91 protein-coding genes, 1 tRNA gene and 1 pseudogene (2 of these 93 cut by a window edge) are annotated in these 115,343 nt (G+C 47.3%); 37 read left to right on the top strand and 56 right to left on the bottom strand.

Annotation, left to right across the window (positions count from 1 at the left end; translation table 11 throughout):
• Positions 1-511, bottom strand: partial view of an App1 family protein gene (locus SD10_RS00710; RefSeq protein WP_046375231.1) — the start only. Its footprint begins 644 nt before the window's first position; the window shows 511 of its 1,155 coding nt (coding positions 1-511); it begins with the start codon at positions 509-511; its stop codon lies off the left edge, out of view.
• A 188-nt stretch (positions 512-699) separates the two neighbouring features.
• Between SD10_RS00710 and SD10_RS00705 the strand changes: the two genes are divergently transcribed.
• From SD10_RS00705 to SD10_RS00675, 7 genes are all read left to right on the top strand, one after another.
• Positions 700-1,068 (top strand): Rid family detoxifying hydrolase, encoded by a 369-nt coding sequence (locus SD10_RS00705; RefSeq protein WP_046375230.1) that lies wholly within the window; start codon positions 700-702, stop codon positions 1,066-1,068.
• A 108-nt stretch (positions 1,069-1,176) separates the two neighbouring features.
• Positions 1,177-2,706, top strand: a complete 1,530-nt coding sequence (gene gltX, locus SD10_RS00700; protein WP_046375229.1) for a glutamate--tRNA ligase — start codon at positions 1,177-1,179, stop codon at positions 2,704-2,706.
• Between the two features lie 75 nt (positions 2,707-2,781).
• A complete protein-coding gene (locus tag SD10_RS00695) occupies positions 2,782-3,072 on the top strand; it encodes a hypothetical protein (RefSeq protein ID WP_046375228.1) in 291 nt (96 codons plus the stop codon).
• Positions 3,073-3,200: 128 nt separating this feature from the next.
• Entirely contained in the window at positions 3,201-3,980 is a 780-nt protein-coding gene (locus SD10_RS00690) for a TIGR00266 family protein (protein WP_046375227.1), read from the top strand.
• A gap of 192 nt (positions 3,981-4,172) precedes the next feature.
• On the top strand, positions 4,173-4,463 hold the full coding sequence (locus SD10_RS00685; RefSeq protein ID WP_046375226.1) for a hypothetical protein: 291 nt from the start codon (positions 4,173-4,175) through the stop codon (positions 4,461-4,463).
• A gap of 93 nt (positions 4,464-4,556) precedes the next feature.
• A complete protein-coding gene (gene gldD / locus SD10_RS00680; protein WP_046375225.1) occupies positions 4,557-5,144 on the top strand; it encodes a gliding motility lipoprotein GldD in 588 nt (195 codons plus the stop codon).
• Positions 5,145-5,180: 36 nt separating this feature from the next.
• Complete coding sequence (locus tag SD10_RS00675) at positions 5,181-5,603, top strand: c-type cytochrome (RefSeq protein WP_046375224.1); 423 nt, start codon at positions 5,181-5,183, stop codon at positions 5,601-5,603.
• Positions 5,604-5,669: 66 nt separating this feature from the next.
• Here SD10_RS00675 and SD10_RS00670 read toward each other — a convergent pair whose 3' ends face one another.
• A complete protein-coding gene (locus SD10_RS00670) occupies positions 5,670-7,280 on the bottom strand; it encodes an acyl-CoA carboxylase subunit beta (RefSeq protein WP_046375223.1) in 1,611 nt (536 codons plus the stop codon).
• A 370-nt stretch (positions 7,281-7,650) separates the two neighbouring features.
• On the opposite strand from SD10_RS00670, the gene SD10_RS00665 reads away from it, so the two are divergent.
• On the top strand, positions 7,651-10,758 hold the full coding sequence (locus SD10_RS00665; protein ID WP_046375222.1) for a VPS10 domain-containing protein: 3,108 nt from the start codon (positions 7,651-7,653) through the stop codon (positions 10,756-10,758).
• A gap of 225 nt (positions 10,759-10,983) precedes the next feature.
• Here SD10_RS00665 and SD10_RS00660 read toward each other — a convergent pair whose 3' ends face one another.
• Together SD10_RS00660 and SD10_RS00655 are read right to left on the bottom strand one after the other, a co-directional pair.
• Positions 10,984-11,988 carry an MlaD family protein gene (locus SD10_RS00660; RefSeq protein ID WP_046578867.1) on the bottom strand — a complete coding sequence of 335 codons (1,005 nt, stop codon included), beginning with the start codon at positions 11,986-11,988 and terminating at the stop codon, positions 10,984-10,986.
• A gap of 168 nt (positions 11,989-12,156) precedes the next feature.
• Positions 12,157-12,999 carry an N-acetylmuramoyl-L-alanine amidase family protein gene (locus SD10_RS00655; protein WP_046375221.1) on the bottom strand — a complete coding sequence of 281 codons (843 nt, stop codon included), beginning with the start codon at positions 12,997-12,999 and terminating at the stop codon, positions 12,157-12,159.
• A gap of 316 nt (positions 13,000-13,315) precedes the next feature.
• Between SD10_RS00655 and SD10_RS00650 the strand changes: the two genes are divergently transcribed.
• The 3 genes from SD10_RS00650 to gldG all read left to right on the top strand — a co-directional run bounded on the left by SD10_RS00650 (position 13,316) and on the right by gldG (position 18,940).
• Entirely contained in the window at positions 13,316-16,897 is a 3,582-nt protein-coding gene (locus tag SD10_RS00650) for a putative LPS assembly protein LptD (protein WP_227699100.1), read from the top strand.
• Positions 16,898-16,956: 59 nt separating this feature from the next.
• Positions 16,957-17,205 (top strand): hypothetical protein, encoded by a 249-nt coding sequence (locus tag SD10_RS00645; protein ID WP_046375219.1) that lies wholly within the window; start codon positions 16,957-16,959, stop codon positions 17,203-17,205.
• Positions 17,206-17,272: 67 nt separating this feature from the next.
• On the top strand, positions 17,273-18,940 hold the full coding sequence (gldG, locus tag SD10_RS00640; protein ID WP_046375218.1) for a gliding motility-associated ABC transporter substrate-binding protein GldG: 1,668 nt from the start codon (positions 17,273-17,275) through the stop codon (positions 18,938-18,940).
• 43 nt (positions 18,941-18,983) lie between these two features.
• On the opposite strand, the gene SD10_RS00635 is transcribed toward gldG, so the two are convergent.
• The 7 genes from SD10_RS00635 to SD10_RS00605 form a co-directional block, all read right to left on the bottom strand.
• On the bottom strand, positions 18,984-20,663 hold the full coding sequence (locus tag SD10_RS00635) for a complex I subunit 4 family protein (protein WP_046578865.1): 1,680 nt from the start codon (positions 20,661-20,663) through the stop codon (positions 18,984-18,986).
• A 69-nt stretch (positions 20,664-20,732) separates the two neighbouring features.
• The gene (locus SD10_RS00630) at positions 20,733-22,640 is read right to left on the bottom strand and encodes an NADH-quinone oxidoreductase subunit 5 family protein (protein ID WP_046375217.1); all 1,908 of its coding nucleotides are present in this window, start codon (positions 22,638-22,640) and stop codon (positions 20,733-20,735) included.
• Positions 22,641-22,892: 252 nt separating this feature from the next.
• Complete coding sequence (locus tag SD10_RS00625) at positions 22,893-23,501, bottom strand: 2OG-Fe(II) oxygenase (RefSeq protein ID WP_046375216.1); 609 nt, start codon at positions 23,499-23,501, stop codon at positions 22,893-22,895.
• Entirely contained in the window at positions 23,498-23,809 is a 312-nt protein-coding gene (gene nuoK / locus SD10_RS00620) for an NADH-quinone oxidoreductase subunit NuoK (RefSeq protein WP_046375215.1), read from the bottom strand. Before nuoK ends, SD10_RS00625 begins: the two co-directional genes overlap by 4 nt.
• Positions 23,796-24,353, bottom strand: a complete 558-nt coding sequence (locus SD10_RS00615) for an NADH-quinone oxidoreductase subunit J family protein (RefSeq protein ID WP_046375214.1) — start codon at positions 24,351-24,353, stop codon at positions 23,796-23,798. Before SD10_RS00615 ends, nuoK begins: the two co-directional genes overlap by 14 nt.
• A gap of 18 nt (positions 24,354-24,371) precedes the next feature.
• Positions 24,372-25,727, bottom strand: a complete 1,356-nt coding sequence (locus SD10_RS00610) for a 4Fe-4S dicluster domain-containing protein (RefSeq protein WP_046375213.1) — start codon at positions 25,725-25,727, stop codon at positions 24,372-24,374.
• A 91-nt stretch (positions 25,728-25,818) separates the two neighbouring features.
• Positions 25,819-28,224 carry an alpha-ketoacid dehydrogenase subunit alpha/beta gene (locus SD10_RS00605; RefSeq protein ID WP_046375212.1) on the bottom strand — a complete coding sequence of 802 codons (2,406 nt, stop codon included), beginning with the start codon at positions 28,222-28,224 and terminating at the stop codon, positions 25,819-25,821.
• A gap of 243 nt (positions 28,225-28,467) precedes the next feature.
• Here SD10_RS00605 and SD10_RS00600 point away from each other — a divergent pair, with 243 nt between their 5' ends.
• The 3 genes from SD10_RS00600 (at position 28,468) to SD10_RS00590 (ending at position 31,419) form a co-directional block, all read left to right on the top strand.
• The gene (locus tag SD10_RS00600) at positions 28,468-28,926 is read left to right on the top strand and encodes a DUF1573 domain-containing protein (RefSeq protein ID WP_046375211.1); all 459 of its coding nucleotides are present in this window, start codon (positions 28,468-28,470) and stop codon (positions 28,924-28,926) included.
• A 312-nt stretch (positions 28,927-29,238) separates the two neighbouring features.
• A complete protein-coding gene (locus SD10_RS00595; RefSeq protein ID WP_046375210.1) occupies positions 29,239-30,144 on the top strand; it encodes a prohibitin family protein in 906 nt (301 codons plus the stop codon).
• Positions 30,145-30,273: 129 nt separating this feature from the next.
• Entirely contained in the window at positions 30,274-31,419 is a 1,146-nt protein-coding gene (locus SD10_RS00590; RefSeq protein ID WP_046375209.1) for an acyltransferase family protein, read from the top strand.
• Positions 31,420-31,554: 135 nt separating this feature from the next.
• On the opposite strand, the gene SD10_RS00585 is transcribed toward SD10_RS00590, so the two are convergent.
• From SD10_RS00585 to SD10_RS00505, 17 genes are all read right to left on the bottom strand, one after another.
• The gene (locus SD10_RS00585) at positions 31,555-32,475 is read right to left on the bottom strand and encodes an alpha/beta hydrolase (RefSeq protein WP_046375208.1); all 921 of its coding nucleotides are present in this window, start codon (positions 32,473-32,475) and stop codon (positions 31,555-31,557) included.
• 71 nt (positions 32,476-32,546) lie between these two features.
• Positions 32,547-33,794 carry a serine hydrolase domain-containing protein gene (locus SD10_RS00580; RefSeq protein WP_046375207.1) on the bottom strand — a complete coding sequence of 416 codons (1,248 nt, stop codon included), beginning with the start codon at positions 33,792-33,794 and terminating at the stop codon, positions 32,547-32,549.
• A gap of 139 nt (positions 33,795-33,933) precedes the next feature.
• Positions 33,934-35,454, bottom strand: coding sequence for a capsule assembly Wzi family protein (locus SD10_RS00575; protein WP_046375206.1), 1,521 nt, complete (start codon positions 35,452-35,454; stop codon positions 33,934-33,936).
• A gap of 39 nt (positions 35,455-35,493) precedes the next feature.
• A complete protein-coding gene (locus SD10_RS00570) occupies positions 35,494-36,873 on the bottom strand; it encodes a sugar transferase (RefSeq protein WP_046375205.1) in 1,380 nt (459 codons plus the stop codon).
• Positions 36,874-37,066: 193 nt separating this feature from the next.
• Positions 37,067-38,536: a capsule assembly Wzi family protein gene (locus SD10_RS00565; protein WP_046578863.1), complete on the bottom strand. Its 1,470-nt coding sequence runs from the start codon at positions 38,534-38,536 to the stop codon at positions 37,067-37,069.
• A gap of 114 nt (positions 38,537-38,650) precedes the next feature.
• Positions 38,651-39,799, bottom strand: a complete 1,149-nt coding sequence (locus SD10_RS00560; protein WP_046375204.1) for a glycosyltransferase — start codon at positions 39,797-39,799, stop codon at positions 38,651-38,653.
• Between the two features lie 87 nt (positions 39,800-39,886).
• Positions 39,887-40,411: a T9SS type A sorting domain-containing protein gene (locus SD10_RS00555; protein WP_046375203.1), complete on the bottom strand. Its 525-nt coding sequence runs from the start codon at positions 40,409-40,411 to the stop codon at positions 39,887-39,889.
• Position 40,412: 1 nt separating this feature from the next.
• Positions 40,413-42,317: a beta strand repeat-containing protein gene (locus tag SD10_RS00550; RefSeq protein ID WP_046375202.1), complete on the bottom strand. Its 1,905-nt coding sequence runs from the start codon at positions 42,315-42,317 to the stop codon at positions 40,413-40,415.
• A gap of 377 nt (positions 42,318-42,694) precedes the next feature.
• Positions 42,695-44,626, bottom strand: a complete 1,932-nt coding sequence (locus SD10_RS00545; protein WP_046375201.1) for a hypothetical protein — start codon at positions 44,624-44,626, stop codon at positions 42,695-42,697.
• 20 nt (positions 44,627-44,646) lie between these two features.
• A complete protein-coding gene (locus SD10_RS00540; RefSeq protein WP_227699099.1) occupies positions 44,647-45,762 on the bottom strand; it encodes a glycosyltransferase family 4 protein in 1,116 nt (371 codons plus the stop codon).
• Between the two features lie 12 nt (positions 45,763-45,774).
• Positions 45,775-46,956, bottom strand: a complete 1,182-nt coding sequence (locus tag SD10_RS00535; protein ID WP_046375200.1) for an O-antigen polymerase — start codon at positions 46,954-46,956, stop codon at positions 45,775-45,777.
• Between the two features lie 182 nt (positions 46,957-47,138).
• Positions 47,139-48,161, bottom strand: a complete 1,023-nt coding sequence (locus tag SD10_RS00530; protein WP_046375199.1) for a glycosyltransferase family 2 protein — start codon at positions 48,159-48,161, stop codon at positions 47,139-47,141.
• A gap of 16 nt (positions 48,162-48,177) precedes the next feature.
• Complete coding sequence (locus tag SD10_RS00525) at positions 48,178-49,173, bottom strand: class I SAM-dependent methyltransferase (protein ID WP_052731025.1); 996 nt, start codon at positions 49,171-49,173, stop codon at positions 48,178-48,180.
• The gene (locus SD10_RS00520; RefSeq protein ID WP_046375198.1) at positions 49,170-50,486 is read right to left on the bottom strand and encodes an oligosaccharide flippase family protein; all 1,317 of its coding nucleotides are present in this window, start codon (positions 50,484-50,486) and stop codon (positions 49,170-49,172) included. Before SD10_RS00520 ends, SD10_RS00525 begins: the two co-directional genes overlap by 4 nt.
• Before the next feature lie 140 nt (positions 50,487-50,626).
• The gene (locus SD10_RS00515; RefSeq protein WP_046375197.1) at positions 50,627-51,577 is read right to left on the bottom strand and encodes a GDP-mannose 4,6-dehydratase; all 951 of its coding nucleotides are present in this window, start codon (positions 51,575-51,577) and stop codon (positions 50,627-50,629) included.
• A gap of 4 nt (positions 51,578-51,581) precedes the next feature.
• The gene (locus SD10_RS00510; protein WP_046375196.1) at positions 51,582-52,667 is read right to left on the bottom strand and encodes a Wzz/FepE/Etk N-terminal domain-containing protein; all 1,086 of its coding nucleotides are present in this window, start codon (positions 52,665-52,667) and stop codon (positions 51,582-51,584) included.
• Between the two features lie 20 nt (positions 52,668-52,687).
• Entirely contained in the window at positions 52,688-55,084 is a 2,397-nt protein-coding gene (locus tag SD10_RS00505) for an SLBB domain-containing protein (RefSeq protein ID WP_046375195.1), read from the bottom strand.
• A gap of 219 nt (positions 55,085-55,303) precedes the next feature.
• On the opposite strand from SD10_RS00505, the gene secA reads away from it, so the two are divergent.
• The 4 genes from secA (at position 55,304) to SD10_RS00485 (ending at position 62,167) form a co-directional block, all read left to right on the top strand.
• Positions 55,304-58,696 carry a preprotein translocase subunit SecA gene (gene secA, locus SD10_RS00500; RefSeq protein WP_046375194.1) on the top strand — a complete coding sequence of 1,131 codons (3,393 nt, stop codon included), beginning with the start codon at positions 55,304-55,306 and terminating at the stop codon, positions 58,694-58,696.
• 185 nt (positions 58,697-58,881) lie between these two features.
• Entirely contained in the window at positions 58,882-59,964 is a 1,083-nt protein-coding gene (locus SD10_RS00495; RefSeq protein ID WP_046375193.1) for a hypothetical protein, read from the top strand.
• On the top strand, positions 59,961-61,085 hold the full coding sequence (locus SD10_RS00490) for a glycosyltransferase (protein WP_046375192.1): 1,125 nt from the start codon (positions 59,961-59,963) through the stop codon (positions 61,083-61,085). Before SD10_RS00495 ends, SD10_RS00490 begins: the two co-directional genes overlap by 4 nt.
• A 143-nt stretch (positions 61,086-61,228) precedes the next feature.
• Entirely contained in the window at positions 61,229-62,167 is a 939-nt protein-coding gene (locus SD10_RS00485; protein ID WP_046375191.1) for a 3-oxoacyl-ACP synthase III family protein, read from the top strand.
• A 107-nt stretch (positions 62,168-62,274) separates the two neighbouring features.
• Here SD10_RS00485 and SD10_RS00480 read toward each other — a convergent pair whose 3' ends face one another.
• The 11 genes from SD10_RS00480 to SD10_RS00430 all read right to left on the bottom strand — a co-directional run bounded on the left by SD10_RS00480 (position 62,275) and on the right by SD10_RS00430 (position 77,774).
• On the bottom strand, positions 62,275-64,251 hold the full coding sequence (locus tag SD10_RS00480) for a M1 family metallopeptidase (RefSeq protein WP_046375190.1): 1,977 nt from the start codon (positions 64,249-64,251) through the stop codon (positions 62,275-62,277).
• Between the two features lie 65 nt (positions 64,252-64,316).
• Positions 64,317-64,925 (bottom strand): cytochrome c oxidase subunit 3, encoded by a 609-nt coding sequence (locus tag SD10_RS00475; RefSeq protein ID WP_046375189.1) that lies wholly within the window; start codon positions 64,923-64,925, stop codon positions 64,317-64,319.
• 72 nt (positions 64,926-64,997) lie between these two features.
• Positions 64,998-65,804 carry a 4-(cytidine 5'-diphospho)-2-C-methyl-D-erythritol kinase gene (ispE, locus tag SD10_RS00470; RefSeq protein ID WP_046375188.1) on the bottom strand — a complete coding sequence of 269 codons (807 nt, stop codon included), beginning with the start codon at positions 65,802-65,804 and terminating at the stop codon, positions 64,998-65,000.
• Between the two features lie 100 nt (positions 65,805-65,904).
• Positions 65,905-68,340: an OmpA family protein gene (locus tag SD10_RS00465; RefSeq protein WP_046375187.1), complete on the bottom strand. Its 2,436-nt coding sequence runs from the start codon at positions 68,338-68,340 to the stop codon at positions 65,905-65,907.
• 82 nt (positions 68,341-68,422) lie between these two features.
• Positions 68,423-70,510 (bottom strand): gliding motility-associated C-terminal domain-containing protein, encoded by a 2,088-nt coding sequence (locus SD10_RS00460; RefSeq protein WP_227699098.1) that lies wholly within the window; start codon positions 70,508-70,510, stop codon positions 68,423-68,425.
• Between the two features lie 359 nt (positions 70,511-70,869).
• Entirely contained in the window at positions 70,870-72,312 is a 1,443-nt protein-coding gene (locus SD10_RS00455) for an ATP-binding cassette domain-containing protein (RefSeq protein ID WP_046375185.1), read from the bottom strand.
• Positions 72,313-72,373: 61 nt separating this feature from the next.
• Positions 72,374-72,943: a hypothetical protein gene (locus SD10_RS00450; RefSeq protein WP_046375184.1), complete on the bottom strand. Its 570-nt coding sequence runs from the start codon at positions 72,941-72,943 to the stop codon at positions 72,374-72,376.
• A gap of 180 nt (positions 72,944-73,123) precedes the next feature.
• Positions 73,124-74,842 carry a GMC oxidoreductase gene (locus SD10_RS00445; protein ID WP_046375183.1) on the bottom strand — a complete coding sequence of 573 codons (1,719 nt, stop codon included), beginning with the start codon at positions 74,840-74,842 and terminating at the stop codon, positions 73,124-73,126.
• Between the two features lie 99 nt (positions 74,843-74,941).
• Positions 74,942-75,580: a gluconate 2-dehydrogenase subunit 3 family protein gene (locus SD10_RS00440; protein ID WP_227699097.1), complete on the bottom strand. Its 639-nt coding sequence runs from the start codon at positions 75,578-75,580 to the stop codon at positions 74,942-74,944.
• 249 nt (positions 75,581-75,829) lie between these two features.
• Complete coding sequence (locus SD10_RS00435) at positions 75,830-77,020, bottom strand: M20 metallopeptidase family protein (protein ID WP_046578858.1); 1,191 nt, start codon at positions 77,018-77,020, stop codon at positions 75,830-75,832.
• A gap of 58 nt (positions 77,021-77,078) precedes the next feature.
• Entirely contained in the window at positions 77,079-77,774 is a 696-nt protein-coding gene (locus tag SD10_RS00430) for an RDD family protein (protein ID WP_046375181.1), read from the bottom strand.
• Between the two features lie 169 nt (positions 77,775-77,943).
• On the opposite strand from SD10_RS00430, the gene SD10_RS00425 reads away from it, so the two are divergent.
• From SD10_RS00425 to SD10_RS00390, 8 genes are all read left to right on the top strand, one after another.
• Positions 77,944-78,888: a stage II sporulation protein M gene (locus tag SD10_RS00425; protein ID WP_046375180.1), complete on the top strand. Its 945-nt coding sequence runs from the start codon at positions 77,944-77,946 to the stop codon at positions 78,886-78,888.
• Entirely contained in the window at positions 78,885-79,775 is an 891-nt protein-coding gene (locus tag SD10_RS00420; RefSeq protein WP_046375179.1) for a hypothetical protein, read from the top strand. The genes SD10_RS00425 and SD10_RS00420 overlap by 4 nt, the downstream gene beginning before the upstream one ends.
• The gene (locus tag SD10_RS00415; protein WP_046375178.1) at positions 79,759-80,553 is read left to right on the top strand and encodes a DUF4129 domain-containing protein; all 795 of its coding nucleotides are present in this window, start codon (positions 79,759-79,761) and stop codon (positions 80,551-80,553) included. Before SD10_RS00420 ends, SD10_RS00415 begins: the two co-directional genes overlap by 17 nt.
• Positions 80,554-80,583: 30 nt before the next feature.
• On the top strand, positions 80,584-81,768 hold the full coding sequence (locus SD10_RS00410) for a DUF4350 domain-containing protein (RefSeq protein ID WP_046375177.1): 1,185 nt from the start codon (positions 80,584-80,586) through the stop codon (positions 81,766-81,768).
• 54 nt (positions 81,769-81,822) lie between these two features.
• The gene (locus SD10_RS00405) at positions 81,823-82,797 is read left to right on the top strand and encodes an AAA family ATPase (protein ID WP_046375176.1); all 975 of its coding nucleotides are present in this window, start codon (positions 81,823-81,825) and stop codon (positions 82,795-82,797) included.
• Positions 82,798-82,970: 173 nt separating this feature from the next.
• The gene (locus SD10_RS00400) at positions 82,971-84,146 is read left to right on the top strand and encodes a hypothetical protein (RefSeq protein WP_148562357.1); all 1,176 of its coding nucleotides are present in this window, start codon (positions 82,971-82,973) and stop codon (positions 84,144-84,146) included.
• The gene (locus tag SD10_RS00395; RefSeq protein WP_046375174.1) at positions 84,143-84,958 is read left to right on the top strand and encodes a tetratricopeptide repeat protein; all 816 of its coding nucleotides are present in this window, start codon (positions 84,143-84,145) and stop codon (positions 84,956-84,958) included. Before SD10_RS00400 ends, SD10_RS00395 begins: the two co-directional genes overlap by 4 nt.
• A gap of 5 nt (positions 84,959-84,963) precedes the next feature.
• Entirely contained in the window at positions 84,964-86,316 is a 1,353-nt protein-coding gene (locus tag SD10_RS00390; RefSeq protein ID WP_046375173.1) for a DUF58 domain-containing protein, read from the top strand.
• A 6-nt stretch (positions 86,317-86,322) separates the two neighbouring features.
• Here the strand turns inward: SD10_RS00390 and SD10_RS00385 are convergent, their stop codons facing one another.
• The 4 genes and pseudogenes from SD10_RS00385 to SD10_RS00370 form a co-directional block, all read right to left on the bottom strand.
• Positions 86,323-86,544 carry a hypothetical protein gene (locus SD10_RS00385; protein WP_179945483.1) on the bottom strand — a complete coding sequence of 74 codons (222 nt, stop codon included), beginning with the start codon at positions 86,542-86,544 and terminating at the stop codon, positions 86,323-86,325.
• Positions 86,545-86,557: 13 nt separating this feature from the next.
• Positions 86,558-87,073 (bottom strand): annotated as a pseudogene (locus SD10_RS00380) (Uma2 family endonuclease).
• Between the two features lie 199 nt (positions 87,074-87,272).
• The gene (tatC, locus tag SD10_RS00375) at positions 87,273-88,130 is read right to left on the bottom strand and encodes a twin-arginine translocase subunit TatC (protein WP_046375172.1); all 858 of its coding nucleotides are present in this window, start codon (positions 88,128-88,130) and stop codon (positions 87,273-87,275) included.
• A gap of 145 nt (positions 88,131-88,275) precedes the next feature.
• Positions 88,276-89,565 carry a serine hydroxymethyltransferase gene (locus SD10_RS00370; protein WP_046578855.1) on the bottom strand — a complete coding sequence of 430 codons (1,290 nt, stop codon included), beginning with the start codon at positions 89,563-89,565 and terminating at the stop codon, positions 88,276-88,278.
• 299 nt (positions 89,566-89,864) lie between these two features.
• On the opposite strand from SD10_RS00370, the gene SD10_RS29285 reads away from it, so the two are divergent.
• The gene (locus tag SD10_RS29285; protein ID WP_148562356.1) at positions 89,865-90,167 is read left to right on the top strand and encodes a YXWGXW repeat-containing protein; all 303 of its coding nucleotides are present in this window, start codon (positions 89,865-89,867) and stop codon (positions 90,165-90,167) included.
• 81 nt (positions 90,168-90,248) lie between these two features.
• Here SD10_RS29285 and SD10_RS00360 read toward each other — a convergent pair whose 3' ends face one another.
• Positions 90,249-91,121: an AraC family transcriptional regulator gene (locus SD10_RS00360; protein WP_046375170.1), complete on the bottom strand. Its 873-nt coding sequence runs from the start codon at positions 91,119-91,121 to the stop codon at positions 90,249-90,251.
• A gap of 142 nt (positions 91,122-91,263) precedes the next feature.
• Between SD10_RS00360 and SD10_RS00355 the strand changes: the two genes are divergently transcribed.
• Together SD10_RS00355 and SD10_RS00350 are read left to right on the top strand one after the other, a co-directional pair.
• Positions 91,264-92,097: a phytanoyl-CoA dioxygenase family protein gene (locus SD10_RS00355; protein ID WP_046375169.1), complete on the top strand. Its 834-nt coding sequence runs from the start codon at positions 91,264-91,266 to the stop codon at positions 92,095-92,097.
• A gap of 131 nt (positions 92,098-92,228) precedes the next feature.
• Positions 92,229-94,319 carry a protein-disulfide reductase DsbD family protein gene (locus tag SD10_RS00350; RefSeq protein WP_046375168.1) on the top strand — a complete coding sequence of 697 codons (2,091 nt, stop codon included), beginning with the start codon at positions 92,229-92,231 and terminating at the stop codon, positions 94,317-94,319.
• Between the two features lie 504 nt (positions 94,320-94,823).
• On the opposite strand, the gene SD10_RS00345 is transcribed toward SD10_RS00350, so the two are convergent.
• Entirely contained in the window at positions 94,824-95,855 is a 1,032-nt protein-coding gene (locus SD10_RS00345) for a fatty acid desaturase (protein ID WP_046375167.1), read from the bottom strand.
• Positions 95,856-96,060: 205 nt separating this feature from the next.
• On the bottom strand, positions 96,061-96,753 hold the full coding sequence (locus SD10_RS00340) for a porin family protein (RefSeq protein WP_046375166.1): 693 nt from the start codon (positions 96,751-96,753) through the stop codon (positions 96,061-96,063).
• A gap of 283 nt (positions 96,754-97,036) precedes the next feature.
• On the opposite strand from SD10_RS00340, the gene SD10_RS00335 reads away from it, so the two are divergent.
• Complete coding sequence (locus tag SD10_RS00335; protein WP_046375165.1) at positions 97,037-97,840, top strand: lysophospholipid acyltransferase family protein; 804 nt, start codon at positions 97,037-97,039, stop codon at positions 97,838-97,840.
• Positions 97,841-97,942: 102 nt separating this feature from the next.
• Here SD10_RS00335 and SD10_RS00330 read toward each other — a convergent pair whose 3' ends face one another.
• The 4 genes from SD10_RS00330 to SD10_RS00315 all read right to left on the bottom strand — a co-directional run bounded on the left by SD10_RS00330 (position 97,943) and on the right by SD10_RS00315 (position 101,793).
• Positions 97,943-99,364, bottom strand: a complete 1,422-nt coding sequence (locus SD10_RS00330; protein ID WP_046375164.1) for an inorganic phosphate transporter — start codon at positions 99,362-99,364, stop codon at positions 97,943-97,945.
• 226 nt (positions 99,365-99,590) lie between these two features.
• Complete coding sequence (rlmN, locus tag SD10_RS00325) at positions 99,591-100,652, bottom strand: 23S rRNA (adenine(2503)-C(2))-methyltransferase RlmN (RefSeq protein WP_046375163.1); 1,062 nt, start codon at positions 100,650-100,652, stop codon at positions 99,591-99,593.
• Between the two features lie 57 nt (positions 100,653-100,709).
• Entirely contained in the window at positions 100,710-101,237 is a 528-nt protein-coding gene (locus SD10_RS00320; protein WP_046578854.1) for a CvpA family protein, read from the bottom strand.
• Positions 101,238-101,340: 103 nt separating this feature from the next.
• A complete protein-coding gene (locus tag SD10_RS00315; RefSeq protein WP_046375162.1) occupies positions 101,341-101,793 on the bottom strand; it encodes a GatB/YqeY domain-containing protein in 453 nt (150 codons plus the stop codon).
• A 156-nt stretch (positions 101,794-101,949) separates the two neighbouring features.
• On the opposite strand from SD10_RS00315, the gene SD10_RS00310 reads away from it, so the two are divergent.
• Positions 101,950-102,681 (top strand): pyridoxine 5'-phosphate synthase, encoded by a 732-nt coding sequence (locus SD10_RS00310; protein ID WP_046375161.1) that lies wholly within the window; start codon positions 101,950-101,952, stop codon positions 102,679-102,681.
• A 113-nt stretch (positions 102,682-102,794) separates the two neighbouring features.
• Entirely contained in the window at positions 102,795-103,829 is a 1,035-nt protein-coding gene (gene mnmH, locus SD10_RS00305) for a tRNA 2-selenouridine(34) synthase MnmH (RefSeq protein WP_046375160.1), read from the top strand.
• Here the strand turns inward: mnmH and SD10_RS00300 are convergent, their stop codons facing one another.
• Positions 103,830-104,417 (bottom strand): hypothetical protein, encoded by a 588-nt coding sequence (locus SD10_RS00300; RefSeq protein WP_046375159.1) that lies wholly within the window; start codon positions 104,415-104,417, stop codon positions 103,830-103,832.
• Between the two features lie 189 nt (positions 104,418-104,606).
• On the opposite strand from SD10_RS00300, the gene prfA reads away from it, so the two are divergent.
• Entirely contained in the window at positions 104,607-105,680 is a 1,074-nt protein-coding gene (prfA, locus tag SD10_RS00295; protein WP_046375158.1) for a peptide chain release factor 1, read from the top strand.
• Between the two features lie 237 nt (positions 105,681-105,917).
• Here prfA and SD10_RS00290 read toward each other — a convergent pair whose 3' ends face one another.
• The 4 genes from SD10_RS00290 to SD10_RS00275 all read right to left on the bottom strand — a co-directional run bounded on the left by SD10_RS00290 (position 105,918) and on the right by SD10_RS00275 (position 110,087).
• Positions 105,918-106,406 carry a GtrA family protein gene (locus tag SD10_RS00290; protein WP_046375157.1) on the bottom strand — a complete coding sequence of 163 codons (489 nt, stop codon included), beginning with the start codon at positions 106,404-106,406 and terminating at the stop codon, positions 105,918-105,920.
• A 146-nt stretch (positions 106,407-106,552) separates the two neighbouring features.
• Positions 106,553-107,311: a succinate dehydrogenase/fumarate reductase iron-sulfur subunit gene (locus SD10_RS00285; RefSeq protein ID WP_046375156.1), complete on the bottom strand. Its 759-nt coding sequence runs from the start codon at positions 107,309-107,311 to the stop codon at positions 106,553-106,555.
• 80 nt (positions 107,312-107,391) lie between these two features.
• Complete coding sequence (locus SD10_RS00280) at positions 107,392-109,329, bottom strand: fumarate reductase/succinate dehydrogenase flavoprotein subunit (RefSeq protein ID WP_046375155.1); 1,938 nt, start codon at positions 109,327-109,329, stop codon at positions 107,392-107,394.
• Positions 109,330-109,442: 113 nt separating this feature from the next.
• Positions 109,443-110,087 (bottom strand): succinate dehydrogenase cytochrome b subunit, encoded by a 645-nt coding sequence (locus tag SD10_RS00275; protein ID WP_046375154.1) that lies wholly within the window; start codon positions 110,085-110,087, stop codon positions 109,443-109,445.
• Between the two features lie 422 nt (positions 110,088-110,509).
• Here SD10_RS00275 and fabD point away from each other — a divergent pair, with 422 nt between their 5' ends.
• The 4 genes from fabD (at position 110,510) to xth (ending at position 114,603) form a co-directional block, all read left to right on the top strand.
• Positions 110,510-111,400, top strand: a complete 891-nt coding sequence (gene fabD / locus SD10_RS00270; RefSeq protein ID WP_046375153.1) for an ACP S-malonyltransferase — start codon at positions 110,510-110,512, stop codon at positions 111,398-111,400.
• Positions 111,401-111,525: 125 nt separating this feature from the next.
• Positions 111,526-111,596, top strand: a tRNA-Gln gene (locus SD10_RS00265).
• 183 nt (positions 111,597-111,779) lie between these two features.
• A complete protein-coding gene (locus tag SD10_RS00260) occupies positions 111,780-113,798 on the top strand; it encodes a M13 family metallopeptidase (protein ID WP_046375152.1) in 2,019 nt (672 codons plus the stop codon).
• A gap of 10 nt (positions 113,799-113,808) precedes the next feature.
• Entirely contained in the window at positions 113,809-114,603 is a 795-nt protein-coding gene (xth, locus tag SD10_RS00255; RefSeq protein ID WP_046375151.1) for an exodeoxyribonuclease III, read from the top strand.
• A 206-nt stretch (positions 114,604-114,809) separates the two neighbouring features.
• Here xth and SD10_RS00250 read toward each other — a convergent pair whose 3' ends face one another.
• Positions 114,810-115,343: the final stretch of a DUF4832 domain-containing protein gene (locus SD10_RS00250; protein WP_052731023.1), read on the bottom strand. The gene runs 984 nt beyond the window's last position; only the last 534 of its 1,518 coding nucleotides appear in the window; the start codon falls outside the window, past its right edge; the stop codon is at positions 114,810-114,812.

Below are 115,343 nucleotides of genomic sequence, written 5' to 3'. Positions count from 1 at the left end.
TAACCCCAAACTGGCTGTAAGGGGGCGAAATCATCACATAACCCACCTTCTCAACAGACTGGTTGCCCTTTCCTTCATTCAGTTCCGTGGCGGGTTGTTCAACGCTATCCAGCGAATAACGCACCGGAAACCACGCCCGCCCCGGCGGCAAATCGTTGGGCGGATTGATCGTTGCCTCGAAAAAGCCATCCTTATCCGTTACAGCGGTGTGCGTTTGGCCAAAAGCCTCAATACGCACGGTTACGCCGGGCACTTCGCGACTACCAAACCGCTGATACGTCGCCAGCAGATTTTGCCAAAAAGTGTCCCGGTCACTAGGCGTACTTAAATCTCTTTGACGCAATACACGGCCCGATAGCCAAACCGCCGTTGGGCTGCCAAAGCCCCGGTAATAAATAATTCGATAGGGCTTGCTGGCATCTAGCCGGCCAAAAAGGTGACTTTTGAGCCGGTCAAACTGGGTTTCAGCATCAGCTGATGCGTTCGTCAAAAACTCATTCAGGGAAGACATAGGTAAAATAAACAGTTGGCTTTGTAGAACTGAAAATCGTTTTTCGTGAAGATGCTTAACTGATTTTCGGCCATCCGGGGGTTTAGTGATAACTTGCAGGCAATTTACTTGTCGGCCGACAGTTAATGGGGGATTGTCAGTTGTTGACAGCTACCTTTCACCGCTACCGACGATTACCATTAAAAACCATGAGCAAACAAATTGTTTATACCGACCAGGCGCCGGCTCCGATTGGACCTTATAGCCAGGCAGTTAAAATGAACGGAACCCTCTTCGTTTCAGGTCAGGTAGCCATCGAGTTAGCGCCCAACGGCGATATTCAGGCCGAGACGCAAAAGGTAATGGAAAACATTGGTGCCATTCTGAAAGCAGCCGGTATGGATTACACCAACGTGGTGAAGAGCAGTATTTTCGTCAAAGACATGAACAACTTTGCCGCCATCAACGAAGTCTACGGCCGGTTCTTCACCGTCGACCCACCCGCTCGTGAAACCGTCGAGGTAGCCCGTCTGCCGAAAGATGTTAATGTTGAAATTTCAGTAATAGCCATTCAATGAGTGAAAGAGCGAAAGAATGAATGAGCGATTTAGCGACGTATGATTTTCGCTCTTTCGCTCTTTCACTCTTTCACTCTTTCTTTCGCTCATTCACTCATTTATATTCCCATGTCAAGACCCGTTCGCGTTCGTTTCGCGCCCAGCCCAACCGGCCCGCTGCACATTGGCGGAGTGCGTACTGCGCTTTATAATTACCTGTTTGCCCGTAAAATGGGTGGAAAAATGCTCCTGCGTATTGAAGATACGGATCAAAACCGCTTCGTACCGGGTGCCGAAGAGTATATTCTGGAAGCCCTGCGCTGGGTCGGCATCGAGATCGACGAAGGCCAAGGAACGGGGGGGCCACATGCTCCCTACCGCCAATCGGAACGCCGGGAAATATACCAGAAAGAAGCCCAGCGTTTAGTGGATGAGGGCAAAGCCTATTATGCCTTCGATACGGCCGAAGAGCTGGACGCTATGCGGAAACGGCTCGAAGAAGCCAACGCACCGGCGGCTCAATACAACGCCATCACACGGATGCAAATGCGCAATTCCCTGACCATGAAGCCTGAGGAAGTCAAAGCGCACATGGAGGCAGGCGACCCGTTTGTGATCCGGCTAAAAACGCCCCGCAAAGAGGAGGTACGGCTAAACGACCTGATCCGGGGGTGGGTGAACGTACATTCGTCAGCTATTGACGACAAAGTGTTGTTGAAGTCAGACGGTTTGCCGACCTATCACCTGGCCAACATTGTGGATGACCATTTGATGGAAATCACACACGTCATTCGGGGCGAAGAGTGGCTTCCGTCTGCGCCGTTGCACGTACTACTGTATCGGTATCTGGGTTGGGAAGACACCATGCCGCAATTTGCTCACCTGCCGCTGCTGCTCAAACCCGAAGGCAATGGCAAACTCAGCAAACGCGATGCGGATCTGGGTGGTTTCCCAATTTTCCCCCTCCAATGGACTGATCCCGTTTCGGGAGTTACAGCACGTGGCTTCCGCGAGGATGGCTACCTGCCCGAAGCCACCATCAACTTTCTGGCATTGCTGGGCTGGAATCCCGGCACCGAACAGGAACTCTTCACGATGGATGAACTGATTGCCAGCTTCGACCTCACGCAGGTGCATAAAGCGGGCGCGCGTTTCGATATTCAGAAGGCGCAGTGGTTCAACCATCAGTACATTCGCCTGCAACCCGATGCAGCCCTCGCTCCTGCGGTTCAGCAACAGGCAGAAGCCGCGGGGCTGCCCTGCTCGCTGGAGAAAGCGGAGAAAATTGCGGCCTTGCTCAAAGGGCGTGTCAATTTCGCCCACGAACTATTTACCGAAGCGGGTACTATTTTCAACGCCCCAACGAGCTATGACGAAACCATTGTAGCCGCCAAGTGGAATGAGGATGCGAAGCGAGCCGTCGCTGTTTTTCGCGATGCCTTACAAGCCTTCGACGGCGCATTTGTGGCCGAAGAGATTAAACACGCGCTCGGTGATGCCATGCAGCAGGCAGGTATCAAACAGGGCAAAATCATGCAAGCCATGCGGGTAGCCTTGACGGGTTCGGGTGCCGGCCCTGACCTCATGCTGACCATGGAAATCATTGGCAAGGCAGAAACAATTGACCGTTTGGAAAAGGCGTTGAATACGTTGAAATAGATGTCAGCTAATTTTTTAAACCTATAAGCCGGGACAACGTTTCGGTCTTATAGGTTTACAGTAAACAGCAATATCATGGCAAAGAAAAAAACAAACCCCGATGAGAATGACAAGCCTCGCGTTCATAAAGAACTCGAAGGCTTTGATATTCAGATAAACTCGTTCGGTGAAATAACGACGAGTTTCGATATTGATAAGATCAATCAGTTTCTGAATAAAACGGTCGATGACAAAAAGCTTCGTCATCGTACGGATCTGAATTTGAAAGGTGAACCCGAATCAGACGATAACGACGAGAAATCTGACGACGATCACTTGTTCGACGAGACGGACAACGATTTGCCCGATGACATAAATCAACGGTAAAAGCCCGACCTGCCAAAACGCCCGGTCGGGCTTTTTTTGTGCCGTTTGTCAGATAACGTACGAATAAACTGCGCTTCATTTACTAGTTTTCGTCCACAATTAACTAGGTAGACTAACCAAACTCGACTATGTACGCTCACGAAATCGACTACAAGATTATTGGTGAAGACATTCAGATTGTTGAAATAGAACTGGACCCAAACGAAACCGTTATTGCCGAAGCGGGCTCGATGCTGTTTATGGAAGATGGCATCTCGTTTGAAACAAAAATGGGCGATGGCTCCCAACCCGATCAGGGGTTTTTGGGTAAGCTGTTGCAGGCAGGTTCGCGGATGGTGATGGGTGAGTCGCTGTTCATGACGCATTTTACAAACCGGGGCGTGGGCAAAAAAAAGGTGGCGTTTTCGGCTCCCTATCCGGGTACAATCATGCCGGTCAATATGGCTAATGTGTATGGAAACACACTCATCGTTCAGAAAGACGCTTTTTTGTGCGCAGCCCTGGGCACAAAGCTAAGCATTCAGTTCAACCAAAAATTAGGCGCCGGTTTCTTCGGTGGTGAAGGCTTTATTCTTGAAAAAGTGCAGGGCGACGGAATGGTGTTTATTCATGCCGGTGGCGTCGTTGTCGAGCGTACGCTCAATAACGAAACGCTGCGTGTCGATACCGGTTGCGTCGTTGGTTTCGAGCCGAGTATCAGCTTCGACATTCAGCGAGCCGGTGGCCTGCGGAGTATGGTGTTCGGTGGTGAAGGACTGTTTCTGGCCACATTGCGGGGCACAGGTAAAGTCTGGATTCAGTCGATGCCAATCTCTAAATTAGTGCAACGCCTATCGCCGGGCGGTGGACAAGCCACCAAAGAAGGTGGCTCGGTACTTGGCCAGTTGGGCAACTTGTTCGAAGGGTAATCGGAACCGCACAACAGCCAGTTGGATTTTATCGATTCGTCTGATTGATAGGCTTATCATCCAAAAAAAATAGCCATTTGCCTAAGACATTTTTGTAAAAAATGGTGTTAACCACCAAAATCAGAGTGGATTTTGATGGCGTTTTTGCTGGAATCAGGAAAATCCTTTAAATCCTAAAAATCCCGATTTACGATGGAAGTTATTTGCACAAACGACAATTTTCCGGCGCCCGTATTGGCCTTTTATGCTGAATTTGGCATACAAACGCCCAAACGAGACCAAATGTATACGATCCGGCAAGTGAAACGCCACACAACCGGTGATACGGGTGTTTTACTGAACGAAATCAAAAATCCTGATGTACCGGTGAAACACCCGGTAATGGGCGAAGTCTGGTTTGAACCGACCTTCAATATTAACCGGTTTGCAACCCTAATGGGTCAACCTGTCCGGCAGGAAGAACTGGAAGATGTGAATGCTTAATGGCATACTTGTTGACTTTACCCGAAGCCCGGCACGAAACCGCCGGGCTTTTGCGTTGTTTTAGTTGTCAATCCGCTCATTACCTGATCAACTGTGATAAAGTATTCCGTATTTCTTCTGACAGGACTGCTATTAGCCGCCTGTGGCAGCGACTCGTCTGATAATTACATCCCGAAACCAAAAGGGTATCCTCGTTTCGACTTGCCCACGCCCCGGTATAAACTACTCGAACCAACGCACCCCTATCAATTTGAATACAACTCCATTGCCCGTATTCTGCCGGATACTTTCGCCCGCTCGGAGCCGGACTGGATTTTCATCAATTACCCACTCTTCAAGGCAAGTGTTCAGCTGACGTATAAGCCTGTTTTAAACGACGTAAACCGGCTACGGGCCATGCTCGACGATTCCTATAAACTAGCCGCCCGGCACAAAATCAAGGCTGCGGTTTTCGAGGAACGACGGGTTCAGTTGAAGTCAGGGCTGGAAGCCAGCGTAATTGATTTAGGTGGTGAAGTGCCCAGCCAGGTGCAGTTTATCACGACCGATTCAACCACCCATTTCCTGCGGGGAGCGCTGTATTTTAACACCGCTACCGAAAACGATTCGCTGCAACCCGCCATTCAGTATATTCGCAACGATATTATGCACATGCTGAACACCTTAAAGTGGCGCAAATAGACACAAACTTTTCATTAAAACGATACACTCAAGCTTATGAAATTAATTGTTGCCATCCTGCTCTGTCTGTCTTTTTCGGCTACCATTGCCCAAACCAGAAAGCCTGCAGCAAAATCGGCCGCTAAGCCAGCAGCAGCAACCAAATCGCCGGGTCAGCTCATTTATGAACAAAACTGTCTGACCTGCCACCAGGCTAATGGCTCTGGGGTTCCTAACCTGAACCCGCCTTTACGTGGAACAGACTGGGTCCTGGGTGACAAAACCCGGCTCATTAACGTATTGCTAAAAGGCCTGCAGGGCCAGGAAATAGAAGGCGATATGTACGACAACGCCATGCCTGCCCACGACTTCCTGAACGACACCCAAATTGCGGACGTACTCACGTACATCCGCAGTAACTTTGGCAACAAAGCCGAAGCAATCACAGCCGACGAAGTGAAAACTGCGCGGGGAAAGTAAGCTATTGAGCAGATAGCCAGAGCGTATTAACGAAGCGGCTGTTCTCTCTGGCTTTATTTTTAACTATTACGTTTGAATCACGCCTACCGAAAACGGCTTCGTAATAGGTGCGTGGTTAGCAGCCGCAATGCCTTCGGATAGAATTTTTCGGGTGTCGAGCGGATCAATAACGGCATCAATCCAAAGCCGGGCGGCTGCGTAATAAGGTGAGAGCTGGTCGTTGTATTGATCCGTAATTTTCTTCAATTGAGCCTGTTCTTCTTCGGGCGTCATTGGGCTACCCTTCGCTTTTTGAGCCGCTACCTGGATTTGTAGTAGTGTTTTAGCGGCCGACGCCCCGCTCATCACCGCCATCTGTGCTGTTGGCCACGAGAGCATTAAGCGCGGATCATAGGCTTTGCCGCACATGGCATAATTGCCCGCTCCGTAGCTATTGCCAATAACGACCGTGAACTTCGGCACAACTGAGTTTGCCATCGCACTGACCATCTTGGCACCGTCTTTAATAATGCCACCCTGCTCAGCCCGGCTCCCAACCATAAACCCGGATACATCCTGCAAAAAGACCAGGGGAATCCGTTTCTGATTGCAATTCATAATAAACCGAGCCGCTTTGTCGGCGGCATCGCCATAAATGACCCCACCCATCTGCATTTCCGTGGGTTGACCGGTTCGTCCTTTCGCCTTGACCACCTTCCGCTGATTGGCGACAATACCGACGGCCCAACCGTCAATGCGCGCGTAACCACACAGCAGCGACTGTCCATAGCCGGGTTTATACGCATCAAATTCAGAGTTATCCACAAGTCTATCTACAATTTCCTGCATGTCGTACGGTTTTACTCGGTCGGCAGGAAGGATTTCGTAGATGTCGCTGGGTTGTTTGATTGGCAAAGCCGGTTCAACACGGTCGAAGCCAGCCGTTTCGGGATGGCCGACTTTGTCGAAGATTCGCTTGATGGCATCCAGGCAACTCTTATCGTCAGGATACTTATTATCGACCACACCCGAGATGTCGGTATGGGTGGTTGCGCCCCCGAGCGTCTCCGCATCAACCTCTTCGCCGATGGACGCTTTAACCAGATAAGGACCAGCCAGAAATATGGAACCAGTGCCCTCTACAATCAGGGCTTCGTCGGACATAATGGGCAAATAGGCTCCCCCCGCCACGCAGCTCCCCATAATGGCCGCCACCTGTAAAATACCCATTGCCGACAGTTGCGCGTTATTCCGGAACGTACGGCCGAAGTGGTCTTTATCGGCAAAAACCTCATCCTGCAAGGGCAGATAAACCCCCGCACTATCGACCAGGTAAATAATGGGCAAGCGATTTTCCATCGCAATTTCCTGCGCCCGGAGGTTCTTTTTGGCGGTAATCGGAAACCAGGCTCCGGCTTTCACCGTGGCATCATTGGCCACAAGAACACACTGCCGCCCCGACACATACCCAATCCCGACAACGACGCCCCCCGATGGGCACCCACCGTGTTCGGCATACATACCCTCGCCCGTGAATAAACCGATTTCAATGAATGGTTTTTCGGCATCCGTCAGATAGTCGATGCGCTCACGAGCCGTTAGTTTGCCTTTCTGGTGCTGGTCATCAATCTTTTTCTGTCCACCACCGAGTTGAGTCTGAGTAGTGCGTTGTGCGAGTTCATCAAGGAGGGTTTGCATAAATGAGTGCGAAGTGTACCAGTAGCGGTAAGTAAAAAACCACTATGGTAAGCGAGTTGTTGCCGAAACGAAAGTAGGATTCTGCCGCTAATAACGTATTTACCAGCGTTCCTAGCTACCAACCGCAGCGAGAAGATAGCATTTCTACAGCCCTAACAAAACGTATCTTCGAAAAAGACATAACCAAGCTTATTACCCGCTGACGGTGAACAGCCATTTATCTTCTGACTTATCCATATATTACAATATAAAATAACGAAATATGAGCTAATTATAAATTAAACAGTATCCATTTGCTAAGTTTGATGGAATTGTAAAAGCCGCTATCTATGAGCTACCTGTGGCTTGTCAAACTAAATCTCATCCCTGTATGAAAAAATTTATTCTTCACCTCTTTTCCGGCCTTTTAATTACTCATCTATCGATGAGTCAATCGCCAAAAGCGGCAACAGGGTTGACCTTTGAGCCATCAACGTATGAGGGTTTGCGTTGGCGGGAACTGGGCCCTTTCCGGGGCGGTCGCTCCTGTACGGTTACGGGTGTAAAAGACAACCCTAATCTGTATTATATGGGCACCGTTGGCGGTGGCGTCTGGCGGACAGTAGATGGCGGTCAAACGTGGGGAAATATCACAGATACTTATTTCGGCGGAACGATCGGCGCGGTTGCCGTTGCCGAAAGCGACCCTAACGTCATTTATGTGGGTGAAGGTGAGCAAACATTACGTAACAATGTCGCGTCGGGCACGGGCATGTGGCGATCTACCGATGCCGGAGCAAGCTGGAAACGCATAGGATTAGCCGATTCCAGGCATATTGCCAGAATTCGCATTCACCCTAAAAACCCCGATGTGGTCTATGTGGCAGCCATGGGCAATTTGTGGAAACCCAATGACATGCGGGGTATTTTCCGCAGTACCGACGGCGGGCAGACCTGGAAAAAGGTATTGTACATCAATGACCAGGCAGGAGCCGCCGATTTGGTACTTGACCCCAACAACCCGCGCATTATGTATGCAAGCACCTGGAACATGAAGCGCAATGGATACCGCATGGATAGTGGTGGACCCGACTCTAAGTTGTGGAAAAGTACGGATGGTGGCGATACCTGGGAAAACCTTTCCGATAAAACCGGGATGCCTGCCGGTACGAATGGCATCATCGGCGTGACCGTTTCGCCCAAAAATTCTAATCGCGTATGGGCAATCATCGAAAACAAGGAATCAGGTGGCATTTATCGGTCCGACGATGCAGGCAAAACCTGGGCCAGAATCAATCAGGACCGCGCTTTATTGCAACGGGCCTGGTACTACTGCCGCATTTATGCCGATCCGCAAAACGAAGACATGGTCTATGTAATGAACGTTAGCTATGGCATTTCAAAAGACGGTGGCAAAACGTTTGAGTTAAAGGATGCCCCTCATGGCGACCACCATGATCTTTGGATCGATCCTGCTAACAACAGACGTATGGCTATTGCCGATGATGGTGGCGCACAGGTATCGACAGATGGTGGTAATAACTGGACAACTTACCACAATCAGCCAACAGCGCAGTTCTATCGTGTTGCGACCGATAATCATTTTCCGTATCGTATTTATGGTGCACAGCAGGACAATACGAGTGTCCGAATTTCGCACCGTACGGGTAGCGCTGCTGTTACTGAAAAAGATTGGGTGGCTCTGGCCATTGGCGAAAGTGCCCATTTAGCACCCGATCCGTTGAATAGTGAAGTGGTCTTCGGTGGTGATTATAAAGGCTACATGACTATGCAGGACCTTGGCACTGGGCAGGAACGTTCTACCAACGTTTATCCTGACCTGCCGGCTGGTTCGGGTGTTGAACAGATGAAATACCGATTCAACTGGAATTATCCCGTCTTTTTCAGTCCGCATAATCCCAAAAAGCTCTATGCAGGTTCAAACCATTTGCACGTCAGCTACACGGGTGGAGAGAGCTGGGAGGTCATCAGTCCTGATTTATCCAGAGGAGAGCCAGAAACCATTAAATCATCGGGCGGGCCTATTACGCAGGACAACACAGGGGCCGAATACTACGCCAATGTTTTTGCAGCAACCGAATCGCCCTATACCGAAGGTGAAATTTGGACTGGCTCAGATGACGGTTTGGTTCATGTTACAACGGACGGAGGAAAAAACTGGAAAAATATTACCCCGCCTATGTCGCCGAAGTTCAACATGATCAACGCTATAGACGTAAATCCATTTGTGAAGGGGGGCGCTTATATCTCGGCAACTTCCTACAAATTCGGCGATTATACGCCCTATATCTACAAAACATTGGATTATGGAAAAACCTGGACTGTACCAACAAAAGGCATTCCCAAAGACGAGTTCGTGCGGGTTGTCCGGGCGGATCCTAAACGGAAAGGGTTGCTTTATGCAGGAACAGAGAAAGGTGTTTGGGTATCTTTTGACGATGGCGAAAACTGGTCGAAACTGCAACTCAACCTCCCTCCTGTACCTATTCACGATTTAGCCATAAAAAACGACAACCTCATTGCCGCTACCCACGGGCGTAGCTTCTGGCTTATTGACGACCTCACACCCTTACACCAGCTCAACAAAGAAATAGCATCGAAAGAGGTCATTTTATACCAACCCATGCCTTCGTACCGAATGGCAGGCAGCAACAAACGAAATGCCCAACTGGAAGGTGAAAACCACCCCAACGGCGTACTGATCCATTACTTCATAAAAAAAGCAGAGCCTGCCACAGAAGTCAAACTCGACATTCTGACGGGTGATGGACGCGTTATCCGTGCGTTAAGCAATAAGGCAAAGGAAAAAGCTGATCAGTTGATGGTCAAATCTGGGGGTGGACGTTTTGTATGGGATATGCGTTATCCAGGCTATAAGACCTTCCCCGGCATGGTTTTCTACGGTTCGCCCAACCTCGGTCCTAAAGCAGTTCCCGGAAAATATCAGGTCAGGCTGACAGTAAATGGCCAGTCCCAAACGCAACCCTTCGACATTCTTAAAGACCCTCGTCTGAAAACGACTCCAGACGATTTCCAGGCTCAGTTTGACTTTCTGATGAAGGTGCGCGACAAGGTGACAGAGGCTAATGAAGGTATTATTAACCTCCGGAAAATTAGAGATGACCTGACCTATCTCAAGAACAAAATGGGTACTGACGAGAAAAATAAGGACTTGAATGAGGCAATCAAAAAATTTGAGGATGAACTCAAAACGATAGAAAACGACATTCACCAAACTAAGAACAGCAGCGTTCAGGACCCGCTCAACTACGGCATCAAACTCAACAACCGTCTTGCTCACCTTATGACCGAGCAAGCCCAGGGTGATTACCGCCCCACCAAACAAGGTGAAGAAGTGCGGAGCAAGCTGACACAAGCAATCGATGAAGAATTAGGAAAGTTAAAAATAAGTATCGAAAGCAATCTTCTTCGTATCAACCAAATGGCCAAAGATAAAGGAGTCGTGCTTGTCAATTGACAACTCAACTGGCGAAGCATGGTTATTTTGGACCGTCGTATCAGACAGCATCTTAGTGTCTGGCCATTAGGCTAAACCTAGCTTTAACGGACCAAATTGACACGAGCTAGGTAGTCCATCGTTGCCTAGCGGCCAGACAACAAGATGCTGTCTGATACACTCCTCAAAACCTCTACAGAAATAGCATTCTGGAGTTCTCAGGATTGGATATATATACCAAAAGACTTATTTCCTTGTCGAATCGACCAGGGCAGGCACAACACTAGACGTTGTGTTGGTTGTACTAACTTCAGGCGTGACGGCAGGCTTCTCTTTACGACCAAAGAGCGAGAAATGCACATACCGCTTGGGGTTTTCGCGTAAATCGGTCAGAAGTTTTTCAAGGCTGGCCGTCGTTTTGTTGACATTCGTGTAAAGCGCTTCGTCAGACGTAAGTTTGCCTAGCGAACCGCGTCCATTATTTACGTCAGCCAGAATATGCTGTAAGTTATCAACCGTTTTATTCACACTGGCCAGCGTTTGCTTCAGTTGAAGCCCCTGAAGCGAGTCAGCAAATGTATCGGCTTTAGCCAGAATAGGCTTCAGCTGTTTTTCGGTTTCGATGAGCGACGCCGATAACTTATTGACGTTGGCAAGGGTTGCCTGTAAGCCCGCCCGGTTTTCGGCAACGGTTAATCCCAGTGTACCAACGGCAGCATTGGCACTGCGCAGCGTCTGATTCAGAACAACGCCAGTTTGGTCAAATTGCGCCACCACACGGTTAAGCTGGTATGTAAGCGAGTCAACATTATTGAGTACGGGCAAGGTTTTCTCCCGAATTAACGCCGATAACCCAGATTCTTTCGCTGCGACCAGCATGCCACCATCTTCAAGTTGCGGCTTGCCATAGTTGATACCCAGGCGAATGAGCTTGCCACCCAGCAGACCATCGTCGGCCAAAACCGCCCGTGACCCCTGGGTGACAACAATTTCTTTCTTGAGTTCTACCGTAACCAGCAGTTTGTTCTGTTGATTCTGCAAAATTTCAACGCTTTTGACCTGGCCTACCGTTAATCCGTTGATTCTAACCGGATTAGAAGCCACTAATCCATCGATATTATCGTAAATGACTTTGTATTTATTGGTAGAGGAAAAGAAATCTGAACCCTTCAAAAATCTAAATCCAAAATAGAGCATCATCAGCGAGACGATAGCCAATAACCCTACTTTTACTTCCTGAGAAACTTTCATGCGTTTGTGAGGGTGAATGACCTGGGCGGACAGACCAATTCGGTTGATTGACCCTATAACCAACTTTACGGTTGGTTTGTCCCGCAAATGTTGGGAAAATGGATGAAAGGTAATAATCAGTCCAGTCTATTCTGCTCTAGTTTCCCGACCAACATCCGCCCGATTTACTTATCCGCCCGCTTCAATTTCCTGTTTGTAAAGCACAAACGCCTTATAGATGGCGTCTGAGATTTCATCCTGCCCTTCAGACGAGATCAGGTAATCTTCTTCTTCTGGATTCGTCAGAAAACCCGTTTCTATCAAAACGCTGGGCATCGTTGTCCGCCAGAGTACCAGAAAACCCGCCTGCTTTACGCCGTTGCTTCGGCGGTCGGCATTCCGCCGAAAGCTCCGTTCTACTTTTTCGGCAAAATTGATGCTGCTTCCCATAAACGCATGTTGATAGTTGGCCAGCATGATGTGAGCCAGGGGCGAATTTGGGTTAAAGCCTTTGTAAGTCTGTTGGTAATTTTCTTCTTTCAGGATAACGGCGTTTTCCCGTTTGGCAACGTCCAGGTTGCCGTTGGTTTTGTGCAACCCCATCGTATACGTCTCGGTGCCATACACCCGACTGGACGATGGACTGGCGTTGCAATGAATTGAGATAAACAAATCGGCTTTATTCCGATTAGCGATAGCCGAACGCTCAGCCAATTCGACAAAATGATCGGATGAACGGGTATAAATAACCCGCACATTTGGCATCTCTTCCTTAATTTTACGACCCAGTTGTAACACAAGTTTAAGCACAATCCGCGATTCACGTGTTTTTCGGCCCAGGCAACCTGGATCTTTACCTCCGTGGCCGGCGTCAAGTACAACGGTCCGTAGCTGATTAGGCGCGTCATTGGCCCTTGTTTCTGTCTCCTGCGACCCAGCCCGGCGAACGGTATCCTGGGTTAATTCAGGCACTAGCGCATCTGGACGGGTCAGTGCCAGCAAGGGAAAAATCAACAGCGCTACTGTTGTCATTATTCCGGGAGAAGTGGCCGAAATTGAGCTGCCAGTTGATTTAATAATTTTTAACGACCAAAAACGTTTCAAAGCGGTAGCGGGATGACTGTTCGTGAATACCTTTGTAAGCCATAGACTTAACGGTCTTGAGGCAAATATAATTTTTTTAATAAACCTGAAAAAAGCATACTTTATTTTGCGGCCCTCGCGGATACGACCAATATGGATAAAGGCTTCAAGCCTTTTTATCTGGCTAATCTGGACGTTCAACGCGTTAGGACAGAGCGGAACCACGCCCCCACAGCCTGCTAAAGGTGGTTTACCACCGGCTACAGTGCCAGCGCAACGGGTGCCCGACTCAAAATCTGTATTAGCCAACGACAGTACACCGCCCCAACCAGCGCAAAAGAAATCGCCGGGACGGGTCATTGTTGGCCCTTCGTCCGGCTCGATTACGCTTCCCGGCTCCCAAACAAGCCCCACTGGTGCGAGCCAGGAAAGCGACCTGGAGCGGGAACTCAACCAACGGCAATCAGTCCCCAACCGACTTGGAACGGGTACCAAAAGACAAATCACCCCGGTTCCAGCCCCTGTAACCCGCCCGGCCAGGCAGGATTCCATTCGGTCATTACCCGCAGAACGGGTTGTTACAGCACCAGATGCTACCAACGTTAGCCCTGTGCAGATTACTCCATTGGTTCGCCTACAACCCAAACCGCTGAAGCTAACGCAGCGCTTATCAGACCAACTGATAACAGACGTACCCAAAGCGCAACAGCATTTGCTGACGGTTACCCGTAAACTGTTGAAAGCCAGACCTGCCAGGCTCGATTCGGTTTCCCAACTTGCTCGTACAACCCCAAAACCGACGGCCAACCCTGATTCACTTAAACTCGCGACCAGGAACGTTGTTCGAAAAGATTCTAGTCAAGCGAAAGCGAAACTGACCGATGTAAAGTCAACCACCACGGCTGCCCCTCGTTCGCAAACCAGCCTGGTCCGACAGACAGACAGAGACAGACTATTATCAGTCAAACCTATTCAAACCAGACCCGGCCTGGTTTCGCCAAATGTCGTCCGGCCAGAGAGCCGGATCAAACCCCTACAGCCGAATTCAGGTCGGCCACTCGATACGGCTGATTCGTCGCAGGTTGCGGGCAGAGACTCTATCCAAAAAGATTCCCTTCAAACGGCAGACTCCTTTAAGACAACAGTCAAATACCAGGCCAAAGATTCTACTTTTTATTCGGCCGATGGGCGCACCGTCGAGCTGTTCGGTGAGGCCAGTGTTATCTATGGCGACATTTCGCTCAAGGCCGACTACATCCGCCTAAACTACCTCACAAATGAAGTTTATGCGAAAGGCCGGTACGATTCAACAGCCAAAAAACTGATCGGTCGCCCCATCTTCCAGGATGGTGAAGGCAAATACGACGCCAAAGAGATTCGCTACAATTTCAAATCGCGCAAGGGCCGTATTCAGGGTGTCATTACCCAGCAGGGCGAGGGCAACATTCGCGGGCAAACGGTTAAGAAAGATGACGAGGACAACCTTTACATCGGCCGGGCCATTTACACGACCTGTAATCTGGCCACTCCGCACTTTCATATCAATGCCAGTAAGCTGAAAGTTATTCACAATAAACAGGTGGTGGCCGGGCCATTTAACCTGGTTATTAACCAGATCCCGTTGCCCATCGGGCTGCCTTTCGGCTTCTTTCCTTTCCCGAAAAGAAAGGAGATTGGTGTGTCGGGTATTCTTGTGCCTCAGTATGGGGAAGAACCCAACGGACGCGGATTTTATCTGCGTGATGGTGGCTATTACTGGGCCGTCAATGAGAATCTTGGACTCCAGTTCAAAGGACAGATTTATTCGCGGGGTAGCTGGGGATTAGGCGTATCGTCGGCCTACAACAAACGGTATCGCTACAGCGGCAGCGTGAACCTGCAATTTAATCGAAACCGCTCCGGCGACCGGGTTGACTTGACCCAAACCCCGCGCAATGACTTTGCCGTCAACTGGTCCCACTCGCCGGTGCCTCGTGGCCGGGGTAGTTTTTCGGCCAATGTAAACGTGAGCAGCAACAGCTATAACCAGTTCAACTCCTACAGTACGCAGTCCTATATATCGAACGTAGCAGGTTCGTCTGTACAATACAGCCGTACATTTGGGCAGTACGTGAGGGCGGGAGCCAACGTACGGGTCAACCAGCAGTTTGGCCAGATAAACCCACAAACAAGCGTCCGTGAAAACGGGAAGACAGATGTGTCGTCGGACTTTAACTTTGGCGTCAATCAGATTGCGCCCTTTGCCCTCAAAGGCGGTACTGGCCGTTGGTATGAGAGCTTCCGGGTAGGTCTGGACGTGAGCGGCTCTATCAGCGTGAGCAATACCATCCGGCGTCAGGTTGATACAACAGGGCTGGGCTTTCCCATTATTACGCGCATAACACCCATTAACTCCATTCAGCGCTATAATGATAGTATTACCCGCGCGAACAACCTCCGATTTGGCATTGTTACCGCGGATCCAAACCTGATTCCTTTCAGTATAGCCAATGCCAATCGGATCTGGGAAAACCGGGTGGTGCAGGCGCGGTATAGTATCCCCATTTCGCTGCCCAACATTAAATTACTACGGTACATCAACGTCACGCCAGGTTTTGCCTTACAGGGCGACATCTACAGCAAAAAGCTCAGCTACACCTACCTGAGCGACCGAAATGCGGTACAAATCGATACAACACGCGGCTTCTTCCCGTCCTATAACTTTTCGGTCAATGCCAGCATGAACACCCGTTTTTACGGTACGTACTTTATCCGGGGAAAACGTATTGAAGCGATTAGACACACGGTGGCGCCTTCTATTTCGTTTAGTTACGTCCCCGACTTTACGAACCCCTCGTTTGGGCAGTTTCAAATACTGCCAGCTGAAGGTGCTTTGGCAAACCTGCCGCTCTATCGCCGAACGCTATCGGTGTTCCGAGGGCTGGGAGGTAGCGCGGGAAGCGCGTCGAGTACACAATCCGCCTTCATCTCATTTGGTATTGTCAACCAGTTGGAAATGAAAATTCGTACCCGCAGTGATTCGTCGGGACAGGATTTCAAGAAGATTCCGATTTTCGATAACCTGAGTATCAACGGCAGTTATAACCTGCTGGCCCCTGACTATAAATTATCGCCCATTGCTGTCAGCGCCAATACGCAGATATTTAAAAATATCAGCTTCAACTTCTCGTCTACCTTTGATCCATACGCATACCGGCCCTACGGCGGTACGGCGCAGTACATGTTCCCAACCTCGACGACGCCCACCCCACTGGCGTTCTCCCCTTCCATTCTGGCCCTGAATGCCGAGCAGCCCTACGTCGATCAGCAATACATTCGGGTACCGAATCTGTATGCCTTCCAGGCCGGTCAGGGACTTCTTCGTATGACGAACTTACAAGCCTACGTCAGCGCACGCTTTGCGCCCAAGCAGGCTGACAAGAAGAAATCGAGCCCCAACGCATCCGACGCCACCATGAAGGCGATCAATAATAACCCGGAGTTGTACGTCGATTTTAACGTGCCCTGGTCCATGAATGTGAGCTACACATTTGGTCTGACCAAACTGACGCCCATTCAGTCGCAGGTGATTCAGGCGTTAACGCTAACGGGCGACCTCAGCTTAACGCCCAAATGGAAAGTGACGATCAATACGGGCTATGACTTCGTATTCCAAAGCCCAACTTTAACCACCATCGGCATCAACCGCGACCTGCACTGTTGGGAAATGGCCTTTAACTGGACGCCTTATTCGGGCAATAATTTCCGGTCGGGCAACTATTCATTCGATTTACGGGCTCGGTCGTCGATCCTGCAGGAGCTTAAACTCAGCCGTCGCCGGAGTTTCTACGACCGGGGTGGCTTCTAGTCTGCTGAAAGCCAACCAAAAACGCTAACTTGCTTCGTGTAATCTCACCGGAAATAACTATGACTGACCGCGATAAACAACGCCTTGATGAGTTGGAAGCCAAAACGGCTTACCTGCTCCAGCGACAGGATGAACAGGACTACCGAATGAATCAGATCATTGCGCGCCTGGTCTATATTGAAGCCCGGCAACATCGGCTCATGAAGGAACTGGGCATCGAGCCCGAGAAGTTAGATACGCTGCAAACAGCCCAGGAAGATGCAAAGGCAATCAATCTAACCGTTATTTCCGAACTGAGGTTGAATTAAGCGCCATTAGCCGGACTGTTCGCTAATCTATAAACCATTTCGGCGTAGTTGTTCGTTAACGTTCCGTATGAGACCCGCTTCCCTGCGTACCCTGTTCGTTATTGCTGCCTTACTTGCCGTCAATGTGTTGTCGGCCTTTGTGTTTTTTCGGCTCGATTTAACCCAGGAAAAACGCTATACCCTTTCTACAGCCACAGAAAACCTGCTGGCCAATTTACCGGATGACATTCATGTCGATGTATACTTGACCGGTGATCTGCCTCCAGGCTTCAAACGACTTGAAAGTGCCGTTCGGGAAACACTGGATGAATTTGAAGCACGGGCTGGAAAGACCATCACGTATCGATTTATTGACCCGGCGCTAATTACAAATCCCGATGAGAAAAATAAATTCATCGACAAACTACAACAGCGGGGCCTGCTACCGACTAACCTGTTTGCCAGCGAAGGCGGAAAACGCACAGAGAAACTGGTTTTCCCCGGCGCCATTGTGTCTTATAAAGGACAGGAAACAGCCGTTCAGCTGCTGAAAGGCAACAAAGCGGCTTCGCCCGAAGAACAGTTAAACCAATCGTATGAAGGCGTCGAATATCAACTCGCATCGGCGATTCGTAAGCTGACCCAAACGGAGGGAAACCGTCGGCGCGTTGGGTTGCTTTATGGCCATACTCAAGTACCTCCCTCCCGCTTCGCCGACCTGCTGGCGTCCGTACAACAGACCTACGATCTGTATTTCATCGACATGACTAAACCCGGCCCCATTGCCGGTCTGGATGCGATCCTGGTCCCCAAACCCGATAAGCCTTTTTCGGAAGAGGACATTTTTAAACTCGACCAGTTTGTTGTAAACGGTGGCCGTGCCTTGTTTTTTGTGGATGGTCAGCGAGTAGACAGCGTCGACAACGCAGGCACGTATGCACAACCCGTTAGCCTGAATCTCGACGATTTATTTTTCCGCTGGGGCATCCGGCTGAACCGCGATGTGGTAAAGGATCTACGTTGCGCGCCCATCCCGCTCAACGTGGGAAACCTGGGCGATAAGCCGAATATTCAACTCCTGCCCTGGCGGTTTTATCCGTTACTAAACAATTTTGGCACATCAAACAACCCCATTGTCCGTAACCTGGATGCCATTCTGGGCCGCTTTATCAGTACCCTCGATACGGTTCAGGCAGCGGGCATTCAGAAAACACCGCTGCTGCTGACCTCACCTTACACAAAAGTGCTAAAGGCACCAGCGCTGATTTCTTACAATGAAGCACGTCAGCAACCCGACCCGCAAACCTACAACGAAGGGCCCAAGCTCATTGGCTGCCTGCTCGAAGGTCGGTTTAAATCCCTGTTTGCGAACCGGATTTTGCCCAGCGATCCCCGCGCGGCTGGTTTCCGGCCCGAAGGTGTAGCTTCCCGCGTACTCGTCTGCTCCGACGGTGACTTGATCGTGAACGATGTGGACTACAAACGCAACACACCCTATCCGCTGGGATTCGACCGGTTCACCCGCACTACCTTTGCCAATAAAGATTTTGCGCTGAATGCACTTGATTATCTGGTCGACCCAAACGGCGTTATTGCCGCCCGCACCCGAACCATAGCCCTTCGTCCTCTGGACAAAATCAAGGCAGATGCGAGCCGCACTACTTGGCAGCTAGTAAACCTGATAGGTCCCCTGGTGTTGGTAGGCCTTGTGGGGCTGGTTTGGCAGGTGGCCCGGCGCAGAAAGTACGGACAGTGAATCAGTATAAGCTTGAAATCAGCGATACAACTAGTTTTCCAGGTTACTCCACGGCAAACTTCACCAGCCACTGGGCTACTGTTGCGTTCGTCAGATCGAAGACGAGATTAGGAAACAAGCCCAGCACCAGCGCCATAACGCCCAAAGGAATCAGCATGAGTTTTTCGCGGGCGGTTAAATCGGTAAGCGTGTGGCTCGATCCAGTTTTTGTCTCAAAAGGCCGCACCCATAACGAGCCGAAAAACATTCGCTGAAGCGTCCAGAGGAAGTAAGCAGCGGCTAACAAAATACCCGTTGTGGCAACAGCCGTGAGCCAGCCCGGTATCCACTCCGACTGAAAGCTACCCATCAGCGTAAACAATTCGCCAACGAATCCTGAAAATCCGGGCAAGCCCAATGAGCCAAAGAAAGCAATGGCGGTCAGGGTTGTGTAGTTAGGCATGGATTGCATCAAACCACGATACGAGTCAATGCGCCGGTCATGGGTACGGTCGTAAACGACGCCCACAAGCAGGAATAGCATCGACGACAAAACCCCGTGACTCACCATCTGATACACGGCACCATTGATGCCTTCGGCGGTGAGTGAGGCCACCCCGAGCAAGACAAAGCCCATGTGCGACACCGATGAATAGGCAATCATTTTTTTGAGGTCGGCCTGGGCAAGCGCGTTCAAGCCGCCATACACGATGGACAATACGCCCAATACGGCTAGCGCGAAAGCATATTCAGCAGCGCCATCGGGAAAGAAATTCCAGGCAATTCGCAGAAAACCGTACCCGCCTATTTTAAGCAGTACACCCGCCAAAATGACGGAAACAGGCGTAGGTGCTTCAACGTGGGCATCGGGCAGCCAGGTGTGCAAAGGCACGATAGGAAGCTTTATAGCAAAGCCAATAAAAATAGCCCAAAAGGCCAGCATCCGCGCCGGGAATCCGGCTACAATCGGTTCGGCGGATGGGTTCAGAAAGGCATTGGGTAAATAGTTGCCGCCATCGGCTAAGTAGCGCATGTCGAACGTATGCACAACCTGTGCCGAATTTAACTGGCCATTCTGAAGGTAAACCTGAACAGCACGAATAACTTCCGCCGTTACATCCGAAGGATTGGTTACCAGGCCAGCCGCGACAGCCGTACTCACAGGGTCCATAACGGATAAGTACAGCCCGATCATCACCAGCAAAATCAATAATGACCCAAGCAGCGTGTATAGAAAGAACTTGATAGACGCATACTCTCGACGTGGCCCGCCCCATAAGCCGATCAGAAAATACATCGGCAGGAGCATAAATTCGAAAAACAGAAAAAACAAGAAGAAATCGAGGGCCAGAAAACAGCCCATAATCGTGCCTGTCAGCAACAAGTAGAGCGAATAATAGGCCCGTTGCCGGTAAGTCATTGGCCAAGAAGACACCACACCTACAAGCATCACAACCGCCGACAGGAGAACCAGCGGTAGACTAATCCCATCGACGCCGAGCAGGTAATCAATGGAAACGACGCCCAGATTACCCAATGGCAACGTAATCCAGTTAGCTTGTTCGAGCAGTTGATAACCACTAACGGTTTTATCAAATCCAGCATAAGCCACACCAGCCAGCACAACGTCGGCCAGCGTGACAGCCAGCGCAATCCGTCGATAGTGAACAGCCTGACTATCGGGCAGAAGAGCTACGATCAACGCGCCTAATAAAGGGAGAAAAATGAGTAACGAAAGAATCATACGTATATTCTGAGCCAGGTCATTGCCTGATCCTATTACCAAAGGCCAGGCAATAGCCTGACCCATATCTTAAAGCAACCACCACAGTACCACTAACAAACCAATCACAGCTGCCGTAATGTACGACTGCACCCGCCCATTTTGAACAGCGCGCGTTAATTGACCTAACCGGCCAGCCAGCCAGGCCACGCCATTTACGACGCCATCAACGCCCAGACGGTCGAAACCCGTTGTCACATGCGCGAGTACGACGGTCGTTACACCGGCCCCATTCACAACACCGTCGACCACCCGATGGTCGGTCTTATAAAGAAATGCCGCCAGGCGCAACACAGGTCTGATCGCGAGTATTCTGATAAAAAAATCCAGAAAGCCGTACTCGACTGACAGCCGAACATAGCTCGTGTTAGCTCCCGGCTCCGGCATGCGAAAGCCCAGCCAGCTACCCAGTAATACCAGGCCAATAGATACCGGAGCCAGCCACCCGAAATGTTCCTCTTCCTGTGTAGGGAGTAAGTTAAAAAACCAACTCCCATGCCCTGAAAATGGGTTAGCAGCAAACCAGACCCATACAGACAAGAGAGCCAGTAAGAGTACAGGCCCGCGCATGAGCCAGTTGGGTTCGTGTGCCTGGATCAGCGGTACTTCTTTGTTGCGGTAGACACCGAAAAAAATTAGCCGCCACTGCCGGGCCATATAAAGCGCCGTCAACCCAGACGACAACAGCAGTAAGACTGGTATAACGAAAGCGAAGCCATTACCCTGAATAGTCGCCCAGCCAAAAGCTCCTCCTAGGATAGCTTCTTTCGATAAAAAGCCGGAAAAGAAGGGCAAGCCCGACAAGGCAGCCGCGCAAACCGTATAGGCAATAAACGTGGCCGGTAATGCCTTGCGTAAACCACCCATCTGCCGCATATCCTGGGTATGAACAGCATGGATAATAGCGCCAGCGCTCAGAAACAAACCCGCTTTAAAAAAAGCGTGGGTTAGTAAATGAAACATGGCCCCGCTCACATTATCGGTTCCCATTCCGGCCACCATCAATCCCAACTGGGAAACGGTTGAAAAAGCCAGCACTTTCTTGATGTCGGTTTGGAAAAGCGCCGAGTAACCACCCCAAAGGGTGGTTATAGTGCCAATTATGGTGATGACAACCAGCGCATCAGCTGAAAGAAGCGGATGAATTCGGGCCAGCAGGAAAATACCCGCAGCAACCATTGTAGCAGCATGAAGTAAGGCCGACACAGGCGTGGGCCCTTCCATGGCATCGGGCAACCAGCTTAATAATGGAAACTGAGCTGATTTTCCAACGCAACCCATGAATAGACACAAGCCGAGCGCGGTGGGCAACACCGCTTGTCCACCGAGGGTTGCCAGAGCCGCAAAGTCGAGCGTATCGAATTGATAATACGTCAAAAAAATACCGATAAGAAAGCCTATATCGCCAACGCGGTTCATCAGAAACGCTTTTTGAGCCGCTTTTGATGAGGCCGCTCGCTCTGCATAAAAACCAATCAGCAGGTACGACGCCAGACCAACCAATTCCCAAAAGGCATACATGACCAGCAGATTTCCTGCCAGAACGATTCCCAACATGGCGCCTACAAATAATTGCAGATAGGCGAAATACCGGCGTAGTTTCGGTTCATCGTGTAGGTAGGAAAGCGAATATAGCTGCACGAGTAAGGCGACAAAATGAACGAGCACGAGCATCAGCGCGGCAAGAGCGTCGAGTCGCAGGCTAAAGCCAAAGGATACGCCCGAGAACGTCGCCCAATCAGCCTGTATTAATAAAGGTTGTTCGGGTAAGGTAGTCGCTAACAATATAGACAAGGCCAGACCAATACTGGTAGACAGTACCGCAACGAAACCGGCCGTTCGGCGATTGGCGGCCGTCAGTACCAGAAATCCGGCAAAGGGAAGCCCCAGTAAGATGGCCATCAGCGCATGAAGCAGGTGGGGATTGTCGGCGGGCATTCGGGATCAGTCAGAATTGGGGGCAAATATCCCGAATATCCCGTGGGGATGCAAATAGCGGGCTAGCCCTTCTATAATATCCGCTTTTTTATCCAGATTAAATAATCAAGAAAAACTAGTTTAGATTAGTCTCGACAAGCGTTTTTTGTCATCCTGGCCTACTTATTTTTAGTATGATGACACTACTTTCTAATGGCCGCCTTACCGCTATATGGTTAAATCTTTTGTTCGATCAACAGCAACTTATTGAACCTAACCTGTTTTCAACCAACCTGTTATACTGAGCCGTTCATGGATGGCAGGCAGTACTTCATGAGGCAACAAACTGCTTTCAAAACAGACCAGCCGACCGCCTATTGGTGAAATTATGATCTGCCGCTCTGGGTCGACAACAGCGCCGGGAAGATAAAGGGCTAATTGCCCACCATCTTCCTCCTGCCAATCCGTATTCAGGTAGCAAATGACCGAGAGTTTTCGACGCGAATCGTTGCGAAACTGATCGAGATGGCGTTTGTAAAAAGTACCTGTTGGATAGCGAGCATAGTGAAATTCAACATCGCGCAGCCCCAGGTAACACGTCTGGTTTATGTATGATACGAATTCGCTGATCCGAAGTAGAAACGCCTTTTCGACAGGTGTAGCTGTAGCATCGTCGAGCCACATAATTTCGTCGCCCCGAACCGCATTTTCGACCGAAACCTGCTCATTTCCGGTACCGGCAGCTTTAAATTTCCCGGCGCTCAGCCGTTGATGCAGTTGATCCGCAAGGGCGGCCACTTCATCAGGTGTTATAAAATTGTCTGCAACGCCATAGCCATCAGTCAATATACCGTTGATGATAGTCTCGAAGGGTATGATCAAGAATTGAGTTCGTTTAACTCATCCACTTGAGCCGTGTGGAAATGACGGTAAACCTGCAAAACAATGGCCAGCGCAACCGCCGACTCAGCTGCAGCAACAACCATCACAAATAACGTTAGCATCTGGCCCTGTAACCGGTCAGGATCATACTGACTAAAAGCGACGAGGTTTATGTTAACGGCGTTGAGCATCAGTTCAATACCCATTAACACCACAATAGCATGACGCTTAAGAATGACGACCGCTAACCCGATGCTGAAGAGGGCCGCGCCCACGAGTAGAAACAAATGACTATCAACGGGTTGCATCGTGAGAAGATTTAGGTTGTGGAGCCGCCAGATAGGTAGCGCCAACGAGGGCCGCCAGCAATAGGATTCCCGCTATTTCAAAAGGCACTACATATTCGGTCATAAGTTGTTTTCCTATCGTGTGCATGGTGCTTTGCCAGCCTACTGGTCGACTGAGAATGGTGAAGTTAGCGCGTGCCAGCAACGTGTATAAAGCAACGAACAAAGCACCCGATACCAGCAGGGCAATCACCCATCCCGACATAATACCCGAGCGATTTTTCGAGGCAATCCTGTTTGGTTGCTGGCTGTTTGTGTTCGTCGTAAGTTCAGGTTTGTGCGTGAGCATAATCCCAAAAATAACCAGGACAAGTACGCCCCCAACATAAATCATGATCTGGGCAATGGCCAGAAAATCAGCACTCGCCAAGACGAATAACCCAGCCACTCCAAACAGGGTTAGCAGGAGAAAAAAAGCCGCGTATAGCACATTACGGGTTAGTAAGACAGCCAATGCACTACCGAGCGTCAGTATTGAAAAGGCATAAAAGGCAAGTTGGATCACTATTTTGACTAGGGTTGATTAAGCCGATGTCTCATCGTCGGGCTTTGGTTTGGGCTTCATCGTTGGTCGGAAAGCAGGCTTAGGCTTTACTGGCTCAACCGGCGGCTCTGATGGTGGGTCAATGGTTGAGTCTGAAACCGGACTTTTCGATTCTGACAAGGGCTCCTCCTTGGTTGGTTTCGGTGCTGCGGCCGGTTTCATCGTCGGTCGAAAAGCGGCTGGCTTCGGTTTTGAAGCCTCAGCCTGCTCATTCGGCGCAGGCGCGGGGTCTACTGGCGTTACCGGTTTCATGGTGGGCCGGAAAGCCGCGGGTTTCGGTTTTGGAGCCTCAGCCTGCGCAGACGGTTCCGGTCCTGATTCCGGCTTGGGCTCGGCAGCCTGGGGCGGCTTCATCGTCGGACGGAAAGCCGGTTTTGGCTTAGCTGGCTCAGCTGGTACAGGCGCTTCTGCTGCGGGCTCAATGACTTTAACGACAGGCGGTTTCATGGTGGGTCGGAAACCAGCCGGTTTACCGACAGGAGCAGGTGCATCTGACGGCTCTGCTGCCTCAGATGACGTATCGGCTATAGGAGCTACGGACTTTTTCGTTGGTTTAAAGACAGGCCGTTTCGCTGCTTCAAGACCACCCTGCGCAATCTGCTGCATTTCATCCGGCGTCGCATCGGTTAGCGGATGTTCAATGGATGAGCCTGCTGAATTTGCCGGTTCAGCAGGCGGTGATGGCGGTACGCTCGGTTTAGCCGTTGGCCGAAACACAGGTCGTTTTGGCGCAACAGCGTTTTCAGCCACCGGCGCTTTAGCCGCCAGTTGGGCCGCTTTTGCTTCGTCTTTTTCGCGAACGTACTGTTCGTACAGCGCCCGTTTTTCGTCGGCTTGCTCGGAGGTCAATTCAGCAAAACTATAGGTCAGCTTCCCTAGTTCGAATTCGCTGTAATCAAACTCTTTGTCCATGGTCAGGCATTCGGTGGGGCAAACCACGGTGCACAGGCCGCAATAGCAGCACTTGGCCATGTCGATGTCAAACTTGGCCGCGTATAACCGAATCGGCGATCCGTCCGACGCTTTCCCGACCTCTTCGGTGGCTTTGATAGCGTCGATGGTAATGCAATCGACCGGACACACTTTGGCACATTTATCGCAAACGATGCAATCGTCAATCTCGTTGCGAAGCTTATAACGGCCATTGTCTGGTATAGGAAGCTGCTCGTGCGGATATTGAAGAGTGACTAAGCCATTCTGTAAGTCGAAATAATTAGCACTGGCGATTCCTTCGGGTGTACGGCGTTTCGTGGCCTGCCGAAGATGCCGCAGCGTAAGGCTCAGTCCCTTTAGGGTTGTTCGGATGCCCGATTGTATGTCCTTGAAGTATGACATTGTTGAATGATCGATTGATTGAATGCCTGAATGATAAACTAAGTAAGCGTGCTTCTGCTATTCTATCATTCAGGCATTCAATCAATCAAGATTAAAGCTGTGGGAAGCGCACTGGGTCGGCCTCACTCATCATGGAATAGACAATCTCAATGACATCGTCGATGTTTGGCTTCGAAAAGTAATCGCCATCTGAACCGTAGGGAGGTCGGTGTGCCTTAGCCGATAGCGTAGCCGGAGCCGAATCCAGATAGCGGTACGCATTCTGGCCTTCAACAACCTGCTGCATCATGTAGGCCGATGCGCCACCGGGCACGTCTTCATCGGCAAACAGCACTCGATTTGTTTTTTTAATTGACTCAATAATTACCTGGTGTACATCGAACGGCAGCAGCGTCTGCACATCGATCACCTCTACCTGAATCCCTAGTTCGGCCAATTGACCAGCGGCCTCTAACACGATTCGGCACATTGATCCGTAGGTCACTACAGTCAGATCGGAGCCGGAACGAAGAATATCCGGAACGCCGAGGGGTACACAGAATTCGTTCAGGTTAGCCGGAAGCGTTTCTTTTAATCGATAACCATTCAGCGATTCGATTAGTAGAGCCGGGTCATCCCCTTTAAGTAGCGTGTTATAGAAACCAGCGGCCTGGGTCATATTACGCGGCACCAGAACATGAAGCCCCCGCAAACTGCTCAGCATGGTGCCCATCGGAGAACCCGAATGCCAGATACCTTCCAGCCGATGTCCACGCGTCCGAATAATCAATGGAGCTTTCTGACCACCCTTTGTCCGATAGTGCAACGTTGCCAGATCATCCGTTAGCGTTGCCAGCGTATAATAGACATAATCGAAATACTGAATCTCGACGATGGGGCGAAGGCCACGCATAGCCATGCCAATGCCCTGTCCAATAATCGTGGTTTCGCGAATGCCCGTGTCGGTAATGCGTATCTCCCCGAATTTCTCCTGCAATCCTGCGAAGCCCTGGTTAACGTCGCCAATCTGGCCGACATCTTCTCCAAGCGCGACCACTCGCTCATCTCGGGCAAATACGCTCTCAAAATAACGCTGAAGCAATAAATAACCGTCGAGCACCGGGCTTTCGTTGGTAAACTGGGCAGGCACGCCCTCAACCAGCATCGGCGATTCCGGCGACTGGCTGTATAAATGCGAGCTAAACCGGTCGGCGTTTTCAGCATCGGTTCGTTCGAGCCAGGCTTTCAGGCGCTGACGCCCCGAACCGGTATCGTTGCGCAACACCCGCAAGGCTTTTCGTACAGCCGAAACAGCATCCCGGCGCACAGGCGAAAACGTCTTACGAAGTTCTTCCCGAATAGCCATCAATTCCGCCGATTTGGCATTGTGGCGAGCCGTTTGCTGTAACAAATCAAGTGCTTCGTCAAAGTCTCCTTTCATGGATGTCTGAAAAGCATCCCACGCACTGATACGGGCACGTTTAGCTACCTGTTTGGCTTCGGCTTCTATGGTTTCCAACTCGTCGTTGACGGCGTATCCGTTCTCCAGAATCCACTGGCGGAAAATGCGGTTGCAATCGTGTTCGGCTTCCCAGGTCAGGCGTTGCCTGGATTTGTAGCGCTCATGCGAACCAGATGTCGAGTGGCCCTGGGGCTGGGTAAGTTCCTGCACATGCACCAGCACCGGCACGTGCTGCGTACGGCAAATCTGAGCCGCCTGCTGATACGTTTCCAGCAGCGCGGCATAATCCCACCCTTTCACGGTGAAGATTTCCATGCCCTTATCATGGCTGTCGCGCTGAAACCCTGCCAACGCCTTTGAAATGCTTCCTTTTATGGTTTGATATTCGACGGGAACCGATATGCCATAGCCATCATCCCAAACCGACATGAGCAAAGGAACCTGCAATACACCAGCCGCATTCATGGTCTCCCAAAACATCCCCTGCGACGTTGAGGCATCGCCAATGGTCGCAAAAACGATCTCGTTGCCATTGTGCGAAAAATTAGTTAGGTCGCTTAAGGCATGGTTATTGCGGAAAAGTTTAGAGGCATAGGCCAGCCCAAGTGCACGCGGAACCTGTCCTGCCGTGGGGGCAATATCACAAACGGAATTATAGAGTTCAGTCTGGTTGCGCCACAGCCCCTGATCGTCGAGCCAGCGGGTGGCAAAGTGCCCATTCATGGATCGACCGGCCGTATTGGGTTCGGCTTCCAGGTCAGTATGGGCATAAAGCTGGGCGAAGAACTCTGTCCAGCGAAGTTCGCCCAGAGCCGCCACGAATGTTTGATCGCGGTAGTATCCCGAACGAAAGTCGCCCCGGTTAAACGCACTGGCTGCCGCTATCTGCGCCAACTCCTTGCCATCGCCGAATATGCCGAACTTAGCCCTTCCTCCCATCACATCACGCCGACCTAACAAGCTTACCTGTCGGCTTTCATAGGCCAATCGGTAATCTGATAAGATTTTTTCACGACTTAAAATATCAGTCGAGCGGAGTTGTTCGTTTGCTATCACAACAGAGCTACGGGTTGGAATCGTCTAACAATCAATTTATCGATGAAGTAGCTGGTACCGAGTTGTCGATTCCCTAGCGAAAGTAAAAGTAAGGCAAAACAAGTCAGCTTTCAAAAAAACGATTTTTTGAGTTTATTTGTTGACCGAATGAAAACTATTAACGTTTTTGGCAGACCCTTTGCTATAGGCATCAGTACAAAAGAATTAGTATTTTAAAACCAAACCATAATTCCATTTAGTCCAATGAAAAAGACTTTTTCACTTTTCGTAGCTTTGTTCATGCTGGTTGCTGTTAGCTACGCCCAAAAAGGAGTTTTGAAATTTACGAAAGAAACCCACGATTTCGGTAAAGTTGAGCAGGGTAAGCCAGTAACTCACGTATTCGAATTTAAGAATACAGGTACCGATCCAGTTGTTATCAACGACGCTCAGGCATCCTGCGGTTGCACCAAGCCAAGTTTCTCGCGTGAGCCAATCATGCCTGGCAAAACAGGCTCTATCTCGGCTACCTACAATGCTGCCGCTGCCGGCCCATTCAACAAATCGGTAACCGTAACCAGCAATGCCGAAGCAGGTCAGGCGGTTCTGTATCTGAAAGGTGAAGTGGTTTCTGCCGCTGCGGCTGCCGAAACGGCCGCTGCTCCTGCAGCCACAACACCGGCTGCGAAAGACAAGAAAAAGAGCACCAAAACTTCACGCTAATTCACTGAAGGGTTAATAGTGTGGTTAAGAAAGGCATCTGGTCGTTTACCGGATGCCTTTTTTTGTACCCAACAGTTTTCTTATCCTGTCCGTCAACCGATCGACAAACCCGGCATCCGCTCCTCCCATACTCGTTTTTTGTGCGTTATTAGTTCGTTACTTTTCGGGTGTCTTCTGACTCAAGCTCCCTATGGCTCCGCCCCAACGCCGATAAATCGGCCCCGTTTTAGCACATCCTTTTCGATTATTCATTTCACACCAGTTGGCAGGTTGCGTTTAGACGCAGGTTGGCAGCTTATACCCGCTTAAGCTATGTTTTTTCTAGTCCTTGGCTTTTTGGTGCTTGTCGCCGGATTTGCCATCAATACCCCTGCCATCGCATTTTCTCATTATTCCCGGCCCACCAAAGTAGTGGGCGTTATTCTCATTGTTCTGGGCTTTGTTACATCCAGCATCCGCCAGATAGACGCTGGGCAAGTTGGCGTCACCTCCATTTTTGGTAATGTGAGCGATCGCCCCTTAAGCGCTGGCCTTAACTTCGTTAACCCATTGGCGAATGTGACAGAATTCGACATAAAAACCCAGAACTACACCATGTCGGCCAGCCACGATGAAGGTCAGAAAGCAGGCGACGATGCCATCCGCGTACTTACCGCCGATGGGCTGGAAGTGGTGATTGACCTAACTGTGCTGTATCGGGTTGTTTCGGCCGATGCGCCCAAAATTTATAGCGAAATCGGCACTGATTACATGGACAAAATTGTACGTCCCATTACCCGTACCCGTATTCGGGATAACGCCGTCTATTATGATGCCATCGCCTTGTACTCGACCCGGCGCGACGAATTTCAAACCCGCATTTACAAGACGATAGAAGCTGACTTCCGCAAACGTGGGCTCCTGCTCGAACAACTATTGATTCGAAACATTGACTTACCTGCCTCAGTTAAGAAGACCATTGAATCGAAGATTAACGCGGAACAGGACGCTCAGAAAATGCAGTTTGTCCTGCAAAAAGAAAAGCAGGAAGCTGAACGAAAACGGGTAGAAGCCCAGGGGATCGCCGACTACCAAAAGATTCTCTCGACTGGTCTAAGCGATAAGCAATTGCAGTATGAGCAGATAAAAGCCCAGCGCGAACTGGCAGCATCGCCGAACGCCAAAATCGTGATTATGGGTAGCCGCGGCAACGTACCGATGATCTTGTCGGATAAATAAGCTGCTCAATGGTAAGCAAGGCTCTGCAGAAGACAGACAGAAGCTATATGAAAGAGGCTCTATTAGACCTTTCTGGTTTGATAGAGCCTCTTTTTTCGTTATCATTGCTTTCTTCCCAAGCCCCAATCTATGCAACCTACAACCTCTACCCAAGAGCCTGCCCTGGCTCAGCCAGTGCCGATCCGTCGTCTTTTATCCCTCGATGCCTTGCGGGGTTTCGACATGTTTTGGATTATGGGAGGTGAAGAAGTCTTTCATGTCCTTGCCAAAACGACCGGCTGGGCGTGGGCTATTTTTCTGGCTGATCAGTTTACCCATGTCACCTGGAATGGATTCCGGCCTTATGACTGCATCTTCCCCTTGTTTCTGTTTCTGGCGGGCGTCTCCACCCCTTACTCATTGGGCAGCCGGTTAGCGAAAGGCGACAATAGAGCGATGCTGGCCCGAAAAGTCATTACGCGGGGGCTAATTCTGGTCGTTTTGGGAATCATTTACAACAACGGCTTATTTATGAAACCCTTTGCCGAAATGCGTTTTGGCAGTGTTTTGGCCCGAATTGGTCTGGCAGGGATGTTTGCCCAACTCATATATCTGTACGTCCGTAGCGAACGGGCTCGGTATGGCATTTTTATAGGCATCCTGCTACTCTACTGGGCTATGCTGATGCTTATTCCCGTGCCGGGGTTTGGCGCAGGCAACCTAACCATGGAAGGCAGTTTGGTAGGATATGTCGATCGGCTGTTTATGCCCGGACGGCTCTACAAGGTCGTACATGACCCTGAAGGCCTCCTGTCAACCTTACCAGCTATTTGTACGGGCCTGTTAGGTGTTTTCGCCGGAACTGTCTTGCGCCGGCATAACCTGACCGATACGCGAAAAATTCAACAGCTCATTCTGGCCGGTGTAAGCTGCGTTGCCCTGGGCTGGGTCTGGAATAGCGTGTTTCCTGTCAATAAAAATCTTTGGACAAGTTCGTTCGTGCTGGTAGCCGGAGGGTGGAGCTTACTGATTCTGAGCCTGTTTTACTGGATTATCGATGTAAAAAACTGGCGTCGATGGACTTTTTTCTTTGTCGTAATCGGCATGAACTCCATTCTTATCTATTTGGCGGGCCGAGTCATTGACTTCGAATACGCAGCCCATTTTCTTTTTGCTGGATTACTACACTTCTTCAGCGAACCTGTTCAGACAGTGGGCAGTGTAGTAGCCTTTCTGGCAGTTAAGTGGGGTTTCCTATATTTCCTGTACAAGAAGAAAACGTTTCTACGGGTTTAAGGCTAGCCCTTTTTGTTTTTAAGGGCTGTAAAAGGCAACTTCCTCGGTCTGTGTCCTCAAAGACCCGAGGATAGCCTAATCGTGCCGCTATCATATCCGCTCAGCCCCAGCAATACTTGCTACACGTGTTGTAATCTACTTCTTTGCATATAGGCTCATTAGCCAAGCTTTACAGGCGTCGGGCCAGGCGTTGAGTGAACCAAATTTAGCCGTTCGGAGGCCAAACCCATGTCCACCACTTGGATACAGATGCATTTCAGCAGGGACACCACTTTTTAAACAGGCCAAATAGAAGTCAATGCTGTTTTCAACCGGCACAGCTTTGTCATCTTCCGCATGGACTAAAAAAGTAGGCGGTGTCTGAGCAGTAACTTGCAGTTCATTGGAATAATAAGCGACCATCTCCGGCGATGACGCGAGCTTACCCAATAAGTTATTCCGCGATCCGGCATGCGCTTTCTCACCAAACGTAATGACCGGGTACAGTAAAATCGTAAAATTTGGCTTGGCCTGCTCACTCGCCTTAGGCCCTTTGTTGTAATGCGTAGCGAGTGTAGAGGCCAGGTGGCCTCCTGCCGAAAAACCCATCACACCAATTTTGTTTGAGTCGATTCCATACCGGGCGGCACCTTTTCGAATAAGCGTTAAGCCCTGCATCGCATCCAGCAAGGGCACCTCCTGCTGGTTGGTCATAATAGCCGGGTTTGGCAGCCGATATTTGAGTACAAAAGCCGCTACTCCCATATCGTTAAACCAGCGCGCTACATCCGAACCCTCGTGGCTGGCCGCCAGAATTCCGTAGCCACCACCGGGGCAAATCATAACAGCGGTTCCTGTCGCTTTACCTTTTGGCGGTAGGTAGACCGTCAATGTCGGCACAGATACATTGCTGATACGAAGAATGTCATTCGCATCTGTTTCAGACTTTTCTGTAATCTGCGTCCCCACAATTGCGTTGGGAATGGCTTCATCCGGCCAGAGTTTGATAATTTCCTGCGCTAAGGCAAGTTTGGGTAATACAGTGGCCAATAGCATGCTAAAAAGTAGTGAACGCATGAAAAGTTGTGAGCTCAACGAGCAGCGTTAAGAAGTAAAATGGAAAAAGCCGACCTTCAGGTCGGCTCTACTCATATTTCTACCTCACTTTCTTCTGTCGATACTTTGTCGTTCGACCCACTGTGTAATACCTCGATGAGTTCCTTAACCTGGTAAACCGTTGTGTTATAGCGGTTTCCGAGGATAATAATCACATACTCATCTTTGGGGCTGAACCAGAACATGGTATTGTAGCCTTTCCACCAACCTGAATGATAGATGTATTCAGGCTGTTTATTGTCATTCAGCATCATCCGGAAGCCGTAGCCATAATTTTTAGCGCCTTTCTTTTCAAAACTGCGCGGAACAAAGGCTTCGGCGAGTATTTTCTTCGGCAATAAACAGTCTCCATTTAATGCACGATACCACCTGAAGAGGTCGCCGGTAGTCGAATAAATTCCCTTATCACCAACAACATCGTCATAATAATCTTTTGGAATACGTCGGTTCCACTGGTATCCCGCCGTTCGGTGGTGATTAATGGAGTCGTTTTTCGTTGTCGCAACAAACGTCTGGTGCATGCCCAGCGGCTCGAAAATATTCTTCTGAATAAACGCTTCGTAGCTTTGACCCGTTACTTTCTCAATGATCGACGCCAGCACCATGTAGTTGGTATTACTATAGCTAAACCCTCGTCCGGGAATATTATAGGCCTTGGGCGTTGGTTTCACCGTAGCAAACCAGTGCATAATGGTGGCATTTGACGGATAAGGCTTCTCTTTCTTATAGAAGTTCACCTTCATGCTATCGTCAAAAGCATACTGGTAATTTGGCAGACCGCTTCGGTGGCTCAACAATTCGCGAACGGTGATACCGTGATACGGGAAATCGGGGTAAAACCGCTGAATAGTATCCTCGAATTTAAGTTTACCCGCTTCAATGAGTTTGAGCGTACCAACGGCCGTGAAGGTTTTCGATAACGATGCCAGTTGGAATTTTGAATCTTCCACCAATGTATCGCGCTGGTTGCGTTCAAAATGGCCAAGGCCAAAGCAGTTTTTATACAAAATAATGCCTTTTTGTGCCACCAGCACATTACCATTTAGACCGCCCCGGACTTTTTGTCTGAAGATTTCTTCGATCCTCCGGCTTTTCCCCTCGGCGTTGATCTGTTGGCGAATGGCCGTTTGTTCGGCACTTGTAAGAATCTGTTCATCTGCACAACTACGCAGGGCGCGCGCCGACTTGTTCAGGTTTTTTTGGTCTTGTCCACAGGATATGCCAACGCCAATCAATACCAGAACGCAAAACCAACTCAAGAAACTATTCATTCGCACCATTCAAACCCACGTATTCGTTGAGTGATAAATTAAGAAGAAGCCAAGGTAAAAATAGCAGTTGATCGTTATACCAAACCGCTTTAGCCCTTAAAAAGAGATGAAAGTTCGCAAGCGGACTAATCAATCCAAACAAGGTCTGTTAGAATCCTCTGCGTGGCGATACCATCGGCCGACGATTTCCTCCTAAAACGCCCGTTTTTCGTAAGCTGATATAGCCGCCCACACTATTTGGCAAAAGTTTGCCAGAATCAACCGCCAACGAACCGCCTAGAACAGTACCACCGAACAAGCCGACAGGCACCGAAGCCGTTAATAAGCCCGAAAATTGCGTGGGAATCGTTAAATAAGGAATAGCATATGTGCCAGCATTTAGGCTATAGGACAGCTTGGCAATTATATCCACTTTGTTGGCGATAAGTGCGCTCAAACCAAAATGGTACGCACTGACCCGATTGTTGGCAATGCCATAACGTGGTGGCAAGGTTGAGCTTACCTCTTGCTGAGGGGTTAGAAAAGGTGTTCCTATCGTGCGGCCAAAGTATGTCCAGCCATCAATGAATTGGCTATTATTAAAGTAATCATCCCGGCCCCTTTTCGCAGGATCTTCCAGGACAAATAAATCTCCTCCCTGGCTTCCTGTGAATAAATACTCCAATGTAATCTGTTTCAGAAAAAAAGCCGTTCCTGACGGTTGGTCGCGGTTCCGTATGCGCAGTCCATTTAGGCCATCGACCAGATTTGTTCCATAAAATAACGACCCATCGTCATATAGGAATTGCCGGTACACAAATAAATTCCAATGGTTTAGATTAACATCTATAGCCAGATCGACGGAGCCGAGGTGGTTACCAACACGGTTTTCTTCAAAATGGGAAAGTGTCTGAATACTTTGATCATCTGGAAAAGGATTTCGGGTACCCAACACAACGGCAGGAAAATACTTGATACTCGAAGGCAATTTACCGTTGGCGGATACGGTATTATCTAAATAATTAGAATGTCCGCCCCACATCACCTGATGATTAAATCCGCCATAAAAACGTACCCGCCAGGAGGACTTGCCTATGCGGCCATACAAGGATGATTGATGCAGGTAGGAGCCTTGCACCAGGCGGCCAGCATTTTCAAACCAGCCATGGGAAAACGTACCCATTACCGACAGGACACCTTTTGTAAAGGGAAGAGGGGTAAAAACGGGTACGGCTAATTGAATCTTTGGGAAGGGTACTGTATTACCCGACCAGATATAAGACCCACTTGTCAGCAGAGTATCGACCAGGCCAATGATTTCTTTTCGGCGCCCAGCATACAGTTCGAACGCCCCGAGACGCCCTTTAACATAGGCCTCAGGAAACAGAAATTGATTGGTTGCCCCAAGGTTAGCCACCATATTAAGCCCATAGCCCCAATCTGCTATAGGCTTATGTCCCAGGCTATCCGCGAGCCGATAATCCGAATGAAGGCTGGCATTTAGTCGAAACGCTGGATTTTTAAGCGGGACAACCCCGTATTGATTGGCTCGTAGCCAAAAGGGGGTCTGATCCGAAGAAAGTAGCGCACCCGTTTCTACCTGATATTGACTAACACGCTGTCCAAACCCTAGGGTACAACTTGCAGCAACAATTGTCCCGTACCAGATGCTTAAAAACAAAAATCTCATAGAAGTCAGGCCGTTTTACAATTGATCAGACAAGAGCAATTACTTGCCACGGCCCTGCGCCATTACCCGCAATGTTTGGGCAATAATCCACATATCAAATAAGAATGACCGACGTTTCGGATAGAGCAAATCATACCGCAGCCGCTGAACCATCTCATCAATGTTAGAAGCATAACCGTATTTGATCTGTCCAATAGACGTAATACCAGGCTTTACTTTTAACAGAGACCGATATTCAGGAGCAATTTCAACAATTTGATCAATAAAATGCTGCCTTTCCGGGCGAGGGCCAACAACAGACATATCCCCTATCAACACATTGTAGAATTGAGGAACCTCATCCAGCCTCGTGCTCCGCATAAACCGGCCCCAGGGTGTAATTCGATTATCGAGTAAGCCGCCGGACAATACCGGGCCTGATTTCTCGGAATCGACATACATACTCCGAAACTTGTATATCTTAAACGGTTTACCTCCCCTCCCAATACGTTCCTGAGCATAGAAGATTGGCCCCGCTGATGTAAACTTTGTTATGGTTGCCAAAACAATAAACAAAGGCATTCCTAAACCAAGCGCGGCTATAGAAAATAATAAATCAAACGATCGTTTAAGCGTATTGACCTGAAAGTCAGCCAGCATTTGTGACGACAGGTTCAGCACAGGCAAAAAATCGTGGTATTCTACCGAAGCCCCACGAGCTAAAAACCCTCTGAAATCGACTAACAACTTTACTTGATAATCAGCCGCTTCGGCATTCTCAGCGATGATCTTTAAATACCGATTATCAATATAGGGCATGCAACAATAAACGCAATCTATGTCTTCCTGCTTTATATAGGCAGAGAGGTCATCATAGCTCCCTTTGAGTAGACCACCATTTTCGGCAGAAGGTTGATCAAAATAACCGTAGAAGCGAAAGCCCATTTCCGGGTGGGCATTATAGAAATTTTGGATAGATACAGCTAACTTACCATATCCAACAATGATGTATCGTCTGTTATTATAACCTCTAGCCCTATACTCTCTTAAAAAAACCAGGCTTCCAACACGAAAAGCCAAGGCCATGCCTGTAAATAGTATGTACGTATACAGTAAATGCTCTCGGGAATAGTAGTACCCTTTCACGGCTACCCAATATATTGAAATAATAGCTATATGAATAGCCATCAGAATTAATAATTTTTTTATCAGATGGTATACCTTGAATAATTGTCGAGGAAACGTGTATGGCTTAATTATCAGGATCTCTAACAGCCAAATCATATTGAACAGCGCCCAGAAAGCGGCATAGGGCGGCTGCGTAACATGTTCAACCTGCTGAAATTTAAGCCAATAAGCGCCTACAAAAGCTACATTTAAGCTCAGGAAATCAACGATTACATGAAGCGGAAAAAATAATATAGAATAGCGATGCCTCATTCCTCCAAAATTTACTGATCAACCGTTTGAAGATGTGTCGTCAAACTATAGTACGCTAAATTAGAGCATACAGTCGATGAGATAATACGAATATTATTATACGGCTTAATAGGCCAGGAAGTAAATTAATCACAAATATAGCTTTAAATAACCAAGTTTGTTAAATGTGAAACAAAGAGGTTACTTATGAGAGCTATTTTCCCCAACTTTTCCGTATGCTTATAAAACTGCCTACTCCATTCTGATAAAGCGAACCTACGTCAGTAGCAACACTTGCCGTTAATTGTACTCCACCTAAAATGTCCAACGGGGCCACAACATTAAAGTAGGTCGAAAACTGATTTTTGGGCACTGTAAAGGGGTTGTTATAAGTCCCCAGATTATGGCTATAAGATAGTTTGACCTGATAGGCCAATGGTCCATTCAATACCCGCCAACGAGTAAATAAACTTCCGGCCAGCCCAGCATGAAATACATACACCCGGTTGTTTGCGGTAAAGGTCCCATCGGGATATTGATCCTGAGGCCCTAAAGCGGGGGGAATGAACGGCGTACCGATTGTATGTTGCCGATAAGCCCAGCCTTCCCGAAACTGTTGATGATTAAAATAATCATCTTTCCCCTGCTTGTAAGGGTCTCCAATAATAAATTCCGGCCCGCCCTGACTAGTTGTATTCAAAAATTCAAACAATATATCCCGGACAATTGCTTTAGGGTCATTTCGTCTAATACGCACTCCATTTAACCCATCCGCAATATTGATTAAATAAAACAGAGAGCCATCTTCGTATATATTCTGTCGATAGAAATACAGTGTATGACGCACCAAGTCTATCTCAGCTCCTATATCTATACTCCCCAGATGGTTACCAACCCGATTGGTAATCTCAAAATTTGTATAGGCACTTGAGTCAGTGCGGCTGAAGCGGTCTCCCACCACAACATAATAATAATCTCGTAAAGTTGATGGAAGCTTGCCATCATCAGGCACCAAACCGGTTCCCTTTAATTTATCGGTATGCCCGCCCCACACTACCTGATGGTTGAAGCCGCCGTACAATCGAACCACATCTTTTTCTCGCCCAAACCGCAAGTACAGCGACTTTTGATGAAGCATAGTATTAGACACAAATCCATTGGCATCTAAATAGCCATGGGCAAAAGTACCCTGAACCGCCAGCCAACCTTTTGTGAAGCCTATTGGTGTAAAAACAGGGATCGACAATTGAATTTTAGGCACCGGCATGGCATTACCAGACCAGGCATAGGACCCTGTAGACAATGTAGAATCGGCCAGCCCGAATTTTTCGCGTCGACGACCAATGTAAAGCTCCCAAATACCACGGCGAACTTTTACATAAGCTTCGGGCAACAGTACATTTCTTTCGTAAGCCAACTCATTCCGATTTGCATTCGCGACTACGTTTATGCCATAGCCAAAATCATATTTCGAGGTCTTCCAACGCCCGGTGCTATGTCGGCTGCTATCGTAATCGCTATAAATACCGGCCCGCAAGGTTAGGACAGGAGAACGATTTGGCACAACACCATACTGGTTGCTTCGTAGCCAGAACGGCGTTTCTGTAGAGGAGGACTGATAGGTTCCAACTTCACCAAAGTAGTGAGAAGGCTGGCGGATTGGCTGAGCATTGAGGGTAATCATCAGCCCATTTAGCAAAAGTATTGGCGCATAATAGGTATACAGCTTCGATAATATATACATCAATTAATTGTCATGATAGGGGATAAAGCAATTCACAAATGTAGCGATCCTGTATTATTTAATAGTTGATGACTTTGTTTTACGATGCTGAGCAAATTTACCGGCAACGAATACTCTGATCTGATCAATGAATTTAGACTCGTCAAAAGACTCAGCATGTGATCGGATAAAAGAGGGATCAAAACGATGCTCTATGGTTTCAAATTGTTTGACAGCATTCGTTAAATCTTCGACTGTTTGATTGCTGAAGAATAGGGCGGTTGCTCGTGAGGGTTCATCCATAACCGGAATTTGGGTCGCCAATACGCCACCCGTACCATAGGCGATTACAGGCCTTCCAGCAGCATTAGCCTCCAGGGGTGTAATGCCATAGTCCTCATGCTGGGGAAATATAAATGCCCGGCAATTTGCATATACATCAGCCAATTCTTTAGCGGACAACCCGCTCATGAATTGCACATTACTCTTTGCTCCCGCCTTAATTTCATCTTCCTGCAGACCTTTTCCAACAACGACTAAAGGATAGCCGAGCCGGTTGAATGCTTCTATCACCAGGTCTACCTTCTTATAATATTCTAAACGAGAGACTACTAAATAATAGGACTTGGGAAGATCAGAGATATGAAAGTTTCGTGTGTTGACAGGTGGGTTAATTATCTGCACCTCCTGTTTTATTTGATAAGCCGTTTGTAATCGTTCTTTTGTTTCCTCCGTCATAGCCACGAAAAAATTGGGCCGTTGAGCTGCTTCGAAGTCGATTGCCCTTAATTTTTGTACCACAACGTCAAATAATTTCCGTGCTAATCCGGTTGACTTGGAATATTGGGCGTACGATTCTGGATCCCATGCCAACCTAAACGGGGTAAAACTATAGCTTATTACCAAGGCGTCGGGTCTTACTTTCACATATTTAGCACAATGCGTACCAGACATCAAAACCACATCGAACTCCGTTAGATCGTGTGACTGCATGGCCCACACACCCAGTGGAAAAAATAATTTTTTCATTGTATCGTCTGTTTTAGCGATACGTTGCAGCCAGGTTGTACGAATATCACATGATTGAAATTCAGGAAAAGTCAACTCAGGCCGATAACATTGTGTATAGATGGGCGCATCTGGAAATGCCTTATGGAAACACAGAGCAACCTGTTCACCGCCCGCCCGACACATGAGCCCATCCTGCACTAAAGCAATCTTCATAAACGAATAATAGTATGACAAACGCTTACAAAAGTAGGTAATACAATCTGGAAAAGACAAAAGCCTGTTTCCACAGGCTTTTGTCTTTTATTTTTTTACTACTCGGCTGCTTACTTGCTGTCGCCCAGTCTTTAATACAGGTATATAAATGCCAGACGAATGAGCATCAGCCTTCCACTCAAATTGGTGCTTTCCAGCAGGTAGTTGGCTGTTTTCCAGCAAATGCTCAACAATTTGCCCCTTTTCATTAACCACAAACAAGTTGATTACTCCAGTTTCGGGTAGATCAAAACTAATCGTTGTGGATTTATCAAATGGATTTGGGAAAGCCACCAGTCGTAGGCTCGCGTCATGCACCTCCTGCACATGGGCAGTGAACACCGAACCCTGCTTAGCTTCAAAACCAGGAAGAAGCTCTATAGTATGCCCTGCCCGGTATTCGACAGTGGTTCTGGCCAATACCGTATTGACAGCGGCTATTTTTTCTGTAGCCTGCTCAACATAAGCTCTATTTGGCGTGTAAGTAAGCTGAATATATTGTTGCTTACGTATCTCCTGAGCTGCAGCCTTAACCATCAATAAACATCCGACAATACTCAATATAATGCGCATGTTACTTATGGTTTAGACGTTGTAACGAATTGATACGCTTTTGCATGCGCACACTCTGGCGCTTTAGCGCGTCGTTCTCTTTTTTCAGCTGAATCATGTAAAGCGTAAGCTCTTCGACCTTTTCCAGCAACTTAGCTTCCATTGCGCCAACGTCAACTCCTTCTTTCACAACCTCTTCTGCAGAAGGCAGTCCAGGCAGGTGCTGATTTTTATTGATATACGTTTCAACCGTTGACAAGCTTTTCAGCTTGTAATTACGTTCGAATACTTTATCCGACCAGTCGTCAGTCGTTTTGATAGCTACCTTAACTTTCTCCGTTAAAACGCCATCGGAAACATACAGCCGATAACCAGCGGGAGTCTGTTGAATGCCATTACCAATGATAACACCGCCTTCATTTATATTTTTAATATTATTGCCTTCAGTTTTCCATTGGCTTCCATCCGCATCTGCAGCTATCCGGGCACCGCTTCCGCTCGTACTACCAAGTACGACATCGCCCTGGGCGTTTACAGTTAAGAATTTAGTTTGGTTTACTAAGCTTGTGGAAGTTGCGCTCGTTAAATTAGTAAGCCGTAGACCGCTCACGCCAGACGTCGATGAAGTAATTTCAAGCTTTGCTTTAGGAGCAGTGTTACCAATACCAACGTTAGCATTGTTGCCAAGAACAAGGGCATTACTTACAGCTACTTGGGCATTAGCGCCAATAGCAGTAGCATTAGTTAAATTATTGTTAGACGCGGAGACACCTGCACTTCGGCCGATAAAAGTATTAAAGCTTCCACTTACATTTTGCGCTCCTGCGTCTCTACCGATCGCGACATTATCTCCAGCCGTGTTTCCGTTGATACCTGCATCTTGTCCAATATAGGTGTTACTGGAACCTGTTTGATTACGATGGCCGGCACCACTACCTACAAATGCATTAAAATTTCCGCCTTGGTTATAGTATCCGGTTAAGTTACCAAAAAATAAATTATATCCACCTGTGCTATTATTGTAACCCGCTCTTGTACCAAGAAATAAATTATATCCACCATTCACATTGCTACGTCCGGCATCATGCCCTATAAAAGTATTATTTGTTCCTGTTTCATTGAAATACCCAGAGGCATTTCCAATAAAAGTATTTAGTTCTCCAGTGGTATTGGAATAGCCACTTAAGTTACCCAAAAAAAGGTTGTAATTAGCTGTGGTATTATTATATCCTGCCCCAATACCTATATATACAGATTCACTACCAGATGTATTGCTATATCCTGAAGTATAACCAATAAAAGCATTATTTATACCCGTTGAATTAGTAACTCCTGCTTTATAACCTACAAATATGTTCTTAGCACCCGTAGTATTGGCACTTCCAGATAAGGACCCCAAAAAAGTATTATAGCTACCTGTTGAATTGGTCCCTCCAGCATCAGAGCCCACAAACACATTATCTCCACCCTCTGTGTTACTATATCCAGATCCTGTCCCAAAAAAAGCATTGTTATTGCCAGTGGTATTGAAACGACCTGCTGATTGGCCAGTAAAAACATTATTGTAACCACTGGTATTTTGATAACCTGTATAGCCTCCAAGAAATGTATTACCATTTCCTATAGTATTGGAATATCCACTACTGAACCCAAAGAATGAGTTGTTTTGACCTGAAGAGTTACTATATCCGGCCATGGCGCCAATAAAAGCATTCTGAGTTCCTGCCATGTTCATTGTACCACTTCCTCTACCAATCATTAGATTGCTAGCACCGCTCATGTTTGTGTTACCAGCACCAATACCAACCAATGTATTGTCGGCTCCTGGAGTTGTTGATGAAGGAGTAGTAGAAACGTAGTTAGTCTGAGCAAAAATTGGGCTGGCTACAAAAAGGCTAACAAAAACAACAAACGTAAAAATTTTCATACGTACAAAGCTATTTATATTGTTGACGCACTATAAAGAACAGGGTGACATTTTATTTTTCTCTATTCGATGGCTACATACAATGTAAATCGTCTAATACACTCAGTATTCAGTCATCGACGTAATATGCCTATCAAATGGAATGCCAACTTGTTAAAAAAATAGCATTACAGTTAACAAATATAGTCCTCTCCCTATTTATAGACAAAAATACGAATCATATATACAAAAGAATATACACCTTATCCTGTTATACAACTATAATTAGCACCAAACTACTTTGTATTACTAGATTTTATATGATTTTTCAAATTATCCAAGCTTATAGTAATAATGGCTCGAATTTTGACGAGTCAGAATGGCTCCATCACCAATACTTATATTTCCTCTACATATATTAAAGTTAACTTTGCTATTGTGCCTGCATTAGTGGCATTACATGTAAAACGAATAATGTTATTTGATGGGATTGTAATTTGAACGCTGGATGAGGGTATATTGCTAGTGATGGCCGCTTGGGTATTATCATAATTTCGTATCACTTCAATGACCGTTGTCCCAAAAGAACCAAAAATACCATTACTAGATACAAATGTTGCTTTATATGCACCTCCTATACTAGGCCGCTTTATCACTGCATTTATATCGAAGTTTATCACCTGTCCAGCTTTAGCCATAGGAGTCTCTTTTAATACAATATTGGGAAGCAAAAAACCTCCTTTGATTGTTTTGACTTTATTAGATAAATAATAATAACCAGATTCGTTATTAAGAGGAGCATTTTCAAAAAATACATCTTCTTTCATTATACTTCCGTTTATGATGTTGTTACCAAGCCGGTTAACACCTTCAATATATAGTCTCTTGTCATACTCACCAGCATTAAATACTATACGAGAAGAATTTGGCCGAACACGTAATGAATTAGCTGAAGATAAATCGCGAAATTTAGCATTATTGATAGTCAACTCGGTAGAGTTTGAAATATCGAAAGCAGCGCCAGAACTTGAATTAAAAACGTGAGTGCTTACTAAGTTTGAAACAGACGAGTAATTTGAATGATCAAACACAATCTCATTCTCAGCAATAACAGAATTGAATTGACAGTAATCATTATCGGTACCATTACTAGCTTTTGTTACGTGAAAGGCAATTTTGCTACCTTTCTGGTTAGGACCACACAATACATTATTAACCTGAAGAAAATTACAAGACTCAATTAAAATCCCCTTATTTACTGGTACATCACTTACAATATTGGTGAACTTAGCGGTTTGTAATCGTCTAAGATTAAAATTAACGCCATTATTAATTCCATAACAATTCACAATGCCTAATCCACCAGCTCCCCCTCCATCGTTGGCACCTTCAGCGAAGAAGCCTGTCTCACAACCAAATGCTAGACAATTATCAAATTTAGTGTCCCGATTAAGCTCCGAATCGAACCCCGTTTGACAGCCAAAAGCGTATGTATTAGTTACCGCACTCATACCGGCATTCTCAATTCTAAAACCTTTCCATAGTTGAAAGAAAACAACATTATGAATTTCAAAGAAATGAGCATATTTTGTTAATATACCGTTTGGACGGTTTACGTTGTCAGTTTGAAACCACAGATCATTAATTTGCAACTTTGCGTCTTGCTCTGGCTGAGGAGAAAAAGTAAAATTGAAAGCCCAGAAGGAATTAGTAGTCCCCACTACCCATATTGTCGCATTATTTCCTTGTATTGTAAGAGAGTAATCGTTGTTCCTTATACGTGATTGTGCTGATAAGTCATACAAAACTGTGCCTGTTATCTTATAAGACGCATTATGTTCAAAAACCAAAACTGCCTTCTTCAGCGCTTTACAATAGTTCATGGCTAATCTAATTGCCTGAGTGTCATCTGTAACTCGGTCGCCCTTTGCACCAAACTGCTTAACTCGAACAATATGTATGTCTCGTTTATATCTTTGTCCTTTTGCAGTTACAATGACAGTTGCTGAATTATCAACGGTTGTATTATCAGTAACATCAAGTAAAAATTGACCCTGTTTACCAGCATCTAATATATAAACTGCTGCTGGTCCATTGCTCTTTAAAGACCGTAAGGCACTCAAGCTGATCGTTGAGATTTTAGACTGATCGATAGCAATCAGCTGATCAGTAATTTCCGAAGTAATATCTTGTATTTTCTGATTTGAAACTTGGGCATTATGAGCCGGCCCTAACTTTTGATTAATATATGCTTTTAGATTATTTAAATTAGTAGGTACCTGAGCAAACAAAGAGCTGGTCAAGAGAACTAAAAATAATATTTTTTTCATACTGAATAATTTAATCTCTACTAACGCTCAATACTAACAATAAACTTTGATACGGATTTGCTCCAAGAGAATTCTTTACACCTGAGGCTACCTTCAAGTATAAGTTGTTTCCTAATGTTTTCATTTAATAAAACACTTTGTAATCCATCTGCAATACTATCTACCTCTAAGGGGTTTATATAAAGAGCAGCTTTCTCTCCACAAACTTCAGGCAAGCTTGACGTTGAAGAAACAATTACTGGGCAACCACAAGCCATGGCTTCCAAAGGAGGTAAGCCAAAGCCTTCATATATAGATGGAAAGGCTAGTACTGCTGCAGATTGATATAATATTGGAAGATCCATAATGTCGACGTACCCAGTAAATGTTACGCGACTGCTCAGTATTTCATCATTCTTTAGTAAGTCAAATACTTCTTCATCACCATTTATAAAGCCTTCTTTCTTACCTACTATAACCAAACAATAGTTAAAGTCTTTACTTATGAGTTTTTTAAAAGCTAATAACAGCCTCACTATGTTCTTATTGGGTTTTACGTTACCGACAAATAATATATATTTATGAGGAAGCGATAACTTTTCTCTTACTTTATATACTATATGGCTGTTGTTATTGATAGAAAACTTATTTAAATCAATTCCATTATATATTGAAATTATATTTTTTTTAGTATTAACATGCCTGTATATCTCTGACCTAGAAAATTCTGAAACTGTAAAAACTATATCAGAGAGAGCGACAGCTATCTTCAACATAAGTTTGGCATATAGACGCTTAAAAGGACCTAAAGTGTTTCCAAACGTTATATGATAAGTGTCATGAATTGTGACAAGTCTTTTTTTTGCACGTATAGGCAGTAGAGGAATGTTATAATGAGGACTCCAAAATATGTCACATTTGGGTACAACAAATGGCAAATATAGTTGCTCTAGAATTGAATATATAGGTACATCTATATCTATTATTTTATAATAATGATTATTATCAAACACAGAAGATAATTCCTTTTCCGAGCCAAGTAGCACTATAGAATATTTACCTGTGTTTGCCAGACCTTTTACGAAATTCTCAATATATATACCTATACCAGAATTTAATATCATCCGTGCATCTACAACAAAAACTTTGCCTACCATTATGATATGTCATTAATGATGTACACTTGAATTCAAGCTTAACGCTTCGATAAAACGTTTTAAAAGAAATGAACCAGCTAATATTAATATAAGCACATAAAATGACCAAAAACCTGCAGTAATATAAAATTGACTAATAAAGAAAGTCAAAAAAGTTGTTGAATACATTGCAATATAATTTTGTCGAGGCTTGGTAGCGAGCTTCTTTATTTTAATGTCTGCCAACCGCATAACATACCCTCCTAAAAAACCTAGAACAACAATTCCTAAGACGCCAAAATTAAAATAAATTTCTCCAAATCTCCCTGGTCGTAAACCCGGATGCAATGTTGGATCAAAACCGACCATCAAATCAGTATATACTCCAAAAGCATAAACACTTCTAAATTCCGATAGCGAACGGGGAATAAATGACATAAAAGCCGACAAATAGCTTTTACCTAAGAGAAGATTATCATCCCAATACGCCAAAATCCAAGCAAAATCTCGAACGTCAGAAAAACTATTACCGTAAAAGAAAGAGTATATGGCTGAAAATGATTCGCTTACAGGGTCCACTCTTCGCAAATTTTCTAGGGCGAATATTAAAAATAAAGCTACTGATCCTAAATAAAAAAAATATTTAAATTTTATATTATTTTTTTTCCCAACTAGATACAGTAAAAAACTATTTAAAAATGGAATTATAAGAGTACCTCTAGCTCCATTAAAAATAGCAAAAACCGCTATAAAAATATAAATATACAAAAAAATCTTTTCTCTTTTTTGTAAATAACGAATAATAATAAAACCCGATATATTCGTAAATAATGCGGTCCAAAGGTTAAAAAAAGACTTTAGTAAAGAATTTTCCGCATAAAAAGCACTACGTAAGTTAAAAGAAAAACCGAAAATAGCGATTGCATATAGTAAACCTAAAATAGTAGTCAAAGAAAGTACCCATGACAAGAATAAAATAATAGGTTTACTTTGAATAGCATGTGTAATCAACTTTTCGCCAATAAGACTAAATGTATTTATAATACGATGAAATTTATGACCGAGAGACCTATTGTTACAGGCATAAAATCCAATATAAGTAAAGAAATAACCTGTGATACTGAGTATATATGCTTTTTCTACATATTCTTGAATTAAGGAAATAACCGGCCCAGTTGAAATAATATTGAACTCTGAAGCCGCAAAAGGATACATAATATGTATAGGAAGTATGTAATATAGAAACGTATTAAAATGCCAAAAATCTATTTTAAATCCTAACCGATAACAATACTTATAATAAGACCATATAAAATGTCCAATAAATAAAAGTGATAAAATAATTAACCACCCATTTGCACTTACGGCTCCAAATAACGCGTCAAAACATAGCACAGTTAATCAATTTTAGGTAGAAAAAATCTTGAATTTGGGTTAAAAACTATTCTAGCCATTGTTAGTATTCGATCAAACTGACCTTTATAAATACGAAGCAAGAAACTCAAAATAACACCAAGAAATATCGTGACTTTGCAAAAAGAATTTTCATATTTTCTGGTATAAAGTAGTTTACTTCTTAAAAAACAGTAATCAGAAAGTGCACTCTTATTCAAATAATTATCTTTATTTATTGTACCTCCTTCTTTATGTAAAACAAATGCTTCAAGTGTATAATCAATCTGCCAACCTCGTTTCTCTCCTCGCTTAGTCCAATCTAACTCTTCAAAATACAGGAAATACTCCTCGCTTAATAACCCCACATCTTTTACAAAATTGACGGATACCAGCATAGATGTACCTGGTATGTAACTTACTTTAGGCTTAATGTTATATTTTATTGTTCCTGTGTCGGCCTCGTTATTTCCCACCTGGCGAATAATTCCTATATAGGGATTATATAAAACTCCGCCTAGACACTGAATAACATTAGGATTATTATAATACAATAGCTTGCAACCAACGATTCCTAATTTCAACTTTCTTTTTTCTGCTAAAGCATACACGTTCAGCATTTCACCAAGAGAATTTTTATCTACTATTGTATCATTGTTCAATATCCAAATATACTCAGCATCCGAATTCTCCATTGCATGACGGATGCCGTTATTATTACCAGCACTGTAGCCCCCATTTTGTTTTGATTGGTAGAAGGAGTAGCTTTTTGCGCCTAAACTCGAATCACTTAATTTATCTGAAAAATCATGCTTTATATACATCAAGTCAAATTCCGACTCTATTGTACAACTATCAATTAAAAATTTATCCTTGGACCAACTTATAATTTTCGATAATGAATCATCAGTTGATAGGTTATCAATAACAATTATTTTAAAGTTGCAATTATCAATTTTCAGAAGGCTTTCTAAGCATTCGATAGTATCTCGCCATCCGTTGTAATTTAAAATAATTATGTAAACCATAAAAGTATGATTTATATTATGATTTATGTGTCAAATATATAACTATCTGATCCGCTCCTTTATTTCCTTCAAGAGCGGACATCTTATTTAAGTTAGTAGTTTGACGTTGAAAATCTTTAATTACTTCTTTGCTAAAAATAGATTTTTCTGCATTGATACGATAAGAATTTTCCGCCCAAAGAGATATATCGTTTTTGTATTGTTCGCTTCCCCAAAATTGCAAGGTAGTCGAATCATAGAAAGCTTTGTCAATTCTAAGATTTGTATTTTCTAATAGACATTTTATACCTAAGACACTAAATATTGTTAGATGTCTAGGGGCATCAAGTTGAATCCAATCTGAATTATATTGATCCCAAACTAAGCATGGAACTATTGGAGTTCGTATAAGGCATATTCCATCTTTTGATAAATGCTTGTCTATAACTTGAAGCGTTAGCGCAGGAGATTCCAAATGCTCGATTACATGATGAAGCATAATTAAATCCCATTCGCCTTCTATCTGATCAATAGGCTTCTTTTGTATAGCAAGTCCGTTCGAATATTTTATATCTTGTTCAAGATAAGGGTCCACGCCTAGTAGGTTTTCATACCCTAATTCTCTAAGACTATAAAGCAATTGACCTTTACCACAACCGACATCTAAAATGCGGGTTGTAGATTTAATCTTTGCCTGCGCTAAGCTCATTATAGTTTCATTAGGATAAAATTTATAAAGAAGTTTTCCTAATAAACCCTTTGAACTAACGGCATACTTATCTCTTATTTTCCTAGTAATTTTCTCTAGTGGATTTTTATAATTATCATCTGGACTAGCTAACAAACTATAATAACTGTTCGGATAATATGGAGACATATCTTTTGGGATATCGCAAAGTTGAAAGCAGCCGCATGTTTTACATTCAGCGTACAAGAACTCAACCTTTGTACCAAACATCATTTCACGAACGTTGAATGTAGTTAGATCACTACTACCACAGATCCTGCAGACTTTTTCGTTAGTTTTATTCACAGACTTTGAATGTTTGTTTGTTTACGCCAAATAGAATATTTGCCCATTTTTATCTCTAAAACGGTATGTAATGAGCACGTAACGAGTATTTGAATGAGTAACAATGATAAAGCAGCACCATTTACTCCGTATACTCTTACTAAGATAGGACAAGCCAGTAGATTAATGAAGGTAGCTGAATTAAATATTATTGCATATTGTCTTTTTAAGTTCTTTGCCAGCAAAATTTGGTAGGCAGGAATATTTAGACACACTATATATATTACGGGACTCATTAATTTCAACAAATCTATAGTTTGTCTCTCAAGACTATTAGTCGTCCAGAATACGATTTGCTCAGCATAAGTGAATAAGCAAATGCACATCATTAAAACAAATAGGTTAAATGGCAAATAAATATTTCTAATATATTTTTTCACTTCGAGAAAATTAGATTGTATCAACTTGCATACGTATGGAAAAGTAGCTTGTGAAAACACAGATAATATTTGCCATAAAGCAAATATTATTTTTTCAGCAATGCTATAATTACCTATAATTTTGTCACTTACAAAAAAACTAAGAATTATTATATTAGAACTACTAAAGCCTATTATTGACAAGTTTGATATAAGCATACTCCACCCATCACGTAAATTATTAAAAATATTTTTCCATTTTGGTAATACCACTAACAAACCATACTTACTGTAAGCAATATAAATACCGTAAATACCAGAAATTAGATTAGCTGACCCATAGATTCCCAGTACATATTTGTAATCTTGAGGGCTTTTAATTATAAGGTAAATAAGCGTTATTAAAATGATTTTTGAAATCAAGTTAGCAACAGTCAGATGATTCATTTTTTCAATCCCTTGAAAGTACCAAACTGGCATAATTGCGTTTCCGAATATATATATTATACCTATCAAAAATAACTCTGATTCTTTTTGAAATTTAGGTAGTAAAATTATTAATATTAATAAAATTATTATACTAATTAAGAATAGTATAGCTTTTGTAGCCAGCACATTACAAAAAATTATTGAGAGTTGCTTTACATCTCCTTGTTTCATTGACACTTCACGTGTAGAAGATAGATTGAATCCATAATCTGTGAACGTATTGAAATATAACATTATAGTCAGACCATATGAAACAATACCAAAGTTACTTGATCCTAAAATTTTTATTAAATATGGAAAACTTAAAATCGGAACAATAAAGTTTGTAAGCTGTACCGTAGAAAGGGCAAGAAAATTTAATGCTATAGGCTTATAACTCCTCAGACTTTTTATTTTATGATACAAATCATATAAAACAAGTTTCATAACAATCAATTAATTAATTAAATACCGAACATACCTAGGGAAATATTTCAACATAAAATATTTCCCTAGGTATTACATAATTAAATTATCTCTAGAAAACGTAAACCTTTATTGTTATCAATTTTCGCTGATCTTTTAAATTAAAGCTTCTGATATATCATCATTTGTGCTACTTTATCCATATTATGACGAGCCTTCCAATTCAATTGATGATGAGCCTTTTTCGGATTAGCATGCCCCTCGGCAATATCTGTTGGACGGAAAAAACCAGTATCTATGTGAATATGTTCTTCCCAACTTAAACCGACCGTTTTAAAAACTATATCAATAAAATCTCTCAGTTTTCTCGTTTGTCCAGTAGCGATTACATAGTCGTCAGCTTGATTCTGTTGTAGCATCAACCACATAGCTTCAACGTAATCAGGTGCCCAACCCCAATCCCGAGCAACATCAATATTACCAAGAGTGAGCACTTCTTTGCTCCCATTAGCAATACGGCAGGCAGCCGAAACTATCTTTTGTGTTACAAAGCGCTCCGGTCTAAGAGGAGATTCATGATTAAATAGGATACCCGTAGAGGCATGTAATTGGTATGCTTCTCTATAATTCGCTACTTGCCAGAATGCAGCCGCTTTAGCAACTCCGTAAGGACTACGTGGACGAAATGGTGTCATCTCATCTGCAGCTACACTACCCGTGTCACCAAAACACTCGCTAGAACCTGCATTGTAAAAACGAATGGGATTTCCTGTAAAACGTATAGCTTCTAGAAGGTTAAGTGTTCCGACGCTAATGCTTTCCAAGGTTTCTACTGGTTGTTCAAAGGATAGTCCAACTGAGCTTTGGCCCGCTAAATTATAAACTTCATCAGGCTTTGTGCGCTGTAACGTCTGCAAGACGGAACGAAAATCACTAATGCTAATTGAAACCGTTTCTATATCCTGTCTAATGTTCAATTTATTCAAACTGCTGAATGAAGACATTTGCGCATCCCTAGATCCGCCGAAAACTTTATACCCTCGATCTAATAAAAGCTTAGCTAAGTATGCTCCGTCTTGACCAGATACACCACATATTAATGCTGTCTTCACAATATCACATTTTTGAGTTAAGAATGAACAAGCGTACCACTTGAATGAAAAGTCCCAAGAAGATTCCAGCAATTGCAAAACCCACTATTATCAAACTTCGCTTAGGAGCACTTTTTTTCAAAGGTATCCGAGCTGGTTCTAAGATCTTGAATACTGGTGATTCTTCGGATACCTTAATCTTTGCTTGCTCAAGCTGCTTAGAAAGGTCATTAAAAACACTTTGTGTGAGTATAAAGTCTGCCTGAAGCCTTTGCTCTTCAATCTTTGCTGTGTTCAAATACAGACTACGATTCTGATCCCGATAGTTAGATAGGGCGTATTCCGCTCGTTGATATCGATTTTTTGCGTCGTCTACTTGACGGGTTAAAAAATGAACTTGGTTTCTAGCTTTTCCCGTTCTATAACTAATCATGTAATTCGTTAAGTATTCTAACGATAAGCGAGCTACAGATGCCGCCACAACCCGGTCAGAAAATGTAGCAGCCACAGTAATAACCCCAGTCTTCTTATCATATGTAGCTGATACAGCATTATGCACCCGCTTAATTAGATCTTCTTGCTTTTTCGTAATCTGTAGAGCCCTGCTTCGATTCTTCGGATCTGGCAGTACCCCTTCCTTGTTATTACTATCATCCGAGCTAATCAACCCTCCCAACCAAGATTGCTTACTTTGCTCCTCAATAAAAATTTGTAATGATGCTTCTTTTCCCAGAAGTTGTGAGTATACTGGTTTCTGTAAAAGCTGTAGGGCAAATGGAGTACTTTGTAACACATCAGGATATATGTCAGGCCGGATAGCATCCGTATTTCCATTAGGTACATTTGCTATATCAATTCCGGCTAAACCTGCTAATGACCCTAATCCGCCTAGCCCACCTACTTTTGCCTGAATCTCAGGCAAAACCGTTACCTGAGCGCTATAAAGGTCAGGCTTCGAATACGAATAAAGGGCACCAATCAGTAGAAAAGTTAAGCAACATATAATAACTGTTTTACGACTAGTTTTCAGAAACTGTACAATATCTTTTAGCCGAATCTCTATCTCCTCGTCTTCAGTATTTTTTTCTTTTTTAGTCTCCGTAACTGACATAAGTATAACAGAAGGAATAGTTAACGAAGTATAACATTAATAAGCGCAATAGAGACCGTCGCCAATAATGACAAGATACCGATTCGCTCTGCTGAACTTAATCGATTAGAGTCGATGGGCTTGAAAGGCACAACAATTGTTGAGCCAGGCTCAACATGGGGACGCGATGTAAAGAATAAAAAATTATGAGTTCGGTCCTTACGCCCGTTAGGATAATTCACGTACGCTTTACGTTGACGGGCGTTATCGGTAAACCCTCCCGCTTCGCTGATGTAATCGTTAAATGAATAATCCGCTTTGTAACTGACTGATGCCGGGTTTAGCACAGCACCTTGCACAGTAATAATTTCGGAGCGCCGGGGAATAAATAATGTATCTTCATCCTGAAGCAATAGGTTTTCTTCACCGCCTGGATCGGCGATGAGGTTGCGTAAGTCATTCCCAATCAACTGGCCTTTTCGCTTGAATTGAGCACCCGCCAAATAAGCTTCTGGCTTTAGGCCTCCAGCTCGTTGAATGATATCGCCAATTCGTTCCTGTCGGTTGTATATAACATAGTTACCCGGTTGCATCACTTCTCCATATACATTCACCTGACGTTGTTCCTCGTAATTGATTGAGGTACGGACGTAGACGATATCAAACGGCTGAAGTCGAAATGAAGCATTGTCTGCGCTACCTTCCATAGCCGTAATTTTCAAATTACGATCTATCGAAAAACGGTGTATTTCCTGCGTTGTTGTACGTACACCAACCGAGTCCTGCCGAATCCGACGGGCAACTTCAACTAAATTTGGCTTAGCGCCTTCCTGAAAGCCACCGGCATGGGCGATAAGATCCGCCACGCTCATATTAGCCACGAATTCAACCGTGTCTGGGCGATTGACAGCCCCTTCAATCGTAACGTAATAAGCCTCACGAAGATCGCGAATCGACAATACGGTCAGGCTGTCCTGGCTCTGTAAAGGTATATCAGCCACTTCGCCCCGTACTAATTTCCCTAAATCGAAGGATAGATTCTCTCGATCCATATCCGCGCGCTCGCGAATGATGGTTGCCCGGTTCGTGAAGGCGTCTTTACGAAGTCCCTCCGCTCGCGTAATTAACTGCTTGACCGTTTCTAAACCCGGCTCAAGTGCATAGTCGCCGGGCCGCATGACAGCGCCCGCTATCTGAACTCGGTTTTCGTACCGTTCGAGAATTTTACCGACGTTGTATTTGTCGCCAGCTTTTGGTACAAATGTAGCAATCTGCTCTTCAGTAATGGTCACAATGCGACGTTCGCGGGCCGTATTGCGCCGTAGCGTGATAGACGCCCGGTAGGCATCTTCGCCAAAACCACCGGCAAAACCCAGCACCGTCTTCAGCGTTTCGCCCGGTAATACTTCAAAAATAGCGGGTCGGCGCACCTGCCCGTTTAGCTCAACATGTGTTTCGTAATCGGCCACGCGGATTACGTCCTGATCCCGTAAAGGTATATTATCCCGCTGGTCAGCACGAAGAATGAAATCGTACAGGTCAAGGGTTCTGACGACGCGGTTGCCCCGTATAACCTGGATTTTCCGGAAAGACCCGGTTTCAGGATTAGGTCCACCCGCCAGATAAAGGGCATTCAGCACAGAACCCAACGATGAAATGGTATAGGTACCCGGTCGAACGACTTCACCAACCAGAATGACCCGGATACTCCGGATATTCGTTAGGCTTACATTAGCGCTGGTGCCACTTCCTGCTTTACCCAATCCCTGGTAGCCGCCCTGCCGTAATCGGGCAATGATCCGTTGCTCAGCTTGTTCAATAGTCAACCCACTAACAAAAATGGGCGCCAGATCAGGCACTTTTACGGTTCCATCCGGACTAACTTTTAAGTCAAAAGCGCCCGTCGATGCCCCAGAAATGTCCACTTTTATTTCATCGTCCGGGCCAACTACATAGTTACGGGGTGTTGCGATACGCAAGTTCGGCTCAAATGACATTTTGGCATTTTCGAACAGGGAAGCCCCAAAAACCTTTAACTTACGACTAGTATCCCTACGCATTGTGTCAGGCAGTAGTGTATCCCTGCGTACCGAAAGATCTGAAGGAAACGATCTGCCTTTGAAGCTTTCGGGTGGGAGATTATTTTGTGGCAACGAGGTCAGCGTTCGAATCTGGGCCATGCGTTTCCGCATCTTGGCTATGTCATCTAGGGTATACCCCTGCGACATAGCAGCCTGCTCAATCTGTACTTCACTTAGCCCACTTGCCTGGGCCTTCCGGTAGAAGTTTTGTACGTCCTCATCACTCAACTGATCGACCCGCGAACGGGGTTGTTGAGCTATAGCTTGGTATGATCCTGTCAATACTAACAATATGAAAACGACGTGACAGGAGCGAATTTGATGGGTAAAGCGTGACAATTTGTCCTTAAGAAACATAAACAATGGCTATTGGGCCAAAATTTGAACTGCAAAAGTAATGGATTCTCGTCAAAACACCACTTCCTTAGGATAAGGAGTGACTATCCATGAGCCTCTTAGGTTGTAGTCCCGCTGTAATGCACTAAATTTGTAGAAAAAAGTCGGTTGGTCAGTCAACAGGGACCGCCCACGTTGATCTCTACAGTAGACCATTGACGACTAATTATTAATGATACGATGATTAATCTCATAGCTAAATTTTTCGGAACCAAATCGCAACGGGATATTAAGGAACTGCTTCCCTATGTCGAGAAGGTGAATGCCGAATTTGCTCAGTTAAAAGAACTTTCCAACGACGAATTACGTCGCGTTTCGGCCGAACTTAAAGCGCATATCGCTCAGGAATTGGGCGGTATCGATGCTCAGTTGGCCGAACTTAACGACTTAGGCAGCCACGCTGACGTAGACGTTAACGAGAAGGAGCGGATTTTTAACCAGATCGATAAACTCGAAGCGGATCGGAATACCGAACTGGAACGGGTGTTACTGGATATTTTACCCCGCGCTTTTGCCGTCGTTAAAGAAACGGCCCGTCGCTTTGCTGAAAACGAGCAGCTAACTGTGACAACGACCGACTTCGACCGCGAGATCGCTTCCCGGAAGAGAAACGTTGTCATTGATGGCGATCAGGCTCACTGGGCCAACACCTGGGATGCTGCCGGAACACCCATTAAATGGGACATGGTGCATTACAACGTTCAGATTATTGGGGGTGTCGTGCTCCATCAGGGCAAAATCGCGGAGATGGCAACGGGTGAAGGAAAAACCCTCGTGGCTACGTTTCCTGCCTTCCTGAACGGTTTGGCCGGTCGGGGTGTGCACATTGTAACAGTGAACGACTACCTGGCCAAGCGTGACTCCGAGTGGATGGCTCCCTTGTTCGAGTTTCATGGCATGCGGGTAGACTGTATTGATAAGCACCAGCCTAACTCGGAACAACGGAAACAAGCTTACCTGGCCGATATTACGTACGGAACCAATAACGAATTTGGCTTCGACTATCTGCGCGACAATATGGCCCGCGAAACGGGTGAACTCGTGCAGCGGAAACACCATTACGCCATGGTCGATGAGGTTGACTCCGTCCTGATCGACGATGCCCGGACACCGCTTATTATCAGTGGCCCGGTGCCCCGTGGCGATGAGCAGGATTATATTGAACTGAAGCCCCGTGTATCCCGTCTGGTTGAAGCGCAGCGTAAATTAGTCTACGATTACCTGAACGATGCCAAGAAGAAAATTGCTGCTGGCGATGAGAAAGAGGGTGGCTTGTCGTTATTTCGGGCCTATCGCGGCTTGCCAAAACACAAACCACTTATTAAGTTTTTGAGCGAAACGGGTAACAAAGCCCTGCTGCAAAAAACAGAGTCGATCTACCTGGCCGAAAACCAGAAGCTGATGCCAGAGGCCGACGCTCCTCTGTATTTTACCATCGATGAGCGGCATAATGGCATTGACTTGACCGAGAAAGGCATTGATTACATCACTGGCTCGGGCGAAGATCCGAACTTCTTTATCCTACCCGATCTGTCCATTGACCTGAACGCGATAGATAAAGATGACGAGTTCTCGGAACAGGAGAAAATTCTGCATAAAGAATCCGTTGTTCGTGATTATGCCGTCAAAACGCAGCGTATTAATACGGTTAACCAATTACTAAAAGCGTATTGCTTGTTCGAGAAAGATACTGAGTACGTCATCATGGACGGCAAGGTGAAAATCGTCGATGAGCAAACAGGGCGGATCATGGAAGGCCGTCGGTGGTCGGATGGGTTGCACCAGGCGGTTGAAGCGAAGGAAAATGTGAAAGTTGAAGACGCCACACAGACCTACGCGACGGTTACGCTTCAGAACTACTTCCGCATGTACCACAAACGGGCGGGTATGACGGGTACGGCCGAGACCGAAGCGTCTGAATTCTGGCAGATCTACAAAATGGACGTAGTCGTTATTCCAACGAACCGGGCCATTAGCCGGGCCGACGAAGAGGACAAGGTTTACCGGTCAGTGCGCGAAAAATACAATGCCGTTGTCGATGAAATCACTAGTCTGGTCGAAAAAGGACGCCCCGTACTGGTTGGTACGACGTCGGTCGAAAACTCGGAATTATTAAGCCGCCTGCTGACGCTTCGTAAGATTCAGCACCAGGTCCTGAACGCCAAATACCACCAGCGCGAAGCCGAGATTGTTGCTTCGGCCGGTTTCCCCGGCACTGTTACGATTGCGACCAACATGGCCGGTCGTGGTACGGATATTAAACTGACGCCCGAATCGAAGGCGGCCGGTGGTCTGGCCATTATCGGTACAGAACGTCACGAGTCACGTCGGGTCGACCGGCAGTTGCGCGGACGGGCTGGTCGTCAGGGCGATCCGGGTACGTCGCAGTTTTTCGTTTCGCTCGAAGATAGCTTGATGCGCTTGTTCGGTTCGGAGCGAATTGCGAAAGTGATGGACCGGATGGGGCTGGAAGAAGGCGAAGTTATTCAGCACTCCATGATTACCAAATCGATCGAGCGCGCCCAGAAGAAAGTCGAAGAAAACAACTTCGGCATTCGGAAGCGGTTGCTGGAGTATGACGACGTGATGAACTACCAGCGTGAGGCCATCTACAAACGCCGTCGGAATGCGTTGTTTGGGGATCGTCTCCCCCTCGACATCGCCAACACGATGTATGACGTAGTGGAAGAAACGGTAAACAACGCCGAGGGTAATTACGAGGAAATAAAGCTCCAGTTGTTGACCACGCTTGGCCTTTCGCCCGCCTTAAGTGCCGATGAGTTTAACCGCCTGAAAAAGCCGGATCAAATTCGCCGATTGTATGAAGAGGCCGAAGCGAATTACCAGGCAAAAAATCAGGCTATTGCCGAGAAAGCACTGCCTGTTCTGACACAGGTGTTGGCCGATCAAGGGCATCAGATTAAAAACATCGTTGTACCCTTCTCCGATGGTATCCATGAGTTGACCGTTGTTTCGGATTTACGAAAAGCGGTTGAATCAGGAGCGCGGGAGATCGTGACCGAAATGGAAAAAGCCGTAACGCTATCGGTTATTGACCAGGAGTGGAAAGAACACCTTCGCGAAATGGACGACCTGAAGCAATCGGTACAGAACGCTGTTTTTGAGCAGAAAGACCCGTTGCTTGTCTATAAGTTCGAGTCCGTTGAGTTGTTCAAACGCTTCCTGAATAAAGTTAATTTCGACACCATCAGCTTCCTGACCAAAGCCGATATTCCGGCGCAGGATGCTGAAGAGGTACAGCAGGAGATCCGGCAGGCGCCAGTGCAGCAACGTCCGAAGCCGCAGCCACAACTCCATACGAACATGGAGGATTTTGACGACGATCATCTGGCTACCGGTCCGGAAGAATACGCCCGCCGTATGGCCGAAAATGATGCGATGGGCGCTGGAGCGCCACCGATGCCTCCCCGTCAGGCACCTATGCGCGTCGCTAAGTTAGACCGCAACGCTCGTGTCAATGTGCAATATGTTGACGGCTCCGTTAAGCGGGATGTTAAGTTCAAAACTGTTGAAAATGACGTTGTGAGTGGCAAGGCCATGTTGATTGACTAAGGTTCTTACAGCAATATAGAGAACGCCCCCTGAATATCCATTCAGGGGGCGTTCTGCCTATACGGGAGTTCGTCTTACACCATGATAGTCAATTCCTAACCACACCTGTGGCATAGCATTTGTTGAACAAGCGTGATAGCATCTACGCTGCACTTTTTGCTAAAACGAGCCGTTATTAGGGTAGTATGAATAAGGTCTTTTTATTTCTGTTCCTGGTTGGGTCATTCGCCTTCTCAATAGCTCCTGACCCTATTCGGCTCCGTTCAGAGCAGTTCCCATTTACCCCAAAAGAATTTTACATTGCCGCCGTTACCGATCAGCGCCCCGACCGTGGCCCCGTTGCCCGATTGGCTCTGGTCCTCAATCAGGCACCGCAACCCGTTGATCTGGACAAAGGCGTTGCCATTAGTCTTCATCATTTCATCGATCAGGGAGTAAGGCAGAACAAGGCGCTACGGCCCATTGCCATGCGCGTTCGCCAGTGCCGGGTGAGCGAAACCGCCGTTGGAAATCGTGTATCCGGACAGTTTTCGTTTGCCGTAACGTTCGAATTGTTGGGTAAAGATGACGCCGGTGTTACCACCAGCACCCGGCTGACTGACTATCAGGGAAGCGCGACCTACACCCGGCCGCTAGGCAATCTGGACGTTATCGAATCCACTATTCGGCAGGCAGTCGTATCGTCTTTACGCAGCCTGAACGAGTACATGAAACGAGAAAGCGGACGAAATGAGAAACTTGCCCGAAGCCTGAAAATCAACTTTATCGACGATACCCGAATTACAGACGACGATACGGTTCATTATAATACCGCCCGAAAACTAACCTGGGCCGACTTTCAGGCAGCGCCACGGCAAGGTAGTCACTATGCTGCCGAAGTGTTTACCAGTTTTTCGTACGAAGGCAAGAGCATGGTGAAAGATGGCATCATCATACTGAACCTTCAAGCCAAAGCGTATATGTTGAAACCCTCTTCCTGGGCGCGTTCGGATGCGCGTAATGCCTACGCACTGAACCATGAACAACGCCATTTCGACATTACGAAGATCATTGTCGAGCGCTTCAAGCGAAAAATTCACCCGGATAGCCTTACGCTGGAAGATTATAACAGCATTACTCAGTACCAGTTTATTGAGTCGTTTCGGGAGATGAGCAAGATGCAAACCCAGTATGATGACGAGACGAATCATAGCCTGAACCAGCCAGCTCAGGAACGCTGGAATCAAAAGATCGATGCTGAATTACGTAGCCTGGGAGTAATCAAGTGAAAAAGATCCGCGTTTTGCATGTTAGCACGGCCCACCCTGCTCATGACCCCCGAGTGGTGTTTAAACAATGCCAAACGCTTGCCGCAACATACGACGTATTTTGTGCGCTTCCCCATGCCGATGCGTCTGCTGCTCCTGACATTCGTTTCATTCGTCTGCCTTATTTTCAGCGAGTAGGTTGGCGGGTGCTGATTACCTGCCCGTTTATTTTGCTTCGCGGCCTTTGGCTGCGTCCTCGGCTTGTTCATGTATATGTGCCGGAGTTCATTCCATTTGCGTATGTATTTCGGCTCTTTGGCGCGCGGATCATTTATGAGGTACAGGAAAACCTGCACAAGAAACTACATCGGAAAGACGTCAATAAAGGCTACTGGCTGGAAAAATCATTTCGCTGGTTTGACCAGCTCGCCCGGCAGCATTTCTATTTTATTTTCACCGAACACGGCTACGTAAGCACCTATTCTGGGCTAGCGAAGCCTCATGTTATCCTCTACAATTACCCACTTCTTTCTTTTCTCAAACCGTTTCAAATTCCTTACAACCCGAGTCGGGAAGAGCCATCGTTTTTCTACATTGGCTTACTTAGTTTTGACCGGGCAATCGACACACTCGTTGCCAGCTTGGCAAAATTGAAAATAACACACCCCCGGTTTATTGTCCATCTGTTTGGCCGGCGTACCTTTACAGTCGATAAACTGGAGAAACTGACTGATTACGACTTGGTACGGAGTCATCTTTGTTTTTATGGCTACACCGACCAGCGTGCTGCTTTTCCCTACGCTGCCCAGGCAACGGCTGGATTGGCGTTACTCAAACCGGTTGGTGATTATCCAGAATCCTATACAACAAAATTGTTTGAATATATGGCCCTGGGCCTCCCCGTCGTTACATCCGACTTTCCTCTTTATCGTGCTATTGTTGATCGACATAAATGCGGCTTTTGCGTTTCACCTTATGACCCGGTACAGGTGGCTGATGCACTCGCTTATTTGATTGAGCATCCCGACGAAGCCCGCTCCATGGGACAACGCGGACAACAAGCTGTGCAACAACTTTATAATTGGACGAGCGAAGCTAAAAAGCTACTTCAGTTTTATGAACAGGTAATTCATACAAACTAGTTAGTGAATCTGACTTACTTTTACATAAAAAATCAAATACGTTATAGTATTGTTCTAATGAGCAATACCACGTTTTCCCGGAAGGATTTAACTTTAAGGCCTAATTCAGGTTATACCTGGATTAGCCCTACTTATTTGGCCTGATGTACATACATGCAGTAAGCCATTATCTGCCCTCGCAGGTAGTCGGCAATGAACATTTTACGCAGCTCAATGGTCTGTCCAGCGAGTGGATTATCGAGCGAACAGGAATTGTGGAGCGACGCAAAGCCGCTCCCGGCGAGAACTCAAATACCATGACGGTTGACGTCGTTCAACGACTCATGGAAAAAGCCGACCTGACCAATATTGATTTAATTGTAGGAGGTACCTATACGCCTTACGATACCATTGTCTCGATTGCTCACGAAGCGCAGCACTACCTGGGCATTGCCGACATTCCAGTCGTTTCCATTTCAACCGCCTGTTCGTCATTATTAAATGCGATTGAAGTGGTCGAGGGCTATTTTGCGCTTAACAAAGCGAGCCGTGCTTTGGTCATTGTATCGGAACACAATACGCTGTACTACAACGAAACCGATACTATCTCAGGGCATTTGTGGGGCGATGGAGCAGCCGCATTGCTGATCACCAAAGAACGGCAGAGTGAAGGTGATTTCGCAATTAAAGCCTTGCAAACCGGTGGGGCAGCGCATACACCCAAAGCGACGACAGGCGTAATGATGAAACCCGCCGATGGGGGCGTTACAATGCCACACGGCCGCGATGTGTTTATTAACGCTTGCGTATACATGCCCAAAGCCAGTTTACAGGTAATCGAGCAGTGCGGCCTGGAGCTTGCCGATGTGGATTATATTCTGCCTCACCAGGCCAATCTTCGCATCTCGCGCAATGTGATGAAAACATTGGGCTTACCTGAAGAAAAGCTGATTTCAAACATTCAGCGATATGGCAATACGGGTTGCGCTGGTTGCGCCATTGCTCTTTCGGAGCGGTGGGACAGTTTCCAGAAAGGTGAGCGTATCGTTATTACGGTCTTTGGAGGAGGATATTCTTTTGGGGCTATGCTAGTGGAAGTATAGAACCATACTATTTACAAGTCAAAAAGTCGAAAGTGGCTGACGTGTTAGGATTCATCCTGCGTCAGCCACTTTCGACTTTTTGACTTGTAAACGTATGGCTTTACTGCTTATTGGGCTTCGGCCCGCCAGGTGTTGTTCTTGCTGTTGACATCCGGTAGCAGTTGATCAGGATCAACAACCACTGTTTTTAACGACGATGTCGAGTTGTATTTGAACGTCCAGGTTCCACCGCGCTGCCAAACTTCGATGGGTAAATTTACCCGGCCTTTTTTTCCATTGCTTTCCGTCACTTCAATCGTGACTGGCATGGCCAGCTTATCCAGGTTTTCGATTGAAATCAGCGATCCTTTATCGGCGGCCCCATCAACATATTTTACATCGCGTACGCCCTGATCGAGTTTCCAGGTTTCGTAGAAGTAGCCCCGCCAGAACCAGCCTAAATCCTCACCGGCTCCATCTTCAATACTCCGGAAAAAGTCATAAGGCGTTGGGTGTTTGAAAGCCCAGCGGCTCACGTAATTCTTGAAAGCAAAGTCGAACCGATCGGGTCCCAGAATGACCTCACGAAGTAGTTTCAGGCCCATGCCCGGCTTGTAGTAGGCCAGTATGCCCAACGCCCGTGGCTGTTGCACATCGGGAATGGTCATGATGGGTTCAGCAGGATAAAAAAGAGCTGGTGCAATGTCGTGCATCGTTCCCCGCTCCCGGTTATACTCGCCTTTGTTGAAGTTAGCGGTGGAGAGCGTATTGATAAAGGTATTAAAGCCTTCATCCATCCAAGGGAATTTACGCTCGTTGTTACCCACAATCATCGGGAACCAGTTGTGGCCAAACTCGTGGTCAGTCACACCCCAGAGAGCATCCTTTTTGTCCTTATGATCGCAGAAAACGATGCCGGGGTATTCCATACCGCCCACAATACCCGCCACGTTGGTCGCTACGGGGTAGCTGAACTCATACAGGTATTTAGAATAAAACTCAAGACAGCCCTTTACATACTCTGTAGAACGTCCCCAGGAATCGTTGGTCGCACTTTCGACGGGATAAACCGATTGCGCAAGGGCAGGCTTGCCACTGGGCAGATTCATTTTTGCCGCATCCCATACAAACGCTTTCGACGAAGCCCAGGCTACATCGCGGCTGTTCTGGCAACGAAATTTCCAGGTTAAGGTACCTGATTTTTTCGGACGGCTGTTGGGGTTGTTCACCTCATCTTTCCCCCGGATGATCACCGTTTGATCGCTCTTACGCGCCTGATCCAGGCGCTTCAGTTGTTCGGCGGTAAGCACTTCATTCGGGTTCAGCAATTCACCCGAACCAACCACAATGTGATCCCAGGGTGCGGTTATCGTGTATTCATAATCGCCATAGTCGAGGTAAAACTCACCTGCGCCCAGATAAGGCAGTACGTTCCAGCCTTCTATATCATCATAGACGCACATGCGTGGATACCACTGGGCTATTTCGTAAATAATGCCATCTTTCCGTTTCAACTGACCCATGCGATCAGACCCATATTCCGGAATTTTAAACGAATAGGCAATTTTTATTTTCACGACATCGCCATTTGGTTTTACGGGCTCTGCCAGACGGATTTGCATACGCGTATCGGTAATGGTGAAAGGCATCGCCGAAAACTTGCCCTTTCCCTCTTCAACCGTCACGCTCGAAATGGTCAATCCACCCGCAAACCCCAGGTTTCCAAATCGCCCACCCGAAACAGGTGTCGTTTTCGAGGCCCGTGAGGTATCACTAAAAGCATTCTGATCCAGTTGCAGCCATAGGTAGGCCAATGATTCGGGCGAGTTATTCTTGTACGTAATGGTTACGTCGCCGGTGATGGTGTTTTGCTGATCATCGAGCGCGACATTGATCTGGTAATCCGACCGATTTTGCCAATATCGGGGGCCGGGAGCACCGCTGCCGGTACGATAGTCGTTACCGGGTTGCATATTGAATAACGGATGAAACAGCGCTAGCGGATCATATTTTGACCCCGGAACGGAAGTCGATGAAGGTGCAGTTTGAGCGAAGGACATTACACTTAATGCCCATAATCCTGCCCAGAGAGCGATTTTTTTCATGAATAGTTAAATACGGACTTTATAATAAACAAATAACGGTATAAAGCCCCGAAATCGGGTAATTCTTAGAGAGATAGGCGTAGATTGAGGCCGTGATGAATAACTAAAAAGGCAAACAAACCGAGCCAGAGTATATCAACAAAGTGCCAGTACAATGAAATTAACCTGATTTTTAACCAGTTCGGCGGATTGACACTGTATACAAATGAGTCGACATAGAGCCGACGGCGCATGGCTTCGACCAGCAGAATGGCTAAGAAGATAAGACCGATTACGATGTGGAGCAGGTGAATACCCGAAATAATATATACAAACCCACCAGCCGGGTTTCCTTTCAGTTCGATACCCATCTGGGTCATCTGGCGCCATCCCCAGGCCTGGAGGATAACGAACAGAATACCCAGCCCAAAGGTGGTGGCAATATTGGCGCGATACGTACCAAACCGCTCATGTCGAAACGCCTGAATGGCGTTTTTTAGCGTCAGGCTACTTAGCAAAATAACCCCTGTGCTAACCAGAAATACATTCGGTAGCTTCGTAGCCACCCAGCCCGGCCCCGTTTGGCGAACGACATAAGCGACCAGCAGTATTGTAAACAACAGCACGCTGCTGGCGATGCCCAACCACACCATAAAGCGGAACGGCTCCCGCCGTTTCGTTATCATATTACTCATAGGGTCGGTATGTGGCTTGTCGTCCGGAATTCGCAATTTTCAGCAGGGCAAAACGACAAACACTAAACTATTTTATAGCTTTCCTTCCCAAACGCGGTAAGTTGAAAATTGGTTTGGTATAAGTATTGGCGCATTAAAAATACCGTAGACGGTTGACCCAGACCCGCTCATACTGGCATAAACAGCCCCTGCCTCGTAAAGTTGCTGCTTAATCTGCCCAAGAATTGGGTAAGCAGGAAAGAGGCTATCTTCGAAATCATTATGAATGGTTGTATGCCAATGATCAATGGGCGCCACCAACTGATCGTGTAGCGAAACGTCGGTTTTTCGGGGCTTTACACCAGCATAAGCTTCGGCGGTCGAAATAGCCAGATTGGGGTAAATAAGTAAGATGTGATAACCACTGAGGCTAACGCCAATTTCTGAGAAGACGTCCCCTTTCCCGGTACAGTACAAAGGGCGATTCTGAATAAAAAACGCACAATCGCTCCCGAGCAGCCGGGCATAATCTTCCAATTGGGCTATACTAAGTTGCAAGCGAAACTGATCATTCAGTAGCTTCAGCGTAAAGGCCGCATCAGCCGAACCACCGCCCAGCCCTGCACCAATAGGGACAATTTTGTGAAGGTGCATCTGAACAGGAGGCAGCTCGAAATCAGCCTTCAACAGGTTATACGCCTTAACGCACAAATTATGACTTAGACTACCAGGAATGGACAACCCACTATCCGTGAAGCGAAACTCAGGAGCGGGTATTATTTCCAGAATATCACCCCACCGAACTGGATAAAAACACGACTCCAGATTATGAAAGCCATCGGAACGTTTCTCCGTAATTCGTAAGCCGATGTTGATTTTACAGGCAGGAAAGGTTAACAAGAATGATAAAAGATAAAGGATGAATGATTACCAGAGTAGCACATAGCTAACACGCCCTCAACGCTTCGACTAACAATATCATTCATCATTTTTAACGCACTTATTTTATTTCCACTACCCGAAACTCCGTTCTGCGGTTACGCTGGTGTTCGGCATCGGTACAAATAACACCGTCAGTGCAGTTATTCACCAGCTGCGATTCGCCCATACCCAGCGTCGACATACGGCGTCGGCTAATGCCTTTCGACACCAGGTAATTGGCAACGGCTTTGGCGCGTTGCAGCGATAGGGCTTTGTTATGTTCTGCCTCACCCCGGCTGTCGGTATGGGAGCGAATTTCAATGATCAGGGAAGGATATTTACGCATGGTTGCCACGACTTTATCCAGCTCGCGGGCGGCATCGGCTCGCAGACTGAAACGGTCGAGATCGTAATAAATGTTATCAATTGTAACTACATCACCAACGCTCAACATGCGCAAGTCGGCCGAAACCTCTTTGGGTTTCGTCTTTTTAGGCAACCGTTTGATTCGGTTTGTATTCGTTCCAAACGCTGGCTTAGAGGCCACAAGCGTGTAATCGCAGCCCTCGACCACGTTAAAGGTATAACGTCCATCGGGGCCCGTTACGTACTCTCGTAGAGAACGATCGCACTCGTTCCGAAGCCGGACAGTTACTCCATCTATCGGTTTTCGATCTCGGGCGCTCATCACTACACCGCTTATGCGCGACTGGGTTAAGGGGCCAGCGTTGATGGCATTGTCGGTCGCAATAGTATCCATGACGACGGTTGGCTTTATAAGCCCAATTTCCAGTCGGCTGGGCTGGTCATCGGTTAAAGATGTTGTGGTAAAACCTACTGTACTATTGATATATCCATCCCGGCTAGCCTGAAAGGTAAACGCATTATTGCCTTCCAGACAGATGCGCATGAATCCATTGGCGTCACTAACTAAGGTACGATCCGGTCGGCCTTCGCCCCGCGATTTAATCAGCACCGTCACGCTGTCCAGGGGCTGTTCCGAATTGGTGTCATACAGGCGTATGGTCAGGTCGCGGCACCCAAACAGCGAACTTTCCCGCACAAAACGGTAAATGTCATCATTGCCATTACGCCGGTTGCTGCTGAAGTAGCCACCCTGCCTACTGGCATCGGTTATGAAGCCAAAATCGTCCTGCTCGGAGTTAATGGGCGCATCGAGGTGCTCGACGGCTTGTACGGTTACCGCATCCGACAAGGTCGCAAAAAACACGTCTAATGCACCAAGGCCTTTGCGGCCATCCGATGAGAAATACAGATTTCCGTTGTCATCAACAAAAGGAAATAACTCGTTTCCTCTTGTATTAATAGTCGGCCCTAAATTGACTGGTCGGCCCCATCGGCCATTTTGATACCGGCTTACATACAAATCCGTACCTCCCGAACCACCTGGCATATCCGAAGCAAAGTAAAGATACTGCTCATCGCGGCTTAACGTTGGGTGACCAACCGAGTACTCGTCATTATTGAAGGGCAATTCTTCAATGTTCATCCAGGAGCCGTTTTGCTGAGTCGCCGTGTATAGCTTAAGCTTATTTACACCGGTGGTACTTTTACTGGCGCGGCCATTGTTGTAGTTGTTGCGCGTAAAAATTATGCGCGACCCATCCCGCGAGAAGGTAGCCGGGCCTTCATGATATTTTGTATTTAGTGTCTTGCTAAACTGTTTTGCCGGATCAACACTCTGATCCTGATAACCCAGGCCTTCGGAGATGTTGATACCCTCATAGAAATTCGGAACGGTGCGCGAATCATTGGCCGTTGGCCGGGAGTAGTTATCCTGCCCCACCACGTATTGAGTTTTGGAGCGGGTATCCGGCGCTTTGCTAACGCTGCCATCCGCATTAATGATGCTGGCAACCTTCAGGTTATTTCGATTCGGCGCATAAAATAAATCGAGGTAACCAGAGCCGCCCCCACTACCTGTGGTTTCGATGGTTGCGCCCCCTTTTTTACCAGCTACGTACACGAGCCCATCCTGATAAAACGCCGGACTAAACTCTTCACCCTGTGAATTTAAGTCCAGATACTCAAGCCGATAGCGAACGGCGTCTTTTCTTGTGCCCGCTACCGGCCCGGTTGGCATTGCCCGTTCAGGCTGCTTTGCTTTTACCTGCAGGTAGCGCTCGTACTGCTTCTGCCCCTCCTGAAGCTTACCATTTTTGACTAATGTCTGGGCAAATTCCAGTATCTGTTGTGGACTTTCCTCAGCGCTATTGGCAGCCGCTTCCCGAAAGAACCGCTCGGCTTTCTGCGTATCGCCTACTTGCTGATAAGCCGATGCCAGGCCACTCTGTATAGCAAATCGCTGTGTATTGGTAAGTTTGGTATCATACTCGTTCAAGAGTTCCGAGTACGCTTCAATGGCACGCCCATACGCTTTATAGCTGAGCAGTCGATTAGCCTGCTGCAGCAAAGAGTCTGTCTGTGCCCAAGCCGTTAACGAGCTTAGCCACAGCAATCCTCCCAAAATTAGTACTCTCCAGTTCTTATTCATTTGTGACGTTATGCCATGCCGTTAAGGCGCTATGCTCATATTCAATCGGCAAACGGATCTGCCTAAAATCAGTACTATCCAGTCATCGGGCCAGGGTCATAAACCGCACATAGTCACGACCATCGCTCAGTCGAATCTGATAGTAATAGGTTCCATCGGGTAGCTCTCCTTTAGCCGCAGACAGGTTGATGCCCTGATTTGCGGTGCCGTCCCAGTCATTTTTGTAATTGACACTCCGGTACACGAGATTGCCCCACTTATTATAGACTTCCAATTGTACGGTTAGGTCAACAGGTAAGTGCTGAATAACAAACCGATCGTTGATTCCATCGCCGTTCGGCGAAAAGCCTTCCGGAATAAATACGGTTTCACTTTCTTCGGGTCGAAGCGAGTGAAGGGTTACCTGGGTTGGTTCATCATTGTCTGAAGGGTCGCCATTCTGGTCAGGGTCAGCCTCTACGCCGTTTGTCGAACGATCCCGGCAGATTACCCCGTTCACATCAACGCCTGTAGCCGTTGCTTTGTTGGTAAATGTCAATGTATTTGCCTGACTTACATCCAAACGAACAGTTAACCAAACGCGGCTTTGTTTGCCGACTGCCAGGTTTCCGGCACTCAACAAGGTTGTATCGGCACCACGGCCAGAGTAATTCGGGTTCACAACCAGACCACTGTCAGCACGAACCGTAACCGACTGGATTAGTGCACCCGTAGCGGAAAAAGCAGCATCCAGATCATCAGCAATCTGTACAGTAGTTAACGGATTCGCTCCCAGGTTTGATACAACCAGCTGATAGGTTAACTCGATCAGATTGGTGTTATGCTCCGTTAACCAGATTGGTTCACTTGCTTTCTTACCAAGCCCAATGATTTCGCGGGATGGAGCCGCTCGGGATGGAGCCGCTATCGTTTGCTGAACCGATGCACCACTGCAGGGGCCAGAGCCGTCGGGGTCCGGCGTAGAAGCGGTAAAAAGTACCTTACCTCGCTGCCGGTCTGTTTCGGACAACAGATAGCGAGCAGTCAAGCCATCTGTCGTGAATAAACCGCCCCCGTCGCTTTGCCAGGCAGGTAAATTGGCCGAACCACCCAGTTGAGCCGTTAAGCGAACAACGCCTTTTGCCCAGTCAAGCGAGTCAAGTCGTATCGCAACCGTAGCCGGATCACTCAGGCAAGGTGGAACAGCTTGCGCACAGGGTGTAATCGTCACGTTTACAGCTACCGGAGCGGTGTAGCAACCCGCCGAATCTCGGCCAAAAACATAGTATGTCCCCGCCAGCACCGCACCTGGTGACTGAACAGGAGCGGAACTAATGGACGGTCCCATCCGAAACTGATAGTAATTACTTAAGGATACGTTTTTGGCCGTAATTGCCTGCGACAAATCGGCGGTTTGAAAAGGGCATCCATTACGCAATGTCGTTGCCAACTCAAGTTTTTGTTCGGCCCTACGAACGGCGATTAATACCGCTTCGGAACTGTCGCTCCGGCATGTACCTAGCTGGCAAACGGCGCGGTAAGTTGTCGTTTTGTCCGGTGTTACTATTCTGGCCGATCCTTCGCTGCCGTCTGACCAGCGGATTGTGCCCAGGCAACCGGATGCTGTAAGCTGCGTCGATTGACGGGCGCAGATTTCTATTTGACTAGCGGATACGATAGGTGTAGCCGGGGCGGCTATCTGTACGGTAACCCTGGCCGATGGATTACTAAGGCAATTATTCTGTTCGCAGGTGGCTTGAAAGGTGGCTGTTTGCTGCAACTTACCGGTCCAGGTAGTGCCTATGCTATGGTCAGACCAGTGAACAGTACCGCTACAATTTGTCGCTGCCAGGGTGACTGCGTCTGTCTGGCAACTGATTGTTGCCGAACTTGTCAGGATGGGTGCGTTGGGTGTGTTGACCGTTATTTTCCAGACTTCGGCAAAACAGCTAATGCAACCAGGCTGTGCCCGGCAGATAGCTGTGTACTTCGTCGTTTGCTGTGGCTTCACCTCTATAGAAGATCCAGCTTCTCCATTTGACCAAATAACGGTACCACTACAGCCTGTGGCTGTGAGTGTGACAGACTCACCGCGACAGATATCCTTCGCCGAACCTGTGATGACAGGTGGGGTTGGGTGCTGGCAGCTATCGGCTTGTATATACGCAGAAGCGACGCCACGACTTGTCATTACTAACAAGATAGCTATATACAAATAGTTACCGATAAATTTATTTGGTAATTGTATCGCCATATAGGAAAGCTGATTACGCCATACTAAGACGAATATCATGCCAAGCCTATTTTTTGTTTAAACAGACTACTAGCATCGCTACTTTTTCAGATAATAGTAGTACTTCATAACGCTGATTTTTGTGAATATATGTTTCTAATCAATGAGCTGAAAAACACAGCTGTTGCATCACAAACCATGCCAAGGTTGTACTACCTGTATGTAAGATAAATAACTTAGCATATACAACAAGTTAACAAATAAGCCAATTCTTCACTAATTGTATAAGAAGCATAGCTTACTTAACTCAGGCTTTATTACTGAATTGGCTGGCTGTTATGGGTAGAAATTGTGAAGATCTGATCAACAGATTGGGGAAGCTCGTCTCGGTTATGTGTTACAAACAGAATTGTTTTGTCAGTGAAGCTATCAATCAGTTTTCTTGCCCGTTCTATATGACGGTTGTCAATGGCCTGAAATGGCTCGTCCAATAACAATACGGGTGCATTCTTCAGGAAAGCCCGTACCAGTAGTACTAGTCGTTGCTCACCCGCTGATAAAGTTCCAAAAGGCCGCGCAAGGGCGTGAGCCAGCTCAAAGTAGGAAAGCAAACTAACTAAATCGGCTTCGGTCTCGATCGACACCCGAACGGGGGGAGTGAGGGTGTCGGTCATGCCTGTAAGCGCTACTTGCCGTACCGATAAATGTTGGGGAAAATACAGATGCAACTCAGGTGACACAAACCCGATCCGTCGTTTAACATCCCAGATGCTTTCACCCGATTTGCCCCGACGATGTCCGAACACACTTACCTGGTTAGCATACGCTTGCGGATGATCACCGTACAGTAAGCTAAGAAGTACCGATTTACCCGCGCCATTTTGTCCAAACAAAGCCCATCGTTCGCCCGCCCGAACAACCCAGTTGACATCGTCCAGGATCACTGTATCACCGTAGCGAACCGTAACATCCTGAAGCCGAAAAGCTTCGGCAAAATCAATAAGCGGTGGCTTTGTGCGTAAGACAGGTAACTCTACCTGCTCTGTGTCGAGCTGATGCGTTGGCTGGTAGTCTTCTACAGCTCCCGACCAACGAAGTTTCCCCTCCCCCATAACGGCAACATGTGTTGCAAACGGTGGAACATCCTCAGATTCGGTCACCAGCACGAGCGTCAGGCCGTGGTTTGTCAGGTCGCCCAGCCAGTTGGTTAGCTCCGTCCGAAAGGCAGCATCCAGGCCCATAAAAGGATTGTCCAGTAACAACACAGTCGGCTGCTGCAACAGGGCTTTGCCAATGCGTGCTTTCCGGGTTTGCCCATTCGACAGTTTGATAAACGAGCGGTTCAGCAAAGGCAGCAGACCTAAACGCTCAAGCAATTCCATTTCCTCTGGCGTGTCGGATACCTGCAAAAAATCGCGTAACGAGGGAATCGCCGTGTAGCCGGCGTCGCTTCCCTCAACGTTGTCACTCATCGTTGCCTGATACCGTTGCTGATAAAAGTAACTACCATACGAAAACCGGCTGGATTGCTCTTTAAACGAAACAAATTCGGTTGGTATCCGGCGGGTTAAAGTGCCTGGAGGGGCTGGAAACTGTCCGGCCAGTGTTTGTAGAAATGTCGTTTTACCGCTACCCGTTGGTCCTAAAACGCACCAGCATTCACCTGATTTGAGTTGAAACGTAAGATCGTGCAGTATAGGTACACCACCACGCCGGACGGTTAGCACGTTTAAATGGATTAACGGAGTTTGTTCGAGCATAAAAATAGGGCCATACCTTTGCAAAGGTATGGCCCTGGGTATTTTCTACGACACTTGCACCCTATTTTTCAGGGGGTGTTGATGTCGTTGTTGGCGTCGTAGTCGTCGTTGTTGTTGACGAACCGCTTCTTGTACGCCGGCTATTGTTACCTGTCGAACCAGAGTTTGACCGATCTGTCGTGCTTGGTGGTACCGTCGAACCCGAGTTCATTGTACCGGTGCTGGTACCTGAATTCATTGTACCTGTACCCGTACCATATGTGCTGCTACCGCTACTCGTCGTAGAACCGGTGCTGGTTGTTCCTGTTGTGCCACTCGTACCCATCGTCGTTCCGTTGGTAGTTGTTCCATTCGTTCTAGACTGGTTCGAGTTGGTTGGTGGTTGCGTCTGGTACGAGCCAGATGTTGTACCAGTAGTACCCATGGTGCCTGTACCCGTTGTACCCATGGTACTACCACTCGTTGTGCCGGTTGTACCACTCGTACCCATAGTACCAGTGCCGGTTGTTCCTGTTGTTGTTCCAGTCGTACCCGTTGAACCAGAATTGGTCGTTGAGTTCGTTGTTTGTGCTGTCGCGTTTAGGGCCATGCCAGCTACTAGCATCCAACCCATAATCATTATTTTTTTCATCGTTGAGTTATGTTTTTCCGACTAGTTTACTGTTTAGTCTATGGTATAACTCAACTAAATTGGCAAGTGTTTATTTTTTTTTGCTTTTTTTCACTAATGGCTATTTTTTTCTGTAAAGTAAAAGCGGGTAGTCAGCAAAGAATTACTGACTACCCGCTTCGATTGACTACGAAATAAAGCTTACAATGTACCTTTCTTCATTTCTTTCACAGCGAAATCGGCCGCGCGAGCGGTTAACGCCATGTACGTCAGAGAAGGGTTCACGCACGATGCCGAGGTCATACAAGCTCCATCGGTATTGAATACGTTCTTTACAGCATGCAGTTGGTTGTGTGCATTCAGTACAGACGTTTTAGGGTCACGGCCCATCCGGGCGGTTCCCATTTCGTGAATACCAATACCAGGATGCTTCGATTCGTCGTTGTAAGGCGTCACGTTTTTCAGTCCGGCCGCTTCGAGCATCTCAGCCGCATCGTTCATCATGTCGATCCGCATTTTCTTTTCGTTTTCCCCGTAAGCTGCGTCGAACACGATCAGGGGCAATCCCCACTTATCTTTTTGATCAGGTGAGAGAGTCATCCGGTTATCTGGATTCGCGATCATCTCGCCAAAACCACCAAGACTCATTGTCCATTGGCCGGGTGTGGTCAGGCTGTCTTTAAACTCGGCACCGAATCCATCAATCCCATTACCCCGGTTCCAGCCACCCCGACCAGCACCGCCCTGGTAACCGAAGCCACGAACGTAATCGCGCTTGTCGTTATGCCAGTTCCGGTAACGCGGGATATAAACACCATTGGCACGCCGACCATAGTAATACTGATCTTCCATGCCGTCAAACGTGCCGGCAGCACCAGCCGCCAGATGGTGATCCATGATGTTACGTCCGAGTTGATCGGAATCGTTGCCCATACCATTTGGGAAACGGTGCGATTTCGAGTTCATCAGGATGGATGTACTCGCAAAAGCCGATGCATTCAGGAAGATAATCCGGGCGTAGTACTCACGTACTTCCTTCGTATTCTGATCAATAACCCGAACACCGGTCGCTTTATTTTTCTTTTCGTCGAAGAGTACTTCCGACACAATCGAATCAGGGCGCAGGGTTAATCTACCGGTTTTCATGGCTGCGGGCAACGTTCCTGCCTGCGTGCTGAAATAGGCGCCATAAGGGCAGCCGCGCATACACTGGTTACGGAACTGGCAGGCCGCCCGTCCGAGATCGTAATGAATTTGTTTGGGTGCCGTCAGGTGGGCCGTGCGACCCATCGTAACGGTACGAGCCGGAAACGCCTTTTCAATGCGTTTCTTTGCTTCTTTTTCCAGGCAATTCATCTGCATAGCTGGCTGGTAGTTGCCATCAGGCAGCACATCCAGACCATCTTTACTACCTGATACGCCAACGAAGGTTTCTACATAATCGTACCAGGGAGCCACGTCTTCATACCGGATTGGCCAGTCGACACCAATGCCCTCTTTGGCATTCGCCATGAAGTCTTCCTTATTCCAGCGGTAACTTTGCCGCCCCCACATCAACGACCGTCCGCCCACGTGGTAACCCCGAATCCAGTCTACTTTCCGTTTTTCGAGGTATGGGTTTTCTTTATCGTTCTCAAAAAAATGGCGCCACTCTTCATTAGCGGTATAACCGGTCCGCATGTTGGCCCAGTATTCTTCGGCAGCCATCGTTGTTACGCGGCCCCGGTGGGGAAAATCCCAGGGGTTATTGGTGGCAGTTGGATAGCCTTCAATGTGCTTTACATCACGGCCACGCTCCAGCATTAACACTTTCAACCCTTTCTGCGTAAGCTCTTTAGCAGCCCAACCGCCAGAAATACCCGACCCAACGACAATGGCGTCGTAGGTCATATCTTTTTTTGCGTCTATATTAAGATTCATGTCTTTATAAGCTTTCTGTTTACCGTTTTCGGTTTACAATTGGCTGATACATCAATAATCTTGGGTTAGCCAACACTAAACCGAAACCGGTAAACTCATTTAGAGGGCCCACGCCTTTTGGCCGGGTTTAAGTGTAACGCAACCGTCATAACGGCCAGGAACCGCTACATACTCAAGTGCCTGGGTCGCACCAATCTCGGACGTAAAATAGCCGGTCATCGTAAGGTCTTTCAGGATCATGAAGAAAGGCGTATACCGTTTCTTAGCATCTGGCATCTGTAGATCAGCCTGGGCGTTTTCTACTTTAGCGGCAGCTTTAGTGGTGTTCATCTGCGCCAGTTCCTGCTTGGCATCGGCCTGTAATTTTTTCACGATCTCAATCCGCTGCGTTGGATCAAGCTGCACAAAGGCTTTACTATAGGTATCCTGGCTCAGTTTATTGGTCTGTGTCAGGCCATCTACAAACCGTTTCTGATCATCTGCTTTGTAGCAATCTTTCAGCATCAGATCGATAAATTCATTCACCTTGGCGGCTTTAGCGCCTGGGGTGGTTGTCGTTGGAATAATGGTTTCAGCCAGTTCAGCAACGGTCGCATCCTGATCGGCCGTCAAGAAAAGCGGCTTACCCGTCAGGGCGCGCCGGGCAGCCGAAGCTTCGAGCGTATCAGCCAAAGCGGGCAACGACATGGTTGCGCCAGCCAGCATGGCCACCCGCATGAGGGCGTCTCTTCTGTTCATGTGCGTAGAGCGAAATTAAGCTTTCAAATAGAACGATATTAGTAAGTACAAATGTATAACAATCAAGGATTGGATTGTGCAATTTGAGGACACAGTTTTGCCGAATAGCTCTATTTAGAATAAGGCTACGGACTAGTCAGTAAACCGGTCGGCCAGGAATCGAACAGGGCGTTCCTGACCCACTGGCTCACTAGCCTAATCAGCGAAGACACACAGGCATTTTAGCAGTAAATAAACCGTTTCTGAAGACTACATCACCCCCAATTCCTGAACCGCCAGCCAACTCATCAAACCCGCACCCGTTTCTAGAGCCGCTTCATCAATATCGAAAGTCGGCGTATGAACGCCCGACACAATGCCGCGTGCTTCATTGCGAGTACCAAGCCGGTAAAAACACGAATCGACTACCTGCGAATAAAAGGCAAAGTCTTCGCCAGCCATCCACAGATCAAGATCAATGACATTATCAGCGCCCATATACTCGACGGCCTGTGAACGTACGCGCCGGGTCAACTCAGGATGATTTTTGAGAAAAGGATAGCCATGCACAATGGTAAATTCACAGGAGCCACCCATGGCTTCGGCAATGCCTTCGGCCAGCTTGACCATACGCTTTTTTCCCTCTTCGCGCCATTCTTCGTTCATGCACCGGAATGTGCCCTGGATGGTCACTTCGTTTGGAATCACATTCGTAACGCCATCGGCAATGAACCGCCCAAACGACAACACCGATGGGCTGGCCGGGGGACGATTTCGGCTGATAATCTGTTGCAGAGCAACGATAATGTGCGAAGCAATCAGAACAGGATCAACCAGATTGTCGGGCATGGCTGCGTGGCCGCCTTTACCCCGTACAGTCATATAAATCTCATCTGTACTGGCCATGTACATGCCTTCGCGAAAGCCGATTTTTCCCACCGGAATATTAGGCGCTACGTGCTGACCAATCATGCTGACAGGCGCCGGATTTTCCAGGACGCCTTCCTTAATCATCAATGAGGCTCCACCGGGTGCTTTTTCTTCGCCCGGCTGAAAAACCAGCTTTACCGTTCCGTCGAACTGATCCCGCAGAACGTGCAATATTCGGGCAACACCCAACAAACTGGCTGTGTGGGCGTCATGCCCACAGGCGTGCATGACGCCCTCAACCGTCGACTTATACGGCACGTCGTTGGCTTCATGAATGGGCAAGGCGTCCATATCGGCCCGCAACGCCACCACTTTCGACCCGGCCGATTTACGCCCTTCAATGAGCGCCACCAGGCCTGTATCGGCCACGCCCTCCTGTGGCGTTATACCAATCGCTTTTAACTGATCGGCCACAAAGCGAGCCGTGTTCCGTTCCTGAAAGGACAGTTCGGGATGGGCGTGTAGATGTCGGCGCGTCTGAACAATATCGGATGCGTATTGACGGGCAAGGGATTTTATGGAATCGAGCATAGGTCGTGCGGCCAAGAAGCCACCTTTAATTTCGGATTGCTGCGGCTGAAAAGCCACGCTACTGTGTTGTTATAAACTGATAATCGCTAATAACCGTTTCCAGAAAAGCCCGATCCGGCAAATCGCTCTGAACGCCAGTCACCTGCTTAATTTTATCGGCCGTGCGCCCAATTACCCATCCGTCGCCCTGACGCAGCGTTTGACGAATAATGCCCACGTCCCGATCTGAAAGCAAGCGCACATCGGGAAATTGCAACACATAATTCTCTGGTAACGGTCGAATCAAAACATCGTCCAACGAAACGGCTGGCTTCAGTTTGACAACGGTAGTTCCGGCCGCAATATCGCCCAGCCGCTGGCCTTTCCCATTGGCCGCCACAGTAATGATAGGAACAACACCGCCCAGGAAAGCGACCGACTCGATAATTCGCAATAACCACCGGAGCAGATAAGCTCCCAGGCCAGGCTGCGAGCCATCCAGCATAACGACCCGGATACCCATGGCAATTTTGCCAACGCTGCGACCATTCAGAAACCATTCGGAAAGCAGGTCATAAACCACAATCGGAAACAGGGAGACGACGACGTAAAAAGTCCCTGGCGTTAGGTTCAGCCTGGCCGGAATCCCGAAGACGAGCAGTGTCCAGCCGAAAATGACCAGGTAATCCAGCATAGCGGCCAGAATCCGGTCGCCAACGCTGGCGGGTTCGTACGCTACCGAAACGTTTTGGGAAGTGCGGATTGTAAGAGACATGCGTATAAATCAAAACGAAACCGCCCGGCGGCTAAACGCCAAAAGTCGTTAGTACAGCAATGAGGTCAAAATATTTACGACAAAAGCGACTTAAGTCTTTCTAAAAAGAGATTTTTGCCTCAACTTAACATACTTTACCACGATTTCCCGATGTGCATCGGCCTACTTTATGCGCGAAGCTCTTTTCGTTAAACGCAATACCGACAAATGGCGCGATATGGAGCAAAATCCTACGCGTGATCCCGATGAACTGACAGCCCGTTTTGTGGAACTGACCGATGACCTATCGTATGCACAAACGTTTTATCCTGATTCGAATGTAACGCGTTACCTCAACGGATTAGCGGCTCAGATGCACCGGAGCCTCATGCAAAACCGGCGCGACGACCGAAGCCGGTTCATTACCTTCTGGACGTATGAGTTGCCTATGCTTTTTCGGCAGTCGCACCGGTTGCTGGCCATATCGGCGGGAATTTTTCTGGCGGCTGGCATTTTGGGGTGGGTGTCGGCGGCCCACGACCATACGTTCGTACAGCTGATTCTGGGCGATAGGTACGTGAACATGACGCTCGAAAATATCAAAAAAGGGGATCCGCTCGGTGTGTATAACAGCAGCGGTCAATCGACAATGTTCGTTCAGATCACGTTGAATAACATTTATGTAGCATTCCGAACCTTCATATTTGGGTTGTTTGCGTCGTTTGGCACCATGGCGATGCTGTTTTACAACGGTGTCATGCTGGGTGCCTTTCAATATTTCTTTTACGAGCGCGGGCTGCTGCTTGATTCAGTCCTCAAAATCTGGATTCATGGCACGCTTGAAATATCCGCGATTATTATTGCCGGTTGTGCGGGTCTAACGGTTGGCAATAGCCTCTTATTTCCGGGCACCTACTCGCGGTTAACCTCGTTCAAACGGGGCATTAAGCAGGGACTTAAAATTGCCATTGGCCTGGTCCCCGTTTTCATCATGGCTGGGTTTCTGGAAAGCTTCGTCACGCGATTGACGCTGCCGCCCCTTATCAGCGGGGGAATAATCCTGACATCGGCGTCTTTCATTATCTGGTATTTTATTCTCTATCCTATCTCCCTAAACCGTAATCGACAACCATGATTCAACTCTTCGAACAACGCGATTTTGGCAACAAAATCAACGCCACCTTCCAGTATATTATTCAGAATATGCGTAGTCTGGGCATGGCACTTATTTACATTGTGGGACCTGTGGCGTTAGTGGCGGGTATTGCTACCGGCGTTATGCAATCGGATATGCTTCAGTTTGCGCGAGATTCTGGCGAAATGGATGAGCAGAACCCAATGGCACCCTTTCAATTGATGACTAAATTCATATCACCCACCTTCTGGCTGGCTATGTTCTTTAGTGTTCTGGCGAACGTGGCTGTTATTGTGACGACCTATGCCCACATGAGAATTTACGACCGAACCAAGAGCAACACCATTTCCGTGGCCGACGTTTGGGCGGAAGTGCAACCGATGATTGGGCGAGCCATCATTATCTCGGTCCTCAACTCAATTATTATCGGTATCGGGTTTGTGTTTTTGTTTATTCCGGGCCTCTATGTGGCGGTTGTCCTGTCTCTTTCCCTGGCGGTTACGGCTTTCGAAAATACCGATTTCGGCACGACATGGTCTCGTTGTTTTCAGCTTATTCGGGATAAATGGTGGTCTACGTTCGGGCTGATTGTGGTTATGGGCATCATTGTGGCCGTTGTTGGCCTTCTCTTCGCAGTACCCGCTACCCTTATCGCTTTTCTGACAGGTGCCAAGATGCTTCCCAACGTTTCTGTGGTGTGGCTCATTTTGGGCAACGTCATCAATCTGGTGGGCCGTACCTTATTGAACGTCGTTCTTTACACCGCCATTGGTTTTCAGTACACCAACCTGGTTGAACGGCAGGAAGGCCGGGGCCTGATTTCGGCCATTGACTCCATCGGTACATCACCAACTCAGCCCCGAGCAACGGATGAAGGAGAGTATTAATAGCTGGTTTGCTCTGTACGGTTTACGGATAACAAGCCTTGGTCGGTATTATCTGACGGCGGGTTGCTTATGCCTGTTGCTTCTTGCTTCACCCGTGGCGTTGGCACAGTCGAACGATACGACGAAAGCTGTCAATACGCGCGATGACCGAACTCCGCTGCAGGTTCGTTATCCCGAAAAAGACCATCTGCGCGATCTTCAGACCGATCATGACTACCAGTATGGATATGACGCTCCTCCGCCTGAAAACCCCCTGGCAAGGCTTTGGGCCTGGTTTCTCCGAAAACTTGGCGCTTTTCTGTCGAGCGAAGCATACGAAAATGTTTGGCAATACGTAATTCTGGTTATCATCGCCGGGAGTGCCATCTACCTGCTTCTGAAGGCCGAAGTGCTGACATTTCTGCTTCCTAAAAAAGCGCAGTCAGCAGGGCTGGCGTATGAAAATACGGCCGAAGATATTCACGAGATTGATTTTGATACAGCTATTGACGAAGCTGTCAGCCATCGAAACTTCCGGCTGGCAGTACGGCTTTTGTACCTCAAAACGATTAAGCAGCTAACCGATGCAGGTCGTATTGCCTATAAGCCCGAGAAAACTAACCGCCAGTATGTCTATGAACTGGCGAACTCTCCGCTCCAGGCTGATTTTGAGCGTCTGACGGCCCAGTTTGAATTCGTTTGGTATGGTGATTTTCCGATAGATGAAAGACAGTTCGCTTCCTTACGAACGGCCTTTGTCGCCTTCAACAAATCGGGGCAACATCAACCCATCAACTAAGCACTGACTGGTAATCCGGCACAACTGATTTTGCAAAAACCCAATAAATACCTGCTCATCCTGCTTGTTACCATAACGGCCTATGTGCTCTTTGAGTACTATCGTCCGAAACCAATTGACTGGAGGGCGACCTACGAGAACGATGATAAAATTCCGTTTGGTACACAGGCGTTGTTTGAGCTATTGCCGGATGTTATACAGCCGTCGGCAATCAGGACGGTACGTTTGCCCGTCTACACGTTATTGACCGAGACGAAGTTGCCGACGCCAAGCAATTACATAGCTGTCTGCCGGGAGTTCGACGTGGATAAAAACGACCGCGAGCAACTCTTGACCTTTGTCCGTCGGGGCAACAATGCATTTATTTCGGCGTATGAGTTTCCTGATTCATTGGGGATAACTCTTGGTTTCAGAGCCGATGTGAAAGATGAGTCGAAGGCGGACTCGACCCTTCGGCAAAACTTCGTCAATCCGTCGCTTCGTAAGACTGCGGGGTATAATTTCGTTCATGATGATGGCCGAAACTTCCTGACCATTAAGCAACCCGCACACATCACGGTACTAGGCCGCAACGCCAGAAAGGAACCTGTTTTCATTCGTATTCAATACGGGAAAGGGCATTTTTTCATCCATAACCTGCCGTTGGCCTTTACCAATTACTATGTGCTGGACCCGAAGACGTCCGATTATGCCTTTAAAGCACTTGCTTACCTGCCTGCCCGACCAACCTATTGGGACGAGTATCAGAAACAAGGCCGGTTCAGTGAAGACGAGCAGTCTATTTTCCGATACATCCACTCCCAGCCCGCCCTTAACTGGGCTTATTACTTGGTGGCGTTTGGCCTGATTTTTTACGTAATTTTTGCGGGCAAGCGAACACAGCGTATCATTCCGGTTATAGAGGCCCCTAAAAATACCTCGGTGGATTTTGTGCAAACCATTGGCCGTATGTACTTTCAGCAAGGCGATCATGAAAACCTCGCCCGCAAGAAAATCCAGTACTTTCTGGCCGACCTTCGCGAACGATATGGGTTAACTACCACCAGTCTGGACAAGGAATTCACCGAAACCCTGGCCCGGAAAAGTGGCGCACCGCTGGACGAAACGGCCGATTTAGTACGACTTCTACGTGATGCACAAAAAAGCATATCCTTATCAGAATACGATTTGATTACCCTGAATCGGGCAATAGAAAACTTTAAACAAGCTATCTGAACCAGGATTTAGTTGATCAGAAAAATCAATTAAATCCTGGTTCAGACAATCCCTATGGACTCATTACAAACTCGCTTAGACCTTACTTCGCTCACCTCGGCCGTTGAGGCCATCCGCGCTGAGGTCGGAAAAGTCATTGTTGGGCAGCATCAGACGGTCGATTTGCTACTGACGGCGTTGCTTGCCGATGGCCACGTACTCATTGAGGGTGTACCAGGTGTAGCCAAAACCCTGACGGCCAAACTACTGGCCAAAACGATGTCAGTGGGTTTCAGCCGGATTCAGTTCACCCCCGATCTAATGCCCTCTGACGTATTGGGCAACTCGGTCTTCACACCCAAAACCGGCGACTTCGTATTTAGACAAGGGCCCATTTTCGCCAACCTGGTACTGATCGACGAAATTAACCGGGCTCCGGCCAAAACACAGGCGGCTTTATTTGAAGTAATGGAAGAGCGGCAGGTAACCAATGACGGGACAACCTATCCGCTCGATGCCCCTTTTATGGTACTGGCCACTCAAAATCCCATTGAGCAGGAAGGCACCTACCGGTTGCCCGAAGCGCAACTGGACCGGTTCCTGTTTAAAATAATCGTCGGATATCCTACGGCCAGCGAAGAGGTCGCTATTCTGCGGGGTAACCACCAACGGCGCAATCTGGCCGATGCGCTCGACGCGGTTACTACCGTCCTCACAGCCGATCAGTTGACAGCCCTGCGCGGGTTAGTACATCAGGTTTATGTTGAAGACAAGTTGTTCGACTATATCGCCCAGATTGTGCAGGCTACCCGAGCTAGTAAATCGCTCTATTTGGGTGCGTCGCCCCGCGCGTCGGTCGCGTTGCTCAATAGCGCTAAAGCCCTGGCCACACTCCGGGGACGTGACTTCATCACACCCGAAGATGTGCAGGAATTAGCGCCTTCGGTGCTCCGCCACCGCGTGCTGCTCACACCCGAACGTGAAATGGAAGGGGCGACCGCCGATGACGTTATTAGCCAATTGGTGCAGAAAATTGAAGTACCCCGATGAACGATGAATCACGGTTCGATCAGTTTGTATCCCAAGTCTGCGAAGACTTAGGTTCACTCCCTGGTCCGTGAAGACACGGACCAGGCTCGCGTCAGCGAAACCGTCCAAGTAAATAAATCCGTGACAACAGACCCAGGAATTTGAGTAACTGATACTAAGAATAGACAATGCCAATGAAGCGGATAGAAACCTTATTGGTTAACAACTTCCTGTACTGCTACAGGCACCTACGTCCCAGCCAAAACGGGCGTACCAGAAAGGTGTTTGTGCAAATGCAGCGGACCGTCTACATCATCTCTTTTCTTCTTTCAGCTTTACTGCTTCAGGCGCAGTCGCCCAGCCGGGAGCAGTTGATCGGTACATGGATTGGCGTTCACGCTGAATGGGAAGCTGATTTTTTTTGCCCACTCCCAACTTATCTTCGGTTAGAGCCCGATGGAGCTTACCAGCTTGGCATGGTCGATAATTCAGCGCAGCCGCTGGTATCCACCTGGGCTGTTCAGGGCGATACAGTCCGTTTAGATACCGTTCATTATGCGCCCCGGCTAGTTAGTCTTCAAGGTGGCCTGCTCCGGATCGGCACGCTCTATCCAATGGTATTTCGGAAGTTCAGCGCTATTCCGGTCGATTCAGCCAATACCTATCAGCAACTTAACGGACGGGTTTGGCAATCAAATAACCTGACCATTAGCTTCTATAGCAATGGTCAGGTTAGTGTGGAAAACACAGCGACGAAAAAGAAAACCGTTCATTTCTGGCAGGTAGTGCGATTCGGATCATCGGTTTTTCTGGTGATTCGGGGAAATCAACACAACAAGGACGGGGATTTTAAGCCCCTGTGGCAGATTGCCAATCTGAATGCAAACCAGATGCAGGCTATCGGCTGGAATGGGTGTACTGTAACGACAGAAACATTTCGGTTAATCCGGGACATACCAGCGGGTGAAGTGTGCCACCCCACTGATTTTCAGCCTTGTAGTAATTGTTTTTCACAAACGTGGAATTCAAGGTCAGTCAGCAATCCCTCAAAACGGTATGACCTCATACAATTAATTACCAACTATTATCAACCTGTTCAGCAGATCGGCCAGTCGGGCCTGATCCGGGTCCGGTTTGTCCTTAACTGCGAAGGTGAGCAGGGACCATTTGAACTGAGCGGCTTTGGCGAAGACTATTGTCCCAAACTGTTTGATAGGCGAATAACAGATCAATTGCGGGACATTTGTCAGAACCGCGTCGGAACAGACCCAACCTTGCGTCAATCACAACCGACAGATCCGCCACACGATGTATCCCTTGTGGTTACGTTCCGACTTAAGGATGGGCGTGTAACCGACATTCTGCCATGAAGACTGCTTTATTTCTTTGCCTTTTGCTTCGTATGGCAGCCTTCGCGCAGCCTGCCGAGCAGTTTCTAAAATCGTCGGCATCCATGCTGGCGATTAACCGCAATCCTGAATTAGTATTCTTTGGCGCAACAAGCCGACAAAAAAGCCATCTTGATACCCTATCGGCGTCGGCTCAGAATTACCGGTCCCACTCCTTCTATCATCTTTGGCGACAGAATTACGAAGAAGCCACTTTGTGGCTGGAAAAAACAGGCAACAGCTACCCAAAAGAAAATGGCATGATCGGAGAAGTTTATTTGAGATCGCTTAAGGATTACCCTCGTGCGCTCCAGCATCTTGACGCCTACGACGCCCTGACGCCCAATTTCGATGACATGATCAGCCACAATCCCGTCAGTTACCTACGCGGATTGGCCTATCGTGGCCTCAACAATCATCCGAAAGCCATTGAGCAGTTTTGTATCGCCATAGATTCGCTCGCCCGAAAGCATGGGGCCGAATGGGTCAACTATAAACATTTCGTTAGCAGGGCAGTGAGTTATATGGCTATTGGGCAAGCCGATAAAGCCCTGACTGATCTGGCGCAGGCCACCAAAAACTTCAACCGAAGTGCGCTGGTTGCCTATCATAAAGGACGGGCGTTGTTACAACTGGGCCGCACGGCCGAAGCCCGAACTGCTTTTCAGGATGCGTCATTTTTCGTTAAAGCCCTGCGTGCCGAACGGACTGGCGACTATCAGGAAGATGACTTTAATCCGATTTACGAAGAAGAAATTGACGAGGCCATCAGCCAGCTAAAAACCAAACCGTAGCAAGCATGCCAATTTTCCGCTCCCTTTTCGTCGCTATGCGCCTGTGGTTTACGCTCATTGTGCTGGTGTTGTTGTTTATCGCGGCCTATGCGTTACCGATTTTGTTTCCGCTGGTCCGTGTCGCCTTTGTCGCGTTCGTTATCCTGATTGGATTAGACGCCTGGCTTTTATTTCGGAATCAGGCCCGACGTGCCGTGTTTGCCCGTCGTGAAGTTCCCGACCGGCTGTCGAATGGCGATGAGAACCCGATTACAATTTATCTCGAAAACCAATACGCTTTCCGAACCCGTGTGGAAGTGATTGACGAAATTCCGTTCCAGTTCCAACGGCGCGATGTCCTGTTCAATGCCCACCTGAACCCACGCGAAACACGGGCTATTCGCTACGAACTCCGGCCAACCCGGCGGGGCGAATACAGCTTTGGCGCGGTCAACGTTTTTGCCTTATCGCCTTTAGGACTATTAAAACGGCGCTTTCAGTTTGAGCAGGGCAAGATGGTGGCCGTGTATCCATCGTATCTACAAATGCGCCAGTATGAGCTTCTGGCTGCTACCAATCGCCTGAATGAAGTGGGAGTGAAGCGGATTCGTCGCCTTGGGCACAGCATGGAATTTGAGCAGGTGCGCCCCTATGCTACCGGCGACGATGTCAGAACAATTAACTGGAAGGCAACCTCCCGCCGAAGTGATGCCCAGGGAACATCACTCATGATTAATGCCTATCAGGACGAACGATCCCAACCCGTTTATTGCCTGATCGATAAGGGCCGTGTGATGCAATCACCCTTCGATGGGCTTACTTTACTGGATTATGCCATCAACGCCAGTTTGGTGTTGAGTAACATTGCTCTCCTCAAACAGGACCGGGCGGGTATTCTGACCTTTTCCAGTCAGGTAGGTCAACTTCTCCCTGCCGACCGTCGCACAGGGCACATGCTCCGGATTCTGGAACTCCTATACCGCCAGAAAACGCAATTTCTGGAAACAGACTTCGAGAGCCTGTATGCCAGCGTCAGAACACACATTCGCCAGCGAAGCTTGTTGCTATTATTTACCAATTTTGAAACGGTAAACGCCATGCATCGGCAGCTACCCTATCTGCGTCGGCTGGCCAAAGATCATCTGTTATTGGTTATTTTCTTCGAAAATACAGAGTTACGCAGCTTACTTGATCTGCCAGCCTCGGATACCGAACAGATTTACCTTAAGACGATCGGCGAAAAATTCGCGTTCGAGAAAAAACAGATTGTGAGAGAGTTAGCCCAATACGGCATCCAGACTATTCTGACGGCACCGCAGAACCTGACCGCCAACACCGTGAATAAATACCTGGAACTGAAAGCACGGGGAATGATTTAGAGTTGTTTAATTATCGCCCAGATTTCCCTTTACTGATTCATAATTAGATTTTAGTCTCCCCATTTCTTTTGCTAAAAACGCTTGTAACTGGCGATTAAATTCTTCTTTCTCCGAGTCGGGTAAGGCCGAATACAAGTCTTTCAGCTCCTGATTGATGGCAGCCCGCTCGGCATCGGTAGCCGCGTTGATGGAGCGGTAATGGTATTTTTTGAAATCGTACTGTGTCATTTCTTCAAACTAATTATTCGGGCAGATTAGCAAAGACTTCGCTGAGCGGCATCTGAAACCCATCTATATTTATCGACTCATTAAGCAGGTTATACAAGGTTTCTGTCCAGACATTTGCCTGGTCAGTACGCCGACAAACAATTACTTCTTTGTCGAAAGGGTCAACGAATACAATTTCCTGAACCGTATACATCTGTTTGTATTTCCGTCGCTTAGCACCTAAATCATAATTGAACGTCGATTTCGATAGTACTTCAACAATCAAGTATGGATTTACGAGAATTGACTTCAATTTGCCCTAGTATTCAGGCTGGCCTTTAATAACCAGAATATCACCATTATAATGTCCCAACCGACCACTCTTTCGAATACCAGCGTTACTTCCAGCGACATAAAAGGGTTTACCTTGATAAAAGCCTTTAAGCAGGTAAATGATTTGTGTTACCAATAACTCATGTATAAATGTTGCCAGCCCCATTAGGATAATCTCTCCGTCGTGATACTCAACGCGATAGTCCGTCTCAATCAAAAAATTCTCAAACTCCTCCTAGGTTGCCGGAAAAGTGATTAACTCTCCAGCTTCAAGTGTTTCTAGCTGCTCATCAGTCAATTGTATTTTCGCTAAAGCCTGCATCCGTCTGTCCGCTTTTTAGTAAAGATACACGTATCAGCGACAAAGAAAAAGGCCCTTTCGGTTAAAAAGGGCCTCTTCACTATGTTGTGTACTACTATAGTTTATCCAGTTCGGCCTGTGCTTTTAGCCGCGCTTTTTCAATCCGCCCCGACACGATAATACTCACTTCATAAAGCAATGTTAACGGCAGCGCTACCAGCACCTGGCTGTAAATATCAGGGGATGGCGTGATGATCCCCGCCACAACCAGAATCACAATCCAGGCATGTTTGCGGTACTCACGCATGTACTTTGGTGTTAAAACGCCCACTTTCGACAGCACATAAGCAACCATTGGCATCTGAAATATGAGTGCGCACCCTAATGAAAGGGTCACGAGTATGCCAATGTACGATGTAATGTCGAACTGGTTTTTGATTTCAGGCGTAATCTGAAAGTTGGCCAGGAAGTTGATGGCTAAAGGCGATACGATAAAATAGCCAAACAGTAAGCCCATCATGAACAACAGGGAAACATAGAATACAGCACCTCGAGCGGCCTGCTTTTCCACATTACGAAGGCCTGGCTTGATAAACCGCCACACTTCCCAGAAGGCATAGGGGAAGGCAAAGCATAGACCAATAATGGCCGATGAAGTCATGGCCATTGTAAATTGATCGGATACACCAAGGGATTGTAACTCAAAGTTAAGCTTGGTTACGCATAAGTCAGTATACCCAGTAACGTCGGCTAGTTTACACATCATCCGATATGTCCAGAAATCAGGGTTTTTAGGTCCCAGAATAACGACTCTGAAAATATCGTCTATAAAAATGAAGGCAATGATCGCGAACAAAAAAATGGATCCAACCGCCCGGATGATGTGCCAGCGGAGTTCTTCCAGATGGTCCAGAAAGGACATTTCCTTGCCTTCGGACTCGATCTCTTCGTCAGTCAGTTGATCTAGTGGCATGTGCTTAAAGAGCGAAAGAGTAAAAGAGTGAAAGAGCGAAAGAGAAAAGTGATGCGAATTTCTGTAGGTTCTGGCGGCCAGTTTTCGCTTTTCACTCTTTCCATTCCGCTTCGGCGGTCCGATTTCGCTCTTTAAACCTTAGTAATTAACTTTTATAGAGCGGAAATGCTTTCATCCACTCGTTGATTTCTTCTTTAACGGTTGCTAATGTAGCCGCGTCGTCGTGATTCATCAGCACCTTGTCGATATATACGACAATTTGTTCCATGTCCGATTCTTTCAGACCGCGCGTTGTCATAGCCGCCGTTCCAACTCGTATTCCTGAGGTAACCATCGGCGATTTATCATCGAAGGGAACCATGTTCTTGTTAATTGTGATATCCGCTTTAATAAGCGTATTTTCAGCTAATTTACCCGTCAGCCCTTTCGACCGCAGATCGATCAGCATCAGGTGATTGTCTGTACCGCCCGAAATAATTTCGTAGCCCCGGCTCAGGAATGCGTTGGCCATAGCTTGGGCGTTGGCTTTCACCTGAACCGCATAATCATAAAAATCGTCGCTTAGCGCTTCGCCAAACGCAACGGCTTTGGCCGCAATGATGTGCTCCAAAGGACCGCCCTGCGTACCCGGAAATACGCCTGAATCCAACAGCGACGACATTAACCGCGTTTCACCCTTCACGGTTTTAATACCGAATGGGTTTTCGAAATCATTCCGCATCATGATAATGCCACCCCGTGTGCCCCGCAGCGTTTTATGCGTGGTTGTAGTAACGATGTGTGCGTGCGCCAGCGGGTCATTCAACAAACCCTTGGCAATCAGGCCAGCCGGGTGCGATACATCGGCCAGCAGGAGCGCGCCAATTTCATCGGCAATGGCCCGCAGACGAGCGTAATCCCAGTCACGGCTGTAGGCAGAAGCTCCACATATCAGCAGTTTAGGCCGTTCCCGTTTCGCGGTTTCTTCAACAACATCGTAGTTAATAACGCCGGTTTCCCGTTCGACCCCATAGAAGGTTGGCCGGAAATATTTTCCCGAAATATTGACCGATGAGCCATGGGTTAGGTGCCCACCGTGCGACAAGTCAAATCCCAGGATCGTATCGCCAGGATGTAGACACGCCAGAAATACGGCCGTGTTTGCATTGGCGCCTGAGTGCGGCTGCACGTTGACCCAGCTAGCCCCAAAGAGTTCTTTAGCCCGATCAATGGCAATTTGCTCAACCTGATCAACCACTTCGCAACCGCCATAATACCGTTTGCCGGGAAGCCCCTCCGCATATTTGTTGGTCAGAACACTGCCAGCCGCTTCCATAACGGCAGGCGATACGAAATTTTCGGAAGCGATTAATTCAATACCCGACTCCTGCCGGTGCTGTTCTTTGGCAATCAGGTCAAATACCTGCGTATCGCGGGTGGTAGTGGCGGTCGTCATGCTACGAGCGTTTTTGTATTCGGTTATTTTGGTCTCTGGCTGCTGCTTTTGCGAACGGGCAAACAACCAACTCATTAAGGCACAAAGGTACGGTAGAAAATGGTAGGATTTGGAAGATTTTGAGCGCTATCCTGCAAGATGAAAGAGATAAAATGATATTAATTTTTTACCTGAACACGAACGCTACCTAAACCATCGACTTAAAAATACATCATATTTCCAAACGGACGATTCAGGACAGTTCGGCATTTGTTGCCAAAGACCTGTATCAACTGCCCATTCTTAACCAGGTATATACCATGAAAAAGCAAGTAAAATTTTTGGTATTGGCCGGATTGCTATTACCAACGTTATTTTCAGCCTGTACAGCTACGGCAACAACAACAGTTCAAGGGCCTCCACCGGCACGCGTTGAGGTGATTCCCGTCGCCCCTTCCGTACGACATATTTGGATTCCGGGGCATTATATACGCCGGGGGCGAAATTATATTTGGGTAAATGGGTATTACCAAATGGCTCCAGCCCGCTATAGAGCCTGGGCACCTGGCTACTGGCGGCAGTCTCGCCGGGGGCCAATATGGGTTGAAGGCCACTGGCGGTAATCAATAATCATTTAGATTGGGAGCTGGTTAATTGCTCAACCAGCTCCCAATCTAAATGAAGTATACAGGGATTCATCATTATTATCCTTTCCCTCGTGCCAGCGCCTGATACTGGAAGGGAGTTATGCCCGTGCTTAATTTAAATTGCCGGTGAAAATGGGAATTGTTGTTATATCCGCACTCCAGACCCACTTGGCCAATACTCATATCCACATTGGTGAGTAGCTTACGCGCATGCCCAATGCGCAGTTCATTAAGGTATTCGACAAATGTTTTTCGCGTACGATTCTTGAAATATCGACAGAAAGCCGCCGGGGCCATACCCGCGACAGAAGCGATCTGCTCGACTCTGATTTCTTCCCGAAAATGGCCTAATACAAACTCCAGAACTCGCTTCATCCGCTCGGTTTCGGCGGCACCCGGCGCTAGCTGATACCCGTCACTTGCCAGCAGTTGGGCATTCTGGTCAGTCGCCAATACGTTTAAGATAGTCAGCAAGCTCAATAATTGAGTTAATCCAGTCTGCTGTGGCAACTGTTCCATCCTCTCAGCAACTGTTTGGCTCATTTCCAAACTAAACCGAAGCCCATACCGGGCGCGTTCAAGTAGTTCGCGCACTAAGGCTGCTTCAGGTATCGATGCGAGTCCGCGTTCGGTAAACGAAGCCGGAAACTGGACGACGATTGATTCGACCAGATGCGGTGAATCTGTCTGATAAAATTCGTCATCATTCCGCCAGAAGTGAGGCAAATCAGGGCCAAGCAACACTAAATCGCCCGCCAGAAACGGTTCTACATGGTCGCCAACAAAACGTCGGCCATGACTCCTAACAATGTATGTCAGTTCATATTCCGGATGATAATGCCAGGGCGCATCAAAATAGAGCAACTCAAACCGGCGAACCAGTAGCGAACTCTGCTCATTGAACATTACTTTCTCGAAAAGAGCCTTCATAAGAAGTCTTATTTTAACACGTCTGGTGGATGTATAACAGTATGTGGGTCAAAATTAAACAGGAATCTGTAAAATCTATGTCGATAGCTCCTCTATCGACGCTTTACTTTTGTTGTATAAACTATCTTTAAACGATTCCCCAATGGACGCTACAATTGATCGGGAAACACTGCTGAGTGAACTACAGGCCCCCTACGTGGTCGAACCGAAAGCGATTGCCTCCTATCGTGAGAAAGGCTACGTTAAGCTGAAAGATGTACTTAGCCCGGCCGTGCTTGACTATTATGGCACCATTATTACTAATCTGGTATTTAAGCTCAATACGCTTATCAAACCGATGGAAGAACGCACTACCTACGAGCGGGCTTTTCTTCAAATCATGAACTTGTGGCGCGAGGACGACCAGGCGAAGGAGTTTGTTTTCTCCAGACGGCTTGCCAAAATTGCCACCGATCTGATGGGCGTGAAGGGCGTTCGCATCTACCACGACCAGGCGTTGTACAAAGAGCCATCGGGCGGCATTACGCCCTGGCACGCCGACCAGTTTTACTGGCCGCTGGCATCGCCCAACACGGTTACGGTTTGGATTCCGCTCCAGCAAACACCTATGGACATGGGCCCGCTGGCTTTCGCCGAAGGAAGCCAGCACATTGAGATTGGACGCGATATTGAGATCAGCGACGCTAGCGAAAAAACTCTTGCCGATACACTCCAACAGCAGAATTTCCCAATGCACGATGCTCCGTTCGATCTGGGCGAAGTGAGCTATCATGCCGGCTGGACATTTCACCGGGCAGGGCCCAATATTTCCGACCGACCACGCAAGGTTATGACAATGATTTATATGGATATGGATCAGGTTATTATGCAGCCGCGCAACAAATTTCAGGTGGCTGACCACGCCAAGTGGCTTAATAATGTTCCCGTCGGCAGTCATCCACAAGATGATCTGAATCCTATACTATTCAGTTATTAATAAACAGCTTTCGTACCTTTATTGAGAAACCCCGGCCAGTACCGGGGTTTTCTTTTGCAGTTAGATGAGAAATGGAAATATTTTCGTTCAATTGCTGTTCACCTACCAAACCATCACTTACCCAAAGCGGTATGAAATCAATTAGTACGCTCGTTGTGTGGCTATTGCTACCCCTCACTACGTTTGCCCAAATCATTAAACCAGTCTCCTGGACTTATAAGTCAACCAAATCTTCGGCCAAAATTGGTGATGTTGTTGAGGTACGGTTTACCGCCAATATCAAAGACGGGTACCATATTTACTCTTCAGATGTCAACCCCAAAATTGATGGGCCTCTGCCAACAGTCATTAAGTTTACGCCGAATAAGACTTATGAATTAGTTGGAAAGATAAAACCAGTCAGCAAGGTAGAAACCAAGTTCGAAGAGGTGTTTGAAGGGGATACGTACCTGATGCACGGCCCTGCCCAGTTTTCTCAACGGATCAAAATTTTAACGGACAAGCCTATTCTTGAGGGTAATATCGACTATCAAGTCTGTACGGATAGCGATGGCCAGTGTATTCCGGGTAATGACGATTTCGCCATAACAGGTTTGCTCGTAGAGGGCCCAACAGCTACCCCAGCAGTGGCAGTTTCTTCACCCACTGCCGCGTCGACGGTTACGCAGCCAACATCTGAAACGGCCATTTCAGGCACGACGCCAGAAGCGGCTGTAGCAGCTACTGAAGCAACGGAGTCCCTAACCTCGACCAGTACGACCACGGCTAATGAGCCAGACGTCGTTGTCGATGAAACAACTAAAGCAGTCGATGGATCGCTGTGGAGTTTTATGCTGGCCGCTTTTCTATCAGGTTTGGTTGCGTTGCTCACGCCTTGTGTCTTCCCAATTATTCCTGCCACAGTTAGTTTCTTCACCAATCAGCAGGGTGGCCAATGGAAAGCTCTTTTGTATGGCTTTTTCATCATTGGTATCTATGTGCTCATTGGCACGGTGGTATCCCGGTTCAACGGCCCTGCATTTGCCAATTTCGTTAGTACGCACTGGCTTCCCAACATCCTGTTTTTTGCCATCTTCTTTATTTTTGGTCTGTCTTTTCTGGGTCTTTTTGAAATTGTTCTGCCCAATTCGCTCATTAACCAGGCCGACGCGAAGTCAGAACAGGGTGGTATTGCCGGGATTTTCTTTATGGCCTTCACCCTGGTGCTAGTGTCGTTCTCCTGCACAGGACCCATTGTTGGTAGCTTGCTGGTTGCATCGGCCGGAGGAGAAGTAATCAAGCCTATTTTAGGCATGGCAGCCTTCTCGTCGGCCTTCGCGATTCCATTCACGTTGTTTGCTGCTTTTCCGCAATGGTTAAAAAGCTTACCCCGCTCGGGAGGATGGCTTAATTCGGTAAAAGTCGTATTGGGCTTTCTGGAATTGGCGCTGGCGCTAAAATTCCTGAGTATTGCCGACCAGGTATATCATTGGGGCTTGCTTGACCGCGAAGTATTTTTGTCTCTCTGGATCGTCATTTTCGCCTTGATCGGCTTTTATTTCTTGGGGAAAATTCGGTTACCGCATGACAGCGAAACCAAATTTATCAGCGTCCAGAAGCTGCTGTTAGCCATTGCTACACTCTCGTTTGTGGTCTACATGATTCCTGGCCTTTGGGGCGCTCCATTGAAAGCCCTGTCTGGCTACCTCCCTCCCGAGACTTCGCAGGATTTTAACCTGACGAATCAGCAAGTTGCGGCTCCATCCGCGAATAGCCTAACCGAGACGCCAAAATATGGAGATCTGTTTCGCTTGCCACGTGGCTTACAAGGCTTTTTCGATTACAAACAAGCCTTGGCCTACGCCAAAAAAGTGAATAAACCTGTATTCATTGACTTCACGGGGCACGGTTGTGTGAACTGCCGCGAGATGGAAGCCCGTGTCTGGTCAGATCCGGCGGTGATGACCCGTTTACAGAACGACTTCGTTATTTTGGCTCTCTACGTAGACGACAAGACCGAATTGCCCGAAGCAGAATGGTACACGTCCACGTATGATCAAAAAGTCAAGAAGAGTATCGGCGCTCAAAACGCTGATCTGCAGATCACGAAATTTAATAACAATGCACAGCCGCATTACTGCCTGGTCAATACCGACGGAAAGTTGCTTGTGCCGCCCAAGAACTACGACCGGGATGTAGCGCACTTCGTTGCGTTTCTGGATTCAGGGAAGGCTAAGTTTTGAAATTAATTCAATCTAAGTTGTGGGATATCGCAGCGGTCGCGTTAGCGATCAAATGTTTGTAGAAAACTCGTTTTTAGAGGAGGTATTGGTCGCGTAGTGATCCAACAAACGCCTAGTTAGATCGCTACGCGATCAATGTTCAAGCCCAAACCATTCTGTTCTACAAACATTCAGTTCCTGTGGGACTATTCGGCAACTTAATTTCAACAAAGAAAACGTTAGATATTAACTTACTATCGGCCTTCAACCTCTCGAAATGTAAATTAGAACAAGGGAGGCCTATTCCTAATCTCGTATTATCAAGACATTTCTGACTACTGTGAAAATTATTTCAACGTTTTGACAGAGATAAGTCTACACTTTATAGCGCTCCTAACCAAGTACAGGCTACAGATCGGCTTTAAGGTACTAAGACCTTACAAAAGCGAGGTTCGATCACATCTTCCGTTAACAAAAATCCCCGCCAGATGCTGGCGGGGATTTTTGTTAAATGATAAAAACAGTTTAAGCGGCTGTTTCAGCGTGTGCTGACTGGGCTTGCACCAACTCCAAATCCGGCTTTGATTGATCGGCTACGCTTACTCGACCGCGCTCTTTGCGAACGATGCGTGAGAAAAGCGAGATCTCCTGATCGAACAGGAAACGGAAAAACAGCTTCACAAACGAAGTATGGTACTTCAGGGTATCGTAATATTCTGGAGCGCTTTTCTTGATTTCGGGTAGTTTATTCCAGGGAATAGACGGGAAATCATGGTGCTCATTGTGGAAACCCACGTTCAGGTTGGGGCCATTCAGCGGACCGTAATAGCTATAGGTTTCCTGTTCGGGATCGAGTGTCAGAAAATGCTCCTGAATCCAGCGGGCGCCCAGTGGGTGAAAACCGACGGAGAAGAACAAACAAAGACCCATAAAGGCCAGCGCCTTCCAGCCAAAAAACACGACGATTAGTACGTCGAAGGTTAATTGAACCGCAAAGTTGAGCATCACCCATTTATCAAAAACAGCTAACTCTTTCATCCGGAGTGTGCGAACGCCTTGAAAAAGAGGGAACAGCAACAGCCAAATGGCCTTGCCGATAGCGTAATTTTTAATCAGTTTAGCCTCATACCAGTCGGGTAAGTCGGCATCCAGTTCATGAACGCCCTGAAAGGCATGATGCTTAATATGGAAGCTTTTGAACGTTAGCGCCGTGGGGAATACGGTTGGCAGGTTGGCTAAAATACCCGTCAGCATGTTAGCCTCCGGCTTGCGGAAGATCAGGTTATGGGCAGCTTCATGAATGCAGACAAACAGGGTATGAGCCGGAAAGGCACCGATAAACCAGGCTGTTGCTACTACAATCCACCACGATTGATCCCGCACTAAGTAAGCCAGACCAGTCATCAGAACCACACATCCTAAGGTAACCCAAAACGTGGTTGGGTTCTTTTGCCCAATCAGTTTTTTAATTTCAGGATGTGATTTCAGAATTTGTCGGGTACGAATGCGATGAGGCTCGGAAGCGGTCGAACGAACAAAATCAGTTTGCATTGTCATAAATTGGGTGTCGCCAATACAGATTCGGTAAATAACGAGAAGTAAATTTAACACAATTACAGATTGAATCCCTACTTAAGCAACCAAAAATCCCTTATTTTAACAGCATTCTCATACCAAACAAGAAAGGCGAAGTCAACAGACTCCGCCTTTACTGATTCAGGTTGATTCAATGGAAATTATGTATGAATGGTAGGATTGGTTGTTAATAACCTATAGGGAACGAATAACCCAGCGATAAAGCCACTCCCCGGTTACGAACATTAACGTTTACGACGGGCACCTGTACCTGCCGGGTGAAGCCCTGCGTGTAGCGGCCTTCAATAAAGAACTTACCTGTACCAGCATCCATCGACAAACCCAGTCCGCCAACGGCACCTACATCCCAGCGACTTAGCATACCGCCATAGTTGACATCTACGTCAAATGGACGAGTCGTTACCAGTGCCGACGCCCGGGTACGGATACGGCCATCAAAAGCATAACTTACCGCAGGACCAGCGATTAAGTAAGGTTGTACCGCACCGTCGGTCAAATTGACTTTAAACAACAGAGGCACTTCAATGTGTTGTGACTGGTAAGCAATCGTCGCGCCAAGTGGCAGGGTAAAACCACCCAGATTGAGGTCGAAACCTTGTTTTATCGCTACGCCTTTTTGAACATACGCCACTTCAGGGCGGAACGATACACGCTCACTTAAGGGAATATCCAGGAACATAGCGCCAGTGGGTCCAACGGATGAATGAAAATTAGGAGTCAGGCTACCCAGGTACTCTGGTTTGGAAGCAAAGCCCCAGTTGGCACCACCCCGGATACCTATCTGAACCTGAGCAAAAGACGTTTGAGTAGCAAATACGCCGAACAGGGCGATGATACCGGCAAGCACAATTCGTTTCATGGTTGTATAAAAAAACTGATTAGAAAAAGGTGAACCTGAACTTGATTGTGTACACTGTCGGCTATAGGCGCTCTGTTTTTAATTGCGAATTTGATGGTTAGAGAGTGCAGTCAGCTAAAGGATTAATGCTTTACAAAAAAATTTTTCATCTTTTTTGAAAAGCCATCGTCGAGTCGAATTCTATTAGCTCTTTTTCTTTGTGAATGAGACAGTTGCACTTTTTATTGAAAACATTGTAGCGGGCTTGTAACTTTACCAATTACGTGTGATTCTTAACCTACCAATGAAATATATTAAGCCTACCAAATTTAGCTATCTGCCAAACTTTTTGATGCCACTGGACATTCTCGGTTTATTCGAGTGCGATCCGTTTGGCAATTCACTGGTCATTAGGCGGATGATTATTGCTTTGGTAGGCTGGTTGACCTACGCCCGATATACGGTGGTGAACCGAATTCAAATACAAGGCACTGAAAATCTGGAAAATCTGCCTATCAACAACGTCTTATTTCTATCAAATCACCAGACCTATTTTGCCGATGTCATCGCTTTTTTCCACATCTTTTGCGCCGTCAAATGGGGATTTCAGAACACCTTGCTTCCGCCGGTTTACTTGCTTGGCCCCAGAGCCCGGCAGTACTATGTGGCGGCTTCAGAAACGATGAGCAAAGGAATAGTGCCGCGCGTTTTTGCAGCGGGTGGTGCGCTTACGATTGAACGCTCCTGGCGCGCAGAAGGGCGCGAAGTGCAACGGGCTGTTGACAACACGGCCAATGAAAAAATTGCGAAAGCATTGGCCCACGGCTGGGTAGTCAGCTTCCCGCAGGGGACAACAACACCCTATGCACCCGTCCGGAAAGGAACCGGCCATCTGATTAAGAACAACGAGCCCATTGTGGTACCAGTCGTCATTAATGGGTTCCGACGAGCCTTTGATAAGAAAGGATTACGGTTCAAGAAGCGGAATACACTCCTTACGGTTCAATTTAAGGCTCCCCTGCATTTTGGCCCCGACGATTCAATTGACGACATCGTAGCCAAAGTACGTCACGCCATTGAGCAGGATGCTCCGGAGTGGGCACAGTAATCAGTTTATGGCTTACGGTTGGCTAACGCACCAACATACTTGCGAAAGTAACGCCCGTACGTCAGCTAACCCAAAACCGTAAACCAAACAACTGTAAACTACTTACAGAAGCCAGCGGAAGAAAATATAGAGGGTGAAAGATAACAGTAGCGAGACAGGCAAGGTTAGCACCCAGGCCAGTGCAATGTTTCTAATCGTTCCTGCTTGTAAGTTTTTAACCCCTTTGTTGGCTACCATGCTCCCGGCAATACCAGATGACAGAACGTGTGTTGTACTAACAGGTAACTTCAGTCCGGAAGCCAGGCCAATCATCATGGCAGCGACCAATTCAGCCGACGCTCCCTGCGCGTAGGTCAGGTGTTGCTTACCAATTTTCTCCCCTACCGTTACCACAATCCGACGCCAGCCGATCATGGTGCCAAGCCCGAGAGACAGCGCAATCATCAGGATTACCCAAAGGGGTGCATAATCGGTAAACCGGCGTAAGCCACCTTCTTCACCCAGATTCTTATTCAACTGGGCCACCTGATTAGCACTTAAGTTTGACCCTTCGTCTTCAACAATCTTTTTTACGTTGCTATTAATCAGCAATAAATCACTCCGTACTTCCAGTCGTTTCTCATTCGGAATTCGGTTGTCGACGAGCGGGCCATTAACTAAACGGCTTAGTTCAGCAAGTTCAGCATTCGTCCGAACCAGACGGGCACGGTTCGCCGACGACAAATGGGTCGAGTCAAGAACCCCCATTGTTTGTTGAATGGTCGTGATATTTGTCTGCATCAGGCGCGGATCAAGGTCTGCTTTAACCGCGAAATGATAAGGCACAATACCAATCAGAATCAGCATGATCAGACCAACGCCTTTCTGACCATCGTTGCTACCGTGAAAAAAACTCACCAACGAACAAGTGGCAATCAAAATCGACCGAATCCAGGTAGGCGGTTCTGTGTTTTTCTTGGGCTCTTTAAACAACTGATCTTTGGCTTCTTCTGGCACCGATCGGCGCAGAATAAACATCAGCACAATAGCCAGGCTAAAACCAAGCAAAGGCGACAGCAATAGGGCATACCCTGTTTCGATGGCCTTTTCCCAGTTGACAGCCGCACCGGTTTTGTTTTCGGGCATGGTGGCAAACGCCAACCCTACGCCCAAAATAGACCCAATCAGCGTGTGTGAGCTTGAACTGGGCAAGCCAAAATACCACGTTCCAAGGTTCCAGATGATGGCACTAAGTAGCAGGGCCAGTACCATAGCCACGCTATGATACACATTCTGATCGACCAGTAATTCGACAGGGAGCAGGTTGACAATGCCCATAGCGACACCAATTCCACCCAGCAGAACGCCTGTGAAGTTGCAGATTCCCGACCATACAACGGCGTACGTTGGTTTTAGCGAATTGGTATAGATGACAGTAGCAACTGCGTTGGCCGTATCGTGGAAACCATTAACAAATTCAAAGGCGCAAGCAGCGAAGAGGCTGATAAATAGGAGGATAAAAACATCCGTTTCTAATCCAAACATAAGCGGAGTATCTTCTATAAGAAAGCAAACGGTGGGTCCGTAAGCTGATGATTGCCACAAAAGTACGTGAAACTACTCACAGCCGTATTACCAAATTGTTAAGTAGAGACGCCACACGTTACGTCACAAGCCTAAATAATGATAGAACCTCCTTCGAAAGCTGCTTATTTGAATAATATTCCGGATAGTTAGGCGCAACTGGAATAAAACGAAATACATTGCGTCTCTACTTTTTGCCGGCCAGTTGCCCACAGGCAGCATCAATATCTTTACCACGGCTCCGGCGGACATTCACCGTTACGCCTTTGCTTTCTAAAAATCCGGCGAATTTATCCAGCGTTTGCGGATCTGTATTTTTGAAACTAGCCTCCGCAATCGGGTTATACTCAATGATATTGATCTTGGCTGGCACCCGCTTTGTAAACTTCCAAAGTTCCAGAGCGTCTTGCAGCGTATCGTTAAAATTATAGAAGAGAATGTACTCGAATGTAACGCGCGTACCCGTCTTTTTATAGAAATAAGTCAGTGCATCACCCAACACCTCCAGCGTATTGCTTTCGTTGATGGGCATAATTTGGTCGCGCTTCAGGTCGTTTGCCGCATGAAGCGATAAAGCGAGGTTAAACTTCACCTCATCATCACCAAGTTGCCGGATCATTTTAGCGATACCCGCCGTCGACACAGTGATGCGCTTGGGCGACATGCCCAAGCCATCGGGCGATGTGATGCGGTCAACCGATTCCAGTACGTTTTTGTAGTTAAGCAAGGGTTCGCCCATGCCCATGTATACGATGTTTGTCAGGGATGCATCGTAGTTTTCTTTAGCCTGCCGGTCAATGGCCACTACCTGGTCGTAGATTTCGGCCGCATCGAGGTTGCGCTTCCGATCCATATAACCCGTTGCGCAGAACTTACATGTCAATGAACAACCCACCTGGCTCGATACACAAGCAGTCATTCGATCACTCGGTCCGTCGTCACGGGCGTCAGTACGTAGAGCTGGTATCAGTACGCCTTCAACCAGGTTTCCGTCGAACAGGCGAAACGATGACTTGATAGTCCCATCATTGCTCCGTTGCTGTTGATCAACGGTCAAGGATCGTATTTCAAAATGTTCGTTCAGCAGTTCCCTCGTCGGCAGCGACAGGTTAGTCATCTGCTCAAACGAAAGCGCTGATTTTTTCCAGAGCCATTCGTGCACCTGTTTAGCCCGAAACCCCTGTTGGTTATTTTTTGCAAACCAGTCTTTTAACTGAACAGCCGTCAGTTTGCGAATATCTTGTTTCATGTTTTTAAAGAGCGAAAGAGCAAATGGTGAAAGAGCGAAAGCAGCAAAGCCACTCTTTCATTCTTTCACTCTTTCACTCTTTATAATTTCAGCTCGCCACTTCTTTCCTGCGTCTAACCCTTTAGGTACCCAAACAGCGGCCTTATCCATTACTTTCGGCGCTATTGGCCTGATATAGGGATACATAAAGGCCGTTTCGACTTGGCGAGCAGGCATCTTGACGCCCATATAGCTGAACAACCAAAGGATAACACTAATTCCAAATACCCACGTAAAAACGCCTACCGTGGCACCGGCTACGCTATCGAATGTGCCTAATACAGAATACTTGAGCGACCGCCGGATGGCAAAACCCATCTGGTTGATCATCACCACTGTAGGAAAAAATATGATGGAGAAACCCAGCCAGGGCAGAATCTTACGGGCTAGCTCCCGGCTGATGTATGGACTGAGCAATTCGATGCCAAAAGCCAGAAATTTAAACCCGACAATCATGGCTATAACAAACGCAATAACCGCAACGATCTCCACCAGAAGACCTTTTCGGTATCCGTTAAAAGCCCCCCAGGCAAGGGGAACGAGCATGAGTAAATCGAGCGTATTCAATAAAATGATGAGTGACGGAATGATTGACTGATCGAATAGATGGCATATGCCCTAATTCAATCTCTCAATCATTCACAAAATTCTATCCTTGTAACAGTTGCTTTACCATAGCCGAAATTGCCTTCCCATCGGCTTGACCAGCCAGTTCTTTGGAAGCTACGCCCATTACTTTCCCTAAGTCAGAAGGAACCGATGCGCCAACACGGGCCATAATTGCCTGTAGTTTTGCTTTTAGCTCCTCTTCCGACAACTGCTTGGGCAAGTATTGTTCGATAACCGCAATTTCAGCCTCCTCTACGGCCAATAAATCAGCACGATTTTGCTGACGATAAATATCGGCAGAATCCTTCCGTTGTTTTACAGCTTTGGTCAGAATCTTAGTTTCATCTTCGGGTTTGAGATCGCCGGACTGGCCTTCTTTTGTTTCTTCAAGCAGAATCATCGACTTTAGGGCCCGCAAGGCACGTAACTTGTCCTGATTCTTAGCCAGCATGGCCTGCTTGATATCGGCGTCTATTTGTTGTTTTAACGACATGGTTTAATGAATGAAAGCGTGAATGAGCGAAAGAGCGATAAAAAACCAATGAACCTTCACTGTTTCGGCAAAGTTACAAAGTCAAACAACGTTATTCACTTTACCTGAGCGGATAGCTGCACACTTTCGCTCATTCACTCTTTGGCTCATTGGAAAATGACTCGGTTAAGCGTTAACATCAATAAAATTGCCACCATTCGCAATGCGCGGGGTGGTAATAACCCCAATCTTGTCAACGTCGCTCTTGATTGCGAACGCTTCGGTGCGCAGGGAATTACGGTTCACCCGCGCCCCGATGAACGGCACATCCGTTATCAGGATGTGCTTGATTTGCACGACGTAGTAACAACAGAGTTTAATATTGAAGGCAACCCAGACGAGCGCTTTATTGAGTTAGTTAAACGGGTAAAACCGGCGCAGGTGACGCTGGTCCCCGATGCGGTTGACGCTATTACGTCTAATGCGGGTTGGGATACCATCCGCCATGCCGACCATCTTCGGCAGTTGGTTGAGACGTTCCAGGCCGATGGCATCCGGGTCTCTATTTTTGTCGATGCCGATGAGCGCATGGTTGAAGGCGCCAAAGCGGTTGGTACAGATCGTATCGAATTGTATACCGAACCGTATGCGGCTCACTATGCAGAAAACCGTGAAGCCGCTGTTGCGCCTTTTGTCCGGGCGGCCAAACGCGCAATCGAACTAGGGTTGGAACTGAACGCGGGGCACGATCTAAGTTTGGAAAACCTGCGTTTTTTCGATGAGCAGGTACCCGGTTTAGAAGAGGTTTCTATTGGCCACGCCCTGATCTGCGATGCCCTTTATTTTGGGCTGGAAAACACCATTCAGATGTATTTACGCTGCCTGGACCGCTCGGGCGGCCCCGCCTAATTATCATGACACTTCGGATAGATTATGATTTCGCGGAACGGAAAGCAGCCTGGTAGACTCTTAGTCCATCAAAAAATCACAAAAACCCGCGGGGCCGCCCGAGCGGTTCAGATATGATTCATCAATTATCCGTCGAAGATTTTTTAATGAAAGCGCGCACCCTGCCCGTCATTGATGTTCGGTCGCCGGGCGAGTACGGTCATGCCCATATTCCGGGTGCGGTGAGCATTCCACTTTTCGACAACGATGAACGGGCGCAGGTTGGCACCAAGTACAAAAACGCGGGTAAAGATGCGGCCGTTTTGCTAGGGCTCAACTTTGTAGGGCCTAAACTGGCAAGCTTTGTCAAGCAATCGAAAAAGCTTAACCCGAAAGACAAGGAAGTGCTGGTTCATTGCTGGCGGGGCGGCATGCGGAGCGGCTCTTTTGCGTGGCTACTGGATACGGCCGGACTGACTGCATCTACGCTGATTGGCGGCTACAAAGCGTACCGGAATGAAGTGCTGGCCAGTTTTGCCAGACCACTCAACCTGATCATCATTGGTGGCAAAACGGGCAGTGGCAAAACGGATATCCTTAAGGAACTAGCCCGGCAAGGCGAACAGATTATGGATCTGGAAGGACTCGCGAATCATAAAGGATCGTCTTATGGCGCTATTGGGCAACTGGCTCAGCCAGCCACGGAACAGTTTGAGAATAAACTGTTTCATACCCTTCTGACATTAGACAACAGCCGCCGAATCTGGATTGAAGATGAAAGCCGCAGTATCGGCTCATGCTTCATTCCAATGGCGCTCTGGCAACAGATGCGGATGGCATCTGTTGCCTTCATCGACATGCCGAAAGACAAGCGTGTGCATCGACTTGTGGCCGAGTATGCTACTATTGACCATGGTTCACTCGTCGAAGCAACCGAGCGAATTCGCAAACGGCTTGGCGGAAAAGTGACTAAAGATGCCCTCGACGCGCTGGCTCGGCATGATTATGCAACTGTGGCCGACTTAACCCTCGACTATTACGACAAAGCCTACTTACACGGCTTGGCACAACGCGACTCGGCCACAATTTCTCCTATTGATACTCAGAAAGACGAGCCTTCACAAACGGCTCAACGGCTGATCGAGTGGGCAAACGCCCTACAACGCTGATTACCGCTTCTTTTTCTTGGTTTCGCTCATTCGGCGGATTACTTCCCGTTTGTTAAAGCCTAAATGCCAAACCGCGAATCGTGTTTCCTGTTTGCCAAAACACGCTTCACAAATCAGGCTGTTTGATGGAACTGGTGCATTGTAAACGAAGAGGGTATCGTTAATTTTCTGAATATTGGAAATGGCCGATACCTTCTGTTTAGCGCTGTAGAGGTAGGCGTCCAGAATTTCCCTTTCCTTGGCATTCAGGGCCTGATTCTGAATATCTACCTCACCCAGCAAACGAATGTCCAGCGCATACCGCTCGGCAATGGCTTTGACTCTTGGCAGGGTTTTTAATTGACACAACTTAGCGCGCTCAGCGGGATTTGTTGTTTTTTGAAGCTGAGTAGTTAGTTCTTTTTCAAGCACTGTACTAATTCTCCCTCCCAAATTGTCTACCGTTTCTACTAAATCGGCATTGGTAACACGCTTGATTTTCGAATCGGCCATTTCCTGCTTTAGCTCGTTTGTGTAGCGTACCCGCTCAGGGTTGCAAGCCGTTAGAAAGCTGATTAATAGACCATAAAGAAGCAGAAAGCGTGTCATAAACAGGAACTTAATAAGATTGGGTTTCGTAGCTTAGTTGAAAAACGATTCCATCAACCGCTTGGTTGCAATTAGTAAATACAAAGTCTAACTGTTGGGATGCCGGACCACGGTAATTTCGTAAATTTGCTTCTTATATCAGTAATTCCTCTTGCCACTCCAGAAGGGTGGCAAAAAAAGTATACACTTATGCTTGATCAGTTAGAAGCCATTCGTGAACGCTTCAACGAAGTATCTCAACAAATTGTACAGCCCGAAGTCGTTTCGGACCAGAAGCGATTTATGAAGTTGAGTAAAGAATACAAAGATTTAGAAAAAATCGTTGTGCAGTATCAGGCTTATCAGCAACTGCTGGAAGAAATTGAGAACGCCCGGAAAGTTATTGCTACCGAGAAAGATGAAGATTTTCGGGAAATGGCCAAAGGTGAGTTAGATGAACTGCTGCCACGCCGGGAAGCTCAGGAAGAAACGCTCAAAGAGATGTTGATGCCGAAAGATCCCAATGACAGCAAAAATGTCATTCTCGAAATTCGCGGGGGCACCGGTGGCGACGAAGCAGCCATTTTTGCGGGCGATATTTTCCGAATGTATCAGCGTTTTTGCGAGAAAATGGGCTGGAAAATGTCGCTTGTTGACTTTACCGAAGGAACATCAGGTGGTTATAAAGAAATAGTTACCGAGATCGAAGGCGAAGACGTATATGGCAAGTTAAAATTTGAATCGGGGGTTCACCGGGTGCAACGGGTACCGGCTACCGAAACGCAGGGCCGGATTCATACTTCGGCCGCCAGCGTTGCGGTACTACCCGAAGCCGAAGAGGTAGACGTTGAGCTCAATATGAACGACATTCGTAAGGATACGTTCTGTTCGTCGGGAGCGGGTGGTCAGTCTGTAAACACCACGTATTCGGCCGTGCGGCTCACGCACATTCCGACGGGTTTGGTCGTGCAATGCCAGGACGAACGCTCGCAGTTAAAAAACTTCGACAAAGCGCTGACGGTACTTCGGTCAAGGCTTTACGAAATTGAATTGCAAAAGCATAACGACGCTATTGCGTCACAGCGCAAAACGATGGTTGGCAGTGGCGATCGTTCCGATAAAATCAGAACGTACAATTACCCGCAAAGCCGCGTGACCGATCACCGTATTGGCCTAACAGTTTATAACCTCCCGGCCGTAATGGATGGCGGTATTGGCGAGTTTATCGAGCAGCTTCGCATTGCCGAGAACGCCGAACGCTTGAAGGAAGGAGCAACGACTTAATTCACGTTTATCAACGCCCGACGCGTCTGTGGTCCGTGTCCTCAAGGGCCACAGACGCGTCGGGCCGTCATTACAGTCAGGTAGATTGGCCTGCCAGGTATGTGGTTCGTGAGGACACGGGCCACGGAGACAGAAGACACCTTTCGCGATCCGTGTCCTGACGGACCACAGAGATAGGAGCCAGCACTGTTTTTCTGAGCTAATTAAGCTATTTATTACTACACGAGCTTGGTAGGCCTACAAATTCAACAGTTTCTTCAACCGTTCATAGAAGCCGGTATTACGAAATGTAAACGACTTGTGTAATACGTAATTACTGATAAAGCTCAATCCCATGCCCGTCGTGTGCGCTACAAGTTTATTTAGATTCACCACTTTTACGGAAAAGGGAATAATCACAGTAGCAATCTGAAATTTCTGAACTGAAAAGTCATAAAGGATCGAAGCGCCATATACAGTGATGAGACAGGAAATGATCGACACAAGCGTAAACTTGACGGCTTCCCGCTGTGTTTTAGCTGAATTTTTTGCGTTGAAAGCAAAGAGTTTCGTTAGAAAAAAGCCTGCAATAAAAGCAATTACGTAACCCGCGAACAAAGCCTGTTCATAACTCAGTTGAAACCAATCCTGAAATAAACTTCCTGCTATGAGTTGTACGGTAGCGCCGATAGCGGCAACGATAAAGTAAGCAAGGATATCCCTGCGATTGAAAAGCCCACCTGCCATGATTTACCAATAAGGGGGCAAAGCTAAAGGTCATTTCCCATTAATCGGTATGTGACCGTACAGGAATCCAATAAGTACATCGAAAAATGAAAGTCCGGCCTCCTTACGAAAACCGGACTTTCTTATCATTAATCCTTCTTTTTGAACTATCCCTGTACGTTTTCCGACGACAATTTTGCGCCCAGATACTCGCGATTCAGGCGGGCAATATGATCGAGCGAAATTGATTTGGGGCACTCAACCGAGCAAGCACCCGTAAACGAACAGGCACCAAAGCCCTCGGCATCCATTTGAGCAACCATGCGTTCGGCCCGCTCTTTGTGCTCCGAATGCCCTTGTGGCAGAATGGCCAGCTGCGATACTTTGGCCGATACAAAAAGCATAGCTGACGCATTTTTGCAGGCAGCCACACAAGCACCACAGCCAATACAAGCGGCTGCATCCATAGCCTCATCGGCAATGGTACGCGGAACAAGAATCTCGTTCGCGTCTGGTGCCGAGCCGGTATTTACCGACACATAGCCACCCGATTGGATGATCCGATCAAAAGCCGACCGGTCGACCATCAAGTCTTTCACAACGGGGAAAGCTCTAGCCCGCCAGGGTTCAACCACAATAGTGTCGCCATCATTAAATGAGCGCATATGCAGTTGGCAAGTAGTAGCACCCGTTTGTGGCCCGTGTGCGCGCCCATTGATATACATGGAACACATGCCACAGATACCCTCGCGGCAATCGTGGTCGAAGGTTACGGGATCTTCACCTTTGCGGGTCAGCGAGTCATTTAGTACATCGAACATTTCTAGGAACGACATATCTTCCGATACCTCATCCAGGTGGTATTCTACTAGTTTACCGGCTGTATTACTATTTTTCTGTCTCCAGACTTTTAGGTTAATCTTCATGGTAGTTCGTGGTTGGTGGTTTGTCATGTGGGGTTCTGGCTGTCAGCAACCATAAACCGCACACGACAAACCACGAACTGTTATTTATAACTCCGCTGTGTCAATTTCACATTCTCAAACTCAAGCAACTCTTTGTTGAGTACTTCGGGTTTTCCTTCACCCTGATACTCCCAAGCCGCCACATAGGCGTAATTGGCATCGTCACGCAGGGCTTCCCCATCGGGCGTTTGGAACTCTTCCCGGAAGTGACCACCGCAGGATTCGTTACGGTTCAGCGCGTCGTCGACCATCAGTTCGCCAAGCTCAATGAAATCAGCGACACGTCCTGCCTGCTCCAGCGCCTGGTTCATCTCCTCCGACTCGCCCAACACTTTCACATTTGTCCAGAACTCTTTTTTCAGCGCCTGGATCTTTTGCTTGGCGATCTTCAGCCCTTCTTCGTTCCGCGCCATACCGCAGTACTCCCACATAATATGGCCCAGTTCTTTATGCAAATCATCAACCGGCCGTTCGCCTTTGATCGTCAATAATTGATTGACCTGGTCGTGGATTTTCTTTTCGGCCTCTTTAAAAGCGGGGGCATCGACGGATATTTTATCCGCGGGCCCAATCGTTGCCAGGTAATCACCAACGGTATACGGAATCACGAAATAACCATCAGCAAGCCCCTGCATCAGAGCCGAAGCGCCAAGACGGTTGGCGCCGTGATCCGAGAAGTTCGCTTCGCCAAGGGCATACAGACCCGGAATGGTCGTCATCAAATTGTAGTCTACCCACAAACCTCCCATCGTATAGTGAACAGCGGGATAAATCATCATCGGTGTTTCATATGGATTTTCGCCGGTGATCTTTTCGTACATTTCGAAGAGGTTACCATATTTGGCTTCAATCGTTTTCTGACCGTCGCGCTTGATGGCATCGGCAAAATCCAGGTAAACAGCCAATCCTGTTTTACTTACTCCTCGCCCTTCGTCGCACATGTTTTTCGCATTTCGAGAAGCTACGTCACGAGGTACGAGGTTACCGAAAGCAGGATAACGGCGCTCCAGGAAGTAATCACGAGCATCTTCGGACAAATCAGTCGGTTTCAACTCACCTTTCTGAATCCGCCGTGCATCTTCTTTTGATTTCGGTGCCCAAACCCGGCCGTCATTCCGCAACGACTCCGACATCAGCGTCAGTTTGGACTGGTAATGGCCCGATACCGGAATACAGGTGGGGTGAATCTGTGTGAAACAGGGGTTTGCGAAATAAGCTCCCTTCTTGTGGGCACGCCAGGCGGCTGTCACGTTGCTACCCATCGCATTAGTCGACAAGTAGAATACGTTGCCATAGCCACCTGTGCAAAGCAACACGGCATGAGCCGAATGCGACTCAATTTTACCCGTGATCAGATTACGGGTCACGATTCCCCGTGCTTTTCCTCCTTCGACCACCAGATCGAGCATTTCGGTCCGTGGGTACAGCTTCACTTTCCCGTTGGCTACCTGACGACTTAACGCCGAATAGGCACCCAGCAGCAATTGCTGCCCCGTTTGACCACGTGCGTAGAACGTACGTGATACCTGGGCGCCACCAAACGAGCGGTTTGCCAGGGTACCGCCGTACTCACGGGCAAAGGGAACGCCCTGGGCTACACATTGGTCGATGATATTGACACTGACTTCGGCCAGCCGGTGAACATTTGCTTCACGAGCCCGATAGTCACCACCTTTAATGGTATCGTAGAATAACCGGAACACGCTGTCGCCATCGTTCTGGTAATTTTTAGCCGCGTTGATTCCACCCTGGGCCGCAATGGAGTGCGCCCGGCGGGGACTATCCTGAAAGCAAAACGCTTTTACATTATAGCCTAACTCGGCCAGCGACGCAGCCGCGGATGCACCGGCCAGACCTGTGCCAACTACAATAATATCGTATTTCCGCTTGTTGGCTGGATTGACCAGCTTCAGGGAAAATTTTTGCCGTGCCCATTTTTCGGCTAAAGGACCTGCGGGGATTTTAGATTCCAGTTGCATATTTAAAGAGCGAAAGAGCGAAAGAGTGAAAGACTGGTCCGCCGAAGCAGTAGGAGAGTGAAGCGTGAATAATTTCCATTTTTTCGCTCAGGCAGTCTTTCCCTCTTTCGCCTTTAAATGATGTGATGAACCTGTAAATACACGTAAATTGGCATGGCTGCAAAAGCCGCCGGAATAATGATTGCAAAGAAATACTTGCCTAACATCTCGATGAGTGGCGTGTATTTTTTATGCCGGACACCGAGCGTTTGAAAACCACTCTGAAAGCCATGTGCCAGGTGATAACCAACCGCAACCATACAGATAACATACAGAACGACGTACCATAACTCGCCAAAGGCCACTTTCACAACCGCGTAAAGGTCTTTGTATTGTTTACCGTCGTACTCGGCCATGGGGACCGAACCAAAGTGCATTTCGTACCAGAACGTACGCATGTGAATGATGATGAACAGCAACAGAACCGTACCCAGAATACCCATGTTGCGCGACGACCAGTCGCTGTTCGCTTCTGGCTTGCTATACGCATACTTAACCGGCCGCGACGACTGATTGTGGCGAGTCAGCACATAAGCCATCAATGCATGTACCAGAATGGAGGTATAAAGGAGGTACGATACGGTCATAATGAGCGGGTTATGCGTCATGAAGTACGTATACTCATTGAAGGCCCTACCGCCGTCACTCTTAAATAGCTGGAGATTACCAGCCATATGTACAATTAGAAAAGAACTTAAAAACAGTCCCGTCAGCGACATTATGACCTTGCGGCCGAGGGAGCTGGACAGAGTTTGTGTTACCCAAGCCATACGGTGAACGACACGAAATTATAGTGTAAACGATTGAAAAAAAGCCGGTTTAAACGGCGCTTCAAAGCTAAAGCACAAACCCGATGGAAACAACATTACGCGCTACTATCAACCATTTTATAACTTATTTACAGCCTATATAAATTACAGAAACTGCTTAATTTAAGAACAGCCTGTTTTAGTCGATTGTTCGTTTCGTCCTGTTTTTAATTCGGTAACTTATGTCTGATCAACGTAATTTTTACACAAAGGAAAAGAACTAATTGTAACCAATTCACTATCAATACAATAGCATCGAAGTTAGTACCAACTTTTTGAACAACCACATTTATCCAGCTATTTTGCACCCTTCGACCGATTTATCTCTTTATATGAAAGCATACGTATTTCCAGGTCAGGGTTCTCAATTCCGAGGTATGGGACAGGATCTTTACCAACAGTCCGATGCAGCCCGTCGTTTGTTCGAGCAAGCCAACGAGGTGTTGGGATACAACCTCACCAACATTATGTTCAATGGCACCGACGAAGACCTAAAACAAACAATTTACACGCAACCTGCGGTTTTTCTGCATGGTGTAATACTGGCCCTAACCTCTGCATCATTCGCTCCGGATGGGTTCGATGTCTCAATGGTGGCGGGCCACTCACTGGGCGAGTTGTCAGCCCTTACGGCGGCCGGTGTTCTTTCGTTCGAAGATGGGCTCAAGCTGGCGTCTGTCCGCGCAACGGCCATGCAGCGTGCCTGTGATCTGGCCCCCTCGACCATGGCGGCCGTGTTGGGCCTTGCCGATGACGTCATTGAGCGAGTTTGTGGAGAAATCACGGAAGAGATTGTTGTTCCAGCCAATTACAATTGCCCCGGTCAGGTAGTTATTTCGGGCAGTGTGGCGGGCATACAGCTGGCCGAAGAGCGCCTGAAAGCGGCCGGCGCCAAACGTGTTGTGCCACTGGCCGTGAGTGGCGCCTTTCACTCTCCGTTTATGGAGCCTGCGCAAACCGAATTTGCCGAGGCTGTTCAAAACATGCCCTTCAGCGCCCCCCGTTGCCCTGTTTACCAAAATGTGAATGCCATCGCGGTAACTGATCCGCAGCAACTAAAAGCTAATCTGATCGCTCAATTAACGTCGCCAGTTCGCTGGACACAATCCGTTGAGCAGATGGTCGTGGATGGCGCAACCGAATTTTATGAGTGCGGACCAGGCAAAGTGCTGCAGGGATTAATTAAAAAGATTAGTCCAGCCACCCCGTCAATGGGCGTATAACGAACTAATAGCGACTTGATTATCAACAGAAAGCCAAATACCGGCGTAAAAATGCTGTTTTTTTTGCGCCGGTATTTGTTTTTAACCCCATCGGTCCGCTATCTTTGCACTCGCAATTACAAAACAGTCCGATAGTATAAGGGTAGTACGACAGATTTTGGTTCTGTTTGTGGAGGTTCGAATCCTTCTCGGACTACAGCAAAGACCCCCAATATGTTCAAGAAGAACGTATTGGGGGTCTTTAGCTTTATCCCCTGTTACATATATTCGGTTGTAAAATCAGTCGGTTGGCATTGGCAACTTGTGTAACAGGCCTTTATGTACTGCGCGAAGAAGACCAGTTACTTTCTCTGCTGGAAATTTCATATAATTACAAACCATGAAAAGACTACTATTTTTCTGTCTGGTTCTGTTTTTAGCCGGAGCCTGTAGCCGAGTGTCTATTCCGACGACAAAACGCGTTGTCTTAACAGGAATAGACGCATCCAAAAAACCCGGGGATGATTTTTTTAGCTACGCCAATGGTATCTGGTATGATACTGCCCGGATACCAGCCTCCCAAACAGGTGTAGGCTCCTATTCCTTCATGAATTACCCGCAGCGCATTCGGATGCAGGCAATCCTGGACAGCATTTCGGCAAGGACTAATCCAGCAGGCAGTATCGAACAAAAGGTGGGTGATTTTTACGCGTCCGGCATGGACACAGCAGCGATTAACAAACGAGGGTTTGAACCCATCAAACCTCTGCTCGCCCGCATCAATGCCGTGACCGATGCGGCTTCGTTGCTGAAGCTAGTGGCTGACGAACAAAAAATAGGGAACGGTTCCATGATTGGCTTTCGCGTGGGGCCCGATAACAAACGGAGTACAGTCAATATTGCCCAGTTTTACCAAACAGGAATCGGTTTGCCAGAAAGGGACTATTATATTAAGACCGATTCATCGACGCTCACCATTCAAAACGCATATAAGAAATACCTCACCCGTTTGTTTGAATTGACAGGGGTTGACGCAATGTCTGCCGAGAAAAATGCAACGGTTGTTTATGAACTTGAAAAACAATTAGCCACCGCCCATAAAACAAATATTGAACGCAGGGATGTTAAGGCAAACTACAATAAACTGGCGGTTGCTGCCCTTGCCCAAAAACAGCCTGCCTTGAACTGGACAACCTTGTTAAGCAACTTAGGCGTAAACGTTGATTCGGTTAACGTAGCACAACCGGCTTATTACGACAAACTGAATACACTTCTGCAATCTGTTGCTATTCAGGATTGGAAAGTTTATGTAAAAGCTCATTCGCTAACCAACTATTCGACTTTCTTAAGCCAGCCGTTTGTGGATGCCTCGTTTGCGTACTCAAAAATTCTGACCGGACAAGCGGTGAAGAAAACGCGGGCCGAAGAAATGACGCAAGCGGTTGACGGCTCCCTCGGCGATGCTCTGGCCCAGTTGTATGTGAAAAAATATTTTCCGGAAGCGGCCAAGAAACGGATGGCGATACTGGTCGACAACCTGGAAAAAGCATTTGAAGCACGCATCAACCGCCTAGAGTGGATGAGCGATTCGACCAAAATAAAGGCGAAAGAAAAACTCTATGCCTTTACCGAGAAAATCGGTTACCCAGATAAATGGCGCGATTACTCCAATGTGGCTGTGAAGCGGGACGCTTATTTTGAAAACCAATTATCGGTTTCTAAAAATGATTACCGCTACAACCTGGCTAAAGTAGGGCAGCCGGTCGACCGAACAGAATGGCATACGACTCCGCCCACGGTAACGGCTTATAATAATCCTCCGCTCAACGAGATCGTTTTCCCGGCGGGCATCTTACAACCTCCCTATTTCGATGTCAATGCTGATGACGCGCTGAACTATGGCGGCATCGGCATGGTGATCGGTCATGAAATAACGCACTCGTTTGACGATCAGGGAGCACAATTTGATAAAGTTGGCAACGTAACCAACTGGTGGACAAAATCGGACTATGCCAAATTCAAAGCAAAAACCCAGCAGGTAATCGATCAATACAATTTATTCACCGTACTCGACTCCGTGCATGTAAAGGGGGCTTTGACCGTAGGCGAAAACACCGCCGATATTGCGGGCGTTGCTATTGCGTATGATGCCTTTAAATTGACCGAGCAGGGACGGGACACCATGAAACTGGATGGCTTTACCCCTGATCAACGTTTTTTTATCTCAATAGCCAGAATATGGCGCGTAAAAACAAGAGATGCTTTTATGGGCATGTATGTCAACACCAATCCGCACTCACCGGCCAAGTGGCGGGTGAACGGACCGCTGATGAACTTTACCCCTTTTTACAAAGCCTTTAATGTGCAACCGGGCGATAAAATGTATAAACCCGAACAAGAAAGAATAACTGTTTGGTAACGCTCGACCGATGAAAATAGCCACCTATAATGTCAATGGCATAAACGCCCGGTTACCTGTCCTCCTGCGTTGGTTGACCGAAACGGCGCCAGATGTGGTCTGTCTACAGGAATTAAAAGCGCCCCAGGAGAAATTTCCCCAGCAGGCCATCCGCGATGCGGGATACAGTGCTATCTGGAAAGGACAGAAAAGCTGGAATGGAGTGGCCATTCTTGGGCGGGGTATTGAACTGGCTGAAACTCGCAGCATGCTTCCTGGTGATGATCAGGATGAGCAAAGCCGCTATATAGAAACGATTGTAAATGGGATCTCGGTTGGCTGCCTCTACCTACCCAATGGCAATCCGGTTCCTGGTCCAAAGTTTGACTATAAACTGCGCTGGTTTGACCGGTTGATTACCTATGCGGCTTCCTTACTGGAAACCCATACACCAACCATTCTAGCGGGTGATTTTAATGTAATTCCGACGAATTTAGATGCCTCTCAACCGGAACGTTGGGTACAGGATGCGCTGGCTCGCCCCGAGTCACGAGCGGCTTATGATAAATTACTTGAATTAGGCTGGATCGATTCGCTTCGAAAGCTTAGTCCAACTCAGTCGATCTATACCTACTGGGATTATTATGGGTATGCCTACCAGCGGAATACCGGGTTGCGCATCGATCATATGCTGGTCAATAGTGAGCTTTCGGAACAGGTACTGGAGGCTGGTGTTGACCGGCACGTCAGAGGTTGGGAGAAAACCAGCGATCATGCCCCAACCTGGATTAAGCTATCCAGGCAATTTACGAACCCAGTGGGTTAACTTGTTCATCTGGTAGTAAAACCCACTATGTGCGGATTCTGGTCGATGGGTAGAAAACGTTTACCCTAACAACTTTATCCAGGCCAGACATAGCTACGGCGGATGCCCTGCTCCACCTTATGACTCACGGTCAAACGGTAGCACTGCTAAGCGAGGTAATCCAGTCTTGTACTTATTGCTTTGTTGGCCTCAGCCAGTATGCCCGGTCATGGCCCAACGGTGAGTATTTGCTTCAGTTTATTGTAACCCGTGTGGACTTCCCAAAGGTCTGTATTGGCCAGCCGGATACTGTAAGCCGGATTTTGGGCCAATGAGCGATAACTGTCAGGCAAATGCAGTAGTAGCTCATAGCGACCGGCCTTTACGGCAGCGGGAAGTTGGAGTTTGTGACGAAGCTGATGAGAGCCAGGGGACAATCGACGGACATCCGTTTCTACCGTAATGTTATGAATGACTCCACTCGCCATGTTTCGCAGGATAAGTTGAAGGGATCTCGGGTTATAGGGAGCGCTATAGCCAACATTAGACAAAGCCAAGTCAATTTGCAGGCGCTGACCTACGTTGATCCGATCGGGAATCGTAGCGGATCGTAGCACCAACCGGTACCCCAGTCGGCGCCGAATATTATCCATGCACCCCTGGGCTTGCCAGTCATTATTCACATCGTTATTATAACTAGCATTCAGGTAGCTGTAGTGCATCAAGGCCATCTCCTGCTCGGCCCGACCCAGCGGTGCGCA

The sequence above is a fragment of the Spirosoma radiotolerans genome (assembly GCF_000974425.1).
Lineage (GTDB): Bacteria > Bacteroidota > Bacteroidia > Cytophagales > Spirosomataceae > Spirosoma > Spirosoma radiotolerans.
Note: the sequence above shows the minus strand (reverse complement) of the source record. Positions and strands in the feature narration are given on the sequence as shown.

What these genes read in the sequence shown, in the direction of transcription:
- SD10_RS00705 (WP_046375230.1), top strand. Translation starts at nt 700, where the DNA reads ATGAGCAAACAAATTGTTTATACCGACCAGGCGCCGGCTCCGATTGGA.
- gltX (WP_046375229.1), top strand. Translation starts at nt 1,177, where the DNA reads ATGTCAAGACCCGTTCGCGTTCGTTTCGCGCCCAGCCCAACCGGCCCG.
- SD10_RS00695 (WP_046375228.1), top strand. Translation starts at nt 2,782, where the DNA reads ATGGCAAAGAAAAAAACAAACCCCGATGAGAATGACAAGCCTCGCGTT.
- SD10_RS00690 (WP_046375227.1), top strand. Translation starts at nt 3,201, where the DNA reads ATGTACGCTCACGAAATCGACTACAAGATTATTGGTGAAGACATTCAG.
- SD10_RS00685 (WP_046375226.1), top strand. Translation starts at nt 4,173, where the DNA reads ATGGAAGTTATTTGCACAAACGACAATTTTCCGGCGCCCGTATTGGCC.
- SD10_RS00675 (WP_046375224.1), top strand. Translation starts at nt 5,181, where the DNA reads ATGAAATTAATTGTTGCCATCCTGCTCTGTCTGTCTTTTTCGGCTACC.
- SD10_RS00670 (WP_046375223.1), bottom strand. Translation starts at nt 7,280, where the DNA reads ATGCAAACCCTCCTTGATGAACTCGCACAACGCACTACTCAGACTCAA.
- SD10_RS00665 (WP_046375222.1), top strand. Translation starts at nt 7,651, where the DNA reads ATGAAAAAATTTATTCTTCACCTCTTTTCCGGCCTTTTAATTACTCAT.
- SD10_RS00660 (WP_046578867.1), bottom strand. Translation starts at nt 11,988, where the DNA reads ATGAAAGTTTCTCAGGAAGTAAAAGTAGGGTTATTGGCTATCGTCTCG.
- SD10_RS00655 (WP_046375221.1), bottom strand. Translation starts at nt 12,999, where the DNA reads ATGACAACAGTAGCGCTGTTGATTTTTCCCTTGCTGGCACTGACCCGT.
- SD10_RS00645 (WP_046375219.1), top strand. Translation starts at nt 16,957, where the DNA reads ATGACTGACCGCGATAAACAACGCCTTGATGAGTTGGAAGCCAAAACG.
- gldG (WP_046375218.1), top strand. Translation starts at nt 17,273, where the DNA reads ATGAGACCCGCTTCCCTGCGTACCCTGTTCGTTATTGCTGCCTTACTT.
- SD10_RS00635 (WP_046578865.1), bottom strand. Translation starts at nt 20,663, where the DNA reads ATGATTCTTTCGTTACTCATTTTTCTCCCTTTATTAGGCGCGTTGATC.
- SD10_RS00630 (WP_046375217.1), bottom strand. Translation starts at nt 22,640, where the DNA reads ATGCCCGCCGACAATCCCCACCTGCTTCATGCGCTGATGGCCATCTTA.
- nuoK (WP_046375215.1), bottom strand. Translation starts at nt 23,809, where the DNA reads ATGCAACCCGTTGATAGTCATTTGTTTCTACTCGTGGGCGCGGCCCTC.
- SD10_RS00610 (WP_046375213.1), bottom strand. Translation starts at nt 25,727, where the DNA reads ATGTCATACTTCAAGGACATACAATCGGGCATCCGAACAACCCTAAAG.
- SD10_RS00600 (WP_046375211.1), top strand. Translation starts at nt 28,468, where the DNA reads ATGAAAAAGACTTTTTCACTTTTCGTAGCTTTGTTCATGCTGGTTGCT.
- SD10_RS00595 (WP_046375210.1), top strand. Translation starts at nt 29,239, where the DNA reads ATGTTTTTTCTAGTCCTTGGCTTTTTGGTGCTTGTCGCCGGATTTGCC.
- SD10_RS00590 (WP_046375209.1), top strand. Translation starts at nt 30,274, where the DNA reads ATGCAACCTACAACCTCTACCCAAGAGCCTGCCCTGGCTCAGCCAGTG.
- SD10_RS00585 (WP_046375208.1), bottom strand. Translation starts at nt 32,475, where the DNA reads ATGCGTTCACTACTTTTTAGCATGCTATTGGCCACTGTATTACCCAAA.
- SD10_RS00580 (WP_046375207.1), bottom strand. Translation starts at nt 33,794, where the DNA reads ATGGTGCGAATGAATAGTTTCTTGAGTTGGTTTTGCGTTCTGGTATTG.
- SD10_RS00575 (WP_046375206.1), bottom strand. Translation starts at nt 35,454, where the DNA reads ATGAGATTTTTGTTTTTAAGCATCTGGTACGGGACAATTGTTGCTGCA.
- SD10_RS00570 (WP_046375205.1), bottom strand. Translation starts at nt 36,873, where the DNA reads ATGAGGCATCGCTATTCTATATTATTTTTTCCGCTTCATGTAATCGTT.
- SD10_RS00565 (WP_046578863.1), bottom strand. Translation starts at nt 38,536, where the DNA reads ATGATTACCCTCAATGCTCAGCCAATCCGCCAGCCTTCTCACTACTTT.
- SD10_RS00560 (WP_046375204.1), bottom strand. Translation starts at nt 39,799, where the DNA reads ATGAAGATTGCTTTAGTGCAGGATGGGCTCATGTGTCGGGCGGGCGGT.
- SD10_RS00555 (WP_046375203.1), bottom strand. Translation starts at nt 40,411, where the DNA reads ATGCGCATTATATTGAGTATTGTCGGATGTTTATTGATGGTTAAGGCT.
- SD10_RS00550 (WP_046375202.1), bottom strand. Translation starts at nt 42,317, where the DNA reads ATGAAAATTTTTACGTTTGTTGTTTTTGTTAGCCTTTTTGTAGCCAGC.
- SD10_RS00545 (WP_046375201.1), bottom strand. Translation starts at nt 44,626, where the DNA reads ATGAAAAAAATATTATTTTTAGTTCTCTTGACCAGCTCTTTGTTTGCT.
- SD10_RS00540 (WP_227699099.1), bottom strand. Translation starts at nt 45,762, where the DNA reads ATGGTAGGCAAAGTTTTTGTTGTAGATGCACGGATGATATTAAATTCT.
- SD10_RS00535 (WP_046375200.1), bottom strand. Translation starts at nt 46,956, where the DNA reads ATGTATCCTTTTGCGGCTTCAGAGTTCAATATTATTTCAACTGGGCCG.
- SD10_RS00530 (WP_046375199.1), bottom strand. Translation starts at nt 48,161, where the DNA reads ATGGTTTACATAATTATTTTAAATTACAACGGATGGCGAGATACTATC.
- SD10_RS00520 (WP_046375198.1), bottom strand. Translation starts at nt 50,486, where the DNA reads ATGAAACTTGTTTTATATGATTTGTATCATAAAATAAAAAGTCTGAGG.
- SD10_RS00510 (WP_046375196.1), bottom strand. Translation starts at nt 52,667, where the DNA reads ATGTCAGTTACGGAGACTAAAAAAGAAAAAAATACTGAAGACGAGGAG.
- SD10_RS00505 (WP_046375195.1), bottom strand. Translation starts at nt 55,084, where the DNA reads ATGTTTCTTAAGGACAAATTGTCACGCTTTACCCATCAAATTCGCTCC.
- secA (WP_046375194.1), top strand. Translation starts at nt 55,304, where the DNA reads ATGATTAATCTCATAGCTAAATTTTTCGGAACCAAATCGCAACGGGAT.
- SD10_RS00495 (WP_046375193.1), top strand. Translation starts at nt 58,882, where the DNA reads ATGAATAAGGTCTTTTTATTTCTGTTCCTGGTTGGGTCATTCGCCTTC.
- SD10_RS00485 (WP_046375191.1), top strand. Translation starts at nt 61,229, where the DNA reads ATGTACATACATGCAGTAAGCCATTATCTGCCCTCGCAGGTAGTCGGC.
- SD10_RS00480 (WP_046375190.1), bottom strand. Translation starts at nt 64,251, where the DNA reads ATGAAAAAAATCGCTCTCTGGGCAGGATTATGGGCATTAAGTGTAATG.
- SD10_RS00475 (WP_046375189.1), bottom strand. Translation starts at nt 64,925, where the DNA reads ATGAGTAATATGATAACGAAACGGCGGGAGCCGTTCCGCTTTATGGTG.
- SD10_RS00465 (WP_046375187.1), bottom strand. Translation starts at nt 68,340, where the DNA reads ATGAATAAGAACTGGAGAGTACTAATTTTGGGAGGATTGCTGTGGCTA.
- SD10_RS00460 (WP_227699098.1), bottom strand. Translation starts at nt 70,510, where the DNA reads ATGACAAGTCGTGGCGTCGCTTCTGCGTATATACAAGCCGATAGCTGC.
- SD10_RS00455 (WP_046375185.1), bottom strand. Translation starts at nt 72,312, where the DNA reads ATGCTCGAACAAACTCCGTTAATCCATTTAAACGTGCTAACCGTCCGG.
- SD10_RS00450 (WP_046375184.1), bottom strand. Translation starts at nt 72,943, where the DNA reads ATGAAAAAAATAATGATTATGGGTTGGATGCTAGTAGCTGGCATGGCC.
- SD10_RS00445 (WP_046375183.1), bottom strand. Translation starts at nt 74,842, where the DNA reads ATGAATCTTAATATAGACGCAAAAAAAGATATGACCTACGACGCCATT.
- SD10_RS00440 (WP_227699097.1), bottom strand. Translation starts at nt 75,580, where the DNA reads ATGAACAGAAGAGACGCCCTCATGCGGGTGGCCATGCTGGCTGGCGCA.
- SD10_RS00435 (WP_046578858.1), bottom strand. Translation starts at nt 77,020, where the DNA reads ATGCTCGATTCCATAAAATCCCTTGCCCGTCAATACGCATCCGATATT.
- SD10_RS00430 (WP_046375181.1), bottom strand. Translation starts at nt 77,774, where the DNA reads ATGTCTCTTACAATCCGCACTTCCCAAAACGTTTCGGTAGCGTACGAA.
- SD10_RS00425 (WP_046375180.1), top strand. Translation starts at nt 77,944, where the DNA reads ATGCGCGAAGCTCTTTTCGTTAAACGCAATACCGACAAATGGCGCGAT.
- SD10_RS00420 (WP_046375179.1), top strand. Translation starts at nt 78,885, where the DNA reads ATGATTCAACTCTTCGAACAACGCGATTTTGGCAACAAAATCAACGCC.
- SD10_RS00415 (WP_046375178.1), top strand. Translation starts at nt 79,759, where the DNA reads ATGAAGGAGAGTATTAATAGCTGGTTTGCTCTGTACGGTTTACGGATA.
- SD10_RS00405 (WP_046375176.1), top strand. Translation starts at nt 81,823, where the DNA reads ATGGACTCATTACAAACTCGCTTAGACCTTACTTCGCTCACCTCGGCC.
- SD10_RS00400 (WP_148562357.1), top strand. Translation starts at nt 82,971, where the DNA reads ATGAAGCGGATAGAAACCTTATTGGTTAACAACTTCCTGTACTGCTAC.
- SD10_RS00395 (WP_046375174.1), top strand. Translation starts at nt 84,143, where the DNA reads ATGAAGACTGCTTTATTTCTTTGCCTTTTGCTTCGTATGGCAGCCTTC.
- SD10_RS00390 (WP_046375173.1), top strand. Translation starts at nt 84,964, where the DNA reads ATGCCAATTTTCCGCTCCCTTTTCGTCGCTATGCGCCTGTGGTTTACG.
- SD10_RS00385 (WP_179945483.1), bottom strand. Translation starts at nt 86,544, where the DNA reads ATGACACAGTACGATTTCAAAAAATACCATTACCGCTCCATCAACGCG.
- tatC (WP_046375172.1), bottom strand. Translation starts at nt 88,130, where the DNA reads ATGCCACTAGATCAACTGACTGACGAAGAGATCGAGTCCGAAGGCAAG.
- SD10_RS00370 (WP_046578855.1), bottom strand. Translation starts at nt 89,565, where the DNA reads ATGACGACCGCCACTACCACCCGCGATACGCAGGTATTTGACCTGATT.
- SD10_RS29285 (WP_148562356.1), top strand. Translation starts at nt 89,865, where the DNA reads ATGAAAAAGCAAGTAAAATTTTTGGTATTGGCCGGATTGCTATTACCA.
- SD10_RS00360 (WP_046375170.1), bottom strand. Translation starts at nt 91,121, where the DNA reads ATGAAGGCTCTTTTCGAGAAAGTAATGTTCAATGAGCAGAGTTCGCTA.
- SD10_RS00355 (WP_046375169.1), top strand. Translation starts at nt 91,264, where the DNA reads ATGGACGCTACAATTGATCGGGAAACACTGCTGAGTGAACTACAGGCC.
- SD10_RS00350 (WP_046375168.1), top strand. Translation starts at nt 92,229, where the DNA reads ATGAAATCAATTAGTACGCTCGTTGTGTGGCTATTGCTACCCCTCACT.
- SD10_RS00345 (WP_046375167.1), bottom strand. Translation starts at nt 95,855, where the DNA reads ATGACAATGCAAACTGATTTTGTTCGTTCGACCGCTTCCGAGCCTCAT.
- SD10_RS00340 (WP_046375166.1), bottom strand. Translation starts at nt 96,753, where the DNA reads ATGAAACGAATTGTGCTTGCCGGTATCATCGCCCTGTTCGGCGTATTT.
- SD10_RS00335 (WP_046375165.1), top strand. Translation starts at nt 97,037, where the DNA reads ATGAAATATATTAAGCCTACCAAATTTAGCTATCTGCCAAACTTTTTG.
- SD10_RS00330 (WP_046375164.1), bottom strand. Translation starts at nt 99,364, where the DNA reads ATGTTTGGATTAGAAACGGATGTTTTTATCCTCCTATTTATCAGCCTC.
- rlmN (WP_046375163.1), bottom strand. Translation starts at nt 100,652, where the DNA reads ATGAAACAAGATATTCGCAAACTGACGGCTGTTCAGTTAAAAGACTGG.
- SD10_RS00320 (WP_046578854.1), bottom strand. Translation starts at nt 101,237, where the DNA reads ATGCTCGTTCCCCTTGCCTGGGGGGCTTTTAACGGATACCGAAAAGGT.
- SD10_RS00315 (WP_046375162.1), bottom strand. Translation starts at nt 101,793, where the DNA reads ATGTCGTTAAAACAACAAATAGACGCCGATATCAAGCAGGCCATGCTG.
- SD10_RS00310 (WP_046375161.1), top strand. Translation starts at nt 101,950, where the DNA reads ATGACTCGGTTAAGCGTTAACATCAATAAAATTGCCACCATTCGCAAT.
- mnmH (WP_046375160.1), top strand. Translation starts at nt 102,795, where the DNA reads ATGATTCATCAATTATCCGTCGAAGATTTTTTAATGAAAGCGCGCACC.
- SD10_RS00300 (WP_046375159.1), bottom strand. Translation starts at nt 104,417, where the DNA reads ATGACACGCTTTCTGCTTCTTTATGGTCTATTAATCAGCTTTCTAACG.
- prfA (WP_046375158.1), top strand. Translation starts at nt 104,607, where the DNA reads ATGCTTGATCAGTTAGAAGCCATTCGTGAACGCTTCAACGAAGTATCT.
- SD10_RS00290 (WP_046375157.1), bottom strand. Translation starts at nt 106,406, where the DNA reads ATGGCAGGTGGGCTTTTCAATCGCAGGGATATCCTTGCTTACTTTATC.
- SD10_RS00285 (WP_046375156.1), bottom strand. Translation starts at nt 107,311, where the DNA reads ATGAAGATTAACCTAAAAGTCTGGAGACAGAAAAATAGTAATACAGCC.
- SD10_RS00280 (WP_046375155.1), bottom strand. Translation starts at nt 109,329, where the DNA reads ATGCAACTGGAATCTAAAATCCCCGCAGGTCCTTTAGCCGAAAAATGG.
- SD10_RS00275 (WP_046375154.1), bottom strand. Translation starts at nt 110,087, where the DNA reads ATGTCGCTGACGGGACTGTTTTTAAGTTCTTTTCTAATTGTACATATG.
- fabD (WP_046375153.1), top strand. Translation starts at nt 110,510, where the DNA reads ATGAAAGCATACGTATTTCCAGGTCAGGGTTCTCAATTCCGAGGTATG.
- SD10_RS00260 (WP_046375152.1), top strand. Translation starts at nt 111,780, where the DNA reads ATGAAAAGACTACTATTTTTCTGTCTGGTTCTGTTTTTAGCCGGAGCC.
- xth (WP_046375151.1), top strand. Translation starts at nt 113,809, where the DNA reads ATGAAAATAGCCACCTATAATGTCAATGGCATAAACGCCCGGTTACCT.